The organism is Edaphobacter modestus (assembly GCF_004217555.1).
GTDB lineage: Bacteria > Acidobacteriota > Terriglobia > Terriglobales > Acidobacteriaceae > Edaphobacter > Edaphobacter modestus.
The window spans coordinates 57,672-173,014 of the sequence record NZ_SHKW01000007.1; the positions used below are offsets into that span (position 1 = coordinate 57,672).

At 55.1% G+C, this 115,343-nt stretch carries 90 protein-coding genes and 9 pseudogenes (2 of these 99 cut by a window edge); 60 read left to right on the plus strand and 39 right to left on the minus strand.

Translation table 11 applies throughout. From position 1 onward, the window contains the following. The 4 genes from BDD14_RS29330 to BDD14_RS34880 form a co-directional block, all read left to right on the plus strand. A protein-coding gene (locus tag BDD14_RS29330) for an IS6 family transposase (protein WP_165420396.1) crosses the window boundary here: on the plus strand, window positions 1-343 show its 3' portion. Its footprint begins 143 nt before the window's first position; 343 of the gene's 486 nt are visible here — the last part of the coding sequence; its start codon lies beyond the left edge, outside the window; the stop codon is at window positions 341-343. A gap of 40 nt (window positions 344-383) precedes the next feature. Next, on the plus strand, window positions 384-992 hold the full coding sequence (locus BDD14_RS29335; RefSeq protein ID WP_207231934.1) for a helix-turn-helix domain-containing protein: 609 nt from the start codon (window positions 384-386) through the stop codon (window positions 990-992). A 67-nt stretch (window positions 993-1,059) separates the two neighbouring features. Further along, the gene (locus BDD14_RS29340; RefSeq protein WP_130424852.1) at window positions 1,060-1,533 is read left to right on the plus strand and encodes a cysteine hydrolase family protein; all 474 of its coding nucleotides are present in this window, start codon (window positions 1,060-1,062) and stop codon (window positions 1,531-1,533) included. A gap of 53 nt (window positions 1,534-1,586) precedes the next feature. Beyond that, window positions 1,587-1,790 (plus strand): isochorismatase family protein, encoded by a 204-nt coding sequence (locus BDD14_RS34880; protein ID WP_423201824.1) that lies wholly within the window; start codon window positions 1,587-1,589, stop codon window positions 1,788-1,790. Between the two features lie 272 nt (window positions 1,791-2,062). Here BDD14_RS34880 and BDD14_RS29350 read toward each other — a convergent pair. The 3 genes and pseudogenes from BDD14_RS29350 to BDD14_RS29360 form a co-directional block, all read right to left on the minus strand. After that, window positions 2,063-3,226 (minus strand): annotated as a pseudogene (locus BDD14_RS29350) (IS30 family transposase). A 118-nt stretch (window positions 3,227-3,344) separates the two neighbouring features. Next, on the minus strand, window positions 3,345-5,561 hold the full coding sequence (locus BDD14_RS29355; protein ID WP_165420397.1) for a tetratricopeptide repeat protein: 2,217 nt from the start codon (window positions 5,559-5,561) through the stop codon (window positions 3,345-3,347). After that, window positions 5,558-6,151, minus strand: a complete 594-nt coding sequence (locus BDD14_RS29360; protein WP_165420398.1) for a thioredoxin domain-containing protein — start codon at window positions 6,149-6,151, stop codon at window positions 5,558-5,560. The genes BDD14_RS29355 and BDD14_RS29360 overlap by 4 nt, the downstream gene beginning before the upstream one ends. A 611-nt stretch (window positions 6,152-6,762) precedes the next feature. On the opposite strand from BDD14_RS29360, the gene BDD14_RS29365 reads away from it, so the two are divergent. The 8 genes from BDD14_RS29365 (at window position 6,763) to BDD14_RS29395 (ending at window position 14,826) form a co-directional block, all read left to right on the plus strand. Then, window positions 6,763-7,587, plus strand: a complete 825-nt coding sequence (locus BDD14_RS29365) for an SDR family oxidoreductase (RefSeq protein WP_130424858.1) — start codon at window positions 6,763-6,765, stop codon at window positions 7,585-7,587. An 82-nt stretch (window positions 7,588-7,669) separates the two neighbouring features. Continuing rightward, window positions 7,670-8,056: a cupin domain-containing protein gene (locus tag BDD14_RS29370; protein ID WP_130424860.1), complete on the plus strand. Its 387-nt coding sequence runs from the start codon at window positions 7,670-7,672 to the stop codon at window positions 8,054-8,056. Window positions 8,057-8,104: 48 nt separating this feature from the next. Beyond that, window positions 8,105-8,254 (plus strand): hypothetical protein, encoded by a 150-nt coding sequence (locus tag BDD14_RS32175; RefSeq protein WP_165420399.1) that lies wholly within the window; start codon window positions 8,105-8,107, stop codon window positions 8,252-8,254. A gap of 1,083 nt (window positions 8,255-9,337) precedes the next feature. Next, entirely contained in the window at window positions 9,338-10,228 is an 891-nt protein-coding gene (locus BDD14_RS33930; protein WP_130424862.1) for a PAS domain-containing protein, read from the plus strand. After that, complete coding sequence (locus BDD14_RS29380) at window positions 10,170-11,324, plus strand: sigma 54-interacting transcriptional regulator (RefSeq protein ID WP_130424864.1); 1,155 nt, start codon at window positions 10,170-10,172, stop codon at window positions 11,322-11,324. Before BDD14_RS33930 ends, BDD14_RS29380 begins: the two co-directional genes overlap by 59 nt. Before the next feature lie 157 nt (window positions 11,325-11,481). Then, window positions 11,482-11,730 carry a hypothetical protein gene (locus BDD14_RS29385; RefSeq protein ID WP_130424866.1) on the plus strand — a complete coding sequence of 83 codons (249 nt, stop codon included), beginning with the start codon at window positions 11,482-11,484 and terminating at the stop codon, window positions 11,728-11,730. Between the two features lie 307 nt (window positions 11,731-12,037). Further along, window positions 12,038-12,604, plus strand: a complete 567-nt coding sequence (locus tag BDD14_RS29390) for a cupin domain-containing protein (protein WP_242618374.1) — start codon at window positions 12,038-12,040, stop codon at window positions 12,602-12,604. A gap of 956 nt (window positions 12,605-13,560) precedes the next feature. Beyond that, on the plus strand, window positions 13,561-14,826 hold the full coding sequence (locus BDD14_RS29395; protein WP_130424867.1) for an IS110 family RNA-guided transposase: 1,266 nt from the start codon (window positions 13,561-13,563) through the stop codon (window positions 14,824-14,826). Between the two features lie 252 nt (window positions 14,827-15,078). Here the strand turns inward: BDD14_RS29395 and BDD14_RS29400 are convergent, their stop codons facing one another. Continuing rightward, window positions 15,079-16,860 (minus strand): winged helix-turn-helix domain-containing protein, encoded by a 1,782-nt coding sequence (locus tag BDD14_RS29400; RefSeq protein ID WP_165420400.1) that lies wholly within the window; start codon window positions 16,858-16,860, stop codon window positions 15,079-15,081. A gap of 320 nt (window positions 16,861-17,180) precedes the next feature. Between BDD14_RS29400 and BDD14_RS29405 the strand changes: the two genes are divergently transcribed. Next, window positions 17,181-17,711 carry a hypothetical protein gene (locus BDD14_RS29405; protein WP_130424871.1) on the plus strand — a complete coding sequence of 177 codons (531 nt, stop codon included), beginning with the start codon at window positions 17,181-17,183 and terminating at the stop codon, window positions 17,709-17,711. 419 nt (window positions 17,712-18,130) lie between these two features. On the opposite strand, the gene BDD14_RS29410 is transcribed toward BDD14_RS29405, so the two are convergent. Both BDD14_RS29410 and BDD14_RS33935 read right to left on the minus strand, forming a co-directional pair. Further along, window positions 18,131-20,155 (minus strand): glycosyltransferase family 39 protein, encoded by a 2,025-nt coding sequence (locus BDD14_RS29410; protein WP_130424873.1) that lies wholly within the window; start codon window positions 20,153-20,155, stop codon window positions 18,131-18,133. A gap of 77 nt (window positions 20,156-20,232) precedes the next feature. Beyond that, window positions 20,233-21,003 carry a DeoR/GlpR family DNA-binding transcription regulator gene (locus BDD14_RS33935; RefSeq protein ID WP_130424875.1) on the minus strand — a complete coding sequence of 257 codons (771 nt, stop codon included), beginning with the start codon at window positions 21,001-21,003 and terminating at the stop codon, window positions 20,233-20,235. A gap of 84 nt (window positions 21,004-21,087) precedes the next feature. On the opposite strand from BDD14_RS33935, the gene BDD14_RS29420 reads away from it, so the two are divergent. Together BDD14_RS29420 and BDD14_RS29425 are read left to right on the plus strand one after the other, a co-directional pair. Continuing rightward, window positions 21,088-22,113, plus strand: coding sequence for a c-type cytochrome (locus BDD14_RS29420; RefSeq protein WP_130424877.1), 1,026 nt, complete (start codon window positions 21,088-21,090; stop codon window positions 22,111-22,113). Window positions 22,114-22,558: 445 nt separating this feature from the next. Further along, window positions 22,559-23,641, plus strand: a complete 1,083-nt coding sequence (locus tag BDD14_RS29425; protein ID WP_242618376.1) for an acyltransferase — start codon at window positions 22,559-22,561, stop codon at window positions 23,639-23,641. 32 nt (window positions 23,642-23,673) lie between these two features. On the opposite strand, the gene BDD14_RS29430 is transcribed toward BDD14_RS29425, so the two are convergent. Further along, complete coding sequence (locus tag BDD14_RS29430) at window positions 23,674-24,030, minus strand: IS110 family transposase (protein WP_165420401.1); 357 nt, start codon at window positions 24,028-24,030, stop codon at window positions 23,674-23,676. 97 nt (window positions 24,031-24,127) lie between these two features. Beyond that, complete coding sequence (locus BDD14_RS29435) at window positions 24,128-25,264, minus strand: FAD-dependent oxidoreductase (protein ID WP_130424881.1); 1,137 nt, start codon at window positions 25,262-25,264, stop codon at window positions 24,128-24,130. A gap of 93 nt (window positions 25,265-25,357) precedes the next feature. On the opposite strand from BDD14_RS29435, the gene BDD14_RS29440 reads away from it, so the two are divergent. Beyond that, entirely contained in the window at window positions 25,358-26,065 is a 708-nt protein-coding gene (locus BDD14_RS29440) for a TetR/AcrR family transcriptional regulator (protein ID WP_130424883.1), read from the plus strand. A gap of 151 nt (window positions 26,066-26,216) precedes the next feature. Next, a complete protein-coding gene (locus BDD14_RS29445) occupies window positions 26,217-27,221 on the plus strand; it encodes a transposase (protein WP_242617642.1) in 1,005 nt (334 codons plus the stop codon). Between the two features lie 708 nt (window positions 27,222-27,929). Here BDD14_RS29445 and BDD14_RS29450 read toward each other — a convergent pair. Together BDD14_RS29450 and BDD14_RS29455 are read right to left on the minus strand one after the other, a co-directional pair. Then, a complete protein-coding gene (locus BDD14_RS29450; protein ID WP_130424885.1) occupies window positions 27,930-28,655 on the minus strand; it encodes a hypothetical protein in 726 nt (241 codons plus the stop codon). 479 nt (window positions 28,656-29,134) lie between these two features. After that, complete coding sequence (locus BDD14_RS29455) at window positions 29,135-29,782, minus strand: IS6 family transposase (RefSeq protein WP_130424887.1); 648 nt, start codon at window positions 29,780-29,782, stop codon at window positions 29,135-29,137. A 343-nt stretch (window positions 29,783-30,125) separates the two neighbouring features. On the opposite strand from BDD14_RS29455, the pseudogene BDD14_RS29460 reads away from it, so the two are divergent. The 3 genes and pseudogenes from BDD14_RS29460 to BDD14_RS29470 form a co-directional block, all read left to right on the plus strand. Then, window positions 30,126-30,875: pseudogene (locus BDD14_RS29460) on the plus strand (IS5 family transposase); the annotation flags it as partial. Window positions 30,876-30,980: 105 nt separating this feature from the next. After that, window positions 30,981-32,387, plus strand: coding sequence for a Mu transposase C-terminal domain-containing protein (locus BDD14_RS29465; protein ID WP_165420402.1), 1,407 nt, complete (start codon window positions 30,981-30,983; stop codon window positions 32,385-32,387). Continuing rightward, on the plus strand, window positions 32,326-33,288 hold the full coding sequence (locus BDD14_RS29470) for an AAA family ATPase (RefSeq protein ID WP_130424891.1): 963 nt from the start codon (window positions 32,326-32,328) through the stop codon (window positions 33,286-33,288). The genes BDD14_RS29465 and BDD14_RS29470 overlap by 62 nt, the downstream gene beginning before the upstream one ends. 185 nt (window positions 33,289-33,473) lie before the next feature. Here BDD14_RS29470 and BDD14_RS29475 read toward each other — a convergent pair whose 3' ends face one another. The 4 genes from BDD14_RS29475 to BDD14_RS29490 form a co-directional block, all read right to left on the minus strand. Next, window positions 33,474-34,481 (minus strand): replication initiation protein, encoded by a 1,008-nt coding sequence (locus BDD14_RS29475; RefSeq protein ID WP_165420403.1) that lies wholly within the window; start codon window positions 34,479-34,481, stop codon window positions 33,474-33,476. 89 nt (window positions 34,482-34,570) lie between these two features. Continuing rightward, window positions 34,571-35,098, minus strand: a complete 528-nt coding sequence (locus BDD14_RS29480) for a hypothetical protein (RefSeq protein ID WP_130424895.1) — start codon at window positions 35,096-35,098, stop codon at window positions 34,571-34,573. Continuing rightward, window positions 35,056-35,754 (minus strand): ParA family protein, encoded by a 699-nt coding sequence (locus tag BDD14_RS29485; protein ID WP_130424897.1) that lies wholly within the window; start codon window positions 35,752-35,754, stop codon window positions 35,056-35,058. The genes BDD14_RS29480 and BDD14_RS29485 overlap by 43 nt, the downstream gene beginning before the upstream one ends. Before the next feature lie 1,367 nt (window positions 35,755-37,121). Next, the gene (locus BDD14_RS29490) at window positions 37,122-39,545 is read right to left on the minus strand and encodes an arylsulfatase (protein WP_130424899.1); all 2,424 of its coding nucleotides are present in this window, start codon (window positions 39,543-39,545) and stop codon (window positions 37,122-37,124) included. Here BDD14_RS29490 and BDD14_RS29495 point away from each other — a divergent pair. Beyond that, window positions 39,451-40,263 (plus strand): annotated as a pseudogene (locus tag BDD14_RS29495) (IS110 family RNA-guided transposase); the annotation flags it as partial. The gene BDD14_RS29490 and the pseudogene BDD14_RS29495 sit on opposite strands and share 95 nt — an antisense overlap. A 573-nt stretch (window positions 40,264-40,836) precedes the next feature. Here BDD14_RS29495 and BDD14_RS29500 read toward each other — a convergent pair. Beyond that, on the minus strand, window positions 40,837-41,868 hold the full coding sequence (locus BDD14_RS29500) for an IS110 family RNA-guided transposase (protein ID WP_130417057.1): 1,032 nt from the start codon (window positions 41,866-41,868) through the stop codon (window positions 40,837-40,839). A gap of 275 nt (window positions 41,869-42,143) precedes the next feature. Between BDD14_RS29500 and BDD14_RS29505 the strand changes: the two genes are divergently transcribed. Next, complete coding sequence (locus BDD14_RS29505; protein ID WP_130424901.1) at window positions 42,144-42,539, plus strand: hypothetical protein; 396 nt, start codon at window positions 42,144-42,146, stop codon at window positions 42,537-42,539. 322 nt (window positions 42,540-42,861) lie between these two features. Here the strand turns inward: BDD14_RS29505 and BDD14_RS29510 are convergent, their stop codons facing one another. The 4 genes from BDD14_RS29510 to BDD14_RS33505 all read right to left on the minus strand — a co-directional run bounded on the left by BDD14_RS29510 (window position 42,862) and on the right by BDD14_RS33505 (window position 46,351). After that, on the minus strand, window positions 42,862-43,662 hold the full coding sequence (locus BDD14_RS29510; protein ID WP_165420405.1) for an FtsX-like permease family protein: 801 nt from the start codon (window positions 43,660-43,662) through the stop codon (window positions 42,862-42,864). Continuing rightward, window positions 43,646-45,601, minus strand: coding sequence for an ABC transporter permease (locus tag BDD14_RS29515; protein ID WP_130424905.1), 1,956 nt, complete (start codon window positions 45,599-45,601; stop codon window positions 43,646-43,648). The genes BDD14_RS29510 and BDD14_RS29515 overlap by 17 nt, the downstream gene beginning before the upstream one ends. Window positions 45,602-45,618: 17 nt before the next feature. Beyond that, complete coding sequence (locus BDD14_RS29520) at window positions 45,619-45,948, minus strand: PadR family transcriptional regulator (protein WP_130424907.1); 330 nt, start codon at window positions 45,946-45,948, stop codon at window positions 45,619-45,621. A gap of 202 nt (window positions 45,949-46,150) precedes the next feature. Continuing rightward, window positions 46,151-46,351 (minus strand): hypothetical protein, encoded by a 201-nt coding sequence (locus BDD14_RS33505; protein ID WP_242618379.1) that lies wholly within the window; start codon window positions 46,349-46,351, stop codon window positions 46,151-46,153. Between the two features lie 250 nt (window positions 46,352-46,601). Here BDD14_RS33505 and BDD14_RS29530 point away from each other — a divergent pair, with 250 nt between their 5' ends. Beyond that, the gene (locus BDD14_RS29530; RefSeq protein WP_207231947.1) at window positions 46,602-47,036 is read left to right on the plus strand and encodes a tetratricopeptide repeat protein; all 435 of its coding nucleotides are present in this window, start codon (window positions 46,602-46,604) and stop codon (window positions 47,034-47,036) included. A gap of 811 nt (window positions 47,037-47,847) precedes the next feature. On the opposite strand, the gene BDD14_RS29535 is transcribed toward BDD14_RS29530, so the two are convergent. Next, on the minus strand, window positions 47,848-48,204 hold the full coding sequence (locus tag BDD14_RS29535) for a cupin domain-containing protein (protein WP_130424911.1): 357 nt from the start codon (window positions 48,202-48,204) through the stop codon (window positions 47,848-47,850). Window positions 48,205-48,389: 185 nt separating this feature from the next. Continuing rightward, a complete protein-coding gene (locus BDD14_RS29540) occupies window positions 48,390-49,016 on the minus strand; it encodes an NAD(P)-dependent oxidoreductase (protein ID WP_130424913.1) in 627 nt (208 codons plus the stop codon). A 209-nt stretch (window positions 49,017-49,225) separates the two neighbouring features. Here BDD14_RS29540 and BDD14_RS29545 point away from each other — a divergent pair, with 209 nt between their 5' ends. Continuing rightward, window positions 49,226-49,879: a TetR/AcrR family transcriptional regulator gene (locus BDD14_RS29545; protein WP_130424915.1), complete on the plus strand. Its 654-nt coding sequence runs from the start codon at window positions 49,226-49,228 to the stop codon at window positions 49,877-49,879. Between the two features lie 405 nt (window positions 49,880-50,284). Here BDD14_RS29545 and BDD14_RS29550 read toward each other — a convergent pair whose 3' ends face one another. Beyond that, a complete protein-coding gene (locus BDD14_RS29550; RefSeq protein ID WP_130424917.1) occupies window positions 50,285-50,686 on the minus strand; it encodes a DUF1801 domain-containing protein in 402 nt (133 codons plus the stop codon). Between the two features lie 1,214 nt (window positions 50,687-51,900). Here BDD14_RS29550 and BDD14_RS29555 point away from each other — a divergent pair. The 3 genes from BDD14_RS29555 (at window position 51,901) to BDD14_RS29565 (ending at window position 54,348) form a co-directional block, all read left to right on the plus strand. Next, the gene (locus BDD14_RS29555; RefSeq protein ID WP_130424919.1) at window positions 51,901-52,089 is read left to right on the plus strand and encodes a hypothetical protein; all 189 of its coding nucleotides are present in this window, start codon (window positions 51,901-51,903) and stop codon (window positions 52,087-52,089) included. Next, complete coding sequence (locus BDD14_RS29560; protein WP_130424921.1) at window positions 52,086-53,588, plus strand: SagB/ThcOx family dehydrogenase; 1,503 nt, start codon at window positions 52,086-52,088, stop codon at window positions 53,586-53,588. Before BDD14_RS29555 ends, BDD14_RS29560 begins: the two co-directional genes overlap by 4 nt. Before the next feature lie 259 nt (window positions 53,589-53,847). Beyond that, window positions 53,848-54,348 carry an Hsp20/alpha crystallin family protein gene (locus BDD14_RS29565; protein WP_165420408.1) on the plus strand — a complete coding sequence of 167 codons (501 nt, stop codon included), beginning with the start codon at window positions 53,848-53,850 and terminating at the stop codon, window positions 54,346-54,348. A gap of 332 nt (window positions 54,349-54,680) precedes the next feature. Here the strand turns inward: BDD14_RS29565 and BDD14_RS29570 are convergent, their stop codons facing one another. The 3 genes from BDD14_RS29570 to BDD14_RS29580 all read right to left on the minus strand — a co-directional run bounded on the left by BDD14_RS29570 (window position 54,681) and on the right by BDD14_RS29580 (window position 57,594). Continuing rightward, a complete protein-coding gene (locus BDD14_RS29570; RefSeq protein WP_130424925.1) occupies window positions 54,681-55,391 on the minus strand; it encodes an IS6 family transposase in 711 nt (236 codons plus the stop codon). A 57-nt stretch (window positions 55,392-55,448) separates the two neighbouring features. Continuing rightward, a complete protein-coding gene (locus BDD14_RS29575) occupies window positions 55,449-56,825 on the minus strand; it encodes a SulP family inorganic anion transporter (protein WP_207231935.1) in 1,377 nt (458 codons plus the stop codon). A 337-nt stretch (window positions 56,826-57,162) separates the two neighbouring features. Continuing rightward, window positions 57,163-57,594: a hypothetical protein gene (locus BDD14_RS29580; RefSeq protein WP_130424927.1), complete on the minus strand. Its 432-nt coding sequence runs from the start codon at window positions 57,592-57,594 to the stop codon at window positions 57,163-57,165. A 194-nt stretch (window positions 57,595-57,788) separates the two neighbouring features. Here BDD14_RS29580 and BDD14_RS34885 point away from each other — a divergent pair, with 194 nt between their 5' ends. From BDD14_RS34885 to BDD14_RS29600, 5 genes and pseudogenes are all read left to right on the plus strand, one after another. Beyond that, window positions 57,789-58,751 (plus strand): universal stress protein, encoded by a 963-nt coding sequence (locus tag BDD14_RS34885; protein ID WP_130424929.1) that lies wholly within the window; start codon window positions 57,789-57,791, stop codon window positions 58,749-58,751. A 1,057-nt stretch (window positions 58,752-59,808) separates the two neighbouring features. Then, window positions 59,809-60,410, plus strand: a pseudogene (locus BDD14_RS35090) (catalase). After that, window positions 60,397-60,660, plus strand: a complete 264-nt coding sequence (locus BDD14_RS35095; RefSeq protein ID WP_278045557.1) for a catalase — start codon at window positions 60,397-60,399, stop codon at window positions 60,658-60,660. The pseudogene BDD14_RS35090 and the gene BDD14_RS35095 overlap by 14 nt, the downstream one beginning before the upstream one ends. A gap of 183 nt (window positions 60,661-60,843) precedes the next feature. Beyond that, complete coding sequence (locus BDD14_RS29595) at window positions 60,844-61,758, plus strand: universal stress protein (RefSeq protein WP_130424931.1); 915 nt, start codon at window positions 60,844-60,846, stop codon at window positions 61,756-61,758. Between the two features lie 398 nt (window positions 61,759-62,156). Next, window positions 62,157-63,929 (plus strand): FtsX-like permease family protein, encoded by a 1,773-nt coding sequence (locus tag BDD14_RS29600; RefSeq protein ID WP_130424933.1) that lies wholly within the window; start codon window positions 62,157-62,159, stop codon window positions 63,927-63,929. A gap of 222 nt (window positions 63,930-64,151) precedes the next feature. Here the strand turns inward: BDD14_RS29600 and BDD14_RS29605 are convergent, their stop codons facing one another. Continuing rightward, the gene (locus tag BDD14_RS29605; protein ID WP_130424935.1) at window positions 64,152-64,583 is read right to left on the minus strand and encodes a permease prefix domain 1-containing protein; all 432 of its coding nucleotides are present in this window, start codon (window positions 64,581-64,583) and stop codon (window positions 64,152-64,154) included. Between the two features lie 270 nt (window positions 64,584-64,853). Here BDD14_RS29605 and BDD14_RS34895 point away from each other — a divergent pair, with 270 nt between their 5' ends. The 3 genes from BDD14_RS34895 to BDD14_RS29615 all read left to right on the plus strand — a co-directional run bounded on the left by BDD14_RS34895 (window position 64,854) and on the right by BDD14_RS29615 (window position 68,989). Beyond that, entirely contained in the window at window positions 64,854-65,177 is a 324-nt protein-coding gene (locus BDD14_RS34895) for a DUF6387 family protein (RefSeq protein ID WP_423201825.1), read from the plus strand. Window positions 65,178-65,640: 463 nt separating this feature from the next. Next, window positions 65,641-66,930: a lactonase family protein gene (locus BDD14_RS29610; protein WP_130425209.1), complete on the plus strand. Its 1,290-nt coding sequence runs from the start codon at window positions 65,641-65,643 to the stop codon at window positions 66,928-66,930. A 742-nt stretch (window positions 66,931-67,672) separates the two neighbouring features. Then, a complete protein-coding gene (locus tag BDD14_RS29615; protein WP_130424937.1) occupies window positions 67,673-68,989 on the plus strand; it encodes a hypothetical protein in 1,317 nt (438 codons plus the stop codon). A 24-nt stretch (window positions 68,990-69,013) separates the two neighbouring features. Here the strand turns inward: BDD14_RS29615 and BDD14_RS29620 are convergent, their stop codons facing one another. Together BDD14_RS29620 and BDD14_RS29625 are read right to left on the minus strand one after the other, a co-directional pair. Beyond that, window positions 69,014-70,165, minus strand: a complete 1,152-nt coding sequence (locus BDD14_RS29620) for a glycoside hydrolase family 31 protein (RefSeq protein WP_130424939.1) — start codon at window positions 70,163-70,165, stop codon at window positions 69,014-69,016. Window positions 70,166-70,383: 218 nt separating this feature from the next. Then, entirely contained in the window at window positions 70,384-73,917 is a 3,534-nt protein-coding gene (locus BDD14_RS29625) for a TonB-dependent receptor (protein ID WP_165420410.1), read from the minus strand. Window positions 73,918-75,608: 1,691 nt separating this feature from the next. On the opposite strand from BDD14_RS29625, the gene BDD14_RS29630 reads away from it, so the two are divergent. Then, window positions 75,609-76,813 (plus strand): IS3 family transposase gene (locus tag BDD14_RS29630; protein WP_130420958.1). Its coding sequence is split into 2 segments (ribosomal slippage): window positions 75,609-75,876 and window positions 75,876-76,813, totalling 1,206 coding nucleotides; the frame shifts between segments, so codons are not numbered across the junction. Window positions 76,814-77,507: 694 nt separating this feature from the next. Here BDD14_RS29630 and BDD14_RS29635 read toward each other — a convergent pair. Beyond that, window positions 77,508-77,881 (minus strand): annotated as a pseudogene (locus BDD14_RS29635) (ISNCY family transposase); the annotation flags it as partial. A 114-nt stretch (window positions 77,882-77,995) separates the two neighbouring features. On the opposite strand from BDD14_RS29635, the gene BDD14_RS29640 reads away from it, so the two are divergent. Beyond that, window positions 77,996-80,035 (plus strand): S9 family peptidase, encoded by a 2,040-nt coding sequence (locus tag BDD14_RS29640; protein ID WP_242618380.1) that lies wholly within the window; start codon window positions 77,996-77,998, stop codon window positions 80,033-80,035. A 13-nt stretch (window positions 80,036-80,048) separates the two neighbouring features. On the opposite strand, the pseudogene BDD14_RS34900 reads toward BDD14_RS29640, so the two are convergent. After that, window positions 80,049-80,234: pseudogene (locus tag BDD14_RS34900) on the minus strand (helix-turn-helix domain-containing protein); the annotation flags it as partial. Window positions 80,235-80,413: 179 nt separating this feature from the next. Here BDD14_RS34900 and BDD14_RS29650 point away from each other — a divergent pair. The 5 genes from BDD14_RS29650 (at window position 80,414) to BDD14_RS29675 (ending at window position 87,104) form a co-directional block, all read left to right on the plus strand. Continuing rightward, entirely contained in the window at window positions 80,414-81,040 is a 627-nt protein-coding gene (locus BDD14_RS29650) for a recombinase family protein (protein ID WP_207231936.1), read from the plus strand. Window positions 81,041-81,364: 324 nt separating this feature from the next. Beyond that, a complete protein-coding gene (locus BDD14_RS29655) occupies window positions 81,365-82,273 on the plus strand; it encodes a sugar phosphate isomerase/epimerase family protein (protein ID WP_207231937.1) in 909 nt (302 codons plus the stop codon). Window positions 82,274-82,502: 229 nt separating this feature from the next. After that, window positions 82,503-83,048, plus strand: coding sequence for an FtsX-like permease family protein (locus tag BDD14_RS33510; protein ID WP_242618381.1), 546 nt, complete (start codon window positions 82,503-82,505; stop codon window positions 83,046-83,048). Window positions 83,049-83,662: 614 nt separating this feature from the next. Further along, window positions 83,663-85,981, plus strand: coding sequence for a GH92 family glycosyl hydrolase (locus BDD14_RS29670; protein ID WP_130424947.1), 2,319 nt, complete (start codon window positions 83,663-83,665; stop codon window positions 85,979-85,981). A gap of 139 nt (window positions 85,982-86,120) precedes the next feature. Next, the gene (locus tag BDD14_RS29675; RefSeq protein ID WP_242618382.1) at window positions 86,121-87,104 is read left to right on the plus strand and encodes an IS481 family transposase; all 984 of its coding nucleotides are present in this window, start codon (window positions 86,121-86,123) and stop codon (window positions 87,102-87,104) included. Window positions 87,105-87,442: 338 nt separating this feature from the next. Here BDD14_RS29675 and BDD14_RS29680 read toward each other — a convergent pair whose 3' ends face one another. Beyond that, a complete protein-coding gene (locus tag BDD14_RS29680; RefSeq protein ID WP_130424949.1) occupies window positions 87,443-87,907 on the minus strand; it encodes a GlcG/HbpS family heme-binding protein in 465 nt (154 codons plus the stop codon). A gap of 564 nt (window positions 87,908-88,471) precedes the next feature. Between BDD14_RS29680 and BDD14_RS29685 the strand changes: the two genes are divergently transcribed. From BDD14_RS29685 to BDD14_RS29740, 12 genes and pseudogenes are all read left to right on the plus strand, one after another. Continuing rightward, window positions 88,472-89,467: an alpha/beta fold hydrolase gene (locus tag BDD14_RS29685; RefSeq protein ID WP_242618383.1), complete on the plus strand. Its 996-nt coding sequence runs from the start codon at window positions 88,472-88,474 to the stop codon at window positions 89,465-89,467. Between the two features lie 839 nt (window positions 89,468-90,306). Further along, window positions 90,307-90,972 (plus strand): annotated as a pseudogene (locus BDD14_RS29690) (IS91 family transposase); the annotation flags it as partial. Window positions 90,973-91,458: 486 nt separating this feature from the next. Next, the gene (locus BDD14_RS29695) at window positions 91,459-92,490 is read left to right on the plus strand and encodes an IS110 family RNA-guided transposase (RefSeq protein ID WP_130417512.1); all 1,032 of its coding nucleotides are present in this window, start codon (window positions 91,459-91,461) and stop codon (window positions 92,488-92,490) included. A gap of 839 nt (window positions 92,491-93,329) precedes the next feature. After that, window positions 93,330-93,743 (plus strand): hypothetical protein, encoded by a 414-nt coding sequence (locus tag BDD14_RS29700; RefSeq protein WP_130424953.1) that lies wholly within the window; start codon window positions 93,330-93,332, stop codon window positions 93,741-93,743. Between the two features lie 2 nt (window positions 93,744-93,745). After that, on the plus strand, window positions 93,746-94,351 hold the full coding sequence (locus BDD14_RS29705; RefSeq protein WP_130424955.1) for a peptidoglycan recognition protein family protein: 606 nt from the start codon (window positions 93,746-93,748) through the stop codon (window positions 94,349-94,351). Beyond that, entirely contained in the window at window positions 94,338-94,733 is a 396-nt protein-coding gene (locus tag BDD14_RS29710; protein ID WP_130424956.1) for a hypothetical protein, read from the plus strand. The genes BDD14_RS29705 and BDD14_RS29710 overlap by 14 nt, the downstream gene beginning before the upstream one ends. Before the next feature lie 732 nt (window positions 94,734-95,465). Further along, window positions 95,466-96,491 carry a sensor histidine kinase gene (locus tag BDD14_RS29715; RefSeq protein WP_165420411.1) on the plus strand — a complete coding sequence of 342 codons (1,026 nt, stop codon included), beginning with the start codon at window positions 95,466-95,468 and terminating at the stop codon, window positions 96,489-96,491. Further along, window positions 96,488-97,099 carry a response regulator transcription factor gene (locus BDD14_RS29720; protein ID WP_130424960.1) on the plus strand — a complete coding sequence of 204 codons (612 nt, stop codon included), beginning with the start codon at window positions 96,488-96,490 and terminating at the stop codon, window positions 97,097-97,099. The genes BDD14_RS29715 and BDD14_RS29720 overlap by 4 nt, the downstream gene beginning before the upstream one ends. Before the next feature lie 81 nt (window positions 97,100-97,180). After that, a complete protein-coding gene (locus tag BDD14_RS29725; RefSeq protein ID WP_165420412.1) occupies window positions 97,181-97,591 on the plus strand; it encodes a response regulator transcription factor in 411 nt (136 codons plus the stop codon). Window positions 97,592-98,089: 498 nt separating this feature from the next. After that, entirely contained in the window at window positions 98,090-98,350 is a 261-nt protein-coding gene (locus BDD14_RS29730) for a hypothetical protein (protein WP_130424964.1), read from the plus strand. 31 nt (window positions 98,351-98,381) lie between these two features. Then, window positions 98,382-98,636: an efflux RND transporter permease subunit gene (locus BDD14_RS29735; protein WP_130424966.1), complete on the plus strand. Its 255-nt coding sequence runs from the start codon at window positions 98,382-98,384 to the stop codon at window positions 98,634-98,636. Between the two features lie 72 nt (window positions 98,637-98,708). Then, on the plus strand, window positions 98,709-99,254 hold the full coding sequence (locus BDD14_RS29740) for a response regulator transcription factor (protein ID WP_130424968.1): 546 nt from the start codon (window positions 98,709-98,711) through the stop codon (window positions 99,252-99,254). 806 nt (window positions 99,255-100,060) lie between these two features. On the opposite strand, the pseudogene BDD14_RS29745 reads toward BDD14_RS29740, so the two are convergent. Continuing rightward, window positions 100,061-101,347: pseudogene (locus tag BDD14_RS29745) on the minus strand (ISNCY family transposase); the annotation flags it as partial. 219 nt (window positions 101,348-101,566) lie between these two features. Here BDD14_RS29745 and BDD14_RS29750 point away from each other — a divergent pair. Further along, complete coding sequence (locus BDD14_RS29750; protein ID WP_130424970.1) at window positions 101,567-102,049, plus strand: hypothetical protein; 483 nt, start codon at window positions 101,567-101,569, stop codon at window positions 102,047-102,049. Between the two features lie 38 nt (window positions 102,050-102,087). Continuing rightward, window positions 102,088-102,621 (plus strand): hypothetical protein, encoded by a 534-nt coding sequence (locus tag BDD14_RS29755; protein ID WP_130424972.1) that lies wholly within the window; start codon window positions 102,088-102,090, stop codon window positions 102,619-102,621. A 20-nt stretch (window positions 102,622-102,641) separates the two neighbouring features. On the opposite strand, the gene BDD14_RS29760 is transcribed toward BDD14_RS29755, so the two are convergent. Continuing rightward, window positions 102,642-103,589 carry a YihY/virulence factor BrkB family protein gene (locus BDD14_RS29760; protein ID WP_130424974.1) on the minus strand — a complete coding sequence of 316 codons (948 nt, stop codon included), beginning with the start codon at window positions 103,587-103,589 and terminating at the stop codon, window positions 102,642-102,644. Window positions 103,590-103,664: 75 nt separating this feature from the next. Further along, window positions 103,665-104,492: a patatin-like phospholipase family protein gene (locus BDD14_RS29765; protein ID WP_207231938.1), complete on the minus strand. Its 828-nt coding sequence runs from the start codon at window positions 104,490-104,492 to the stop codon at window positions 103,665-103,667. Between the two features lie 148 nt (window positions 104,493-104,640). Between BDD14_RS29765 and tnpA the strand changes: the two genes are divergently transcribed. Continuing rightward, the gene (gene tnpA, locus BDD14_RS29770) at window positions 104,641-105,030 is read left to right on the plus strand and encodes an IS66 family insertion sequence element accessory protein TnpA (RefSeq protein WP_130424976.1); all 390 of its coding nucleotides are present in this window, start codon (window positions 104,641-104,643) and stop codon (window positions 105,028-105,030) included. A gap of 135 nt (window positions 105,031-105,165) precedes the next feature. Here the strand turns inward: tnpA and BDD14_RS29775 are convergent, their stop codons facing one another. From BDD14_RS29775 to BDD14_RS34905, 4 genes and pseudogenes are all read right to left on the minus strand, one after another. Next, window positions 105,166-106,131, minus strand: coding sequence for a DUF2950 domain-containing protein (locus BDD14_RS29775; RefSeq protein ID WP_242618385.1), 966 nt, complete (start codon window positions 106,129-106,131; stop codon window positions 105,166-105,168). Window positions 106,132-106,218: 87 nt separating this feature from the next. Further along, complete coding sequence (locus BDD14_RS29780; RefSeq protein WP_130424978.1) at window positions 106,219-107,652, minus strand: DUF3300 domain-containing protein; 1,434 nt, start codon at window positions 107,650-107,652, stop codon at window positions 106,219-106,221. A 66-nt stretch (window positions 107,653-107,718) separates the two neighbouring features. Beyond that, window positions 107,719-108,672 carry an OmpA family protein gene (locus BDD14_RS29785; RefSeq protein WP_130424980.1) on the minus strand — a complete coding sequence of 318 codons (954 nt, stop codon included), beginning with the start codon at window positions 108,670-108,672 and terminating at the stop codon, window positions 107,719-107,721. A gap of 492 nt (window positions 108,673-109,164) precedes the next feature. Then, a pseudogene (locus tag BDD14_RS34905) lies at window positions 109,165-109,317 on the minus strand (DDE-type integrase/transposase/recombinase); the annotation flags it as partial. A gap of 65 nt (window positions 109,318-109,382) precedes the next feature. Here BDD14_RS34905 and BDD14_RS29795 point away from each other — a divergent pair. Further along, on the plus strand, window positions 109,383-109,784 hold the full coding sequence (locus tag BDD14_RS29795; protein ID WP_130424984.1) for a PDZ domain-containing protein: 402 nt from the start codon (window positions 109,383-109,385) through the stop codon (window positions 109,782-109,784). A gap of 267 nt (window positions 109,785-110,051) precedes the next feature. On the opposite strand, the gene BDD14_RS29800 is transcribed toward BDD14_RS29795, so the two are convergent. Next, window positions 110,052-111,353, minus strand: coding sequence for a tetratricopeptide repeat protein (locus tag BDD14_RS29800; protein ID WP_130424986.1), 1,302 nt, complete (start codon window positions 111,351-111,353; stop codon window positions 110,052-110,054). A 318-nt stretch (window positions 111,354-111,671) separates the two neighbouring features. On the opposite strand from BDD14_RS29800, the gene BDD14_RS29805 reads away from it, so the two are divergent. Beyond that, a complete protein-coding gene (locus BDD14_RS29805; RefSeq protein ID WP_130424988.1) occupies window positions 111,672-115,187 on the plus strand; it encodes a TonB-dependent receptor in 3,516 nt (1,171 codons plus the stop codon). Between the two features lie 147 nt (window positions 115,188-115,334). After that, window positions 115,335-115,343, plus strand: the 5' end (the start) of a protein-coding gene (locus BDD14_RS29810) for an alpha-ketoacid dehydrogenase subunit alpha/beta (protein ID WP_130424990.1). Its footprint extends 2,040 nt past the window's final position; only the first 9 of its 2,049 coding nucleotides appear in the window; it begins with the start codon at window positions 115,335-115,337; the stop codon falls past the right edge of the window.

The following is a 115,343-nucleotide window of genomic DNA, read 5'->3' on the forward strand; positions in this document are numbered from 1 at the left end:
GACAATGCGCCACTGGCCGCCGTCCTCCATCACCACGGACCAACTCGGCTCTTATCCAAAAGCCATTAGCCGGCTGCAACGAGAAGGCAAGCTATCAAGCAATCCCAAGCATCGCACGTGCAAGTATCTGAACAACATCATTGAAGCGGACCATGGCGCACTGAAGCGAGTCATTCGCCCCACGCGAGGCTTTCAGACAATGAAGACCGCCGCCGCTATGATGAAGAGGTTCGAGGTGATGCGGATGATCCGCCGAGGACATTGCCTTACGTGCAAGCCGCATGTCAAAGACGAGGTGCGCTTCGTAAACAAGCTGTTCGACATCTTCGTTATCGCTGCCTGATGCAAACCGCGCAACGGACGAACTGCGACCAACAGAGTTAATGCAACAGAGCCACATTCAGGCAGTATTGACCTTCCTCCACCTCGATCGCGTTGGCGTTTGCGCGATGGGCGACGCCGCACTGATGGCCTGCCAGTTTGCGCTTCGATCCCCTGATCGTGTCTCCAACATGGCATTTATTGGGGCTGGCGACTCGGAGACGAATCACCGAATCTTGAGCCTCCGCCACGAACATCCGCACCTGGAAGCGAAGATGCGCGGAGCATTATTTGGCGGCCTGATCGATGGCGATAACTCGTCAGCTTTATCTGCCGTGGCGCAGACGGACGAGGCAGCTTCTTACCCAGGAGGATTGTCAGAGCGCGAAGCAGAGGTGATTCGGTTGTTAGCCACAGGCAGGACGAACCAGCAGATCGCCGAAGACCTCTTCGTGAGTCTCAACACCGTCGCTTATCACCTGCGAAATATTTTCAACAAACAGGATCCTCCAATCGAACAGAGGCGGCGTCGTTCGCGCACCGCCACGGGATTCTGCGCAACTCGAATAGTCTGGCGCTCGATGGTTCGCCGTAGAAAACGTTTAAACTACCTATTCAGGTGGTGTGCGAGAGAGCAAACCTCATCCGTACTGTTGGCACGTCGCTTATGACTTGGAATTAAGAAAAGACGACGCAAATCTACTATGTGACAAGTCAGTCAAAGACCTGAGGTCAACGATGTTCGAGCCGATTCGGGAAGTGCTCTTCGACAATGGTGTTATCTCTGTTCAGCCCCTCGCTCTGGAACAGCGGCCTCCTGGGATGGGCAGTTCTCTTCAATTGGTGCCCGACAGAACAGCACTGATTGTGGTTGACATTCAACGACACTTTACAGAAGCGCCACCCTTCGTCGCGATGCGAAATATCATCCCCCGCATCTCACGCCTTCTGCCATATGCTCGCGCGACCGGGATGACCGTTATTCACCTCAAGTCCGAGTTCAAGCCGGATATGGAAGATGCTGGAAGACCAGGATCAAGAACTCGGCAGATGATGGATGGTCTAGCCTGGAGTGGCGAAGGTCAGAACCCCCTTGTTCACGACAGCCCATCAGCAGAGATTGTGGCAGAACTCGCTCCACTTCCGTTCGATGTGGTCGTGACGAAGACTCGTTTCAGCGGCTTCTGGGGAACGAATCTCCATGACGGCTGAGTGAACGGGCTATACAAACACTCATATTTACGGGTGGGACGACGACTGTCTGTGTGGAGTCAACACTGCGTGACGCGGTGTTTCTGGAATATAACGCCCTGGCCCTTTCCGACTGCACTGCAGACATGAATCTCGAGCTGCACGAATCAGCGCTTGCACGAATCGAACTCTTCTTTGGATGGGTTTGCCGTTCTGACGAACTTATTACCGCGTTAGCGATTGCCAGAGACGAGACCGTGACGGCACCATTGATGTAGTCGCCAGAGATCCGCTCGCTTACAGAAGAAGTGATTCCGCGCGTACATAAGGCCAGATTGGTACCGATAAGAGTCGGCCAATATCCAACGAATCTCAGTCGCGTCTCGGTTGTTGACTACAGGGCGATTCACTCAGCGAGTTGTTCGGTTGGCGTTCCTCGGAGTTTCGGGTGGATGGTCGACAACTCGGAAACAATCCCACCGATTCATAGTTCTCGCAAAACGAGGTTATCGGCAACTTCAATCGAACTTGCCGATAAGCCAGGGCGGTCTCAACCGGTCGATGCAACACCGGCTTGGAGTTTACTCGCAGGAGTTTCAAAGCCCAAGGTTTTTCGCGGGCGTTGATTTAAGCGCAGCGCTACTTTGTCGAGATCGGATTGAGAATAGCCGGACAAGGCGGTTTTTTTAGGGAGGTACTGTCGCAGCAGCCCGTTCGTGTTTTCGTTGGTGCCGCGCTGCCAAGGGCTCTGCGGATCACAGAAGTAGACTTTCACATTCGTGGCCACCGTGAAGCTCTTGTGTTTGGCCATCTCCAGCCCTCGGTCCCACGTCAACGAGCGCCGCAGGGACACGGGGAGCTTACGAACCTGCCGGCTCAGCGCGGCGACGACCGTCGCTGTGTCTTTGCTGGGCACTTTGACCAGGATGGTAAAACGCGAATGTCGTTCCACCAGTGTTGCGATGTGACTGTTCCTGGTGCCGCCGAGCAGATCGCCCTCCCAATGACCGGGAATGGCGCGGTCTTCAATTTCTGCAGGTCTTTCCCGAATGGAGATGGCATCGACGATCTGACCTCGGGACTGTCCGCCAGCCCGAGAGTGCCGTGAGCAGCGGATACACCGCTTGGACCGCAGGTGCTGAATCAGCTCTTTCTTTCTTCAACACTCCTCGTGCCTGGATGAATAAGCTGCGGTAAATGGTTTCGTGGGACACGCGCATGCTCTCGTTCTTGGGATACCGTATCTTCAACCATCCCGAAATCTGTTCCGGCGACCAGTCCAGGATCAGTTTACTGGCAACGATCGTCCGCAGCTTCCTGCGGGTCGCAAGAAGGCACGCCTTGGGTCGCAGAGCCGACTCCCAGGCCTGATGATCGGCTTCATTGGCTCGATAGAGTGGACCCCCGCCGTGGCGCGCCACCTCCCGGCTCACCGTCGACGCAGCCCGCTGCAACCCTTTGGCTATCTCCCGAATCGACGAACCGGAAGCAATTCCTCGTGAGATGTCTTCCCGCTCGGCCACCGTCAGCGTTCGCAGCGAGCGCCGACGAGCGGCCGGAACTATCCCGCCCCGCTGCGACAACAAGAACTGAATGGATCCATGGTCTTGCCGAAGGCGCGCCCAATCTCATGCAACGACTCGCCCGACTTCCAACGGCGCCACATCTCGGTCCTCTGCTCCGCGGAAAGCCTGTCCCGTTTTCCTTGTGTCATAAACACCACCTTTAGAAAAATGATTCATATCAGATGGTGTGGCATCGACCGGTTGAGACCGCCAGACTTTGCGGCATTACTCCGGAATACGGCGCGATCGTCACGCCCGGTCCCTCCCCTATAGCCTGCGCAGATTCGCCTGCGCAGCCTTATTTCCAGGCTCAAGCTGCAACGCGTGCTCCAGGTCGCGGCGCGCGGCGGCCTTATCTCCGGCCTGCGCCTCCATCACGCCGAGATCGTTCCAGTCGTCCGCCAATCCCTGCACCAGCGTCCCTACTGTCTTCTGTTCACGAATCGCATCTTGCATCCGCCCCATCTGGCTGTACACCTGCGCCAGCGCGCGATGGGGCTCCGCCTCGAGGGGCTGTAACTTCTGCCACGCAAGTAGATGTTCCACTGCCTTCTCCATCCTTCCCATGCCTGCATACACCATGGCCAGCAGCCGCTGTGCCTCCCCATCATCCCGCCCCGCGATTGCCCGCAACAGCAGGGGCTCCGCTCCTGGCAGATCTCCGTCGCCCACCGCGATGCGCGCCAGCCCATAGAGCGCCTCAAAACTCTCCGGGGCCCGCGCAAGCGCGCTCTCGAACTCAATCTTCGCCTCGGCCGGGCGATCGCTTGCCAGTAACGCGCTTCCAAGTCCGGCCCGAGCCCCGGAGTCCTCCGGATGGGCGATAATCAACCCGCGAAACAGCTGCTCCGCCTCGGCCACAGAGCCATGTCGCAGGTCCAGAGCCGCCAGGTCAAATACCGCATCCGCATAGTTCGAGTCCTTCGCCATCGCCGCGCGATACTGGGCCTGCGCTTGCTGCCAGTCGCCGCTTGCTTCCATCGCGGTCCCCAGCGAAGTGATCGTTCGCACATCGTCCGGCCGCCTCTCCAGCACGCGCCGATACAACTTAACCGCCTGCGCTCCATCGCCCTCCATCATCGTCAGCGAAGCCAGATTATAAAGGGCAATATCGTCCTTCTCGTTCTTCCGCAGGCGGTTCTCCATCCACGCGCGCTCCAGTTGCATCCGCGGATCCACCCCCGCAGTATTCTTATCCGGACGGGGCAACACCTGCAGCCAGAGGTGCCCCATCTCATCCACTGAACGGTTGCCGGCATGCACCCGCACCGGGGGTGAGTTCGGATTCCGTACATTCCGTGCGGAGTTGTCATAGGCGTAGCGCATATGCACCACGCTTCCACTCGGCAGCGACACCGGCTTGGCGAAACGGTACACCGACTGCCTGTCGATGTCCCAATCCTTGATCAGCACCAGCCACCGCCGTTCGCCATTGGGCAGCACAGCCCATGCCTCCATCCTCTTTCCCAGGTAATGCGCATGCGGATAAATCCCTAGCACATCTACTGCTACCGGCAGCTTCAGCGCATCGTTCACAACAAAAGCAGCCTGGCCAGCGGGAATATCCAGCGCTGCATCGTGCTCCAGTTGCAAGAGCATGGGATGCGCCGTCGCCGCCTCTTGTGCAAAGTAAAGCCCAATCCGTGCGCGAACGCTCTCCGCCTTCCCCGTCGGCTTCAGGTGCATGTTCAACACAAGATCGTTCCCCGCATCCAGCCGCCACGGCATCCCCTCCGCCTCTACCAGTGCGGTCGAGTCTGGCTTCCAGAAGAGGAAGTGGCTGTCCGGATCGAAGCTCTCCCCCGAATCGACCAGGATGTCCATCCCCGGCACACCCTTCTGCCAGTCTTCCGGGTGCGCTCGCCGCAGCGAAGCCGTTCGGTCAAGAATTACATTCGCGTGGTGCACCACCTGCGGAGACCCCGGCTTGATTTCCATCGCCCGCACCCACTTCGTCTCCTTCAGCGGCACCGGCAAAACAAAGTTCTCGAACAAGTCCGTACCGCCCGCCGGAATCTGCATCGGTGATGCCATCTCCAGCACCATATCCGGAGCTCCCAGTTCCCAATCGCTTCCGTACACCGGTGCCGTCGGCGCGCTCCCATCGCCCTCCGGCATCCCGCCCTCCACCCACGTCTTCACCAGTGCGATTTCCTCCTCCGTAAGCCGTCTATTCCCCGCAAATGTGCCGTAGCCGGGCTCAGGCAGCCAAGGAGGCATATACCGGCTCTCTGTCACCGACTTCATCACGCCACCCCACCGCTTCGCGTCCTCATATGTCATCAGCCCAAACGGCCCCGACCCGCCGTCATGGTGGCAACTCGTGCAATTCTTGTAGACCAACGGAGCAATATGCCGCCGCCAGGTCACCTGCACCGGCCCCGCATGCACCACCACTCTTGAATCCCGAGGCAGTGGCGCCAGCACCATCGCCAGCATCGCCGTGGCGCCAGCCGCCACACACATCAGGGCCGCCGCTCTCATCGTCCTGGACTCACACCCGGGTTGATAATCCCGCATCCCACTGGCACACCCGTCGCCGCCTTCACCCGCCTGCCCTGCAGCATACTGGCCAGAGCGCGCTCCGCAAAATGCTCCGTAGGCTGCGGACGCTCCTGTCCGATGTGAACAAAGCGGTCATCGATGCGCCCGGTGTACACCGGCCTCCAACGCGAGTCGCCATCCGGCACCAGTACTGACACCTCCGGTGTCACCCGCGCCCCAGCCATCCGCACCAGCGCAGCCGTCGCTTCCAGCAGAGCCTCGCCGCCAGCATCGTACGCAGACTGGTGCGCGCGCACCTGCTCCGGCCGTTCTCCCACGTTCGGATACACAAACCAGAAACGGACACCTCGTGACGAAAACTCTTCCCGCAGTCTCTTCATCTCGGGAAAGCTCCGGTTTGAGATCGGACAATCCGAAGCCACAAAAAACAGCGCTATCGCCTTCGTGCCCGGCCCTCCCAGCGAAGTCACTCTCTGTCCATCTGTCCGCACACCATACTCCGGCCGCTCCTCCGTCAGGCACGGCAAGGCGGCGAGCATCACTGCAAATAAAAGGATCCAGCGCGGCATAGCCCACCATCCTAAGCGCTTCCATTTGCCATTGGGTAGCCCCTTCGCCGCCGCAAAAAGACCCGCCAAAATGCCCGTCTGTCTCCGGTGCGGATCGCGCTGGAAGCGGGAACGCACCCGATCTGGATCAGCGATCGGCTTCAGGAACTGGCTTGCGAATAAACCTGTCTTGGCGAAACTCCTCAAAAACGGAGTTATCGGCAAGTTCGACGCTTCTCGAGCTGGATATCCGGAAGTTGCCGATAAGCCGACGCTTCGAAAGTTTGCGATAGTGACTCTTCCGCCATTGCGATGGTCATAGTCTATCTCGTGGCAGATTACGCATCGCGGGAATAAGACGTTGTGAAAGTGCTGTAAAACGGCGCCGAAAATCTAGCTTGTCCCACCCTCCTTAAACTCAAACACTACCCGTGTAAACCTTTGATTCAATTCATCCTAAGCATTTTCTCGACTGTTCGTTTTCGCAAGCATTCTCATCACAGCGCTTGGTGCGCCTCGAATAAACCAACGAATTGGCACAGCATCGTGTCACAAAACGCCAGGCTATTCGGTCTAAGCGAGTACGACCGGCACGTGTGAAAACACCGTTCGAAAATGAAGGGAGCAAAATCATGAAAATCGTAGTGATCGGCGGTACTGGACTCATCGGATCAAAGCTTGTCAACAAGCTTCGTGAGCACGGGCACGAAGCGGTAGCGGCATCACCGAATTCGGGTGTCAACTCCCTCACGGGCGAGGGGCTGGCCGAAGTGCTGAAAGGTGCCTCTGTAGTCGTTGACGTATCAAACTCTCCCTCTTGGGAGGACGCAGCAGTGCTGAAGTTCTTTGAGACATCAACCCGTAACCTCCTCACCTATGAAGCGGCCGCAGGGGTAGGACATCACGTTGCATTATCGGTTGTGGGAACCGACCAGATGTCCGAAAGCGGCTACTTCCGGGCAAAGATTGCTCAGGAGAAACTGATCAGAGAATCTTCTATCCCCTACTCCGTCGTGCGTGCGACGCAGTTCTTCGAGTTCCTCAAGGGCCTCGCCGACATTTCGTTCGACGGGGAAAAGGTGCGACTGCCATCTGTGCTCTTCCAGCCAATGGCTGCCGACGATGTCGCGAGTGCCGTGGGCAAGATTGCAGTAGGTCAGCCTGTAAACGGCATCGTCGAAATTGGTGGCCCCGAACAGTTTCGCATCGATGAACTAGTCCGACGGCGCATGGCATCACTCAAGGATCCCCGCGAAGTCATCGCTGACCCAAATGCGCTTTACTCCGGGGCGAAACTCAGCGAGACAACTCTGGTTCCGGACAATAACGCACGACTCGGCGAGACCAGTTTCCAAACCTGGCTCACCCAGCCTGCAGCACAAATTCCGAGTGCGCCTCAGCACACAGGTGTCGCAGTGATGAACAAGGAGAAAGAGAGTCAGAAAAAAGCTAGCTGATACCGCCACTACGCATAACGGCGAAGTACCGACCAATACACACGACGCATGGAATGACGTCGCTCAAACGAAAGGTTATTTTATGACGTTCACAAAACTGATTTTGGCGCTGGCATGTCTCATGTCCGGCACGCTTGTAGCACAAGAGGCTAAGGTAACGGAGCTCATGTCGAAAGACCTGAGCTTTCCTGGTAAAGAGGGTCTGATGATCACCGTCGAGTATCCGCCGGGCGGTAAGGATCCAATCCATCGCCACAATGCATATGGGTTTATTTATGTGCTGGAAGGCTCGATCGTGATGCAGGTGAGAGGCGGAAAGGAAACGACTCTGACACCTGGTCAGGCCTTCTATGAAGGCCCGGATGATGTCCACGTCATTGGGCGAAACGCAAGCCAAACCAAACCGGCGAAATTCGTCGTGTTCTTCGTGAAGGACAAAGGCGCTCCGATATTGGTACCCACCAAGTAAAACCACAAACTGCGAGTAGTTCTGTTTAACAAAATTCAAGAAGATTCAGTGAAGAAATCGGCCAAGCTGATCAAGGGATCGAAGGACATTTACCATCCGGGCAGGCCCCACGGTCTCACGGTTGCGCACCAGGATGAAGTCAACGCCGACCTACTGAAAATTCTGAAGTCAGTTCAAATGGTTAGCAGGGCAGCCTAAATCTTCCCTTTGCGGCAGGTCGCGATACCTTCACAGGCCTGCCGCGGTTGACATCAAAATCTGGTGCCTGGTTACGGTTTCAACCATTCGCTGGATCAATACCCTCGCTCAACTGGCCTTGAGCCGGAGCGTTCGTGCTCAGGTTGATGCTGCCCGGCCTCACCTTGCAGCCACCATAGTTCAGCACGCAATAACCGAGTCTTCCTAAGCGGCTACCGCGCTGTTGTCTGGATAGCGATCGTTTTCGCAGCTTTGGGTGCTCACTGCGTGATTACTCATTGAATCTGGCATAAGTCGCCATCTCGTACAGTTGGGAGCCCTGAACTACGTCACAAACACTTCAACGGATAGCCGGTTATACGGCCACTTCACTCCGCACGACAGCAATCTTATTTCGCGACACGGAAGCGAATCGACGCGCTGCTTCTCGGATCCTGGGTCATTTCCTTCTCTCTCCAACCGTGTGCGATCGACTCGTGCACGGGGGTGTAGACCGATGGGTTCGCGGTGAGAAAAACGCTAGCGACTATGCTCTCGTTTGGAGAGTGCCCAATTATTGCTTGAATGCGATGTTGGACACGAATCCTTGAGAGAGGTCGGAAGCTGAGCTGAATGTGACCATCAAACCATAGCGAGTGAGGAGGCGCTACCATGAATTGCCAAACCAGCTGGTCGCGCAACATGGTTTTCTTTCAGTCAGGGATGCAATTCCTTTGTAGTAATCGTCGACTCTCGAGTAAAATCTATAATCCGAAAATGGCATTGTCACGGCACGTCTCCGAACAAGTTGTCGAGGCGTGGGATATGCCCCGTATCGTCGACACTATCCCGCGTCGAAATGGTCCGCTCGCCCAGAGATTCCCAAGACTTCTTCAATCAGAACTGGCTGGGCCATACTGGTCTCTCCGCGGGAGGCGTTGAAGAGGGACGGGAAGGCTGCGATCCAATACCAGAGTCACCGCGGTCAAGAGAGATATTCCAGGAAGCTTTGACACTTCGTGTGGGTTTCGAGGCTGACGGCCCTTTCGGAGGGCAAATGGAATGGAATAACTGGAAAATCGCAAGCGTGCTGAGGAGGCCCTCATGTCAAGTGAACCAAGTGTTCGACTAATCGTTGATGGCATGCCGGGCCTAATCAGTACTGCGACAGCCGCAGGTACAACCGAATCCGTCAATCAACAACTGCTGGAATACTTCGGAAAAACTCTTGAGGCATTGAGCAGTTGGGCGGTCTCCGATACGATTCATCCGGAGGACCGCCCTCAATCGATGGCTGCTTGGAGGCAGTCGCTCGAAACCGGGTATCCCTACGATGTCGAGCACCGTCTTTGCGACGCCAATCGGACATATCGCTGGTTCCACGTACATGGACTTCCGGCTCGAGATGCAGAAGGACGCATCATCCGCTGGAACCTCTTGCTGACCGATATTGAAGACCGCAAACAGGCAGAGGAGAAGCTGCGCCGTAATGAAACGGACTTGATGGAGGGACGACGCCTTGCACGCGAGTTGCAGCACGAACGCGACCGTCTTCGGTTGCTGCTGGATCTAAATAATCGCGTCGCTTCTGACTTGGATCTCCGCCAGGTGTTTCAGGCGATATCGAGCGAGATTCGCCGCATATTTAATTGCGACTTCGTTGGACTGGCGAGGCCGGACAGTACAGACAAACAGATGCGTCAACACATGATCGACTTTCCAGAAAGCAAGGGCTTAATGAAGGAAGGCTCGTTGTATCCAATTGAAGGATCATTGTCCGGAGCTGTATTCCTTAGCGCCAAGCCGCTCGTGCTGAACAGCCTCGCGGAAGGTAACTCTATTTGGAGTTCCGATCCGGCCTTCTATAGAAGAGTCACGGAAGAGGGCCCGTTCCAGTCTGGTTGTTTCCTTCCGTTGATCAGCGGGAAACCGAGTTTTGGGTGTTCTTCAGCTAACCAGTCGAGACGAGCGTTCTTTTGCCGAGCACGATGTTGAATTTCTCGGCCAAATCGCGGACCAGATTGCCATTAGCCTTAAGAACGCTTTGCAGTACGAACAAGTAAACAAAACCAAAGATCGCCTTCATGACGAGAATATGGTGCTGCGGGAGCAGATCGATGGGGCTTGCATGTTTGAGGAGATTGTGGGCTCTTCGCCGCTGCTGCAACGCGTACTTACGAGTGTTGTAAAAGTCGCTCCCACGGACTCCACGGTCTTGATATTAGGTGAAACCGGTACCGGTAAAGAACTGATCGCCCGCGCCACCCATAAGTGTTCGAGACGATCCGGCCGCGCATTCATCAGCGTGAATTGCGCTTCGATACCTCCTTCGCTAATCGCTTCGGAGCTTTTTGGCCATGAGAAAGGAGCATTCACTGGCGCCTTGCAACAACGTCAGGGACGCTTTGAACTGGCACATTCAGGCACCATCTTTCTGGACGAGATCGGCGAGCTTCCCACCGAAACGCAGATTGCATTACTGCGCGTCCTTCAGGAGCGTCAATTTGAACGAGTGGGCGGTAACCGCGTCATTGCGGCGGATGTTCGCATAATTGCCGCGACAAATCGCGATCTGCCGGCTGCAATTGCCGCGGGCACATTCCGAGCCGACCTTTTTTATAGGTTAAACGTCTTCCCAATCGAGGTGCCGTCTCTTCGCGAACGGAAGGAAGATATTCCGATGCTGGTCGAGCATCTCGTCAAGCGGTTCGCCGAGAAGATGGGAAAACAAATTCGCAAGATAGACCAAACGACACTGGAACTGTGCCGGAAATACGCTTGGCCTGGCAACATCCGGGAATTGCAAAATATTGTCGAGCGATCCGTGATCTTGTTGAGCGGCGACACCTTTTGGATAGATGAGGCGTGGCTCTCAAATCAGCAACCACCCTTGCACGATTTATCAAGTTCGTTGATGGAGACGCTGGAGAATCAGGAAAAGAAGATCATCGAGGCGGCGTTGGCTGAAAGCAACGGTAAGGTAGCAGGCCCAACTGGGGCGGCTACCAGACTGGGGATTCCGCGCTCAACCCTGGACAGAAAGATTCTGCAGCTGAACATAAACAAACACAGATTCATGCCCAGACCCTGACCTGCGAGCCGCCCACGCTTCCCAAGATTGGGCAGTTCCCCGATTGCGGTCAGTATCGCCTTCTCTTTCGTGTCCTTTTTCAAGGAGTTGCGAATGGCCGGGCAATTGCAATTTGTTTAGCCGTCAGCTTTGTGGGAAACATGGAGGCAACGGCGCGATGACGCATAATGTGCAAGACGATTTCGCGGAACGTGTCCGCATAAACCAGCAGGAACTCTCTTCGAAACTCAGACCTACATATTGGAACCCGGTCCAGTTCAGCGATAGAAGGGATTTACACGACTCCGACGTCCGGCTCGAAAATATTAGAAAAAAGGAACTCGTCGTGTGGATCTTGGTCGTGGTGCTCGGCATTGTAAGCGTCACCGCCTTTTATCTCTTGTGGCTCAGGGCCAGCGGGGCCTGAGGATCGCATTAGGTACTGTGCGGAAGCGTCGCCAGCACTGTGAAACACGTTTGCTAGTCACACATCAAAGCATTCGTGAATCAGAACGTTCACGCCAAGGGCGTTTTCGATACATCGTTCATCGGGCCGCCTGTTGTGATGAACCTGTGGGCTGAGATCGACGAGTCCGCACAAATAGATCAGGGGAGAAGCATGAATTTGCAGACAATTGCCACTAGTAGTTCGGTAGTTCGCCGCTTATCTAAGGTTGCTCGCAACAACGAAATATATTTGGCTCTCTACGACGTCAAGACTGGCACGGAGGTGAATGATGCAGGTTGAAGACAAGCTGTTGCCGACGGCCTTCGCACGCACCGTTAACGTTGGCTCGACCTTCGCCTATATGGGAAGCCTGATGACCTTTTTGGCGAAAGGCCCGGAAACGAGCGGACGCTTCGCCCTTATGGAGTACCACACTAAGCCTGGGAATGAGCCTCCGCCTCACGTCCATGAGCGGGAACATGAGTTGTACTTCGTGCTGGAAGGTACAATGCGCTTCTACTGCGAGGACAAGATTCTAGACATTGGCGCCGGTGACGTCGTGTTCCTTCCCCAGGGTAAGGCCCATGCATTCACCTGCACCTCTAATGTCGTACGCACGTTGATCTTTGTGCAGGCCACTGGAAAGGATGCTGTAGGCCTGGACAGCTATTTCCTCGCGATGGGCGAACCGGCCGCAAGGATGGTTTTATCAGAATCCGCCGTAACGTATGCGGTCGATGATCCGGAGCACGCGATTCGAGTAGGCGCTTCCACCGGCATACGAATTCTTTCGCCATCGGAGAGCCAACAGGCACTTCTGCAGTACCCGGGCTTTGGCACGCCTGTTCGCTGAAAGCTCTATACCTATCACGAATACCAAACAGGTCCAACTAAACGGTAATGAAGAGGATACTAACGTGACAAATACCTCACTGAATCAGAGATCGAGCGAGTGGAACATCTGCGTTGTACCGCGATGCTTAGCAGAGATGTAGACACGCTGAATCGTGAGCTACATGACAAACGTCTGTGCGTGCACTCGAGCGGTGACAAGCATATAAAGACTTCCGATATCACAAGACAGGTCCGGGATGAATTCGCCACAAAGGACGCGCGTGCGGCCCGCGATACAATGACGCCGGATGCTTATGTGAGCCAACTCCCCGACGGCGCCTTCGAGCGAAGGTTCTGCGGGGTACTCGTTGCTCTCATCTGGGTCATTACGAGCATCGTCATCGCTTGCCTTGTAGTGATATAGGTCAATTGGTTCCTTCACGAGTTTGAACTCTCATCGATACCGTGCCGACCGCAGTCGGTGGTCATGAGACAGAAGGAATACCACAATCAGACTAGAGCGATCGAAGGCTATGAGTTGTACGACACCTGCTCAAAGCCCTGAGCGCGTTAGACGAGCCTGACCTGCTGAGATGGCGACTGTACGACTATGCTTTTTTGTCCTCGCAGATATCAGTTGCGTTGAGGGTGAGTACGAGCCAAATCTCGCCGGCCCACAATTGGACAGAAAGATTCTGCAGCTGAACATAGACAAACACAGATTCATGCCCAGACCCCAACCTACGAGCCCACGCTCCCCAAGATTGGGTAGTTCCCCGAATACGGTCAGTATCGCCTTCTCTTTCGCGCTTTTTTTCAATCAGTTGTTAATGGCCGGGCAATTGCAATTGTTTAGTCATCAGGCACGTGTTACGAGATGCTTTTGGAATGGTCGCAGAACTGAGAGGTCTTCCAGAACCGGCTTCAATTGAGCCACCGATAAAAAACATCTAACTAAAGAAAGGTTGATTGGAAATGAATACGAGAGAACTTACAGACACTGGCTTAACACCAGCACAGCAGGCGCTAAACGATCTTTGGGACGAACACGTTCGCGATGAGTTCGCGACGAAGGATGCGAATGCCGCGCTCGACACGATGACGCCGGATGCTTACGTGAACCACGTCCCCGTGTTGACTGGCGGAGTTGGCAAGGAAGCGCTGCGGGAATTTTATTCAAAGCACTTTATTCCGAAGATGCCGACCGATACTGAGATCGTTCCTATTTCCCGAACGATCGGTTCGGAACGCTTAGTGGACGAAATGATTATTCGGTTTACACACACGATTGAAATCGATTGGATGCTTCCCGGTATTGCTCCTACGGGCAAGCGAGTGGAATGCGCAACCGTCGCGATCATACAGTTTCGCGATGGAAAACTTTTCAATGAGCACATCTATTGGGATCAAGCTTCTGTGCTTGTGCAGCTCGGGCTTTTGGATGCATCGAAGCTTCCAGTGGTGGGAGTTGAGACCGCAAGGAAGGTAGATGCGGAGAAGCTGGCTCGCTACGCGCGGCTCGATCCGAAGATCCTGCGCCAGATTGCCCATCGTACGGTCGCTCAGCAGGAGGCGCTGACGTTGATCCGCGCCCGCAACCTGATCGTTCGTCTGCGGACGGCTGCGGTGAACGCCGTGCGCGGGTTGGCCAAGCCATGCGGCTATCGTCTTCCTGCCTCGTCCACGCTCTGCTTCGCGAAGCGATGTGTGGCCGTGCTGCCGCCAGGTCTGACGCAGGCGCTTGGCCCGGTGCTCGAACAGATCGCGGAGATGACAGTGAAGATCAAGCACTACGATCGCGCCATCAAACGACTCGCGGAGGCGGAATATCCAGAGACGCAGGCTCTGATCCAGGTCTACGGCGTCGGTCAGCTCACGGCGTTGACGTACGTTCTGACGCTGGGCAGCGAGGAACGCTTCCAGCGAAGTCGCGATGTCGGCTGCTACCTGGGCCTGCGGCCAAGACGCAGTCAGTCCGGGGATCGAGACCCGCAGCTCGGCATCACCAAGGCTAGCAACATCTATTTACGTACTCTGCTGGTCGAGTGTGCCAACCATGTGCTCGGTCCGCATGGGAGAGATTCCACCTTACGACAGTGGGGTCTGCACCTGGCCTCGCGCGGAGGCAAGCAGTCCCGTAATCGGGCCATCGTCGCCGTCGCGCGCAAGCTGGCAGTACTGCTTCATCGCATCTGGATCACCCAGGAGCCATACATCCCGTTCTATGCAGTACCAGTCTGAGGAAGGAGATCATGTCTAATTGTTGCGACTACCCCGCTCCCCGATGACTGCGTGTCTGGTTGGGCCCTGAACGAGGCCGACCGAAAACTGGCAGCATCGACTTCTCCTTCTGACCCCAACCGACACAGAGCCACGAGCGGCTCACTCAAAGTGCGAATAGAAACACGGTGGAGAACAACATGCGGAACAACCAAAACAGAACAACGGAAGAGACTAAAACGCTTAGGAAAGAAAAACAGAAAACCCCTTGACCTAAATGACCTGCTCATAGAAACCAGACTTCTCAGGCACGACGTTTCTGAAACCGCAGCGCTTGAGCAACGCCATAAAGCTGGGTTCGTGGCGGAAGGGATCCCACTTGGGGTCGATAGTGAGGAAGACGAGGTGGACGTCGTGCGCGTCGAAGGCGCGCACGAGCCAGTCCAGGGCGAGACCAGTGTGGCCCAGGCCGGCGTGGACGAGGGCCATGGCGTACGGTGGGACGAAGCGCTCACGGGCGATGGCTTCGAGGGTCTGGAGGATCTCCAGTGCTTCGCCAGTGCGGCCGGTTTTTGCGAAGATGTAGCCGCGCAGAGACAATGCCTTGGTGTTGCCGACGCTGAGCCGTCCGCATTTGTTGAGCGCGTCGAGGGCGAGATCGTAATCGCCGAGTTCCACGGCAACCTGTGCAAGATGAAGCTGGGCGATCCAGAACTCTGGATCGACGACGAGAGCTTGGCGGGCGAAGTGGGCTGCGGCGGGATAGTCGCGTGCCGCGAAGGCGATATGTGATGAAAGGGACTGATGCATGGCGTAGAGGGGATCGAGCTCCCGGGCGCGTTGCATCGAGGGTTGGGCTTCATCGTGTCGACAGGAGTGGGACAGGACGACGCCGAGCATGCGATGGGCGAGGGGATAGTTCGGGTCGAGCGCGATGCCGCGGCGGAAGGCGGCTTCTGCGGCCGACCAGTCCCAGCCGAGCCAGAAGTTGAAGTTGCCAAGGGCAGTCTGGACTTCGGCGAGGTTGGGTTCTGCAGCAACGGCATTGGCGACGGCATCGCGGGCGTTCTGCATGACGAGGCGAGGAGGGACATCGCCGTGTACTGGCGAGGAGGAGTAACAATCGGCGAGCCCGGCGCATGCGAGCGCGTAGCCGGGATCCAGCGCGGTGGCGCGAGTGAAGTATTCGATGGCGCGGCGTGTCGTCGGGCCGGTGAGTTGATTCCAGAAATGCCGCCCGTGCAAGTAGAGGTCGTAGGCTTCGGGGCTTTGCGTCTGGCGATTGGCGAGTGCAGTAAGGCGGACGGGGGAAAGACGAAGGCGCACCTGTTCCGCAATGGCGATGCTGAGTTCGCGCTGGAAGGTGAGGAGGCTGCTGGGCTCGCTATCGTACGAGGCTGACCATATCTGGAGCTGATCGTGGACGCGAATGAGTTTGGAGGTGATGCGGAGGCGACCGCCTTCTGCTCGGAGGGAGCTCTCGATGAGATAGGAGGCGTCGAGTTCGCGGCCGATCTCCGCGAGCGTCCTGGTGGTGCATTTGTAGCGCATGACCGAGGTGCGGCCGATGACGCTGAAGTGCTCGGGGTCGATCTGGCCGATGGTGGCGATGGTCTCTTCGGTAAGGCCGTCGGCGAGGTACTCGCGCTCAGGACCGGCACCGAGGTTTTCGAAGGGGAGGACTGCGATCCTGCTGTGAGTGGGGGTTTCCTCCGGGATGGCGACTTTGAAAGTGCGGACTTCTGCGGTGAAGCAGTAGCCTGTGCCGGGGATGGTGGCGATGTAGCGGTTCTCGCCGCGCGTCTCTCCGAAGATGTGGCGAAGAGTCGAGATGTTCTGGTTGAGATTGTTCTCTTCAACGGCGGTATCTGGCCAGAGGGCGCTCATGAGCTCCTGCTTGTCGAGCACCTGACCTTGGTGAGCGACGAGAAGGAGCAGGGTGTCGAAGACCTTGGGGGTGAGGGGAACGTGGTCGCCGGCGCGGAGGAGAAGACGCTTGCCGGTGTCGATGCGGAAGTCTCCGAAGTCGTAGGTGTGAGGCTGGGCTTCGCTCAAGACGAGGGCCCTCCGGATCATTAAAGATCGGCGTTCAGAACATTTCAGAAACTTTCAGCGCGGCCTAAGGACTTCGAACGTGGCTGAGGAGAGTATAGGCCCATCCCGACATGATCTTCGGTGAATGCGGAACAAGAGGAGGCTGTATGCGCGTGACGACGTCCTTATTAGCTCATCATCGCCACTAACACCACGGTTTTGAAATAGTTCAGGACCGCCTGTCCCCAACTGCTTTAGATGTGACTCTTTTCAGTAGTTGGATGCGCGAATCTAAGCGTCAACCGGAGGGCTGGACAGATGTTGCAGAAGAGGAGAACAAAATGAGAAACTCAAAGGCGGTTTACGGAATGCACCTGGTGCCGGTGTTCGCCCTGGCGGTCATGCTCCTTCTAACAACGGGGCTCGGTGCTCAAGAGGGCAACTCAGAATCGCAGGCGGGCCGGCTTGAGGGGATATGGCGGGTGCAGGCGGACCGGCTTGAGGGGATGTGGCGGGTGCAACTCACGGTTCGCGACTGTCAGACGGGCGCAGCGCAGAGAACATTCCCAGCGCTATTTGCCTTCGCCAAAGGGGGGATCCTAACCTATACGACCGCAGGCCAGCCCCCCGCGGTAGCCACTCCCGGCTATGGAATCTGGGGGCACACGGGCGGCCATAATTACAGCGCGGTGACCGAGGCCTTCATCTTTAACCCCGCCGGATCCTGGATACAGACGCACAGACTCACGCGGACAATTGAGCTAAATAAGGGTGGCGACGACTTCACCGATACAACTCAGCTTGAAATATTCGATAGCAGCGGCAACTTGATTGTGACGGGATGCGCCACAAGTGTCGGGCGGCGCTTCTAAACGACGGAGAACGTGACTTGGCGGAAGTGACAGCCTAAGGAAAGGCCAGGATGATGGGGAGGCGCTGAAGCTTGACGGGACCTGAGTGTTGGCGGAGGCTCGCATGAGGCGTCTCCCTCCCCCACTTCACGCTTAGAGTGAGTATTGCTCGCAGTTCTTTGAAACGAGGTTACGCGTAACTACGTGCGCCCGTCTGTTGGCGCCGCCAAGTCTCGGGTCCCTCCCGGTTAACGGGCAAACCCGAAGTCATTCGCTTGGACGTAAAACCGGCTATCCGTTGAAGTGTTTGTGACGTAGTTCATGGCTCCCAACTGTACGAGATGCCGACTATTCGGCCAAGTGATGACAAGGGAGTTTCCGGGGAGTTGCAAGGGTACAGAAACGCTAAAGAAACGGGTGAAAGGTACGGACAGGCCGGTTTATCGTTTCGTCTTCGCTTGCAGCTGAGCCAACAATCCCTTTTGGAAGACAGGATCGAGCTCTGGCGAGTGGAGTGCCGCAGAGTACTCAGCCCGCGCTGCTGTCGTATCACCTGCTGCCGCGAACGTGTCACCCAGAATCGCGTGCGCCTCTGGATTGTTCGGGTCAAGCCTCTCCGCGATACGAGCTTCGCGCACAGTCCCGGAGGCGTCATGCTTCGCTGAGAAGTCCTGGGCGGCATGGATGTGTTCGAGCGCCGCTGCTGGCCCCAGGTTGAATGGACCGTGGTAGACATAGACGCCACGGTCGATCACCGCGGCAGGGCGCAACGAAGCGAATCGGGCATAAGGATTACCGTTGCCTGGAATATCGGCGCCTGCCACTACTCCATCGCTTATCAAGAGTGTGCCCGAAACGTTCGGGTTATCACCGAATCGCATCGTATCGAGTCCCGTCCAAAGGGCTGAGCCTGTCGGTAATACGCGGCAGCTGATTCCATAGTCCCTGAAGTCGACAGGGCCCTGCGCGAAGTATGCGAAGTAGCATGGTTGGGATGGATGCGTTTCCAAATACCGCTTTACGGCCTTCAATTGCTGGCCCCAATCCACATTCGAGTCGGAGAGGTACAGATGCGTCTTCGATGGTCCTCCCCACGCCTCATTTGCGTAGGCCAATCGACCCGGCCGTGCTTCTATGGTCGTAATCACCTGCCACAGCAACAGAGCCGCAAATCCATAGGCGTACTTCGTATTCCTGGAAACGAGATACGTCGCGCCGCCCGCGACCAAAATGTACAGCATCGGGAATATCGGAAGCAGGTGCCTGTATCCGATACCGAGGTCAGAGGACGACGACAGCACGAAGAGGAAGGCCGGAGGAATCGCCAGGAAGACGATCTCCCGGCGAGCGCTCCATCCGCCACGAAACGCAACAGCAATCGTTACACCGAGCAGAATCAGGAATGGAAGCGTGCTCTTGATGAGGAGGGCAGCCGGAAAATACCAGTGCGACGCGCCTGAGTAGGTTTTTCCGAAGAAGTAGCTTGGCAGATCGCCCGCTGAGATCTTTGTGTCTGCCAACCCGTAGATGTAGGCCTCCGGTAACACGTGGAGGCTACTCAACGTCGTCATTACGGAGCGACTCAAAGGCGACGTGAGCTTCTGGAGATACTGCTCGCTGGTTGGATTCAGTTGCAGGGGCGCTGGTCTAGCCGCATAGCGGAAGTGGTAAATCGCCCAGACGCATCCCAGCCCGATGACCGAAGCTGCTGCGAGTGCCACTCCCATCTGCCGAGCCGACGCGGACTCGGAGCTTCGGCCCGCCCGCTTAGATTGCCAGAGATCGGTCACAGCAATCAGGCATAGCAATGGCAGGATGAATACCCCTGTAAACTTGGCCGTCATAGTCAGGCCGACCGCAAGGCCAACGGCGATCATTCTGGGAACAGAGGGCAGCCTCACGTATCGGTAGAACGCATAGATGGCGGCAAGCATCGTGAGAGACGCCCCGATGTCTGTTGTGACAAACGCCCCGTGAGCCAGAAAATTCGGATCGAAGCAGAACAAGAGCAGGGCAAAAAGAGCTGCGTGCCTGCCGAACATCTCCCCGGCGCAGAAAAAGATCGTGATGGCAAGGAGGACGGTGAGCAGCGAGGCCATGATGCGTGCGGGCATCAGGGTTCGGTCGATGCCGTTCGCAGCCAGGAAGCGCTGCCCAAGAACGAAACCCTCCTTCTTGAACGGATCGCCCGTATACGCCGGTATCTTGATCTCCCTACGCAAGAGCGGGATAGCGTCCCACATCTTGATCAGCGGAGGGACCTCCGGGTTGTACCCGAAGTCCCCGCGCTCCCAGGACAACCAGCCCGAATAAAGATGTTGTGATTCATCCCAACTCACCGAATCACTGTTCGCGGTGCGTATGCAACTGGCCAAAAGGAAAAGAATGACCGCAGCTGCGAAAAGCGCAATGATCAATGTTGCAGCGCGTCCGCTTGCACTCCGATTGGTTGAGGAAATCTCCATGGCTCTATGTTCCTGAGGCGAGAAACTTAACCATAACGAAGCGGCCGTCTGGGCCTTTTAAGAGTAGCAATGCTGCCTTAGGGCTTCGCAAGGATCACGTCTGGTCCAGCTTCGTAAAGGGTAGAGAGAATTTGTGCCGGTGTGTTGTGCTCGAGCACCACATGATCGAGAGCCGCAAGAGCGGCGACTTGAAATGGAGCTCGGGTTTCGAGCTTATCTATAGTGATCAGCGCTGCGACACGGTCGCTTCTTTCGATGAGTGTGCGTTTGAATTCAGCATCCGCTAACTGAAACGCGCCGAGTCCTAAAGACACCGAAGCTGCGCACGCGCCTAGAAAGCTCAAATCGAAGTTGAACCGTTCTACTTCGCGAATGGCAGATGGTCCGATTGCCGCTCCGGTATCCGCATCGATCTCCCCACCAATGATGATGACTTTCAGAACTTTTCGTTCAAGAAGAGCGGCTGCAATTGAGATCGAATTTGTGACAACCGTCAGAGGACGGTCGAGCGGAATCTCGCGAGCGAGTGCCAGATTCGTGCTTCCACTGTCGAGGAACACCATGGAAGCCTCAGAAAGCAACGACAGCGCAGCCAAAGATAACGCTCGCTTCTCGTGAACATCGTTTAGGATTCTTTGCTCAAGTGGGCCTCCTTCTGGCGAAAGAGGGATTGCGCCGCCATAGACCCGCTTGCATTTTCCTTCAGCCGCTAACGCCCGTAGATCTCGCCGGACAGCGTCCTCTGATACCAGAAACTCTTCCGCAAGAGCGGTAGCGTTCACTGGCAGTCCCCGTTTTAGCCTGTTTTTAATCTCGTTTCGACGAATTTCTGCAGCTGGACCGTGCATGAACAAGACTTACCATGCATAATCAAGAAATACAAGGCGTGGATATCTAGCCTCACCCTTAATTCGGAAAGGGCCTTACGAATCATGCATGCTGGCAGACTTTTTGTTCTGTTTGGCGCGGCCTCTGTGGTCGCGATCCTCTCCAGTTCCTTCTTGCTTCATGCGTATCAGGCTACTGCACCTAAGCCGAACTACGACCCTCCGGAGAATCTTGTGCGGACTGACTTCCCCTCATGGCCATATCCTCGCGGCATTCGCGACACGCGAAAGGATGACGGAACGCTGCTTCACCTTCCTGGAAGTACCCAGGAGTTTACGCCTACGCAAATCAACGGAAATCACGCAACCATTGACTGGTTTCCGGACCGGCATCCGGTGCCTCCACCGCCCATAATCGACGGCAGGGCTGGTGCATATAACGCGTGCGGTCAATGCCACCTGATCGATGGCAGCGGCAAGCCGGATACGGCTGATCTTCGCGGTCTTGCTGTCGACTACATCGTGCAGCAGATCGTGGATATGAAGGATGACAAGCGCCACGCCTCCATTCTGCATGCTCCACTCGCGGAGATGGTCGCCGTTTCCAAGGGTATGACTCTGGACGAGACACGGCAGGCCGCAGAGTATTTTCACTCTATTAAGCCGGTGAAGAGACTGCGAATCGTGGAGACAGATACCGTGCCCGTTACCCATCCCGGGCCGCATGCGGTGCAACAGGTCGATCCGAGCGGAGCCACAGAGCCGATTGGTACGCGCATTATTGAAGTTCCCGAAGACTTTGAACGAACCGAGTTACGCGATCCCAGTTCCGGGTTTGTCGCATACGTGCCAAAGGGCAGCATTAAAAGGGGCGGGGCCCTGGCGAAAACTGGCGGTGATGGAAAGACATTGCCATGCGCCACGTGCCATGGCGAAGGCCTGAAGGGTATGGCAGATGCGTTCCCGGACATCGCAGGGCACTCACCCACCGCGACTGCCCGCCAGCTCTACGATTTCAAGAGCGGGACGCGTGATGGAAAGAACGCGATTACGATGAAGCCGGTCGTGATGAAGCTTACGGATGAGGACATTGTGGATCTGTCCGCGTACGTCGCCTCATTGCAGCCATAGACAATTCGGACGCGTGCGCTTTAGGAACAGCGCTCCGCGTCTGTGCCGATCTCTTGGAATAGGTGCGGGACTCAAGCTCGTTGCGATCATGCGGCGCCCACGCTCTGGACTTTCAGCAACGATAAATCGCTTGTGGTGATTGATCGACATCACATTAGAATTTCGACTGGCGATATCAGGCCAATGCGCGCATCGAGCCGTTCCGCCGCCTTCCCCGAGTTCCGGTCTGTTTGTGGCCAACACGTACATTACCACTCAGTACAGTACGGTTGGCCGGTTAACCGTCCAGAACCCTGTCGATGAGCGACTTGGCGATGTATTGTCGACTGACTCAGCGCCGGAGTACCACTCGGTCTATGCAACTTTTCACCTAGTTTTCCGCAACACCGTTTTTCGTGAATGAGGTCTTGACTATCATCTTCACATTGACTGGGGACCACACATCGTGAACACATCTGCTCCTCCCATCCACACGCGGCATCGCGGCTTCGATCTCTTGCGCGTCATCGCCATTTACATGGTCATGCAGATCCACACCGGCGAGTTCGAGTACATAGCTCCAGACGGAACCGTACTGCACACGGCGGGAGCCTGGGCAGTGGGATGGACAAACTCGCTCCTGCGCGTCTGCGTGCCGCTTTTCGTGATGATTACCGGATTCTTCCTTTTCCCCGTCGGGGATGAACGCAAATTCTTCCGGAAGCGCTTTACCCGCGTGCTAATTCCCTTTGTGATCTGGTGCGCGGTTTACGCTTTCTATTACTACGCGCAGGGGGCAATCTCCCTTCAGACCGCTCTGCTCAACATCGCCAGAATCCCCGTCAACTACGGCACTGAAGTCGGCCATCTGTGGTTTGTATATATGCTGATGGCGATTTACCTTATCGCGCCTGTGTTCTCACCGTGGATCGTTTCGGCAAGCCGGAAGAGCATGGAGCTCTTCCTGGTGCTGTGGGCCATCACACTGTTGCTGCCCTTCATTCACCTCTTCGTCTCAGAGGTATGGGGCGAGTGTTATTGGAATGCAACGCCAACCCTCTACTACTTCTCAGGCTTCATCGGCTATGCCGTACTCGCCGCTTACACCAAGCGATTCTGGATGGCGCCTTCGTTGCGTCTCGATTGGGTCGCAATCGGCATGGTTGTTGCAGGCTACTCCGTTACCCTCTCAGGATTCCTATACAGACTTCGTCACGAGCACGAAGTAAAGAGCCTCGAGTTGACGTGGAACTTCACCACGCTGAACGTTGCGGTCATGACAGCGGGAATTTTCCTGCTCTTCCGAAACCTTCGTGCAGACCGCGGAAACAGTCTCCTATGGCGGATCATCGACGATCTTTCGCGCATGAGCTATGGCATGTATCTGGCGCACATCATCGTACTCAACGCGATTCACTCCCTCGTGGCGCCGCTAATTGAAAATCCGTTTCTGCGCATACCTACAATCGCATTCACAACCTTCGTGATTACCTATCTCGCGGTCAAGCTGCTCTCTCTGTTGCCGTGGAGCAAATACCTCGTCGGATAAGCCTCCGAGCACCGGAGGCACAGCCGTATTGTTCAGTAGCGCACCTTTTCAGAATCAACCTGATCGCTCTTGCGGTCACTATGCGAGATCGCCCGCAACTCACGGACGTTCGCTACGATGACCTCGTGTCCAAGTTCCTGAAGCTGCTCGCTGATCCAGATCGAATGAGTCCCCGCTTCCATCGCCACTCGCGCTGGTGGTAGATCGGTAAACCACTTCTCAACTGCCTTCGGGCTGGTTCTGAAACGGCCTCGATCGACTACCTCGCCGTCTTGGTTGATGGTGCAGTAATGGCTCCAGACATCTCCAAGGTCGATACCGATCGTCGTCTCAACTCTGGACCGTCTGCAGGGTACTTCCGCGATGAGGTGCTGCGCCGTCTTCTTCATGGGAAACAGTCTCTCCGATCCGAAGGACCTGCTCATCCCATTTATCAGGATCCACATTACTTCGCGAAGGGTAAGATTTTGCTGGCGCGCAAAGCGGTCACTTGACGGGCTGGTAACTAGTAAACAAATCAACCACGCTCTGAGGCGCGTTGTCGTTGAAGAATAGCTTGAGGTTCCGGTCAGCCTCCGCGGCGGCGGACGCGCTGCGAGGAAAGAGGTCCTGTTCATACGCGATGAGCGCGGCTTCAACGTCACCGGGGTGGGCGGCTATGGCCCTCCCGAGTTCCGCGCCGTCGTACATTGCGAGGTTGGCTCCTTCACCTGCGAACGGCGACATCAGGTGCGCTGCATCGCCGATCAGTGTCACCCCGGGCACCCGTTTCCATCTCTGCTCGATTGGAAGTGCATAGATAGGGCGAAGCATGGGGTCGGTCTCCGTGGCGGTGAGGAGCGTTGTCAGCTCCGGGGCCCATCCGTCGAATTCGGCGGCGACGCTTGCCAAGGTAGATACGGGGTCGGAGAAGTCGATGCTGGCGATCCAGTACTCGGGCTTGTTGAGCGCCACGTACGCGTGCAGCGTGGCATCGGCCTCGCGGTGTGCCATGATGCCTTTGCCTGGCGCAAGGGCCATCATCGTGCCGCTGCCAACCGCTTCCGCGCTTGCCTTGTGGCGGGTCTCGCTGTCGAAAAGGAAGGTCTCGATGAACGAGGTGCCGACATACACCGGTTTTGCGTCGGAGAGGAGCGGACGAACTCTGGACCAGGCTCCGTCCGCGCCCACGAGGAGGTCGGTCGTCACTGTCGAGCCATTCGCGAAGGTCACCACGTGCCTGCCATCGCCGAGGGGAGACACTTCTGTGGTCTTATGCCCCCAGCGGACCGTACCAGCAGGAAGGGAGTCCAGCAGAATGCGACGAAGGTCGCCCCGGGGTACCTCAGGTCGACCGCCGTTGCCCTTGTCGGGCTGATACAGCAGGACGTTGGCGTCCTTATCGAGGACGCACTGCGCCTCAGCCTCAGCCTGGATGAGCCCGAGGAATTCGTCGAAGAGTCCCGCTGCCTTAAGTGCAAGCTGCCCGTTGTATTCGTGTATATCGAGCAAGCCGCCTTGTCCACGTGCGTTCGCCGAAGCTTCCGCTTCGTAGACCGTCGCGGAAATTCCGTGAACGTGGAGCACACGCGCAAGTGTTAGTCCGCCGAGCCCAGCACCGATGATCGTGATTGGAGTCTTCATAATGAATGGTTCGCGGTTGCCGTACCTCGCTGGCAACTATGGAACGTCATTCCATAATTATGGAATGACGTTCCATGTGTGTCAAGATTGATCATGGTTCAAAAAGCGCGCCCCAAGAGGACGAGCAGCAGCCAACGACGGGAAGAATCGCTCTCACGGGAACAAATCATCGAAGCGTCGATCGAGCTCTTGGACAACAGCGGAGAAGGCGGTCTCACATTCCGCACCCTGTCCGAGCGGCTGGCCACCGGCCCTGGTGCCATTTACTGGCACATCGCCAACAAGAGCGATCTGCTGACCGCCGCATGCGACACCATCATCGCTCGTACCATGACCGCGTCCCTCGCTTCAGTCACGACGGGCGCGACGCCGCAAGCAGCCATTCGCCTCCTCGCGCTGGCTATGTTCGACGCCATCGACGCGCATCCGTGGGTCGGATCGGCGCTCACACGTTCCCCGGGGCAGTCGCCCATGCTCCGCATTGTTGAACGCATTGGCCAGCAGATCCGGGCCCTTGGTGTACCGCCAAAAAAACACTGGGTTACCGCGTCCGCGTTGCTGAGCTATATCCTCGGCGTCGCTGGGCGGAATGCAGCCAACGGGCAGCTCGCTCGAACGCAAGGCCTCAACAGATCCGACTTGCTGGAGGCGGTGTCAACGGCTTGGTCTCAACTCGATCCGGAGGAGTATCCGTTCACACGCAGCCTGGCAGGACAGTTGCGCTCTCACGACGACCGAAAGGATTTTCTCGCCGGGATCGATCTCATCCTCAGAGGTATTGGCTCACCGCATCGAAGATAGATTGAAGCCACATCGGATTAGTACCGAGAGAAACGCCCTTGTCGTCACTTGTCCGTATTGTTTGAATGTTAGTCATCGAGGAGCACGTGGTGTTGCATAGGCTGAACTCGGCGGCGACGCCGATTCAGAGAACAACCACGGAGGCTCCTCCATGACGACTATGAACTATATCGGATTGGACGTTCACAAGAAGACGATCAGCTACTGCGTGAAGGACGTGAGTGGCCGGATACAGCAGGAAGGCAAGATCGGGTCAACCCGACGCGAGCTGGATTGTTGGATGAAGACTTTGCCCCAGCCGTGGACCGTTGCGATGGAGGCGACGATTTTCAGCGGCTGGATCAAGGTGGCACATCCATTGATGCTGCGCGCGATTGCTGCAGCCAAGAAGAAGAACGACCAGATCGATGCCAGCAAGCTCGCCGACTGCCTGAGATGCGACTTCCTCCCGGAGTGCCACATGATGCCTGCAGCGATACGGGATCGAAGGCGCACGCTGAGGTATCGGCATCTGCTGGCGAGGCAGATGGTGCAGATGAAGAACCGTGTCTCAGGACCGCTGATGGAGACGGGCGTGGAATATAAACAAGCAACGGCTGCACAAGGTGAGTTACTTCCGGGAATTGCTCTCCGCGAGCAAGGAGGTTCCTCCGAGCATACGGCCGCTGTTGAAGCTCAGCCGGGAGACGATCGAGCGCTGTCAAAGGACCGAGTACGCCCTGGTCAACTCTCTCCAGCTCGATCCGGTGTTGGCCGACCGGATCAAACGACTCCGAACGGTTCCTGGCGTGGGTCCGATCACTGCACTGACGTGGCTCTGGAAATCGGGGATGTCTCACGCTTCCGCTCGATCAAGCAGGCCATCAGCTACTGCGGCCTCTGCGGAGATGAACGGAGCTTGGCCGACAAGGCGATGCGTATGCCGCTCTCGAAGCAGCGCAATAAACATATCCAGCGTGCGCTGGTAGAAGCCGCCAAGTTGGCACCGAGACAGAACCACGAAATGGCTGTGATTTATGACCAGGAAAGACAAAAAGGAAATAGCAATCGGGCGACACTTGCCGTAGCGCGAAAGATGGTCGCGTATTTGCTTGCCGTGGATCGGCAACAGAGAGACTTCGTGCCTGCTGAAGAACGCAGGACTACGGCAGCATAAAATACTGCCGAAATAAACAGCATGAACAAAATGCGCAACCTGCCAGGTCCTGCATGTTGCCGAGGAGATCACACTCCCGAGGCTCTCTACGAATTGTTTCGGGACTGGCAGAGAACACAAACTCAATCCTCTGTGACGGCTCTTCGGAGCCCGAGACTGCAAATGGATGTCTGGTTCTGCCGAGCGCAGGAACCGATGCCGAGAGGCACCTGTTGCGCGTAGAACATCCTGAAACTGTTGATTTGCACGCTCTCCCGAGCGCGCCCGGGACACCCGCGCCTTCACTTGACAGATGACTACATGGATGTCGGCTATCCGGAAGTAATCCAACTCTACAAGCATCGGCTGCGCCGTGAATCATCTCCGTAGCACTGGCATACAGACAAATTAATCTCTCACCTAACTAAAACGCAGCCCCTCACAATGCCCCGGCTCCCTGTCACGCTCTTCTCCAACGCCCAGTTCCGCGACCCTCTCACCCTCTGGCCCCTGGCGCGGCCGCTACAGTTCAGTCCTCTGAGATCGCCTTCAGCGCCACTGCCGCCATCCGCATCATGCAAGATGCGCAACTCAACGCCGACGCGGCTACGGCGAACAAGCTGCATGACAACGTAGCTGGCATCGTCAAGGAGTAATCGGTGGAATATCAGAAGTGGGCAAGATGCAGAATCTACACAACTGTTGGTCAGACAGCCGGACTCACATGAATCAATTGACGTGGGCTTCGTCGTCGTTCATGGAGAAGACATCTTTCATGTTGTCTTCATAGGGAAAGACGTGGATCATCCAGCTAAACATTACGGGATAGAATGTGCCGCCTTCGGCCTGGCAGGCTTCTTTGGTGTGGATCGAGCCGAACATACCGAATTTGGGATGCTCGCCGTGGTACTCCTTGACCTTTTCGGCCGGGGCTGCGCAGAAGTTTATGTGAAGGTGCCAGCGCGCGATGCTGAGTGGAATGCGCAGGTTCAGCTCATCCTCGGTTGCGTCGCGGCGAGCGGTGAACATGACTCCTTCGAGCTTGTAGCGCTGGGTGGGAGTGCGGCGGTAGAGCAGCGATGAGGGTTTGGTTGGATCGAACTGGGTGTCGGCCAGGCGGCCATTCGCTTCGTTGTTGAAGTGGTACTGAGGCTGCTCCAGCTTCGGGTTGGCGATTGCGTAGCCTTCGGCCAAGGCTTTTTTGTAGTCTTTGTACTTCTCGATGGTCGCCGTGACTTCGGCTACGAGAGCTTTTGCCTTCTGTTCGTCGCCGGGCTGCTTCGGCCGCAGCGGGGTGATGCACATGTGATTCGCCATGGCAGCCATGCTCTGGCCCATGACGGTCATGTTGTCCATACCGCTCATATCGTCACATACATGGTTGGTGTCGTTTATAGCCATGCCAGACTTGCCGGGCATGTTGTGCTGCCATGCGTTTGCGGGGAGCGGGATCATCAAAACGGCTCCGAGGGATGGCAGCACAGCGCTGTAAAGATGCACGGTGCGCCGTCTGGCTATCCCGTATTCCCGATGGCAGCGGACATAGGCCATACCCGTATGACGCTTGGAATCGACTCCGAGTATAGATTGCCACCGAAACCGGACTTCGCAGGATATTTATCTTCAGCCGCGAAGGAGAGACCAACAGCGACGCAAGCCGTCGAGGATGAAGAATCCTTGTATCAGCAGGAAGAAGACTGGTGAGAAGCTGAGCGCGCGCAGGTACGGTATAGCTAAAGCCGGTGGCCTAGCACCCACTTGAATCGGTCCATTCCGATTGAGGCAGCGAAGAACACCCCACGGAGAGAACGCTGAGGGCAAAAAATGCGGCTCTGTTGCATTAACTGGCGCAGAGGCAACTCGCTCGTACCGATGTTGCAGATCAGGCAGCAACATCGAACAGCTTGTTGATGAATTGAATTTCGCCGGCGACCTTAGGCTTTGCAGAGGAGGCAATGGCGGCGGCGGATCATACGCATAACCTCAAATCCCTTGATGGTGGCCGACGCTGTTCTCATCGTCTGAAAACCGCGGGTAGGACGGATCACCCGCTTGAGACCACCGTGATCTGCCTCAATGATGTTGTTTAGATATTTCGACGTGCGGTGCTTCGTGTCCTGTGGCAACTTGCCTTCGTGCTGCAGCCGGCCAATCGCCTTGGGATAGGAGCCCAGCTTATCGGTTGTGATCGAGTGCGGCGGCCAGTTGCGCATCGTCTTCAGTGCCTTGCCCAGGAAGCGGTGTGCCGCGCACGTGTTACGGCGGTCCAGCAGCATGTAGTCGATCAACCGGCCATGCTTGTCGACGGCGCGGAACAAGTACTTCCACTGTCCACCGACCTTAACATAGATTTCGTCCACTCGCCAGGAGCTCGAGCGGTAGCCTTGATACCAACGGATGCGCTTTTCGAGCTCAGGCGCGTAACGCTGCATCCACCGGAAGATTGTCGAGGCGTCGACCTCAACTCCGCGCTCTTGCATCATCTCCGCGAGATCGCGATATGTGATGCCGTACTTGCAATACCACCGCACGCATACCAGGATGATCTCGACCGGAAATCGCCGGCGCTTGAACATGGACATCTGCTGGACTCCTCGACTCACCTCTCACCATACACGGCCTTAGTTAATGCAACAGAGCCGTATATAGGGGCGGCAGAAGGAAACACAGGCCGGGATACCTCGGCAATCTTCTGTCTGACTGCGTCTCTATTGCGGCCGCACATGATCCCTATTCTTTCAACAGTGCTGCAACCTAATCGATCATCATATGCGGTACCGACAACACCGACGAATCGTAGTCGAAGTACATACTTCTCGCCGTCCAAGGTACAGCCTGATCCCAAGGGCGATGGCTCCGGATCTAGGAGCTTGTTGAAATAGGTTCTGGCTTCGTCTGATCTGGGTGTTGGTCCGTCTCTGTTGTATGCGTGGCGACGAGCGGGTTCAGGGTGAGATGTTCAGTTGTGTGACGTTGGAGCAGCGGGTTCCACAGGATCATCCTTTGCGCGAGATTCGCAAGTTGACGGATGCAGTTCTGGTGTCGCTGAACGAGGATTTCGATGCGCTATATTCGGCATCCGGCCGTCCTTCGATTGCGCCCGAGTATGTGCTGCGGGCGCTGTTGTTGCAGGCGTTTTATTCGGTGCGTTCGGAGCGCCAGTTAGTCGAGCAGCTGAACTACAACCTGCTGTTCCGCTGGTTCGTCGGCCTGGGCATGGACGACGCGGTGTGGAACCATGCCGTGTTTTCCAAGAACCGCGACCGGCTGCTGACGTCGGACGTGGCGCAGCGGTTCTTCGCCGAGGTGAACGTGCTGGCGAAGCGCTTCATGAGTGACGAGCACTTCACCGTGGACGGCACGCTGATCCAGGCCTGGGCATCGCAGAAGAGCTTCCGGCCGAAGGATGGCTCCGATGATGGCGACGGCACTAACTTCCGTGGGCAGAAGAGGTCGAACGAGACCCATCAATCGACTACCGATCCGGAGGCGCGGCTCTACAAGAAGAGCTATGGCAAGGAGTCGAAGCTCGCGTACCTGGGCCATGCGCTGGTGGAGAACCGCAACGGCCTGATCGCCGCCGCGATGGCGACCCAGGCCGACGGCCATGCCGAGCGCGACGCCGCCCTGCTGATGCTCGACGAGCGGCAGAAGAACAGCTCGCGGCGCATCACGTGTAGCTTTCGGAATTATTTGGCGTAGTGTTTCGGAATTATATGGCGTAATGTCTTTGACATGCGAGAACTTGGCGAAGTGCCTGAGGAAACTCGGGAGCTTGCGATGTCACGGTTTCGGTTGATTCAGCCACATCTCGAGAAGAATCAGCCCCTGCAAACCGTAGCAGCTGACGGAAAGGTACCGTTCCGGACTGCGCAGCGGTGGGTGAGCCAATACCGCAAATTCGGATTGATAGCGCTTGTACGCAAGACAAGGGCTGACCGTGGTGCCCGCAGGGTGATCTCGCCGAAACTTAAGGCAGCCATAGAAGCGCTCGCCTTGAAGAGTCCTCCTCTACCGGTCCGGTCAATCTGGCGACAGATTCGGCAATTTGCGGAGACAATCGGTGAGCCCCCACCTCGCTACGGACTCGTTTACGATCTCATCCGTGAAATCCCAGTTGGACTGCTTACCCTCGCCCACCGTGGAGGAAAGACGTACAGCGAAAAATTCGACCTGGTTCACCGACGGGAAGCGCCGCGACCAAACGCTATCTGGCAAGCCGATCATGCACAATTGGGGATCCGCCTGGTAAGAGAGGCTGGTCAGATCGCCAAGCCCTGGTTGACCGTCGTCATCGATGACTATAGTCGGGCTGTTGCTGGATACTTCCTCGGCTTTGATTCTCCCTCCTCGACACGAACCGCTCTCGCCCTTCGACAAGCGATCTGGCGAAAGGGCCATCCACATTGGCAGGTATGCGGCATCCCCGATGTGCTTTATACGGACAATGGCTCGGACTTCAAATCAAAGCACATCGAGCAGGTCGCTGTCGATCTCAAGATCCAGCTCGTGTTCTCAACACCAGGGAAGCCGCAAGGGCGTGGCCGCATCGAGCGCTTCTTCCGAACCGTCAACGAAATGTTTCTTTGCGAGCTTGACGGATTCGGAAAGAAAAGGCGACGCAAACCAAACCTCTCCATTGAGCAACTTGACGAACTCTTCCGGATATTCCTTTTTGAGACCTACCATCGACAACCCAGCACTGCTGCAAGGACGGCTCCCTCGGTGCGCTGGGAGGAAGGTGGATTTCTGCCTCGCATGCCCGAGTCTCTCGAACAGCTTGATTTGCTGCTCATGCAAGCGGTGAGCGCTCGGAAGGTGCGTCGCGATGGCATTTACCTTCACGGTCTGCGGTATCTTTCCTTGGTTCTGGCCGCGTACGTGGGTGAAGATGTGACCGTTCGGTACGATCCCCGTGACATGGGAGAGATTCGTGTTTTCTACAAGGATCGCTTTCTTTGTTCTGCGGTTTCCGCGGAGCTGGCAGGAGAGACCATTTCTCTCCGAGACATCACTCGAGCGCGCGACCAGCGTCGTCGCGAACTCAAAACGATCCTCCACGATCGGCAACGGGTCGTCGATTCGCTTCTGCAATTAAAAAAAGGGACGAGTTCTGAGGAGATCCATGCAAAAGCAGCCGCCGCACCCCCATCCAAAGTCCGCATCAAAAGGTACCGCAACGAGTGACGGCGTATTCGTCGAGACCATTGAACACCGCAGATTTGTCGAATTTTGCGATGCATGCCGCAATTTTCGCTACATCGGTCTGTGCTACGGGCCCCCAGGTATTGGCAAAACTCTCTCTGCTGTTCGCTACAGTCGCGCGGATCAAATTCAACCAAGAGATGCGTGGACAAATGAAGTGAAAGACAATCGTCCAATCGACACAGTGCTCTACACGACCTCTGTGGTCAATACCCCCTCCAGGGTCGACATCGACATCTCGATGGCGAAAGAGCGAGTCAGAAACATCCTCCTGGATCCAATCCTGCAAGAAGCCAGGATTGTTCTTGACGAGATCAGACTCAAAGACGAGAAAAGACGAAGGGACATCATAGACAAACCGGGTTGCTCTCCGGAGAACCCTCCTGCAGTCGATCCCACCTACTTTGAGACATACAAGCACTATCAAGCGAGACAGCGAGCGGTCTCGGACCCGACAACTTTGATCCTGGTGGATGAGGCTGATCGCCTCCACATGAATAGTCTCGAACAGATGCGATCGATCTTCGATCAGGGTACCGCCGGTATGGTGCTGATCGGCATGCCGGGCATCGAAAAGCGTATCGCCCGCTTTCCTCAGTTCTATTCCCGCATCGGATTCGTCCACGAATTTCGGCCTCTGGATGCAAACCAGGTCCAGGAACTCCTTCCGCGGTGCTGGGCGCCGGCGGGTATCAAGCTCCCTGATGGGCCGCTCTCCCCAGAAGTTGTCGCAAGCCTCATACGCATGACCGGAGGAAACTTCAGGCTGCTGACCCGACTTCTAACGCAGATCGAACGAGTTCTCAGTGTGAATGACCTTCACCATGTCTCTGTCGAGGTCGTTGAAGCGGCACGGGACAGTCTGGTGATCGGGACAAACTGACCGAGCGTACGCCAATTATTCCCGAAACACACGCCAAATAATTCCGAAACTCGGCGCCATTTAAAGCTGAAAGCTACACGCCTATATAGGAAGCAAGATGTTTTTACAGGATGCCTTTTCAAGAAGCCGCTCTATTTAATATTCCCAGTAGGTAGGCGCTGCGCGCCGACGGGCGAGTAGGGACACTAAGACGACGAACCTGAAGCTTCGAGTGCCTTTCTCGATCCCAGCTTGGGAAACCCGGCAAAGAAGCTGGTCCCAACTGGAAGAGGGTAGATCGTGAGACCCGAGCTCGATACGTCGAACCGGATCTGGTTGATCGGATCTGGGAGGGTCTTGAGTATCGTCTTAGCTTTTCGGAACTGTTGAGCCCATCTGTCCTGGTTCGAGTCGGAGTTGTCGAACTGCTCCTGGAGATAGCGCCAGGGGATGAAGCTCTGAGTCGCGCCGGCGAACGCCCGCCAGTAGAGGAAGACGACATAGTCCATTAGCCGGTGGGATTTCTGAGTGGCGATCAAAAGTTCTATGGGAATGGGGACCGGCTGCTTTTGAAGCTCCATGAAGAACCGGAGTCCGAAGGTGACCTCCTGCTTGGCAGCCAACATCTCGGCTATTGAGATCGATGGCTTCCACTTCCCTTCTTCATCCACTTCGGCGGTGATTCTGGCGTTGTCAATGATCGGGCATTTCCAGTGCTCGACTATCTTCTGGTTCACATCCAGGTACTCAACCGTGATTCCCAGATAGGCGATCCTGGTGAACCGCTCCTGGACAGATTTGTAGTGATAGCCTGAATCCGGATTTAGGCCGAAGAGGCGCATGTACTCGTTGGCGTGGCCCCAGCGTAGAAGAGGGCTTTGCTGGAGAACCGCCTTGTTCGTCAAAAAGTAGGCCATGGTCCGGTCCGTCCGGAATGGAAGCGGCACATCGGGGTTGGTCCGGCTAAATGTCACCTTAACCGAGCTGCCGTCCGCGAGCCGCGACCGCCGGACGACATAACTCGCATCAGTCTTGTTGATTGGAAGTCCGCAATAGATGAGCATCTGGGCTGTGAACAACTTGTCGCCGCTCAGGCCGGCCTTCCAGATCCCCATTAGCTTTTCAACTTGATTCTTGGCCGCCTTTTCCCTCTCCAGACGATAGTCGGAGTATCCGGGCAATATCTCCTGCGTATTTTTGGGCGGCTTCCGCATCCTCAAGTATTAGCTTCGGTCCTTTGCACAGAAGAGGACGGGAGAGCGATCAGGTTTGATCGGCCCTCGGCGTCCTCTCGATAATTGGCTTACATGTCCTCTGGATAATCGATCCCGAGGAAGTTGCATATCGCTTTGGTAATGATCGCTTCTCGGGTGACTGTGATGCCCTCAAGATTCTTCGTTAGTACCTCTTTGGTTAACGCTTTATCGACGCTGGGGTGAATGCGAAGACTGATCTGCTTTTTGGTCGTTCGCTCACCAAAGTTCGAATAGAAGCTCTCCTTCTGATTCGCAACCTGAGCCTGGACTGGGTCCAGGGCAGCAGCCACTTCCCTGCTCTGCCGGCTCACCCGACTTCCGTTCGAATGGGTTGTTGATGGGACAGATGCCGGATCTGACGCTGGCTCAGCTGGAGAAGTCGGTTCGACTCGACTCGTGGTAGGCTCCTCGACCACATTGATGACAGAAGTCTCCACGGCTACAGATTCTGGAGCGGTGGCCTGAGATGGGACCAAGGTCGGTGACATCAGATCCATCCTGACGATCGGTTCATCATCGTCGGCTAGGTCAGTTAGGCTGAAGCGCTTATTTGTTTGTCTGCCGGCTTGAGGCATTCGAGGATCTCCATAATGAGCTTTCGATATTGAGAGGAAGAGGGAGACTTTGGCGCGTATTCCCGTACCGATAGTCCCGTCATACCGGCTTCAGCGACGGCCGCGGTGTCTGTGATCGCCGTCTTGAGGATGAAGGCTCGCTGTCCGGGAATGGATTTCGTCGCCTTGACCAGACTGATTTCCCCTTCCTTATCGAGCCTGCGGCTCGCATGCTTTGCATTATGGAAAAGCATGAACCGTAGATTCTTGTTTTCCTTCATGACCGACGCGACGAAAAGAATCATATATTTCGTGGCTTCCAGATCGAGACCTGTAGCGCGTACAGGCGTGATGACTGCATCGGATGCCTGCACAGCAGCCATCGTGATATCCACGATGTTTCCGGGACAGTCGATAAGAATGATATCCAGATCGGAGCGCTGCTTGAGTTCGGACAAGTCCTCTATCAAGAGTCCTGTAGGGATAGTCACCACGCTAAAACTATTGAGACCTTGCTTTCGACGGTGCCTGTACCATTGCGTGAAAGATGCCTGCGGGTCCATGTCGATAACATGAATGCGGTAACCCACAACAGATAGCTCAACAGCTATCTGTTGTGCTGTAGTGGTTTTACCTGCGCCACCTTTCTGGTTTGCAATACTGATGATGATTGCCATAGAAGCGAGGCTAGCAGCGATCGAACCCCGCCATAAGTAACCACTGCGGTACGTCCTTGCTGGTAGCTTGGTAGCAACATAGGTAGGTAGGTAGCTTGGTAGACGGATAGCAGTCTGCCAAGCTTTATCTGCGCCTGCCGGTATCTAACGCTGGCTGCGGAGCCAGCTTGCGATCTTGCGTGTGATCTGAAGCCAGCGAGGTTCGAATCGTCTTCACAATCCAAAGATATCAAAGGGCTTGAGACAAAGAAATGGCGCCGCATCTCGGCGCCTTCAACAGCTTTGAACGACCAGAAAAGTTCGTTTAGGTATCGTTAGATAGGATCGTTTACGATCAGAGGGGTTTCCAGGTGGGTTTGATGGAGTGTAAATCGAATCGACTGTGATGAATGAAAGAACATGCACTAACTTAGATGAGGATTATTTATCGCATCTGTTGAAATACCGTGACTTAATGGTCCGGTTGGTCCAACACGGAATGAATCGTAACCTCATTTCATAAGTTTTTCAGTCCGGTGACCAAGGCTCTGAGCTGGTCCAATCTTACCTTTCACGTTAAGAGCGAGCCCTTGCCATCAATAACCCTAAGACATTTCGTGATCGCATCGATTTGGTCCTCTACTGAATCCGCCATAAAAGCACCTCTGCCCCATAATTTCGCATTCACGCATTAATCCAAACCGTCTATTTCCTGCTTTATGTAAGCTGAAATGCTGCTTCCTGTCCCAAATACCGGCCAGCATTCCGTTCGAGGAGACCATCTGCCTGGCGACCTGTTGCATCGTCCATGCACGCTCTGAATCCGGAAATTAGATCTAAGGGGCGATTGTCGGGGCTGAAAGCGCGAAGACGGTCGCCAGAATCGGTCATATTCGACTGTTCCAGCCTGATCATCACTTCGGTCTACCCATCTAAGCTCGATGCGAACATCCCTATCTGGTCCACGGCTTGCCGAAGATGTGAATAAAATCATGCCATGTCGCGAGCCAGCTGGGGCAAAGGGATACTTGTCGTTTTCGGTGTGATTATCGTAATACTTGGAAGCACTTACCTTTATCTGATTTCGCCGCATCACAACTCCGCCCCTCCCGAGTCCGCAGACGGATTGATCGACAGGGCCGACACCTTAGCCTGGGGAAATCGTTGGGCAGATGCGCTGCCGTTATACGCGAGAGCGCAGCATCTGTTCGAAGGTCAGAAGCAGCCCTCCAAGCGCTGTATGCCCAAGTGAGCCAGATTCCACCTGACGAATCGGGAAGTGTTCCAGGCAAGATCTTCCAACTGACCCAGGACCTGGGAAAGCCAGCAGCTCAAGACCCGGAAACAAGGCTCCGTATTCTCACAATCCAGGGGGTGCTGGAGACGAATTACGATGCAGCGCAGGCGCGGACCATATGGGAGCGAGTGAAAAACCTCGCCTTGAAACGCGGGCATTTGGAGCTGGCGTCCCGAGCAGAAGGAGAGCAGGGAACCTTCACAATGGCATCAAGCAGGCCCCCATAGCAAATAGCGCAATGGTGAAACCCGCTTCGCCCAACGCCACGCAGGTTAACAGCTTTGAGGCACAACAGCGCCTCATCCAGATGCGCGATGCTGAGGAGCGACAACGACAGGCAATGCTTGCCGCCCAAAATGCACAGCTCCAGCAAGAACAGGCCATTCCTGGCCCGGAGTCGCCCAGCGCTGCGCCGATGACGCAAGCGCAGAGGAATGCCATGTATGGCACAGGCAGTCGTTACGGTGGAGTAGAGGTCGGTACCCACGTCAGCCGTTTCAGTTCCGAATATCAAAGGAATGGTGTGTTCGATTCTGCCCGTCGCGACCTTCTTCCCGTTGATCGAGATCGTCCCTGTGCCACCCGCACCGAGCTTGCCGCCGTCATAGACGAAGTCGTAAGTGACGATGACAGGGCCAGCGGGCAGGCGCTCTTTGGAAGCAATCGTTGTCACGTTGCCCAGGAAGTTATAGGCAAACGCAGGCTTGCCTCCTTTGACATACAGACTCCAGCCAGAATGCGCGCCACCCTGTGCGAGGATGACCCCCGAAGCACTGCGCTGTTGCACCTCGAGGTCCGCGGTAATCGAGGAACTCTGGTTCTTCACATTGATGAAGGCGTTCTCTTTCATCCCCACCATGCCGGGAAAGACCGTTAGTGATGTCCGACCTGCCATGAGATCGGGACGCCCGGCGATCGAGGCAACGAATCGCTCCTGGATGCGGTCGTCGAGCGGAAGCACGTTGTTCTTGACCGCCTCCGCCATGAATGCGTTTTGCATCTCCTTCAACTTGGTGGGTTCCTTCGCAGCAAGATTGTTGGAACAACTGAAGTCTTCCGCTGTGTTGTACAACTCCCACTTGTCCTCGGCGAAAGTTCCGCGAGGTTTCTTTTCCCACGCTACCTTGTGCAGAGTCGTCGCGTACCATCCGTCCCTGTAGATGCCACGATTCCCGCCGAACTCGTAGTACTGAATCGTGTGATCCGACTTCACCTGAGGGTTGGTAAACGAACTGAGCATGCTCACACCATCCATGGGCTTTTGCGGAACGCCATTAACCGTCTTGGGCTGCGGCAGTCCTGCTGCCGCCAGCACTGTCGGAGCGACGTCGATCAGGTGGTAGTACTGGTTGCGGACCTCACCCTTTGCCTTGATCACCTTCGGCCAGAAAACCACCATGCCGTTGGTGGTCCCCCCATACTGCGTATGGAACTGTGAGTATGCGAACGGTGTGTTATCCCCAATCGACCAGCCAGCCGGTGGCGTCATTGCTGAGTGCGGCCCACCCACCTCATCAAGGTGCGCCAGCTGGTATTGCAACGTCTCCTCCGCCAGGTTGAATGAGCTCAACGTATTGAACGTGCCGAGCCGGCCGCCGTTGGGGCTCGCGCCATTGTCTCCCGCGATGTAGATGATCAGCGTGTTATCCATCGCTCCCATCTCATCGGCGGCCTGCAGCACCCTGCCGATCTCGTAGTCGGTCAGCTCGGCGAACGCCGCGAAGACCTCCTGATACCGGATAGCGATCTTCTTCTCGTCCGGGCTCAGTTTGTCCCAATCCTCCATGATGTCCGGCTTGGCTGTGAGCTGGGTGTTGGCTGGGACGATGCCGAGCTTCTTTTGACGCGTAAGAATCTCTTCGCGGTACTTGTCCCATCCCTCATCGAACTTGCCTTTGTACTTGTCGCGCCAGGACTGCGGCAACTGTACCGGGTCATGCATGCCTTGCGCTGCGTAGTAGACAAAGAAAGGCTTATCCGGAGTGAGAGTCTTCTGTGTCTTGATCCAGGAGATGGCATGGTCCGCGATATCTGTCTGGTAGTAGTAGTTGGGGTCCTTCGATGGGGGCACCTGCGTCGTGTTGTCATGGATGGATGGCGAGAACTGGTCGGACTCGCCAATCACATTGCCATAAAACCTCTCGAACCCCACCCCGGTGGGCCACTGGTCGAACGGCCCCGTGAGTCCGCTCTCCCAAGGCACATACTCGTGGGACTTGCCGAACATCGCGGTGCTGTAGCCGTTAAATCTCATGATCTTTGCCAGCGGAGCCACGCTGTTCGGAAGCACGGAGTTCTGCCCCGGAAAGCCAGTGGCCATTTCCGAGACGGAACCCATGTTGGCGCCATGCGAGTTGCGGCCCGTGAGAAGCGCCACGCGGCTCGCCGAGCAAAGTGGATTCACATGGAAGTTGGTGTAGATCCCGGCCCAGTTCGTGAAGCCATTCGTGAAGTCGAACAAGAACGACTTCCTGGATGCGGAAGCGATTGCTGAGGCTGTGGATCGGGAGAACATGCGATTTGTTCCGATCAAGACGGACGACCAGCTGGATCTGCAGGCATTGCATCGTGTGCGCGATCGTTTGATCGCGCGAAGAACCTCAGTCATCAACCAGCTGCGGGCCTTCCTGCTGGAGCGGGGTCTGGTATTTGCAAAGAGCCCGGCCAGGCTGCGCGAGCGCATGCCCGAGATCCTCGAGAACGCCGAGGAAGATCTCACTCCGCGTATGCGGAACCTGCTGGCTCAACTTTGGAACGAGTGGAAGGATCTTGAACAGCGGGTGGTCGATCTGAACCAGGAAGTGGAGCTGATTGCCTCAAGTGATGCGGCATGCACGCGGCTCAGGCAGATCCCCGGCGTTGGCCCGCTGGTCGCAACCGCGATCGTAGCCGCGATCGGTAACGGCGCAGCCTTCCATAAGGGGCGTGAGTTTTCTTCCTGGCTTGGGCTTGTGCCACGACAGCACTCGACCGGTGGTAAGGCCCGCCTCTTCGGTATCAGCAAGCGCGGTAACAACTACCTGCGCAAGATCTTCATCCATGGAGCCCGCGCAGTCGTATTGCGATCGAAGCGAGACCGCGTCGCCATGGGCGCGTGGATGACCGCTCTTGAAGCCAGAGCGCCACGCAACGTGCTCATCGTCGCCACGGCAAACAAACTGGCAAGGATCGCTTGGGCCGTGCTGTCAAGCGGCCAGGACTATCGGGCAGTTCAAGAGCCAGTCGCGGCCTAGCTAAGCGTAGCTATCAAGATCAAGTTCTCCCACCGAGGTCTGCACCGGATAAGTAAAGATGAAAGAACAGTCAAACGGCGTACCTGAAACCTGATTGCTCAATAGGCTCTTCCACAGCCGAGGGGTTTTGTAGGACAGGTACGCGGCGTATCTCATCATGGCCAGGAGACTGATCTCCACCAAAAGGCCGGATACATTGACGCAGACATTCCTTCATCCATAAACTTTTCCCTTGCATTCAGACGGCGGACCATACATTTGACCAAGTTCACCTGGCCAGATGGTTCGGTGCGTCGAACTTGGTGAAATGTATGGTCCGCCGTCCGACTGCAAGAGAAAAGTGGTTGGACGAAGAGAAGTCTGCGTTAATGTATCCGGCCTGTTTATGGAGAATAAGATCTCCTGGCACATGATGAGATACGCCGCGTGTCTGTCCTTTGAAACCCCTCGGCCGCGAGGGCCTTTTGAGCAAACAGGTTTCAGAGACGCCGTTATGACTGTTCTTTCATCTTCACTCGTCCGTGCAGACCTTGGTGAGATGGCTTGGAACCGGTTATGTTTCGCCGGCCTAGGCTAGGCAGTAGTTTCGGCGGGCACGACCCGGTAGTCCTGACCAGTCGAGAGCACAGCCCATGCGATGCGAGCCAGCTTGTTGGCCATGGCGACGATCAACACGTTGCGCGGGGCTCTGCCCTCGAGTGAAGTTAGCCATGCACCCATTGCGATACGATCTCGCTTGGATCGCAGGACAACGGCACGGGCTCCGTGAACCAGAATCATCCGTAGATAACGGTTGCCCCGCTTACTGATGCCATAGAGCCGTGCCTTGCCTCCTGTTGAATGCTGTCTGGGTACCAGTCCCATCCAGGCGGCGAACTCTCGTCCCTTCCGGAAGGCCGAACCGTTGCCGATCGAAGCTACGATCGCGGTTGCCACCAGAGGTCCGATGCCCGGAATCTGTCGCAGTCTCTGGCATGCGGCATCGCTGGAGGCAATCCGCTCGACTTCCGCGTTCATCTCTTCAAGCTGAAGTTCCAGCTCCTTCCACTCGCTCCACATCATCGCTATCAGGTTGCGCATCCTTGGAGTCAGGTTCTCCTCCACGTTCTCGAGCACGCTTGGTATCGCTTCTCTGAGGCGAATCGGACTCTTAGCAAACACCATGCCTCGCTCCAGAAGGAATGCGCGAATCTGGTTGATCACAGCGGTTCTCCGCTGCATCACTCGTTCCCGGACGCGATGCAACGCCTGCAGATCCAGCTGATCATCGGTCTTGATAGAAACAAACCGCATGTTCTGACGACCCACGGCTTCGGCGATCGCTTCTGCGTCAATGAAATCGTTCTTGTTCGACTTCACGAAGGGCTTCACAAACTGAGCGGGGATAAGCTTGACGTCGTGCCCTTGGGCTCGCAAAGCACGGCCCAGGAAGTGTGCTCCTGCGCACGCCTCCATCCCGATCAACGAGCTCTGCATGTTCGCTGTGAATACGATCAGCTGCTTCTGCGTAAACTTCTTCTTCAGGAGCACCTTGCCGTTATCATCAAGGGCTACCAGGTGAAAGGTCGTCTTGCCGAGATCAATCCCTACTGAACGAATCTGCATGTCGATGATCCTCCTTGAACCTGCCTACAAGATCCTCCACGCCCTAGTGGAGTTCAAGCGGCGGACCATCTCAGTAACCCCGTTTTCAGAGAGATTCAGTTCTCGGGGATCGGCAGGGGCGGGAGGGCTGGCTCCGGTTGAATTCTGGCTTGTGGATCAATCGCTTAGAGTCAGTCCACGTACCGAGAAAGACCGAACTGCTAAACCACATCTATCATTCGGAGCGGTGTGAATCACCGCCCGCGACGATACACCCGAGACGGAGAGGAACTACAATGAAAGATCTCTTTGACCCCGCTCTGGCAGAAGACATAAAGCAGCGCATCATGCGCCTCCATCCTGAGAGTGAGCGGCGATGGGGCAACATGACCCTTGCCCAGACCCTCGCGCACTGTACTTCTGGCACGCAGATGGCGACGGGCGTCATCAACCCCAAACGTGCATCCTTTCCTGCCAACGTCATCGGCACGCTTATAAAGCCGCTGGTCTTCGGTGACGACAAGCCCCTGCGACGCAACTCACCCTCCTCGCCGGAACTCTTCTCGGCGCACACCACACAGTGCGACTTCGAGCGCAAACGTGCCCAGCTCATCACAGCTATCGATAGCTTCGTCACCAAGGGCGCAGCTTCCTGCGCCATTGCAACCGTATACGAAGTTGAGCTTCGATAAGGCTGTCAGTTTTTCGGGACACGTCCTGCTATATGGGTGTTTTTGACTAAAACCGCGAAAAGTCAATTTTGGGGCCGAAATTGGAAATTAGTGTGACCTTCAGAGATAAGTGATAAGTGGCGGTCGTTCTTCAACGCTATTTGGCGCGGCGTAGGGCGTCTTCACAGGGGTCCGGACGGCGAAAAGACTTGTCCGAGAAGACGGTTATACGGCCACTTGCCGAAGATATAGATCGATTCGAATAGCTCGATGAGTGACTCGCCCTGTTGTCATCAACTCACATTTAGACTTACAAGGCGTCGTCGCCATAGACGGATATCGCTCATTCCGCCTTGAGCGCTTCGACGGGATCAAGATGAACTACTTTTCGTACTGGAAGCAACGAAGCGGAGAGCGCGATGACGCACAGGAGCAGTGCCGCACCGGCGAGGACGAATGGGTTGTTCGAGGTCACTCCATAAAGGAAGCCGCGAATCAGCCGGGTAGAGAGGATCGCAGCGACTCCTCCCGCGACGATCCCGATCGTCATCAAGATGATGGCCTGCCGCAGAACAAGCAGCACGATACGGAAGCGAGTCGCACCCAGGGCTATCCGAATACCGAACTCCGTCGTTCTCTGGGTAATGCTCCTCGAGAATAGCCCATACAGGCCAACCCCGCTCAGCAGGAGCGCTAGTCCGGCAAAGAATCCGGAGAGAGATGCCAGCATTCTTTCGAGCGATGTCGAGTCATCCATCTTCTGAGTGATCAGAGTCACTTCAGAATCGGGACTCCCCGGCGCAATGTCGCGCAACGTTTTCCGGTAAGCACTCTGAGCGTCCGTGAGTGACCGCGCTTCGATTACGAAATTCATCAGGCCCGGATTGTCCATATCCGAGGCAATGGGCCGGTAGACGACAGGTTGAGGCGGCATTCGCAGATCCTGGAGCTTTACATCGGCTACGACGCCGATCACCCGACAGGTACTTTCCGATGCTCCACCTCGATCGAGCGAGAACTGAAATTGCCGCAATGTCGATCCAAGAGCCGGGGCCTTCGGAAACATCTTCTTCGCGGCGGACTGGCTGACGACGCAGGTATCCGCATCCGCATCACTGTTCACGAAGTCACGGCCCGCGAGCAAAGGGAATTTCCATGGTAGAGAAAAAATCCTGGCCAACTTCATTGAACTGAAGCGGTTGTTTTAACTCCTGTGCAGAAGGTGACACGGTGCTGAATACCCTCGTCACAGTTCCGAATAGCGGCGGAACTGTGACGAGGGCTGCGTTCTGCACTCCCGGCATCTCCTTCAGGTGTTCCGCCATTTGCCAATAGATATGCGTCAGTGCTGTTCCTCTCTCCGAACGAGCCCTGATATCCATCATGACCGTGGAAATATTCTCAGTGCGAAAGCCAACATGACTCAGTCTGAGCTTAACCAGCGTCGTGCTCAACAAGCCCGCAACCACGACGAGCATCAAAGACAACGCGATCTGCGCGCAGACGAAGCTGTTTCCCACCCACTTGCTTTCAGCCCGCAGGGAACGGTTTGCGGATTGGCGCAACATAGGCTCCGGAGCTGTGTGGCTGAGCATCCATGCCGGAGCTATGCCACAAAGCAGCGCGCAAAAAACAGCGCACCCGGCGGTGACGGTAAGTACGGTTGCATCCGGACGGATCGAGAGCGCAATGGGAAATCTTTCAGCGCCGGCAGACAAGAGGCGCAGCAGGATGCGGCATCCCATCCACGCAAATCCCAATCCCAGCAATCCACCGGGAAGAGTCAGCAGCAGGCTTTCTATCAACACCTGCCGCATGAGACGCGGGCGCGGGGCGCCAAGAGCGATGCGGAGCGCGAATTCGCGCGAGCGGCTGACGGCGCGTGCCAGTCCCAGGCCGGCAAGATTGGCACAGCAGATTAACAGCACGATACCAACCAATCCCTGCATCAAAAACAGCGGCCGACGGTAGCGGATTCGTAGAAAGCTCCATCCGGAACGCCCGGGTAGCGCTATCAAATGTATGGGCGGCAAACCATGAAACTGGCGAACGGCTACGGGGGGCAGGACTTCTTCCATCACCTGGCGCGTAACGGCCGATAACTCGGCAGAGGCCTGAGCTACTGTGATGCCGGGTTTCAGCCGCGCCATCGGCGTCAGGTTAAATGAGAGAGGATTGCGCAGCATCGAATCCCTCTGCCGCTGCCGCATCACCGGTTCGTAATTCAGCGGCATGTAGAAATCAGGGCGCGACGAGACCATGATTCCTGCAAAATTCTCGGGAGCTACGCCAACGATGGTGACGCTGTAGCCATTCAAGTGGACGTGACGGCCAATGACGGAAGCGTCGGCTGCATAATGCTCTACCCAGAAACGATGGCTGATGACGACGGCCCAGCCATCCGGACCGCCGCCCGGCTGATCATCGGCCGCGGTCAGCAATCGTCCGGCAGCCGGCCGAACACCGAGGACATCGAAGATGTTGCCGCTCACAATGGTTCCCGGATAGGTATGCGTAATATCGTTTTCGAGGAGATCGGCGCCGTAATCGCACCATCCAGAGATGCCGGAAAAAGAACGGGTGTGCCGCTCGACGGATTCGATGAGCGGCAGATTGAGTACCGGCATCGGAGACTGGGCAACAGGCGAAGGATGGTCAGCCTGCACACCGATGAGGACCAGGCTGTTTGGGTCTTTTACCGGAAGGCTTTGCAGCCACAGAGAGTTCATCAACGTAAAGATCGCTGTGTTCGCGCCGATACCGAGCGTCAGCGTCAGCACAGAGATGAGTACGAAGCTGGGAGACCGGCGGAACTGGCGCAGGGCATATCCTGCATCCTGGCGCAGGTTTTCGAGCCAGGTCCACGACCATTTTTCGGTGATCTGGTCGCGAAGCACGGCAGAATTTCCAAAGAGCCGCATGGCCGCGTGCTCGGCCTCTTGGGGGTTCATGCCTGACGCAATGTTCTCGGCGATCTGCTGCTCCAGATGAAACTGGAGCTCCTTGTCGAGGCGATCGGCCGTGCGTTTGCGGTGAAGTAGCATCAAGAGCCAGACGCGAATCTTTTCAAAAACGCGGACCATATTTCACCTCGCGTCTTTCAGACTTCTTCAATGACCAGATTTACCGCTCCGGAAAGTCGTTTCCAGTTTTCCGTTTCGTGCTCCAACTGCTTCCGCCCGGCCGCTGTCAGTGAATAGAACTTGGTTTGGCGTCCGTTTTCGCTCTCCGCCCATTTGGCTTTGATCCAGCCCTGCTGCTCCAGGCGATAGAGCGCCGGATAGAGTGATCCCTGCTGCACCTGCAAAACCTCTTTGGATATCTGCTGGATGCGTTTCGCGATGGCCCATCCATGTTTGGGGTCGAGCGAGATAGTTTTCAGGATCAGCAAATCCAGCGTCCCTTGTACGAGATCGTTTGGTTTTCCCATGGCCACAATTATCGACACGAGAATTGCAGATAGTCAAGATACTTTGACTATCTTTAAACATAATTGTTGACTATCTACAATAAGAATTGTAGATAGTCATAATATGTCGATGCGGAAAACAATCCAATTGCTTTTGTGCGCGAGCCTGGCCGCATTTACGGGAATGGCCGCGCAGAAGAACCCGACACTATCGCAGGTGAATTCAGAGCAGCGCCTCGGCCGGCTGACTGAGCTGGAGCAGAAAGGCCGCTATGCGGAAGTGACGGAGCCGCTCGCGGAGCTCATACGCTCCAATGCCCTCAATGAGCGCGAGTCCGGCCGCGCACAGCTCCTGCTCGGCATCGCATATCATCAGCAGGGAGCGTTGGCGCAGGCGCAGAGCGCATACGAGAAGGCGCTTCATATCCTCTCGTACACCCCGGAAGGCGCGGTGGATCATGCTTCCGCTCTCGATAACTTTGCGCGTCTCTCACTCGATACGGGGCATCCGGATACCGCATTGCGCATGGAAACCGACGCGCTCAAGGAATACGAGGGATTGTCAGATCACGCGGATATCGCCCGATCCTGTGCTACGCTCGCAAGCCTGGAGATCAACCGGGGACATCGGCGAAGGAAAAGAGTATCTTTCTCGGGCGCTTCAGGAAGCAGGTTTGGCGTCCGGCCTGGATCAGGATTTCTATGCCACCGTCTGGTCCGCTCAGGGATGGCTTTCTCTTCTGAACAAAGACACAACAACCGCCATCTCGGCGTACGCGCATGCCATTGAATTGTGGCGTGCCGCTAACGGCGAGCAGCACATGCTTACCGGATGGGGATACATGCTTCTGGGCAAGAGCTATGCACAGGCGGGCCAGAATGACAAAGCTCTCGAACAGATGCGGAAGGGGCTGAACATCCTGGATCAGGCAGTTGGTTCCAGCGATCCGAAGTATCTTGCCGCACAGATATCTTATTCGCAGGTACTGGATCAGTCAGGCGAGCATGATGAAGCTGTTCGTGTAAAAAACTCAGCGCAACAAGCTCTCAAGAGGCTCTCTCGAGATGCGTGCGCGGACTGTACCGTGAGCGCGTTCGCCCTGCATTGATGCCCAGGATCTCCCTACTATTATCTCTATCTCCACCGGCGGAAGCTATCGTACGCCGTCCGGCAAAGACTTCGGTTAACACTTCGATCCGTTTTTGGCTCGGGATGAATCTCAATTGGAGCATTATCGCCAAGTCAGTGCGCCGGGATAAACCGGCATGGAGCAGGGAATGAAAGAGTCCTACGAGAAAGGAGTAGCGAACCGCTCGGCCCCGAGTTTTGCGTTGCACACCGCGAGGTGTCGGCGAAGCGTAAACAGGGGTACAGGTGGGCTGGGTATTGAGCTCCGAAAAGATGCAATCAGGACGCTGACGCTTTTGACTTGGCGGAAGGCAACATGGGCGGGAGCGATATCGCAAGTTCCTGCTCGGTCCTGCGTAGTCGTAGACCCCAGACACGCCTGGAAGCTTCATGCACGAGAACCGGGAGACCTCGGAGACGCCTGCTGCCAACCAGTAGCAGGACGGCGGGTGAAGGCTCAGGCCGCACGACCCGCATGTACGTAGCCGAGGAGTCGGACAGCGGCATAGTACCGATGAATCATTCGAACAAAATCGAGAAGTCGATGGCGGAGAGTGAGGAGGGAAGGCCGCTGATCGAGGAGAACACTCATCAGGCCAGCACGCGCCCGACACAGAGCGGGGCCCGCGTGTCACTGGGACTGGCGGGTGTGCGGAAAGCGAGTTCTTGATCGCTTCGCCGCCAATCATCCGAGATAAGAGCCGTATGCGCTAACGAGCGCTCGTACGGATCTGCGCGGGGGGTATCAGGCAACTGATATCCCTACCGCGACCTCAGCGACGGCGCGCATTTTACATGGACGTGTAGTCGCCAACTTGGACGCCTGCCGGTTTTACGGCCATTTGCCCAAAACACAGATCGATCTGAATCACGTCCCACTCCGCGGCGCCCTCGCTGTTCCAGTGTCCAATAGACAGCTCGCCTTCCAGAACATAGAAAAACTCTGCAAAGGGGTGCTTATGGAGGGGAATCCCCATGCCCGGCACGACCGTAGTCTCAAAAATGGAGAACGTGTAGCCCGTGTTTTCTCCCAGTGCCCTCCACAGCAACTGCATGGGTCCGATATCCAGCGCAGGGCCGCCTGTTTTGTTGTTCTTGATAACGTTGTGATGAATGACTTCTTCAAGTGGTGTGGGGAAGTTTGACATATCAGTATCCTTTCGCGAACGAAGTTGTGCTCTGGAATGAACGTCCGAGCTTGTGAGTTGCGCAGCTAGCACTCCGCTAGTCCCGTGGGTTTCACAGTTATCTGTCGCATGAATCGTTACAGGCCTTTACACAGCCGAACGGATCGCCCCGATGAAAGAGGTGGTTGATCCTCGCGGAGGCCTTGCTATGTGGTCGTCACCGTCACTGCCTGACGCACATACCGGCCGCTTTCCAGTTGCTGCACCATGAAGGCTGCCAGATCGGCCCGTCCGATCTTGTGCGCCTTCTCGCCGCCCTCCGTGCTCAGCACCCTGGCAACGCCCGTCTTCTCGCGGTCGGTCAACATCGGCGGTCGCACGAGCGTCCAGTCCAAGTCGCTGCTTTCGATCTCGGCCTCCATGCCCGCCTTGTCTACCAGCAGACCCCGCAGAAACGTCCGCATGAGTACGTGCTCGTTGAAGAAGCCAGCGTTCTTGACGCTCTCGCCCGCACCCACCACTGAAATCTTCAGCAGCCTCCGCACGCCATTGCGCCGCATCGCGTCGACAATATTGTGTGCCGCGCTCGTTTCCATCGTCGTCACTTTCCACGGCGTCTTGCCGCCAAGCGCGTCGATGACCGCATCCTGCCCGGCTACCGCAACGTCGACCGCAGCCGCGTCCAGCACGTCTCCCGCAACAACTCTGACATTCGCCTTCTTGTACTGCGCGGCACCACGCACGAAAGCCGTTACCTTATGCCCAGCCGCCAGCGCCTCATTTACCAGTGCCTCTCCGCTCTTGCCCGCTGCTCCAATCACCAGAACTTTCATTGCATCCTCCTTTTGCCTCGTATATGGCCGCCATCCGAATACGCGACCTGACAATTAGAGACAGACAGTAACCATTGGTTGCAAAATAATCAGCGGTTTTGTTGCCAATGGTTACAAATCAACATCCGGTCGCAAAAAGCGTCAAAAGGGACTAAGCTGTTGAAGTGACGTCCACATCACCAAGTCGCCGGATAGAGCGCAAGGAGAGGTTGCGAGGCGAAATCCTTGCGGCTGCCAGCAAAATGTTTGCCGATCGCGGCTACGAAGCCGTGACGCTTCGCGAGATCGCTAAAGAGATCGGCTATACGCACGCCGTGATCTATCAGCATTTCCCCGACAAATGGCACATTCTTGTCGAGTTGAGCAACGAGACGATCGGGCTGATGGTTCAGAACTTCGACGCGATTGCCGCTAAACATCTTGCACCGAAAGAGCGTCTTTTTGCGACTTCACGCGGCTTGATTCAATTCTGCGTTGCCCATCCACAGCAGTTCCGTAACGTCTTCTTCGGGCCCGAGAACCGCAACGGCGTCCGCGCTGGACAATACATCGACGACATTGGCAGGCCATTGTTCGGACGTTTCGTGCAGCTCTTTTTTGATGTTGCCAGGGATGAAGGATTGCCGAGTAAAGATGACTTAGTGGTAGCCCACACCTGGTGGTACTCGATCTTTGGCCTCGCCACACTCATGGTCATCCAAGGTGTTGTGCCTGACTTGCCTGACCAGACTCTCGTGGTCGAGCAAACGCTCGCAACGCTTTGGGCGGGAGTTCAGGCGGTACCGCGATTGCCAAAGAGCGCAATCACTAAGCGATCCGATCGATCCCGTGCCTCAAAGCAACAACAGCTTCTGTCTACGTGAAAAGTCCCCAAACTTGGCGTTCCATATCGGTGCATACGCTTAGGGTTGTGCCTACGCGCTTGCCGCACACGATGATGGTGGTGTTCGCGGCGGCGCATGGCGTGGCCGCCTCAGCCAACACTCTCTAAGAGTCACGGCTCCCGAGGCTTATTCGATATCTGGTTGCCCGCTCTAACCCAGCGCGGAACACGGCATTTCTTGCTAAATGCGCACGTCGCCCGGAGAGTCCTCGTTTTACGCCAAATCGCCAACTCACTCATCGACAAATGAGATCGAGGCAAGTTGCCGAATAGTCGGCATCTCGTACAGTTGGGAGCCATGAACTACGTCACAAACACTTCTACGGATAGCCGGTTTTTCGAGGCGGTTCACATCCGCGTCGGGCTCCCTAGGCGTTTCTCTGAACTAGCCGTTTTCGACTCGCGCGTTCATATCCGAGTACGCCGAATCAATGAGCCTGCTTAGCGCTGCTGCGTTTGTGGCCGTTCCTGGTCTCAACTTCACATGACGCATGAACTTGCCGGTCCCTTGTAACAAGCGCGCTGGATCTGGCAGCGGCGCGCCGTGAAAGAACCCCACGTTCACGTGCGACGTGAATACATTGACGTAGCCGAAGGGCGCATCTCCCAAACATGCAACCGGACAGCCGTCATGCAAAAGCTCCCGGACTTCGTCTCCGCATTTTCGCATCACCTCAAACCACTGATGCGCGATGGCTCCCAATCCACTTGCATGCTCTTTCATCCACGTATCGATGGCAGGATCACGCTCGACAGCGCCGTTGAATCGCAGGAATTCCGTTCTCATCGTCGCTACACTTTTCTGCTTTCGAGACCTGTAGCCACCGTTAGCCGGGACTTTTGGGATCGGTGGGGTGTTCTGTCATGGCGTTTTGAGAAGCATCCGCTGATTCCAGGGTGCCACACTTTCCTCATACTCCATGGGATCGCCGAAACCTTCGGTTTGGACGCCGAGTTGGCGTAGAACGTCCAAGGCCATCAATCGGCGATGCGCGTTGAATGTCATGATATGGGCGAAGACGCCACCGAACGTGAAGGTCTCAGCCGGTTCGCACAGAGCGTCGACGAACGTATCATCCCAGGCGGAGCGGTTTCGGATGTCACTGAAAATACGATGCAGTTCAGCATCGGTCTTTTCGAGCCTTTGCTCCTTTCGAGCTGTTGCGTACTTGACGGACGCTCGTCTGGAGCAAGGTTTTGAGGCTGGAGGCGAGGAGTTCGACTGGTTCCAGCCTACGCCTATACGGCCGTCTGTGGGACAAACATGTGACTCAAGGCACTGCACGACGCGAGCGTTAACCGGGCAAACCCACTCAGGGAGTAAAAGGTGTACGCTTCAAACGAGGTAAAGGCGATGCCGTGCAGGATTTGTATCCAGTTGGAACAGGCAGCTGCGGAGGCAGTTAGATCAGACCCTCCCAATCTTGCTTGGACTCAATGAAGCTGGTATACGCAACCGCGCTCGGCAGAAAGAAGAGCGGACACTCAAGGCAGAGACAGACCTTGAAAAGCACCAGCGATCATGCGCCAAGAGGGCAGACGTCCGGCGTTTTGATTGGTGCTGCGTAGCGGCTTCCGAGTGCTCGGCATATCGGTTCATTCAACCCCGAATCGCTGTGGGTGAGCTTCCTAAGCTCAGGCCGCGCATCTAACGGACAACGGAGTCGCCGGAATGCCCCACCGCTCGTCGAAATCGACGAAGTGGATAGATTCAACCCGGAGTGGTTTCAGGTCCGTTTGTCTTCAGCGCTTTCGTAGCGTCCGCAGATGGTCGGGCCCCATAAGCCAGCAGGTTAGCCATTCTTTCAGCTTCGTTGACTTAATGGCTTCGTCCAGCGTTGCAATGTGGTCGCGGAACATTTGCACAATGCAGCGGAGATTGGTCGTTATCCCCGCGGTTTCCGCTGATTGGGTGAGACGAGCAAGTTGCGCTTCCATCTTTCGAGCGTCCATCAGGGTGGATGAACGCTTAGCTTTGAGTCATTGTGTGGGGGGATTCAAATGGAACACCTTCGATGGATGCATGCTGCTCACGCCGAGTTGGCCAGCCTTGCTGGAACTGACGGCGAAGGTATTCCAGTGACCAGCTGGACAACCGTGAAGGCGACTAGCGGCTTCTGGGAAAACTTCTTCAGCAAAGCAGCTAACTGCCCAGCATCAGAATCGGTGGAGCGCATCTTCCGGCAATGACCTGGCGCGAATATCACGAAGCAACGAAGCATAGCGTTGAATCGCTGAGGAGAGCGCGGCACGTTCTCGATTGGGCGAACATGCCTGATCCGTTTCGTCATTACGAGGGTGTGCCGGTGCTCGATCTGCCAGCAGATCCGCCCGCCCCTGAAATGCCAGCACTTGACGTGCTTCTGGGTACCTTGGGAACCACGCCTGTGGGTGACGGACCGACTCTCCTCTCGCAACTACTCTTCTATTCCGCCGCGATTAGCGCTTCCAAGCGTGTCCCGTCTACCGGAAGTAAGTACGCGCTAAGAGTGAATCCGTCCTCCGGGAATCTGCACCCGACGGAATTCCACTTCCTCACACGGGGTGTGAAGGGGTGGACAGATGGGTGGTATCACTACGATCCATCCAGGCACATGGCGGAGCAGCGCGGGCGCGGTGATTTTGAAATGACGCTGGCCAGCGACTCTGCGCCCATTGTGTTTGTTTTGACCAGTATTGTGTGGCGCGAGGCGTGGAAGTACGGTGAACGGGCATATCGGTACTGCTTGCACGACATAGGGCACGCTTGGCAAGCGCTTGCACTCTCCGCCCGCGCTATCGGTTGCGACAGCTTCGCGGCCGGACATTTCCCGGACGATGAAGTGGCCGAGTTGTGTCGCCTGAACACGGATGAGTGGCCAATGCTGATTGTCAGCCTGCACGGTAGGTCCATTCCAGTTCGCGAAGCAGACACCGGTAAAACAGTCTGGTTCGGCGGGCAGGCGACCCAGCTTTCGAAGGAGCCGATTGCGCACCCATTGATTGACAGCATCCACTTCGCCACGAAACGAAGCGGGAGCAGTCGCAATTCCTTGACAGAGTTTTCCCCAATTGGCTCCGGCGAGATCAGGCTGCCTTCTCCGGCTTCATCAACTGGCAGCTTTGGCGAGGTTGCCCGCATGCGGCGCTCGGCGCTCGACTTCCTGGGTGGAAAGCAATCGATATCATTGGCGGAGCTCTCGGCCATCCTCGCCGTCACAGCCCAGCCATTGTCGGCTGACTTTGCCGGCGCGCGTTTCATTCAGCTGTATTTGTATGTTCACCATGTCGATGGGTTACAACCCGGCGTCTACAGGTTCTGGCCGAAGCATGCCGAGTTGGAACAGGTGAAGAGTGGTGACCAGCGCGTAGCGGCCGCTGGTCTGAGCCTTGGGCAGGACCTGGCCGGTAACGCCTGCGTGACTTTTTCGATGATCGGCGATCTCGAGCGTGCCGCACATATTTATGGCGACCGTGGTTATCGCTATGCGCATTTTGAAGCGGGCGCAATTGGACACCGCCTGTATCTCGCCGCTGAAGCACTTGGACTAGGTGCGACCGGCATCGGTGCGTTCTACGATGACGAGGTGCACCGTCATCTCAACCTGGCCCCCAACCAAGGACAGGTCGTATACCATTTCGCGATCGGTTATCCGGTCCCCGATCCGCGCGTCTCGGCATCAAATGAGCCGCAGGAAATCACATGGTAGGCCTACTCGTTCATGGCGACAATCATTTCATCGTGTGTGGTCCATTGCCGGATTGAGACGCTGCACGAGCACTGATTCGACACCGGTCCATCATTCAGATTGGAGCGACAATAGGACCTAGCGCATCTTGACAACCGTTGCACGGCAAGCCTAGGCTTATTCCTGAGCAAAGTATCTCTTCTTACTCGTTCAGGTTCACTGAACTAAGTCAGCCCATCTGAAGTTTTTCCTCTTAGATTACTGCTAAGGAGGACGAGTCATGACACTATTGACCGGTTGGGAATCTCTCCGTGAATTATCCGCCATGCAAGACCGCATGAATCGCATGAGCCGTCTTTTCCGTGAGCCGTACAGCCCCGAAGGCCCGGAGGAGGCGTTGACAACCACCGCCGTCGCGCCGCCGGTGGACATCTACGAAGACGAGCACAACATTATTCTGAAGATTGATGTCCCGGGTATCGACGAAAAAGACATTGACGTTTCCGTTCAGAACAACACTCTCACCGTCCATGGCGAGCGCAAGATCGAGAAGGAAGAGAAAGAGGAAAACTTCCGTCGCGTCGAGCGGCAATACGGAAGCTTTACCCGCTCTTTCACGCTTCCGAGCTCCGTGGAACCAGGGCAAGTGAGCGCCCGCTGTGATAAGGGCGTGCTGAAGATCAACCTTGCCAAGAAGGCGGAAGCCAAGCCCATGCAGATCAAAGTTAATGTTGGCGCCGAGAAAACCCTTGAAGCCATAGAGTCGGGTAAGGCCGCGTAGTCAGGAGCCAGTGGCAAAAATGGGAGGTGGCTTATACCTCCCACTTAGTTCTCCTCCACGCGCCTCGGGCGCGGTGTCTTCAGTCTGTCTGCCTCAGCGTTCGGCCAGCACCGACGCGTTCTCCTTCGGATGTAGCGCCTTCATAACTAATCAGTGGCAGCTTTCGAGGAACAAACGTATGAACTCATCCCGTTTGAACTGGCCAATCGACTCCCCCGGCTGCTTTGGTTCCGCAGACAATGTCCTCTCTGTACCTCAATTGTGTTCGAAACGGTTCTGGTGCAAACTCTCTCGTAGTGAGTGACTGAAGCTTGGGGAGAATTGTTGCAGGGTTATGCAGCCAGAACAGCAGCCCAAATGTCCGGAGCAGATGCAGGTCTGCCCGGTAAGTTCCCGATCTTGAACTGCTGTTTCCGAATCTTCTCTACCAGTTCAATGCCGATTATCGTTATTGTCGCTGTGTCGAATCGCTTGAAGCCGAGCATCGGCCGAATCCGCTGTTTGATACGGCGATGATCCTGCTCCACAACATTGTTCAGGTACTTGCTGGACCGTATCCCAACCCGGGGCGCTATCGTTCCCACTGATTTCAACTCCGTGATGGCTCGATGTGAAGCCGCGTAAGCATCGAGTGTAATGACCCGCGGCGTGCCGTGCTTCTTTATTGCCTTGCTGAGGAAGCGCTTGGCGGCCGCAACATCGCGTCGTTCACTCAACAGGAAGTCTACCGTTCGACCCAGCTTGTCCACTGCTCGATACAGGTAAGTCCACCGGCCCTTCACCTTGATATAGGTCTCATCACAACGCCATGACCTGCCTATTGGCCGAGAGTATTGGTTCCAGCGCTTATCAAACTCGGGCACATAGCGTTGTACCCAACGCAAAATCGTCGTGTGCGTGACCTCAATTCCTCGCTCCGCCATCATTTGGACTAAGTCGCGAGAGCTCAGTTTGTATCTGAGATACCAGCGCACACAAAGCACAATAATTTCCCGGTCGAAATGCCGTCCCTGAACAAATCCAATGCTCTCATCCAGCACCATTATCGCCGCCCATTCCAAACGTCTCAGAGAGTTTGCACCACAACCGCGCGCAATTCGTCAGCTTCTCGCGGGGCGCTTATCGAAGAATCGGAACAATAGCCCGTAAGCAACGATTGCCGACAGCACACCAGTAAGAAAGTCGGTGAGGACAACCATGCCGGCCGTATAGATCATCAGGGCAACATGGAAACGATTGTGTTTGAGCACCTGGTTGATTTCGGCCGGCTTCACCATGACGGTGGCGACATAGAGGAGGATTCCGCCGATGCACGCCATAGGCACGAGTTCGAGATAGCGCGCCAGGAAAACAGCAAGGATTAGTTTCAATGCGAATTTGCATATGCCGGCAAGAGGCGAGATGGCGCCGACCTTGATGTTAGTGGCAGTGCGGGCTAGCGCACCGGTATGCGGAAAGCCGTTCAGCATCGGAACGATCACCTGAACGACGCCCTGTCCCCAAAGCTCCTTGTTTGGATTGAATGGAAGTCCGCGGTTATCCGCTAATCGATCTGCCATACGGGAACACAGTAGACTTTCAACGGCGGCGACAAAGACAATGGCGACCACGAAATAACCGAGGTCGGCCAGAAACTCGCCCCTCCAAACGATGGCTGCTGGAGGGGTAAAGACGAGGAAATTCCTTGGAATGGATCCGTATCTGTCTCTAACTAGCGTGAGCCCCTCGTCGGCCCAGACCGTGGCAGCAACCAGAGAAGTGATGCCGATTGCGAGTAGCGGCGCAGGGATGAAGATTGAGATGCGAAGTATGTATTTAGTCAGCAAAAAGGTCCCGATTCCAAGACCGATCGCGTAGATGTTTACCTGTTCGAGATTTGCTCCGATTGCTTGCACCTTCCCGATGAAGCCGTGACCGAGCTTGACTTGGAGGCCTAGAACCTCGCCAATTTGAGAGAGCGCGATGGTGATTGCGATCCCTATAGTGAATCCCACAATGATTGAGTGCGGTACTCTGGCCACAATCCGACCCAGCCGCGCAATGCCGAGCACCAGGAGGATGATGCCGGCGAGAATGGAGGCGAGCACAAGCACGGAATGATCGTATTTCTCCATAAGACCGGCGATGACGGGTATGAAAGCAGCAGTAGGGCCGTAGACCTGGTACTTTGAGCCGCCCCACAATGCCCCAATAAGGCCAGCCACCGCGCCACCCACAATGCCCTGTTCAGGACGCAGGCCTGAAGCCATCGCAAACCCCATGGCCAGCGGGATGGCAACCATAGCGACGATCAGCCCGGCAGTGAAATCGCGGAATACATTCAGTCTCCAATCACCGTTCCGGAGATCCTCATAGCGGCCGTCGATTGGATTCAGAAAGTATCTAAGCCGACGCAACAGATCGGTTTCGTCCGGAGCTTTCCCCAGCCCCTCTGGCGAAACTACCTCCTTCTTCAGCATCGCTTCCGAACTAAGCATTTCAATTCTTCCGTTCCTCATTGACCACCTCTGCTTTCGCAGCGTGCGCCCGTTCCAGTCACGGTCTCGACCAAATACAATTCAGTCCGGATAACCAACCGGTTGCTGGTGCATTCAGCTCCACATTCTCATTGCCGTTGCGAAGCGGAAAACCGCAACACAGTCGTTGTATTTTCAGGAATTTTGTAATAAAGCCACGCTGCGCGTTAGAAGATCTTGCTTATATCCTTTTTGCTGTCCCTGTCACTTACTTCTCTCCCTGGCTAGCCGTCGGCAACAGAGCGCATACAAGCAGGCACTCAGTTCAGGAGAACGGCCAGGGACATACTCCAAGCCTTCACCAAAAGAATGCGAGCTGGACGACAGGAGGAGCTCTTTCGCGGAACCCGGCTGCAGGAGCAGAGATGAGGGGTTCAGAGCGGTCAACAGCTGCTGAATGGGCGTCCGCGAGAGTACCGGCTAAGCTGCGCCCAGAAGGAAGCGCAGCAGAGAGAGATTCATCGCACTTGGAGCGTTTGTCGGTATCGGCCGGAGCAACGATGAGCGACTCGCATTGTGCGTGTCGTGCGTAGTGAGTGTCCGCTGAGTGGGTGTCGCCCTCAAGCGCACAACCGTAGCCCGGCTCGAAGCGCGCGGGGCGTATGGCGCCGCTCCTTGCCGCCGCTTTCATCAGAGCGGAGCGCGAGCCAGGAACACAAGCCGCCGCGACGAGCAACAGCACAAGCGCGGCAAGCGCGCCGCACAACCAGACTCGAGAGGTGCGTATCAAGCGCCCTCCCTTCCCGTCCTGCCACATATCATAACTCTTCAGCGGCTTATCGGCACGACTTGCACGATCTGTGATTCGTGTAACAGAGCATGATTTGTAGTGTTCAGGTAAGCCGGGTCGCGTTCATCGGCTGACGCCGAGCGCGATTGCCGGCTGGTCGCCGATCCCAAGGGGCAACGGCCACAGCTCAAAACATGGCGCAACTCAGCCGCGCAGGTCGAACTGGTCGCTCCGGGCATGCCACAAAGCTATACACTTTTAACGGTTATGGCTTATTATCGGCGGGCCCTAGTCGCATTGTCATTGGGAGACCAGGATTTCCAGCTTCTAGATTACGTTGCCATGTTGTGTCGTATCAACGGGATTGGCGAACTCGATCTGGTCCACGTCACCGCGCATCGCGCACCGGAACTGCAGCGCAGCTTGGACGATCGAACACAGAGGGTAGGCGAGAGATTTCGGATTACATTCAGTCGAATCGTCTATTCCACCATCTCTTGGAGGGCGACCGATGCGACAAGCTCGTTGAATTCTCTGCTAAACGGCACAATGATGTGATCCTCGTCGGTCATAGCGCCAGTCACAACCCGCGGCGCTCACTTGCCCGGAGTCTTGTTAGAAAGGCCCTGTGCTCTGTCTGGCTGTTTCCGAATAAGGCGCCCGTGAAGCTCAGGTGCATTGTGGCCCCCATAGATCTCTCGGACCACTCTGCGGATTCCCTAAAGGAAGCAATTTACATTGCGATATTGGCTGGCCTCAGAGAGGTCACCACTCTTCACGTTTACTTTGATCCCACAACCGTGACGTATAACGGACGGGAGACCCAGATGCTCCGCAAGGATGAACACGAGGTCGCAAGCTTTCTCCAGAGATTCGATCCTCATGGCCTCCGGATTGTGCCTCGTTCTATAGAGGAGTCCAACGTAGCGCACGCAATTCATCGTGTCTGTACTGAGCAAGGCGCTGATCTAATTGTCATGGGTACGCGCGGCCGAAGCGCCGCGGCATCGATCCTCCTCGGCAGCCAGACAGAACGTACCTTGATGAAATCAAAGATCCCAGTCCTCGCCGTCAGGCACTTTGGGGCCCGACGCGGGCTTCTTGACGTTCTCCTCCACAATCGGCTTCGTCATGGCGAGGATATCCATTTCGACTGAGTCTGACGTTTCGAGCTTCGGGGGAACCCGAGGCAGTCCTTATATAGGAAACCATGCAATCGACCTGACGCGAGACACGCAGCAGGCTTGTTAGTTGTCTCCGGATTGGGCAGCGCATTGGCTGCGCGGCAACTAGGAAACGGAATCCCGGCAACATGGTTAGCGTTCTTTGCCGCCATCACAGTAGTCGTGACACCACCGTCTATGCATTTGGGTTGCACAGTATACTGACACCCTTTCGAAGTTGACCGAATGGCCCTGGCACTCACGGTGATACTGCCGTTCGCAGCCATGGGCATGCCTTTTCCTCTTGGCCTACACCAGCTTGGCCAAACGCGCGCAGAGCTATTGACCTGGGCCTCGCCTATTAATGGCTGTGCCTCCGCGGTCGCTGGTCCTCTTGCCACCCTGCTGGCTCTTGGTGCTGGGCTTCCAACAGGGCTACTTGTGCCTCGGCATGTTATGTGGTGGCGGCTCTGCTGGCGGGCACGTGGCAAAGAGAGCTTGGAATAACCGCGACTGAGCCGAACATCAGCAGATACCGCGCCCGTCAGGGAAGAGTAATGCCGTGCAATTCCGACTCTCCAGGTCAACTCCCGAATCGCCCGTCAGAACTAAGCCGCTGGCGAGGCGGACGAGGGCGGGTGGTGGTTGTTAAGGCGCAATATTCTGGGTTGGATGGGAGTTAAACCCATCTACTCCACCATCTATGCCAGCATTGAATCCGCGCGTGGACGCGGGTGATTCTCAAGAGCAACACTCGATTTCGAAAAGGAGAAACAACCCATGAACATCATCAAATCCGCAATCACACTCAGCTTGGCAGCCGCCATGTGGGTTTTCTGCCACGTGAGTTGTAACTCAGCCTGGATTAGTTGATCGCGCGCACTACCGCGCGGCCGGAATCACTCTTCACAACTCACATCAAGGATGGGTTTCATGCCAGACAAAACATTCACTATCGCGGCCGGTGCGCCGGCTGCTGATAACACCAACACTCTCACTGCCGGCCCCCCGCCGTCCGGCCTTGTTGCAGGACATCTGGCTGATCGAGAAGATGGCGCACTTCGATCGCGAAGTCATTCCTGAGCGCCGAATGCACGCCAAAGGGTGGGGCGCCTACGGTACCTTTACCAGAACGCACGATATTACCCGTTACACCAAGGCAAAGATTTTCTCCGAGATCGGCAAGCAAACGCCCATATTTGAGCGATTCTCGTCTGTGGCCGGTGAGCGTGGCGCTGCGGATGCAGAACGCGACATTCACGGGTTTGCCGTGAAGTTTTACACCGAAGAGGGCAACTGGGACATTGTCGGCAATAATACGCCCGTTTTCTTCTTCCGCGATCCTCTTCGCTTCCCTGATCTCAGCCACGCCATCGAGCGCGACCCCGCACCGGTCTGCGCAGCGCGCAAAACAACTGGGACTTCTGGACCAATCTTCCGGACGCGCTAGATCAGGTCACGATCGTGATGTCGGACCGCAGTCCGAAGAGCTTCCGTCACATGCACGGCTTCGGCAGTCACACCTTCTCGATGATCAACGCCGCCAACGAACGCGTGGGGGTGAAGTTCCATTTTCGCACCCAGCAGGGCATTCAAAACCTCGCCGATGTCGAGGCCGCCGCTATCGTGGCAAACGATCGTGAAAAGCTATGACCGCGATCTGCTCGAATCAATCGAGCGGGTCGATTTCCCTCGGTGGACGCTCTACATCCAGGTCATGACGGACGAGCAGGCGAAGAAGCACAGGCACAATCCCTTCGACCTAACCAAAGTGTGGCCGAAGGCGGATTATCCGCTGATCGAAGTGGGCGTCATGGAGCTCAACCACTACCCCGACAACTACTTTGCCGAAGTGGAGCAGGCTGCCTTCTCGCCGGCCAATGTCGTGCCGGTATGTGATTAGATCATTCCGCGACGAATGTCTTGCGCTTGTAGAGCTAGCAAAACGGCGAGTGCTACTTGCCCATACTCGTCGAGGCGATTTGCAACCATTCGACCACAGATCGGCTACCGAAAGTCCTTGGTGAGTAGTATGCTTATTTCACGTCGGGACTCCCGTAATTAGCTACCTAGAAGGGAGTTTCTTATGGCTATGAAGCCTGTCGGGAACGTTTCCATAACCGATCAAACACCACACCTGGCGACAAGCGAGATCATATTTAGCCGGATTCTCGTCGCGACTGACTTCTCGAAAGCCGCGAATCAGGCTCTGAAAACAGCTATTATCCTTTGCCAGCTCTTCGGTGCGAAGCTTTCTCTCGTTCATGCATGCGCACCTATCCCATATTGTGTCGAGACTGGGCCGCCGCCCGATGCAGACCTCGAGGCCGAGACAGAAGAAATGCAGCAGCTTGTTCAGAGCGAACCCGGACTTAGCGCTTTAATGCCCAAAGTGGTTGTGGCCTCTTCCCAAGCAATCGACCTTATCAATCGGGTTTCGAAAGAAGAGAACGCGGATCTCATCGTCGTAGGATCACACGGCGCCAGCGGATTAAAGCGATTAGTTCTGGGCTCGGTTGCCGAGGCAGTAATGCATCAAGCAACGTGTCCGACCATGATCGTGGGACCAAACTGCAAGCCTGAACAACATCCGTTCCGATCCGTACTCTTCGCCACTGACCTCAATACAACCGGACTTCGTGGCGCGCAATATGCGTCCGGATTATCCGAGCGCTTTCACGGTAAGCTGACCGTTCTCCACGTCATGAATCCGAACTTCAAGGATCATAACGAGCGCGAACTGGTCAGGAGCCGTAGTCGACAGGAAGTTGCTCAACTCCTTCCTTCCGATGTGGAGCGCTACTGCAAGACCAAGATCCTTCTGGAATACGGCAAGCCGGCTGAAACCATTGCAATGATAGCCAGGACTGAGCGCGCCAGCATAATCGTGGTTGGTTTTCGCGATCGAATGCTCGCGGATCACGCGCCTTGGTCCACTATCTCTTACGTCATCCGAGAAGCCAATTGCCCCGTTCTCGGTATTCGTGGTCACCTCATGTGAGAGGTATTTGAAACAGAAACGTGTTTATTTTTAAGTTGCGCGTCTCCAAGCCTCTCAACATCCTTGAGCCATCGTTCTCTTCGCCTGCGGCTAACGGAAACAGTACAATAGACACGTATATCAGTTGCGACTGCCTCGATCGCTACACATTATGAGGACCAACGTCAATCCGCGGAGAACCGTTGTTTTGTCAGCGCCGCATCTTCGCGACCAGGTTGTCCAGGGATGCCGTCTCGAACCTTCAGCCTGTCCGTACTGAACCGCCATCCAATTTGATTCGATATGGAGACATCTCCAGCTAATTGGATGCTGTCGACGACTGTGGCTTCACCTTCCGGAATTTGAAAGCGTTTTGAGGCACCCATTCTAGGACTTTCTTACGCCTCATAGCTGTTCCTTTGTTACGCTATCCGCCTGAACGAGGACTCCTGCGAGCTGCGGCATCCCGCGTCAGCATCGGCCCAGCCAGCTCGCCAGCCTCGTGTTGCGGCGCGCTCGGTGCCGGCCGCCTGCGGCTCATCCGCCAGTCGCTGGTTGAAAACCTCACGCTCTCGGTAATCGCCTCCGTGCTCGGCCTCGCAATCGCTGTCGCAGTCACATGGCTCATCCGCCACAGCAGCTTGCCCGGCGAATTTTCCTCCGGCTCGCCGGTTGCGGATCTGCTCCGGGCGCCGTTCGGCAAGCTGAGCGCCGCCGTCGAAGTTAATAGCTGGGTTCTCGCATTAACAGCAGGCCTCGCGCTCTTGACCACAATTCTCTTCGGCCTTGCTCCGGCCATCGACTCCTCGCGCACCGATCTGCGCACCTCGCTCCAGGGCGCAGCACGCGGCGTCTCCTCGGGCCGCCCGCAGCGGCGGTTACGCAGCGTTTTGCTCGTCTTAGAGATCGGTCTTGCCGTGCTGCTGCTCACCGGCGCGGGTCTGTTGATCCGTAGCTTTGCGCATGTACTTCAAAATGGCACTGGCTTTGATCCGCGCCAGTGCCTCACTGCGAAAATGCAGCGTAACCTCTCCGAGGAGCCGGAAAAGGCGAAAGCTTTTGCGCAACAACTGCTGCAGCAATTGCAAGTGCTGCCCGGGGTGAAGGTGGCGGCCATCGGCAGCGCGCTTCCGCTTGAAGACAACGGCTGGGACAGAACTCTAGCGTTCGGAGATGGACCGCCACTTCCCGTCGGACAGCGGCCCGGGGCCTACACCATCAGCATCAGTCCTGAATATTTCGCCGTCACAGGCACGCGCCTGCTCCGGGGACGCACCTTCACCTATCAAGATAGCGATGCCGCGGTTCCCGTTGCCATCGTCAATCAGGCGTTCGCCCGTAAGTATCTCAGCGGCGACGTGCTCGGCAAACAATTCAGAATCAACATCGACGGCAACTTCATCCCCAACACCGTCGTCGGCATCGTGCAGGATGTACGCTACGACGGCCTGGAAGCGGACGTCCGGCCCGTCATCTATCTGCCGTTTGACCGGGCGCCATATCACGAGGTGAACATCCTACTGCGCACCAGCGTAGAACCTGCCTCGCTGACCGCGGCCATGCGCAAGGCCGTCATCGACATCGACCCAGCGCAGCCGCTTTTCGATGTAGCAACAATGCAGAGCCGCCTCTCGCAATCGCTCGCCCAGCGGCGGCTCATCATGCTGTTGATCGTTTCCTTCGCCGCGCTCGCCATGGTGCTCGCTGGCGTCGGCGTCTATGGAGTATTCACCTACTGGGTCAGCCAGCGCCGAAAGGAGATGGCGATCCGTCTCGCCCTCGGCTCATCGCGTCCTGAGCTGTTGCGTCTCACCGTCTCGCAGGCCATGCGTCTCATCCTCGCCGGCGGTGTCATCGGCATCACCGGCGCCTGGTTTCTTGATCGTCTCTCGGCCAGCATGCTCGTCGGCGTCAAGGTGCACGATCCCGTTTCGCTCTCGCTCGCCTGGGCCCTGATGACGCTAATTGCACTGGTGGCAAGCGGAGTGCCGGCAAGAAATGCTGCGCGTACCAACATGATTTCTGTTCTCCATTCAGAAGAGGAACACCCCACCGGGCAACCGCAGCTCACGACAATTAAGGTGACAATTCCACCACGTACAGCTTTACCCTGGCATACCCATCCATTTACCAATTCAGCTTATGTGCTTTCAGGCACTATCACGGGCTCTGTTGCATTAACTCAAAATTAGCTTCTCGGCATACAAGCTGTAGCGGGCAAGCGCAACCTTCACCCCCTACAGCTTGTGGCTCGAAAAGTTAATGCAACAGAGCCAATCACCGACACGCGCATCGGAGCGCCTGCGCCGGTTAGATTCTGGTCGCCATCGTTCATATATCCGGCCACCGACTCAAACGACCGAAGAGCCGGTTGCGCGGCCACGAAATCTTGTCCGAGCATGGAAGACATGTCGTCATATTTTGTGTGCTAGTAAATCAGCATCAATCTGTCTGAGCCCGGATAGGGAGAGGGCGAAGTAACAGCGCGTAGACTGCGGAAAAATTGCGGTTGTCGCGCCGATACCGAGCGCAAGCGTGATGATTGCGGTCCAGGCGAAGGCGGGATTGCGGCTCAGCTGGCGTATTCCGAAGTGAATGTCCTGGCGGAGGGACTCGACGAGCGTGCCGGCGCGACTGTTCCTGACGGCCTGCTTGACGTGCTCGGTTCCGCCGCATTCGGCGAGCGCGCGGCGGGCTTCTTCGGGAGCGAGTCCCGTAGCGATCTTTTCGTCGGTTACGGCAGCAACGTAACTCGCAATTTCGTCGTCGAGCTCAGACTCGACCCGTTGACCGCGGAGCAGATTGCGCAGTGCCGATTTGATGTGGAACCACATGCGCGCTGACATGCAGACACAACTGGAAATAAAGCTGCGGCCCCTTTTGTCTTTTGGGATGGCTACAGCCTGAGTTTCATTTTATGGGGTCACAATTTCAACTTATGGTGCAAACCACACACAGAGTGTGCGATGCACCATAACGCGACTTTCCCCTTATAGTGCTTTCAAGGAGTTGTCAGCCTCACATCGCTCATAAGCTGACATTCGATGTACCCAAAGGATGAACTTATCCCCTCGGTGTAGCGCCATAAGATGACGTTTCCTTCGGGGAACTGCTGAATGCAATCAATTCTGCCACCCAGTGCAACGTTATGCGGCCACCAAGTGCAAAGTTATTGTGGCCACCTTCGGCGATCACAAAAATCGCTCCGAGAAGAAAATGTTCTGCCACTCCTCGACTTGATCATTTGGAAACAAGAGTACAACTGCTCTATCTCGCACGCGGTTAAGGCAAAGCTCCTGTTTCCCCACCATGACGAAAACGGATATATTCGGCAGCCGAAAAAGAAATCAAAGAAAACTGGCTCCAAGGGTTCCCGTCCATCCGGAAGTACCGAAACCTATAAATACGTAAAGATCACAAGCCTACTTACATTAGCCTAAACGAAGGCATGGAGTTTGATGGCTTCGTGCATTGCCTCTCTTGATGATCTGTCGAAGATGGCGACTAGCGAACTCTTGAATGCTTACAAACGAGGGAATGGGAACCCTCAGTATGCGCCAGCCGGCGAAATGCTGGCAGACATTGAAAACGATTTGCTTGACGGATAACGACCAGCTCTCAGAAGAGCACGTTCGCCGATCATCTCCGATTGCCTAGTTTATTCCGGGAACAGCTCTGCTTGATTGGGAGTCAGACAGGATTTGAATTCCGTGAAGCGGTGAACTTGACAAAGTTACCAGGAGAGTCCGATTGTTGGTGGGTGAATCTTCATTGAGGCCGTCACTCCGCAATGAAAGACTCCCGCCTGAACCACCGCTGTTCGTTCCAGTCATCTTCAATCTAATTTCAGACGCAGAAACCGTCTTTGATTCCTGCGCCTCCCAAGGAAAGAGGAGAATGAACATGTCCAAGGATGTCACCCTCGATAAAACGTCTTTCTCCGGTCATGTTTCGCGCCGGGGTTTTCTTAAAGGAGCGGCAGCCGCAGCCGTCGCCGCGCAGGCAGCCTCTGTGCCGATCGCGAGGGCACAGCAGCCAGACGCATCGACCTTCTGGGGTGGAGGCGATTTCGGCTCCCCTCGCTTCGCTTATCTGGGCACCTACACAGTCGGCAATGGCGGTAACGGAGAAGGAATCTATCTCTACCAGAGCCAACCGATCACCGGCGAATTGAAGCTCCTCAAACTGGCAGCTTCAACTCCCAGTCCATCGTTTCTAGCCGCATCGCACTCGGGAAGATTTCTCTATACGGTCAATGAAGTCTCAAATTTTGAAGGGAACAGCGGATCGGTGAGCGCCTTTTCGGTCAATCGTCAGACGGGAGATCTGACGCTAATCAATACAGTCAGCTCGCAGGGCGCCGGCGCGACCTTTCTGAGCCTGGACGCGTCGGGGAAATTTCTCTTCGTGTGTAACTATGGGGGAGGCACGCTCGCTGTGATTCCCGTGAATGAGGATGGGTCTGTGGGTACGGCTGTCGATGTAAAGACCGATGTAGGCGACGTCGGACCGACGACGGCGACGAACGCTCCTCCAGGCAGCTTTGCCTTCAGCGGGCACGATGCTCCGCACGTGCACTGTGCCATTCCAGATCCAAACAACAAATTTGTACTGCAGACCGACCTGGGGCAGGACCGGATCTATGTTTACAGCCTCAATCCGGTATCAGGCAAACTTACTCCGGCAGAGGTTCCCTTTGTCGCTCTTCCTCCGGGCGACGGCCCCAGGCACCTTGCGTTTCATCCCAATGGACGTTGGCTCTACTCGATTCAGGAAGAGGCCTCGACTTTAACGTTTTTCAGCTACGACTCCACTTCCGGCGGTCTCATTTCGCAGCAAACCATTTCGGCCTTGCCTCCAGGCTTTGCAGGAACGAGCTTTGCATCGGAGCTGCGATTCTCTGACGACGGACGTTTTCTCTACGTGGCGAACCGTCTGTACGACGGCATTGCCGTCTTCGCGGTGAATTTCAAGGGCGAACTTAAATATGTCGGAGAGGCTGCTACGCGGGGTGATTATCCCAGGCAGTTCACGATCGATCCAACAGGCAACTTCCTTTACTCCTGTAATCAGCGCAGCGATAACCTTACGTCGTTCCGGATCGATCGCGGATCCGGGGTGCCTAAGTTTATCGGGCAGTATGTGCCTGCGGGAAGTCCGTCGTGCATCATCTTTCTGCCTTCTGGAAGGTGAGACACGGCGGCCAATAACAAGGTCCGGGCAGCACAGTGGAGATGTGACTGCCTGGACGTTATCTCCTGAGAGGAAGCTAAGGCGTCGTGGACTCGAAGAGCTGATAACGATGGTCGAGTTGCCACTGCTCTGCAGCCTTTTCGGGCAATGTTGCATCAACTCGCAATTAGGCAATCAGCATACAAGTAATGGTGTGACTGATCACGGTCGGACCGCTACAGGCTGTGCAAGAAAGTTAATGCAACAGTGCCGTATAAGGATGTTCGTGATGGCGACGTACAAATAGCGTACATCGATAACCCGAAAACATCCCGAACAGTCCCACAGGATCCTAAATCGGCTCGGTATAATCTATTTACTTTCAGTTACATACACTCATTCTAAACCGCTTAGCTGAATTGGAAGGCGCCTGAAAAGGCCGGCGGTGGTGGTTCGATCCCGTCTCTGGCATGAGGTGAGTTACTGCCAACCAAACACATCCTTGTCAAGTTCTCAGAGCAGGTATATAGTTCTCGTTCGAAGCCCTAAACCTGATGGATCGCAATACCGCCCATAGAGAAAGTACTGTTTAAAGTCAGGGTGTCACGTGGCAACTCTTCCGAAGTCCGAAACAACAGCGACGAAGTTTTCATTCGAGCAGGACGAGAGATGGCTTCTCGTACAACGCATCGTTAGAAGCAAGCCTTTCGTCAGAGCGTCGCAACTTCGGGAAATTCTGATCTATGTGACACACCAGGTTCTTTTGAACGAAGGGATCGCAATCCCTGAGCATGAAATTGCATGCAAGGTGCTTGGACGAAGAGAAGGATTCAACCCGAATGATGACAATATCGTCAGGGTCCAGGCCGGACATCTTCGAAAGAAACTGGATCAATATTTTGCGACCGAGGGTTGCGACGAATCCTATGTCCTGGTGATTCCCAAAGGGACTTACGTCCCCCGCTTCCTACCAAAGCAGAAGAAAGATCTTCGTGACGATGCTGTCTGCAAGACGGAACAGGCTCTAACAGAGCCTCATTCTACCTTCGTGACCGAATCTCTCTCGTCGAGAGTTAACCAGAAGCGAACGCCAATCCTTTTTTACACGCGCAGCCAACGAGACATCGAATCTTTTGCTTCGGATCTTTCCGAGAAACCCCTTGCTGTATCGTCATGGACTCTGGGGTCGCAGCCAAGTGTTCAATGGTACCGGCTTCTAATGGCGTTCGCTCTTGGAATTGGAGCGGTGATTTGTTTTAGTAGATTGACATCGACATCGCCCTCTCTCGCTGCGACGAAGGCTTTGCCTCGAAATATTATTGAGCAGCGCATCTTTGTTGCGAGATCACCGTTATCCATCGTGACAACGGACTCAAGTCTTGTCCTCCTGCAAAATACCCTGCATACTGACATCTCGATCAGTGACTATATAAGTGGTCAGTATCCACTTAATCTTCTTCAGTATGCCTCCAATGCGGAACTGCGTGTCGCCCTCGAGAACGCTGCCAATGGCCGCTATACAAGTCTTGGAGACCTCACCATCGCCTGGCGATGCGAAGAGTTGGCTCAGCAACTCGGAACTCTATCGACACTACGGTATGCGCGCTATATGAGCGTGCGCGACTTTGAGAAGGGCAACTTCATTCTCATCGGAAGCCGTAGAGGAAATCCCTGGACATCTCTCTTTGAACCTCAACTCAACTTCGCCCTTGAAGAAGATAAACAAACCCATCTGTTTCATTTTGTGAATAAGAATCCTCAAAGTGGTGAACAGAAGACTTATTCCAATCAACAGGAGCCGCACGGAGACTACCTGAGCTATGTTGACATCGCGCTTGTCCCTAATCTAACCAAGACGGGTTATGTTCTTCTTCTCAATGGATCCGTGATGGACTCCAACGAAGCGGCCGCACAACTTGTCTTCGATGGAGATTTATCTGTTCCGCTCTTACGTAGAGTGAATAATCAGGACGCTGGCAAATCGCAAGCTATTGAAATTTTTCTTCGTGTTCACTCGCTGCAAGGTGCACCGAGCAAATTCGACGTCATTGCCACGAGAAGCGCCCCCATAAATTCCTGAGCGGAAATTGGTGCCAAGCTCACTTCATTGCGGTGTGCCATCGTTCAGTTGAACTAGTGCAGATTCTAAGGACACCCGGTAATGTTGGGCGCGTTCGGGGACGATCTGGCTGCTGTTGTACTTCACGAGCTGCTTTGAAAGCTGATCGCTGGGAAGATGTGCGACCGGATCAAGGAGTTGTTGCACGGAAGCCTTCGCAGCAGAGTACCTTTGGGCAAAATGGGATAGCTCCTCGCGCGCTGTTTCAGGGCGGTAGCTGATTCGGTCGCCTTCGATGAGAGGATCGGGGGACCATGCAAAGGGCCATTCCTGGTTTAGGGTGTCGTAGGCGGAGTGGAGCCGAACAACAGCTCCGGCAAACCCATCGAGCTTTGTGCGTGTCGACAGAGAACCTGGACCACGACGAACTTCGATGTGGACCGCCTCTGTTACAGGATGCGAAGCGACAAGAATGATCGTCGAAAGAGTGTTGCCGTCATAGGCCCACCCAGGCGTGTTTGAGTCTGAGGGCCGAAATGTGAGTGCCTGGCCGTTGGCTAGAACAGCTTCAGGTGGCCAGTCGGCGGGTAAGCGTAGTTCATAGCCACGACTCGACGGCATGCTGGGATAGTTGCCCCGAACAGGCGTGATCTCAACCGTGAGCGTATCGCCATATTGCGTCGCAGAGATAGGCATAAGCGCGAAGACACCACGCTTATAAGCCTCTGAGTCACTTCCATCTTCGTAAAGTGTGTAAGACGAAGACTGTCCATCAGCCAGCGGCCAGACATTCAGGATGAGAGGATCGACAGGCTTCTGGCCGGTATATTGCATAGGCGGCTGCATTGGAACGATTGCGCCGGCGCGCAGATAGACCGGGACCTGACGAATCGAGAACGAACGTTCCACCATTGCAGGACCCGAGAGATGTTTGCCCGAAGTCCATTCGATCCACTCTCCGTTTGGTATCCAGACACTTTGCTTCGCTAACTGAGTTGAGGGATCAACGGCATGAGTGATCGGCGAGACAATCATAGAGTCGCCATATGCATACTCTCCTTTGTCGCTATAAGCCTCGGCGGCTTCCGGATAGTCATAATAGAGCGGATGTACGAAGGCGGTACCGGTATCGTAGGTGCGGCGTGCTTCGGTATAGATGTAAGGTTCCAAAGCATAGCGAAGCTGAAAGGTGGACAAAGAGAGGCGCCAACAGGGCGAGTATCAACGCTGTTCTGAATAGGTTCCACTGACGAAATGATGCGAATGGGTGGATGGCTTCTCTCATCTGGACTGCTTTCTGAAGCGCACTATTCTTAGACCTCATAGAGATTTCTTTCTATCTGAAATGAGCGTCGGCAAGGTAGAGGCCGGAGGCCAACAAAGCCAATGAAATCTGGGCATCTTGTGTTCGCGGTTCAAAATAAGATCTTCAATGCGACCTGGATCTGACGTGGGGAGTTGACTTGCGAAGAAATATTGCCGCCAAAGGTTGAGCTTGACACACTCGTATCTGGTCCTGAAAAGGCTGGCGTATTGAAGGCATTGAACGCCTCGCCCCGCACAACTGCTTTGAATCTTTCCGTCAAAGAGAATTGTTTGAATATTGAGATGTCGAGATTCTGCAGGCCTGGATTGCGGAGGTAGCCCGAAGTCCGCGACATATTTCCTAAGGTGTAGGTTGCTGGTTGTGAGAAAGCCGCTGTGTTGAAGTACTTGTTAAACCGGCTCTGCACCGACCCTCCCAGACTTGCTTTCTGCCCGTTCCAGTTGGGGCGTTCCCCGGGGTTGAAGATGTTAGCTACGTTATTGGCAGAGAAGGCGAGCGGAGTTCCATTGTGCGCAGAGTAGATTCCATTGAACTGGTATCCGCCGAGAATCGCGTCGACCACGCGGTTCCAGTTGTGTCCAAACCGTTCGCCACGCCCGAATGGAAGACCGTAAACGCCACTAATAACCAGGTTGCGAGATATATCGAAGGTTGAGAGAGAATACGAGTCCTGCTTGAGTGGAATACTCGCATCTTGATAAACACCGTTCGAGCCAAAGTTCGAATTGCTGATGGAATAATCATCCAGCGACTTGCCGCCTGTGTAGGCAACAAGAAGCGTGGCGTTGTTGGTGAAACGCCTTTCCACACGTACCTGCACCGAATCGTAATGCGAGATGGCGCCGATATCCTGATATCCATTGACGGCCGTAAACTGCGGGTACGGTGCGAGCAGATAGCGTCTCTGAACCGTAGCCCCTGAGAGCGGCCCGGAGATCTGGACCTTCCCCTGGAATGGATTCGGTACGGTATCCAGCAGCTTACCGCCCATCGCAAGAGCTGAGTCAGGAAGCTGATTGTAACTCGGGCTATACGGCAGTTGCAGACCGTGGGCTCCGACATAGGAGACGCCGATCAGCCAGTTCGACGGAAGTTGGTATTCGATGCCGAATTGATAGTTTTCCGAATACGGAGAAGGCTGACGGCGCAAGCCAGCAACGATCCCGCCTCCTGTCCCGGTAAGAAGACCGGCGGAGCTTCCTGTCGATGGAACAAATGTCCCTCCGGGAAATGGGTTGGAGAGATAGTTATTAGGCGTGGCTCCATCCAGTGTTCCGAAATAGGTGGTGGTGGCTCGATAGCCTGTGTTCTGAACCGTAGATGCGGCCTGATTCGGGCTATCGGCAAAGTAAATCCCAAACGCGCCGCGAATAACTAACGGGTTAGTCAGGTGATAAGCGAACCCGAATCGAGGCGAGAAGTTTTTGTAATTTGGGTCGGTCGTATTCCTCGGATTGCCGTTGACACCGGCATACTGCAGACCCCCTTTTAGCCCAGCGATCCCGGTCATCCCAGCAAGTGGGGATGGAACATCAAGGTCCAGATAGGTCGTTTGGTTGTGGCGCTCAGTCCTCGGACGAAACAGGTCATACCTTAATCCCATGTTGAGAGTCAGCTTGTTAGTCAGCTTCCAGTCATCCTGAATGTAGGCAGCAAAATAGTGGCTGGTTGTATTGACGATCTTAAAGTAGTGAATGACGCTCCCGGATCCAAGACCGAGGAGATACGAGGCGAACCCGTCTCCTGCTGTGCTTGAGGCCGTCAGAGCGTTCGAACCCTGGGTCATGTTCGTGCCAAAGCTGAAGGCACCCGTCGATGTGCCGTCTTGGTTGGAGTTATTTGCGAGAATCCGGAATTCTCCACCAAAATTGAGCGTGTGATGCGTCAGCACCTTTGTGTTGTTGATGAGAAATGAGTTCGTCAGGAAGCCAGACGTCCCTTTACCTTGCTGGGCGCCAGAACCGATCGCGAGATATCCGGTCGGTGCGATTCCGGGAAAGGTAAGAGCGGTCGAAGAACTCGCAACTGCTGCAGATGCCAGATAGGACGGAAAACCTAAGGCTGTCGGGTCAAATCCATCCGCGGCCGTTGCGGTGTTGTAATAAACATGGCTCACACCAGCCCGCAGTTCGAAGATGTACGTTGGACTCTTGGCAAAGGTATAGTCCAGCCCGGCACCAATCGCCGGTTGAGCCCCCGTTGATGCATTCTGTGCTATCTGAATCGCGGCAGGAAATAGATGAGCATAATCTGATGTCGGATTTCTCTTCGAAAAGCGGAACGACACGCGCTGACGATCGGAGAGAATCTCATCCACCTTGATGTCGTATTGATTGATCGTGACCGGTGCTGAACCGCTGGCGAAGTAATTGTTCTTTCCAAACGCACCGGGAGTATTTGGCAGCGGATAATACTTGAGAATGTTGGCCGCTACAGCATCAAAACGGCTTGGATCGATCTTGTTTCCAGCAAATGCTGTTCGCGTATAGGTTGTAGCTCCTGAGGCGGAGACGCTCTTCTGGGTCGTTGCTGGATCGTAGATCGTAATCGGTGCGCCGGTACTCGTTGTAAGCGCGGAAAAGTCTCCCTGGCGCTCAGCCAGTGTCGGCACTGTTGCCGTGAGAGTACTCGCGGTGTCCTGCCGGAGACCTTCGTAGTCAACAAAGAAAAACGTCTTATTACGACCGTTGTATAGCTTCGGAATATATACCGGCCCGCCGAGGCTGAAACCGAACTGATTCCGCTTGAAACTCGGCAATTTGAATCCATACTTGTTGGCAAAATAGTTGTTCGCATCCAGATACGAGTTGCGGAGGTAATCGTATACGCTGCCATGCAGATCGTTCGTGCCTGACTTGTAAACGATGTTCATGATGCCTCCTGCAGCGTTCCCGAACTGCGATGAAAAATTACTGGTCTGCATCTTGAACTCCTGGGTGGCGTCCACCGAGGGAAAGATGCTGAGCACTGCAACATTGTCCAGCGGAGGAGCGGAGGGAACTCCATCCAGAAGGACGTCGGTATTTCCCGCCCTTGCGCCGTTCACGTTGAACTGAAGACCGGTGAAACTCGAGTTGACCGATCCTGTGACACCTGGAACCAGAAGAGCCAGGCTAAAAGGATTCCTCTGGTTCAGCGGCAGGTTTTCGATGCTTCTGTTGCCGATGACCTGTCCAATGTCTGAGCTTTGAGTTTCCAGCAGCGGCTCAGCCGAGTTCACCTGGACTGTCTCGGCGGCTGATCCCACCTCCAGAACAATTTCCAGTTGTGCCGTCTGATCCACGTTCAATGCCAAACCTGACCGGACGAGGCGCTTGAATCCCGACGCGTCCACCGTGACGGAGTAGGGTCCAGGCGGCAGATTGGACACCTCGAACCGTCCTTCAGCGTTCGTCTGAGTCTTTGTCGTCACCTGGGTTCCGGTATTGGCGATGGAGACCCTGGCATTGGGGATTACTGCGGCGCTTGAGTCGCGGACGATTCCACCAAGCGAAGCTGTAATTCTTTGTGCATGGGATATCGACGCACTTGAAAGGAGGAGAGCGATAGCCAACGACCGAAGAATCCAGGAGCTTTTGGCCAGAGGTTCGAAGATGAGGCGGTTTTTTGAATTGTGGTGCACTGCAGCCTCCAAGAATGAGAGATCAGATCTGACTAAGGAGCGAACCCAGCCTGAAACAAGAGGCGAGCAGTTGGCCTAATCAAGACTCGTCCGTAGTAAATGACCGATCCGAAAAGCAAGCAAGGTTAATTTACCGTCAATCGACTTTCCTTTACGGTATAAAGCGTTTATATTCAATTGGTTGCCATTCAAGCATGGACTGGGCATCGTTCGATAGGGATCCACAAACGAGATTTAAATGAGTCTGATACAGGGTATGGAAAGAGTTCGCTGGAAGAAGGTCGCTCAGTGTAGGCGACCAGTCGGGTCAAAGCCTTCTCGAAAATCTCTGGCTGCAGTAATGGATTTCGGCTCCGTAGCTCTTACATGTTCCTGCTTCTAGCTGACAATGATGTGGCCACCTTGCTCGCGGATTTGCGTACACAGTAATCGGTATCGGCGATGTACGCGAACAATGGTTGGGACCTATACGCGTTAGAAGCATGCGTAGCCTATCCGGTAATCGCTGGACGCCTCGAGCGCTACTGTTCCAGTGGCCATGACGAATCCCGTATTGCTAGGTGGGTAGATAAATATCTGGTCGTGCACTGGGGAACCTGTGGATGTCTGAGCTGCGGGGATACAAACGTTTGGCGGCTGCGCCAAAGGTCCTGCAAAGGTAACTGTCGTGACAACGGAATTGGCTGAAGGAGAACTACCGGTTCTGAACGATACCGCACCAGAAAGGCTCGTACTCTCAGGAGAGATTGAGACCCCGGTTGGGAACGTGCCAGCTCCGGGCCCTGCGACGACTGTGGGAGTCATAGAGCTACCGATAAATTGAGTGGCCGCAATCTGCCCAGCCTTTACAAGCGCCGAAGAGTCTCCATAGGTTCCGTTCCCTACGCACAAACTCGCGGCTCCAGCAGAGCAAGGAGACACGCCGAGAAAGTTCGCAGATGCTGTAGGATTTTCCGACCATCCTATAACATAAGTGCTCCCAGTAGCCCGCAGATTACTTGGAGAAACTAATACCCTCGTGTTAGTGCCCCAGACCAGGCGTAGATTGCCATCCAATGCCCATTCGCTGCGAGTGCCGGTATTATTCAACTGGTTTGTTCCTTGCCAGTGAAAAACCGCACCGGGAGCTATCGAAGTCGTCATGGTCGTGCCTAAAGCATTCATGAACCCATTCGCCACGAATTGAGTGCTTGCACCAAGTTTGAGCAATGTAGCTCCAGTGCAAGAGCCAGAAGCGTTGACACATTCTGCTCGCAAGAAGATGACGTCGTCGCCAGCGTTCCCCCCAACGTTGCCGGTACCACTTACCGACATTACCGTACCGCTGGCATCAGAGGTTTCTACGATTCCATCGATATAACTGTGATACAAAAATGTTCCGTTCTCTACCGAAATACCAATTTGATTTGTTCTGACTCCTGCCCGGAACCCACGTATGGACGTGTACCCAAAACTATTGGTGCCTCCTGTCCTAGTAAAACGCATGGCTATGGAGTTGTTGTTCGCCGTGATATCTTCGAGAGCCATGCCCTCCGTAAAGGAGGTCGTATTGTCGAACCAATAGGCCGCGGAGGAGGGTGTTCCATTAAAATTATTCACTGCCACATTTATGAGGTGAATTTTTGATATATTGGAGTGCCCGGCTTGCTTTGTACCAGTGACTAAGAGACACACTGGAACGAGGAGAGCATATGGCACGAGGTAAGAGGTATCAGCCAGAGCAGGTGGTGAACCTGCTCCGTCAGATTGAAGTGGCAGTGGCGAACGGGAAGACGACAGCGCAGGCGTGCAAGGAAGCGGAAATCGTGGAGCAGACGTACTTCCGTTGGCGCAAGGAGTATGGCGGTCTGCAGGTGGATCAGGCGAAGCGGTTGAAGGAGCTTGAGCAGGAGAACGCGAAGCTGAAACGGTTGGTCGCTGAGTTGAGCCTGGACAAGCTTGTGTTGAAGGACATCGCCTCGGGAAACTTCTAAGCCCTGAACGACGGCGCAATGCGGTCAACCGTGCCTGCGAGCATGGAGTCAGTGAGCGGCATGCGTGCCTTCTGTTGGGGCAACCCAGGGGCACGCAGCGCTACCGGCCGACACAGCGTGAAGACGAGGATGCTCTGACTCGGGCCATTGTTACCCTTACCAGCCAGTATGGCCGCTATGGGTATCGCCGGATCACGGCGCTACTCCAGCGAGCCGGCTGGCAGGTCGGCAAGGACCGAGTCGAACGCATCTGGCGTCGTGAAGGGCTGAAGGTACCAAAGAAGCAGAAGGCGAGAGGGCGGTTATGGCTCAACGATGGCTCGTGTGTGCGGCTCAGGCCGACACACTCGAACCATGTCTGGAGCTACGACTTCGTGAGTGCGCGAACGCACGATGGCCGCAGTGTGCGCATCCTCAACCTGATCGACGAGCACAGCCGGGAGTGCCTGCTGATACGGGCCGAACGGCGCTGGAGTTCGGCCAAGGTCATCAGCGCTCTGGCTGACGTCATGGTCTGGAAAGGAGTTCCCGAGCACATACGTTCTGACAATGGGCCCGAGTTCGTGGCCAAAGACCTGCGCAAATGGCTGGCGAACACAGGAGCAAAGACACTGTATATCGAACCCGGCTCTCCCTGGGAGAACGGCTACTGTGAGAGCTTCAACTCGAAGCTGCGGGATGAGTTCCTCAACGGAGAGATCTTCTACTCCATCAAAGAGCTTCGCGTGCTGGCAGAACGCTGGCGCGTCCACTACAACACCGTCAGACCACACTCTTCGCTGGGATATACACCACCAGCTCCGGCGGCCCGGATGATCGCAACAAGCAAGGGGCATGGAGAAGTGGAAACCGCTACGCGCTTCCCACTTCTCCACACCCCAGACGGCGGCTATCTGAACTCAGAGATAAACGCGCTACACTAACTCCTCATTGGTACAAAACATCGGGCAAGCCACGCAGCAATTTCTGTGTTGATGATGGCTCCGATGTCGGCACCTTGCGCTTGTATCTTTGCAGACAGTATCAATAACGCAAAAATTAAAATCACCTTCTTCATCGCAAAACCTCTATCTGTCCAGATCGCATATTGCGAACATCTGCCTAAATGCAAAAGCTTCCTTGTCAAACTTTGCTGATCACGTATATAGATTCGAGCCGAGACGCAATCAAGGTTAATTTACGGCCTAGAAACTCCGTTTACGGTTAATTCTATTTAGAATCAGGGTGTTACGTGGCAATCTTGCGCAGCGTGGAAACTCATAATGGCACATCAACAACGACGAACGTTGCGTTCGAGCATGACGAGAGATGGCTTCTTGTGCAACGCATTGTCAGAAGTAAGCCTTTTATCAAAGCATCGCAACTCCGAGAGATTCTGATCACTCCTGGACGAAGGGATAGCGATCCCCGAACATAAAGATGAGTTCGAGACCACGATCAGGAGCGTCAAAGGTAAATCGTCTAAAGGACTTTGCTTTGTATATTCTGATCAGCACGGCGATCATATGCGTCGTCGTAGGTGGAGTGGTACTTGCGGGAGAAAACGGACTTGCCTCCCTCAAGTGGCTGAACTTCGCAATTTCACCACTTTGACTTACGGCTTTTGGATAGCTGATAACCGTGCAGCGCTGAGAAGACCTCCACGTAATGGCCTGCCAGTTTCCCCGACAGCTCACTGCGTTCGAGGATGATCTGCTTTCGGTCGTACGACAGTGTGAGCTGCTCACCGACATGGCGCTGTTCGCGGTGGCACAGGATGTCAGTCAAGCGATTCGCTTTCACATTGAGAGGACGGTGCAGATCCTCAGGCTTGGTCGCGGTCAGCGCGAAGCGTTCGTTGAATCGCAGGACGAACCCGGGCAGGAAAGCGTTGCCGGCCACCATATCGCATACCTCCTCAAGGCGTAGCTCCTTGACGAGGCGGCCTTGCAGGTGCGGTTAGCCCGCTCCACGCGACCCTTCGCCTGACTGGAGTCCGCACAGAGGATCTCGTTGCCCGCGGTTGGTGGGTGTGATATTTGTTTGCTGAGCATGTGAACGAACTGTTTGGGCAAGCGAACGTAAGGTATCTTCAGAGTCGCCGCAAATTTACCTGGGAGTGTGCCGTGAAGAAGCTGATGGTTGGTGTAGCAACAGCTAGTATCGTTCTTATGTCTTCGATTGCACATGCACAGCAGCCGCCGCTGATCGACCGTCAGCTTTTCTTTGGAGAGGTTCAGATTGCGGGAGCACAGGTCTCGCCGGATGGGCAGTGGATCTCATTTCTGAAGCCGTACAAGGGTGTGCGCAATATCTGGGTGAAGAAGGCGGGAGAGCCGTTCGATAAAGCGCGGCCGTTGAGCGGGGAGAAGACGCGTCCGGTGGGCGAGTACTTCTGGTCGCGCAACTCGAAGTACGTTCTGTACACGCAGGACAACGCGGGCGATGAGAACTTCAACGTGTATGCGATCGATCCCGCTGCTCCGGCGCAGAGCGCGACGGGGCTTCCGGTGACGCGTGCGCTCACGGACCTGAAGGGCGTGCGCACGATGATCTACGCGGCTCCCAAGGCGAAGCCGGACATCCTGTATATCGGGCTGAACGATCGCGACAAGCGCTGGCACGACCTGTATGAGCTGCATCTTTCAAACGGCGAGAAGAAGCTGGTGCGGCAGAACACGGAGCACATCTCTGGATGGGACTTCGACAACAACGGCGACCTTAGGCTGGCGGCACGAACGAACCAGGCGGGCGACACGGAGATCCTGAGCGTTACGGCAGACGGCTTCAAGCAGATCTATGGCTGCAACGTGCTGGAGCAGTGCGGTGTGGTGGCATTTACTCCGGACAACAAGCAGGGATACCTGATCACGAACAAGGGCGCGATGAACTTTATCGAGCTCGAGACGATTGACCCCGTGAGCGGAGCGACAGCGAAGGTGGAGAGCGATCCTGATGGACGGGTGGACCTGCAGGGGATGGTGACGTCGCGACTCGACCATCGCATCATCTTCACGATGTATGAGGATGACCGCCCGCGCCTGTACTTCCACGACAAGGAGTTCGAGAAGGAGTATCACTGGCTGCAGTCGAAGCTGCCGGGCAAGGCGATTACGTTCGGGTCTCCCTCGGACGACGAGAACGTCTGGGTGCTGAACGCCTTCAATGACAGAGAGCCGGGCGAGACGTATGTGTGGGACCGCAAGGCGAAGACGCTGGCGCTGCAGTACAGGATTCGCGAGGAGATTCCGCGCGTGTCGCTCTCGGAAACCAAGCCCTATCACTACAAGTCTTCCGATGGCCTGGAGATTCCGGCATACCTAACGCTGCCGAAGGGACTGTCTGCAAAGAATCTTCCGCTGATTGTGTTTCCGCATGGCGGGCCCTGGGGACGCGATGCTTTCCGTTACGACACCTTTGCGCAGTTTCTTTCGAATCGCGGATACGCAGTGTTGCAGCCGAACTTCCGCGCGTCCACAGGTTACGGGAAGAAGTTTTTGAACGCGGGCAATGGCGAGTGGGGCCGCAAGATGCAGGACGATCTGACGTGGGGCGCGAAGGCTCTCGTTGCAGACGGCACCGTCGATCCGAAGCGCGTGGGTATTGCCGGCGGATCGTACGGCGGCTATGCGACGTTGGCCGGTGTGGCGTTCACTCCGGATGTGTATGCGGCGGCGTTTGCGATCGTCGCGCCGTCGAACCTGATTACGCTGCTTGATGCGATTCCGCCGTACTGGGAAGCGGGGCGCAAGCAGATGTATACGCGCATGGCGGACCCGAACACTCCAGCGGGCAAGGAGCTGTTGATTGCGGAGTCGCCGCTGACGAAGGCGAAGTCGATTGTGACGCCGCTCGTGGTGGTGCAGGGCAAGAACGATCCCCGCGTGAACATTCGCGAGAGCAACCAGATTGTGGCGGCGGTGCGCGATAACGGCAAGCCGGTGGAGTACCTGGTGGCTCCGGATGAGGGGCATGGGTTTGCGCGGCCGATCAACAATCTTGCGATGGTGACGAAGATGGAGGAGTTCTTCGCGAAGTATCTGGGCGGACGCTACCAGAAGGAGGTTCCGGAGGATGTTGCGGAGCGCCTGAAGATGCTGATGGTGGATCCGAGGACCGTGAACGGCGATGTCACGCTGAAGGGAACGGGAGATGGTAGCAAATAGTCTGAAGTGGAATTCAAGTTCTTACATCGACCGGTTTCGAGTTGCATTTCAGGAGATTCCTGATGGGGAAACGAATCCGTGACTTGTGGGCTATCCCGTTGCCGCCTTCCTGTTGATACCTCGCAACCAGTCGGTACATTTGGCGTTCGCTGACCTGTAAAAGCGAGGCAGCCTCCGTAACCGTATGACGTCCTACAAGTACCTGACTTAAAACCTAATACGCTTCAAATCGCGAGTGCTCATTCTGAAGCTTCATCACAAAGGACGGTTTATGGAACGTTTTAGAACCATCTTTTGACGTGAGTTATAAATCCTCTTAAGTCGTACCACAACTCGCGTCACAAACAAATAGATTATGACACTATTTGTGATATTTTTTTGCATGGTCATTGGATATGCTCGCGTTTCGACGGACGACCAGACGAACCCGGCTCAGCTCGCGGAGCTGAAGAAGCCGGTTGCAAAAGAATCTACGAGGAGAAGATCAGTGGCCGGAATGTCGATCGGCCTGAGCTGACGCGATGCTTTGACAGGCTGGATGAGGGAGACACCCTCATCGTGTGGCGTCTCGATCGCCTAGGAAGGTCATTAGCCGATTTGTTGGAGATAGTGAATACTCTTCAGCTGCGCAAGGTCGCTTTTGTCTCGCTGAAGGAGAAGTTCGATACGAGCCATGCTACAGGACGCCTGATCTTTCATGTCTTCGCATCGCTGGCCGAGTTTGAGAGGGAACTGATCCGGGAGCGGACTATGGCGGGACTGGCCGCCGCTAAAGCTCGCGGTCGGTTGGGTGGACGCAAGCCAAAGCTTGCAAACGACCAGATGAGCAAGATTCGCTCATTGTGGGATGGCAATCAGTATTCGAAACAGGAGCTTGGAACGATGTTTAGTGTGTCGAAATCCACCATTGACCGGATCGTTAGGTCCGGACCGGTAAAGCTGAAAGTTGCAGCGAAAGCACGGAAGCCAAAAAGAACCACAAACAAGCCGAGGGGAGGGAAGTGATGCGAGTAATTTGCACTGGCGGCGGGTTCGACGTTGAGGGAGAAGTGATCGGAGGTGAGGACTTCGACCCGATCAGTCGTACATGCGATCTTGATTCTACTTTCACTGTCCGGTGTGATGATGGAGCATTATTCCAGGTACACGGCTGGATGGTGGAGGTTGAGGCGGTTGGCCTATCTGAGAAGAAGCAAGGCATCGAGCCTGGTTTCCCACTGAATAATGGTTAGATCAAAATCCTTAACGGAGGTTTCGTTTGGATGTGGCTACTACCCTTGACCCAATCCGTACCGATGACTACCGTAGGAGCGAAAGGCAAGGTCACGCATGTTCACCATCGATCGCCGCAGGTTTCTCGCCGGTTCCGCCACCCTTGCAGCCATGGCTTCCATTCCCGCCTCGGCCTTTGCCCGAACGGAGACCATCGAGCGCGAAGCGGGTGTCAAACTCAAACTCGGTCTCAACGCCTATTCATTTAACAAGCAGCTTCGCGAAGGCTCCATGAGCCTCACGGATGTCGTCCATTTCTGCGCGAAGCAGGCAGTGGATGCACTGGATGCCACCGGATACTACTTCCCCGGTTATCCCAATGCGCCAACCGACGAATACGTCTACAACCTGAAGCGCGTCGCCTTTGTGAACGGAGTCGCCATCAGCGGCACCGGCGTCCACAACGACTTCGCCGTCGCGGACCCGGCACCCCGAAAGAAGGATGTCCAGCTCATCAAGGACTGGATTGTCGTCGCCAGCAAACTCGGCGCCCCGGTCATTCGCGTCTTTTCCGGCTCAGCGCGTCCAACTGGCGCCACCTCCGAGCAGGCGCTCGCATGGATGGTTTCCGACTTCCAGGAATGCGCCGCATTCGGCAAGGAGCATGGCGTGGTCGTTGCGGTCCAGCAGCACAACGACTTCCTCAAAACCGCCGCGGAGACCATTCAGCTCATTGATGCGGTTGGTTCCGACTGGTTCGCCTGCATCCTCGATATCGGCAGCCTGCGCTCCGGAGACCCATACGCCGAGATCGAGAAGCTCGTTCCCTACGCGGTCTCGTGGCAGATCAAGAAAGAGGTGGGTCGCAACGGAAAGAGCGAACCCACCGACCTGACAAAGATCAAGGCCATCATCGACCGCTCCGGCTACCGCGGCTATCTTCCGTTTGAGGCCTTGGACTCCGGCGATGCTCAGGCGAAGATCATCGCCTTCCTCGACAAGATCCGCCAAACTTTCGCAGCATAAATTATTGACCTACACCCGACCCGCCGATTGCGAGCCCAGGATTGGCCGGCCTAGTGATGACGTTTGAGAATTCCCAACAGAAGCGTCACCTAATGCTCAGGAGTATACTTCCGCCGGAGAGATGTACATGTCGCATATCGTCACGGGGGTGGCTGTGTTCGGCATCATTGCATTTGTTTGTTTCTGGGGACGTCGCCACAAGATCTACTTGTAAATCCGATTCCTACTCATGATTCATCGCATAGTCATAGAAGATTTCCGCCACAATGCTCAACAAGCGTTTTTGAACGCGTTGGGCATAGCATTTGCGGTCATGATTCTGCTTACTTTAGCGGGAGCAAACTTCAAGCCGTTAAGGCATGCGCATGTAGTGACACTGGTCTTCAAACTTACGCTCACTGCTATGCTCTTGCTGGGTCTCGCAGTTGATTTTTGCTTTCTTACAATAAACAGGTTTGCTCAGGTTCGCGAAAAAGTCCACCAATATGCAGTTCTCAGAGTTTTAGGCGCGTCACCATCTTTCTTTTACTTGCTCCAGTTGCAGGAGACCATTCTCCTATCCGTCGCCGGAACTTTGAGCGGCATCATGTTGACCTACATAGTGCGAATAGTTATGGCATACTTCGTGCCCGACTTGCTTGCTGTCGAGACACTCTACGATCTATGGCCTTTGATCGGAATCGCTCCAGCCGGAGCCTTCTTCGCCGCTGGCGTTATGGCAACAGATTCGATCAATGGAGGGGATCTGATAGAAGCACTGTCGCATAAAGAATAGCTCATACACAAACTACTGTTGTTTGAGCGCCGCCTTAGAGATAGCGAACCGTCCAGATAATCCCGATGGCAGCAAGCGCAATAACGTACATCCATCCCCTCACTGTCCCGACCCGATTGAGCCAGTTGCCTTGCATCATTGCTTCACCTCCAAGCGTCGATAATACGCTTCCATGGTCGTTGATACTCCTGAGTCATTTCCGCGAGCGGGCCAGTAGTACGAAGGTCGAGTACAAACGACTGTTGTTTGAGATCCAACAAGAGCGACTAGCAAGGTACAATTTCGGCAAATGACAACTAATTCCTTGCAGCCCTTTTCGGCGAGAAATCGTCGCGAGAAGAACTGGATTGACGAAGATTTCCCGGATGGAGCGCGAGCCGGCTCGACAGGAGTAACCCGGCCGCGCTTGCCTTTGCTGAAGCCGTATTATGCGTTGATCGCTTTTCCTCTTATTCCCATCGTTCATGCGGGTGTGCCAGTCGTGCTGAAATGATGCGGATATTTGTACCGCGATAGCTGTAAACGACGACCAGCGTTCGTCCCTTTGCGCCCAACCCCAAGAGATATGAAGTGAGCGAACGGGGTGGGAGACAGAGCTGCTGTAGTGTTGAACCATGAAGAAATCGCTGAGCTTCTTAGTGCTGATTGCGGCCACGATGGCCTTCGCCCAGAGACCCGATCCCCTCACGTTTGTTGACCCGTTAATTGGTACTGGCCCAGAAGGACACACTTTTCCGGGAGCGACCGCGCCATTCGGCATGGTGCAGCTCTCGCCCGATACGCAGATTCGCCCATTCAAACAGAGCTATAAGTGGGCGGCTGGGTATCGATACGAAGATACGACGATTCTGGGGTTCTCGCATACGCATTTTTCAGGCGCTGGCCATAGCGATCTTGGGGATTTCCTCATCATGCCGGTGAGCGGTGAGAGTGTGCCGCTTGAGCCGGGCGATCTGGAAAAGACCCGACCAGGATATCGCTCGCGTTACTCGCATACGAGCGAACGCGCCGAACCGGGCTACTACTCCGTGTTCCTTCAGGATTCTGGAGTGCAAGCAGAGTTGACCGCGAGCGAGCGTGTCGGTGAGCACCGATACACTTTTGCCCAGGGAACGAAACGTCATCTCCTGCTCGACCTGCGTAGCAGCATCTATAACTATCCCGGGAAAGTACTATGGTCCCGGATAAGGGTGCGCAAGGACGGCACAGTGACCGGAATGCGGGAGACTCGCGGGTGGGCGTCAGGAAGGCAGCTATTCTTTGCGATCCGATTCTCCGCGGCAATGTCAGGACATGCACTCTATAACAAGGAAGAAGATCCCCCAACGTATCACGGCTTCAAAACGCCTGGAACATTACCGGAGGACACCCAGAGCGTGGAAGGACGAGGGCTGGAGGCGGTATTCGATTTTGCGCCTTCATCCGCCCCGCTGATAGTCAAAGTAGCTATCTCGCCAGTAAGCGAAGAAAACGCAATCGCGAATATGGACGCAGAGACACCGGGATTTGACTTTGACGGCATACGCGCCAAGACCCAACAAATGTGGCGTGAGGAGCTATCGCGCGTCGAATTCAGTGCCTCGCCCTCGATGGAGAAGTCACTCTATACAGCTCTTTATCACGCGATGATGGCACCCAGTACAAGCATGGATGTAAACGGAGAATATCGCGGACCCGATAACCAGGTTCATCGCGCAGAAGGATTCCGCTTCGTCTCCTCATTGTCGTTGTGGGATACATATCGCGCGGAACAACCACTCATGACGCTTGTACAACCGGAACGGCGCACCAACGACCTGGTGCGATCCATGATTGCTTCACAGCAGGAGAGTCCCTTCGGGATTCTGCCTGTGTGGCAGTTTGAGGGGTTGGAGACCTGGTGCATGATCGGCTATCACTCGGCACCGATTATCAGCGACGCGTATATGAAGGGAATTCGCGGCTACGATGCCGGGACCGCTCTTGACGCTATGGTAGCCAGCGCAACCTATGCACCCTATGGCAATCTCGCAGCCTACATGAAGCTGGGCTATGTGCCTGCCGACCACGACGACGAAGCGGCGTCCAAGACAGTCGAGTACGCCTTCGATGATTGGACAATTGCCCGCATGGCCAAAGCAATGGGCAAGAAGACGGTTGCCGACACGTTTGAAAAGCGAGCCGCATTCTGGCGAAACAGCTTCAACGCAGTCGATGGGTTCTTGGAGCCGCGAATGGAAAACGGGGATTATCGCAAGCCCTTTGATCCGGCGAAGGCTGGTGCAGGCAGCGGGTTTACAGAAGGCAACGCGTGGCAGTATTCCTGGTATCAACCCCAGGATGAGCAAGGACTCATCGAGTTGTTGGGTGGCAATCAAAGATTGATCGCTAAGCTGGATGCCATGTTTGACCAGAAGGTGGATCCGGCGATGTATGCAAATGTCGAAGACATCTCCGGAATGATCGGTCAGTACATTCACGGCAATGAACCAAGCCATCACCTTGCGTATCTCTTCATGTACGCAGGCGCGCCATTGAAGACTCAGGTACGGCTGAAGCAGATTGTGGACTCGCAATACAAGCCGTCCCCGGATGGGCTTGTGGGCAATGATGATTTAGGACAAATGTCTGCATGGCTCGTATTCACTTCCCTGGGGTTCTATCCGGTAGCGCCGGGTTCAAACGAGTACGTGTTAGGTCGCCCGTTCGTTGACCGGGCGGTGCTCCATTTGCCGAACGGCAACCTGCTGACGATCAAAAGCGTGAACTTGACCGATGCGCAGGGCTTTCTAAAGGACGTGGTGCTGAATGGCCGCTCGCTCAATCGCAGCTACGTGACACATGAGGAACTGATGAACGGAGGCGAACTGAAGTTTATCTTCAGCAACGAAAAGGAAGCAGAGTGGTCACGTCGCATCCTGCACGCACCATACTCAGATTCAGCGCCCCAATAATGCAATGGGCGATACCTGCAGAGATCACAGGACATCTGCTTCGAACATCAGGTCAATGAGTGGTAAGGCCTGTTGTCACTAGGTGTTTAGTCCCGGCATTTGATGGTGCATACTTTTCCAGAGAGTGGAAGGAGGCACTATGGGACAGATACTGCACCGGAGCGCCACAACGACAGAGGCGATCCGTCGAGCGATACAGCATAGTCAAGAGAGCCTAAGGACGCTTTCGAGGCGGCATGGCATCAACCCGAAGACGGTAGCCAAGTGGAGGAAGGGCAGCTCAACGGCAGATCATCGAACTGGTCCAACCGTTCCCAAGTCCACCGTCTTGTCCATTGATCAGGAGGCCGTCATCGTTGCGTTTCGCAAGCACACTCTGCTGCCGCTCGATGACTGTTTGTACGCCTTGCAAGCCACGATTCCTCAGTTGACTCGCTCCTCGCTGCACCGTTGTCTGGAACGGCATGGCATCAGTCGGCTGCCGGAGGTCGAGGGAGAGAACCTCAGGAAGAAGAAGTTCAACAGCTATCCGATCGGCTTCTTCCATATCGATCTGGCCGAAGTGAGAACCGCCGAGGGCAAGCTCTACCTCTTCGTGGCCATCGACCGGACCTCGAAGTTCGTGGTCGTCGAACTCGCGGAAAAAGCCGACATGCGGGCTGCCGCTGCCTTCCTCGAAGCACTCGTCGAAGCTGTTCCGTACCGTATCCACACCGTGCTCACCGACAACGGAATCCAGTTCGCAGACCTTCCAAAAAATCGCCAGGGGCCAACCGCACGCTTCCGCGGCCATCCCTTTGACCGCACCTGCCATGTCCACGGAATCGAACACCGACTCACCAAGCCGAATCATCCCTGGACGAATGGACAGGTCGAACGCATGAACCGCACCATCAAGGAAGCCACGGTCAAACGCTTCTTCTACAACACCCACCAACAACTCAAAGCGCACTTGTCCGACTTCATCGCAGCCTACAACTTCGCCAGACGACTCAAGACACTACGCGGCCTCACACCCTACGAAGCCATCTGCAAACTCTGGACCCACGACCCAGACAGACGGCCTACCAAACTTGTAATTCGGGCATCACAGATCGCAACAGGGGTTCCTCACCCCTCTTGAGCGCTAAACACACTCGCGTTTGCGGTCCGCCAAGTCACTTTGGCGCGCTCACAGCCTCGTGCGTGTCGTAAAGAAACGTTTGACCGTGGCTTCCTTGATGGTTCGGCTTGTGACCTGATGAAAGTGCTGGTCGTGGGCAGCGGGGTGACTGGCAAGGAGAAGCAACATGAGTTGGGTCGCGATGCGCATGGCGGCGTTGCAGGCGAGCTTAACCCAGAACACGTACGGCTGAAAGTCGTGTCTGCTCCTTCGACATTGAATTTCTATGTCGATGAGCGACTTGGCGATTATCCCTTTTCGAAAATCGACGAGGTTCAGAATCCACTTCAATCAGATAGTCATTGCTTGAGAAGCGCGTCAAGACCGGATTGCGCAATGGCTTCGTCAATCTCCGATTTGGCGCCGCTCGCGGATATCCCCCCCAGAAGCTGCCCATTGACCTTAATCGGCAACCCTCCTTGATTTGGGAAAAATTCTGGGAATGCCAGCGCTTCCACATTGCCTTTTCTTACCGTGTCTGCTCCTTCTCTGGACGGGCTGCCGTAGAAGGCCGCATGACGCGCTTTTCTTTGGGCAAATTGAATCGTATTCAGTGAGGCTGTTTCGCCCTTTTCCAGAAAAAGTATGTTGCCACTCTCATCTACCACGCAAATGGTTACGGAAACATTCAACTCCTTCGCCTTTGCCTCCGCTGCAGAAACCATGATTTTGATACTGGTAAGATCCAGATACTTCTTATTTGGAAGGTCGCTGGCAAAAGCTGTCACCGCTGAAAGAAGGATTGCGGCCAAGAGTCTATTCACGAATTCCTCCCGTAAAATTGTGCCTTCCCAATCTACCAGAGCAGTTCATTCATCTTCAGCCGTAAATGTCCCTCATCGCTTCGCTCGCAAATACACCCTCACCGGATAGTCACACGTCACCAAACTACGGATGCAAACGCCACCATCATCACGACTCCGCATACTACCTCCGTGCTGAACAAGAGATTTGGAGTCTCGGAAGCGATGACTAATACGACCCCATTACCAACATCAATGCGAAGCCTTTATTGGAATCAAACATCATCTCTCCTCTCACAAACGACGGTTTATGAGTCCGTCTAAACCGCCTCATAAGCCTGGTCACAAACAAATAGATCATGACTTCATTTGTGATTTCTTCACGGATAGCAGGATCGCGCTGTGAACGAGTAGGCTATTCGGTTCGCAAGTCTCCAACGGTTCTATCAGAAATCTCTGCGAACTTCAGCGGTTACGTGCGAATAACACGAAAGTTCATCCCATGACTTCTACAAGAGCATTTCTTGGGACGGGTTATCTCGCCGAGCCTTCGTGTAAAGTTGCTGATGTCCTCAGGAGAGCAATTTGAAAGCCTGCCTATTCGCACTTGTCTTGACCGTGGCGATCCGCACAGCCAGCTGTCAATCACCGGAAGTTCCGCAGGAAGATCGAACGAAACACGAGGTTCTGGCCGTGGAGGTTGAACCTTCCGTGCGGCTCGAAGTCCTGGATTGGGGAGGGAAAGGAAGCCCAGTCATCCTGATCCCGGGACTCGGTATGACAGCTCACTCGTTCGATGTGTTCGCAGTAAAGCTCTCCTCAACACACCATGTGTACGGCATCACGCGTCGAGGCATTGGAAAGTCCAGCGATCCCGAGCCTACGACGACAAACTACACGGCAGCCCGGCTTGGAGCCGATGTGGTCGCTGTGATGGACTACCTCAAGATTCCCAAGGCGGTGTTGATTGGGCACTCTTTCGGCGGAGAAGAATTGAGCGCCGTTGGCACATCGCATCCCGAAATGGTCTCTGGGCTCATTTATCTTGATGCGGCGTATGGCTATGCGTTCTACGATCCGCGCTTCGGCAACCTTGAGATCGACGTGCGCGATATCCGTGAGGAGCTTGCGAATATCGATCCGGGGAAACTGCCTCTTGATAAGCGAGATCAGTTGCGCGAGCTGCTAAGCCAGCTACCCCGGCTTATAAAAGACCTTGAATCGCTGCTGCAGCAAATGAACGACCATCCGCCTCCTTCTGATCCGTCCAAACTGCCGCCACCTCAACTGGTCGCGATGTCTAAAGGACAACAGAAGTTCACGAAGATGACCCTGCCTGTTCTGGCGATCTTTGCTTATCGGCATCAGTTGCCCGAAGACGGCATGCTTCAGGATGAACAACGGCGCAAGGCTGCCGGCGAGAACACCGTGTTCACAGAGGAACATGTTGAAGCGCTGAAAGCAGTGGTTCCAGCAGCCCACATCGTGCGTATACCGAATGCGGACCACTTCGTCTTCAGATCAAACGAATCGGAAGTACTGCGAATAACGAACGAGTTCATCGACGGCCTTCCGCGATAGTTTTCAGAAGTCGTCTTATAGGTAGTGGTCACAGGAGTCGGATCGCTGTTCTCTGAAAATGAGGTCTCGGAAACTAAGAGGTCCTCTTGGTGACGCGCGTCAAAATTGACGGTTTATGAGTTCCTCTAAATCGCTCCATAAGCTATGTCACAGACAAAGAGAGTGAGAGTCGAATGCATTGGGGAACCGAAACTCGGTTTGAATATCCTGGAAAAGTTGCTGAAGGGAAGCCGAACCAGCAGTTCCCTGAAGGCGGGCTTGGGAAGCGATAAGGCCGTAGTTTCCCAAAACCCGACTCTGCGGGCGTCAGAGCCGTGGAGACGCAAAAGTCGTGCGTGTACTTCTAACTTCGTCCGGCGACAAGCAGGAACAAAGACCAGATCGCTCGCAATAGAAAGAAGCATACGAAGGTTAATAGCATGGTCCACTTTCGATCAGAGAAGAACCAGCACAGACAAAAGATGGCTAAACAAATGAAGAAGCGGTGTCGGTAAAGAGCGATCTGCCAACCGAATGACAGGCCCGCCGCCAACAGGCCACTAAGTACCATCGGGAAGATGAGAACCTTGTCCTTGACCGAAAGATCTTCTCCTTGTGCTTGATCGGCATTCCTCATAGCAAGTTGGTTAGATCGTATCAGCCGGAGCGCTACGCACTTCTCAGATCCCTGAAAACGGGGTTTTCGCCAAGTTCACCCGGCCCAGAGACGCGCCAACGCGAACTTGGTCAAAAGGCGACTTGAACGAAGCCGCTTTGAGAGCGGCGGACGCATGCGCGTGTGGTTGAGCCAGCCTTGATGGCGCTGCGATAAGTTAAGTGGCAGGGGTATCTCTCAGCGCATGAACCGACCTTCGCTGGAGATGGCCGACATCGTTCACTGTGCCGGTGACGACTTCATAAAGCGCAGTCGCCGGTGGATCAGCTGGCAACATCAGAAGGTGTTGCTGGCCATCACCCGTTGCCGCACCGCTGCGCTGGGCGGGCATCGCGATCAGTGCTCCAGCTGCGGACATTCCGCCATCTCCTACTATTCGTGCCGTAATCGGCATTGCCCCGGATGCCAGGGCAACGCCCGTGTGCGCTGGCTCGAAGCCCGCCAACGCGAGCTTCTCCCTACCCGCTACGTGCATGTTGTCTTCACCCTCCCGCGCGAACTGGCCCCGCTTGCTCTGCAGAACAAGCGGCTGATTTATAACCTGCTGTTCCACTCCAGCGCCGCGACCCTGCTCGAGATCGCTCGCGATCCCCGACACCTCGGCGCCGAGATCGGCTTCTTCAGCGTGCTCCATACCTGGGACCAGCGCCTGCAACATCATCCCCATGTCCACTGCGTGCTCGCCGCCGGCGGCCTCGCTCCAGACCACTCCCGCTGGATCTCCTCCCGCCGCTCCTTCTTTCTCCCCATCAAGGTGCTCAGCCGCGTGTTCCGCGGCAAGTTCGTCGCCGGACTCAAGAGCGCCTTCCATACAGGCACACTCCAGTTCTACGGCACGGTTGGCGATCTCTTCGCATTTACAAAGGCGCTGCAGCAGCACGAACTTCTCAACTCACACTACACGTCGCTCATGATGACCGGAAATGTGGAGATGCCCCACGATGGCAAATACGGATATGGGCTGATGGTCCATCCGTTGAATGGCCGTACGTGCCTGGGGCATGGCGGAGGATATCCGGGCATGAATGGAGACGTCGAACTCTGCAACAACTCGAAGTATGTCTTTGTTGTATTGACGAACGTTGATCCCCCCGTCGCTCAACGGCTCGGATTCTTCATCGCAAATTGGGTTACGCAATCGAGACAGCCACAGGAACAACCGTTCTAATCCTTCCTCAGACTTCCCATCACCCGACTTGGCGATACGAGTTTGAGTCTTTCGATATCGTTTGATATGACTTTTGTTCCTCGAAAACGGGTTACTGAGATGGTCCGCCGCTTAAACCTCAATCTGGCGATGAGGATCTTATAGGCAGATTGAAGGAGGATCATCGACATGGAGATTCGTTCCGTAGGCATTGACCTTGGCAAGACGACCTTTCACCTGGTGGCTCTTGGCGATAACTGCAAGGTGCTGCTGAAGAAGAAGTTTACCCAGAAGCAGTTGATTGCCTTCACCGCGAACCTGCAGACCTCTTTGATTGGGATGGAGGCCTGTTCCGGGGCGCACTTCCTGGGCCGTACTTTACGAGAACAAGGCCACGATGTGAAGCTGATCCCGGCCCAGTTCGTGAAGCCATTCGTGAAGTCGAACAAGAACGACTTCCTGGATGCGGAAGCGATTGCTGAGGCTGTGGATCGGGAGAACATGCGATTTGTTCCGATCAAGACGGACGACCAGCTGGATCTGCAGGCATTGCATCGTGTGCGCGATCGTTTGATCGCGCGAAGAACCTCAGTCATCAACCAGCTGCGGGCCTTCCTGCTGGAGCGGGGTCTGGTATTTGCAAAGAGCCCGGCCAGGCTGCGCGAGCGCATGCCCGAGATCCTCGAGAACGCCGAGGAAGATCTCACTCCGCGTATGCGGAACCTGCTGGCTCAACTTTGGAACGAGTGGAAGGATCTTGAACAGCGGGTGGTCGATCTGAACCAGGAAGTGGAGCTGATTGCCTCAAGTGATGCGGCATGCACGCGGCTCAGGCAGATCCCCGGCGTTGGCCCGCTGGTCGCAACCGCGATCGTAGCCGCGATCGGTAACGGCGCAGCCTTCCATAAGGGGCGTGAGTTTTCTTCCTGGCTTGGGCTTGTGCCACGACAGCACTCGACCGGTGGTAAGGCCCGCCTCTTCGGTATCAGCAAGCGCGGTAACAACTACCTGCGCAAGATCTTCATCCATGGAGCCCGCGCAGTCGTATTGCGATCGAAGCGAGACCGCGTCGCCATGGGCGCGTGGATGACCGCTCTTGAAGCCAGAGCGCCACGCAACGTGCTCATCGTCGCCACGGCAAACAAACTGGCAAGGATCGCTTGGGCCGTGCTGTCAAGCGGCCAGGACTATCGGGCAGTTCAAGAGCCAGTCGCGGCCTAGCTAAGCGTAGCTATCAAGATCAAGTTCTCCCACCGAGGTCTGCACCGGATAAGTAAAGATGAAAGAACAGTCAAACGGCGTACCTGAAACCTGATTGCTCAATAGGCTCTTCCACAGCCGAGGGGTTTTGTAGGACAGGTACGCGGCGTATCTCATCATGGCCAGGAGACTGATCTCCACCAAAAGGCCGGATACATTGACGCAGACATTCCTTCATCCATAAACTTTTCCCTTGCATTCAGACGGCGGACCATACATTTGAGCAACTTTCGATTCAGGCTCGGCTGCACGGTTGCGAAACTTGCTCAAAAGGCGACTTTGCAGGATGTTCCATCCAACTACGGTGGGAGCTGCGTCTGAGGCCGCGGTTCAAAACGTAGTTGTCGTCGGATACATGGACACTAATCTTTCTCTGATATCTTGCTCACATGCTGGCTTTGCACTCGCATTCGCGGTGCACAGTGACTCGCCCTGTGGGTGTCATCCGAGAACAAGTCAACGACGTGGACTCCAGTTTTCGAATTCCGCGCAGCTCGGATTTGCCAGCTAGGAATCGCAAAAATCAACCATGCCATTGCCACTATCGTCGTGACAGCTGTGGCGATAATCCGGCACTCGATCTTCAGATGTGCGAGCAATGCCTTAAGTAATACATAGCGGATGGGCTACTTCGCGCGAGATTGCCTCACAGGCATGGACGCCGAGGTCCCCGCCTGCGGAGCCGTGCACGTTTCAACAAGTTACTTGCCAGAAATAACCGAAGCGTCAGTCGGTCGGCTTGCTGGAAGGCGTTGATATGCTGATACACTGTGCGCATTAACTTACGAGTGAGGTTCTGCATGCCGCATCCCTCGAATGCGACGGTCACGATAGATGGAAACAAGTTCAATGCTGTCTCTGCTCACGTGGGCATCGATACTCACCACGATCATAACGGGCTGCCTCGGATGGGCGTGCTGCGTTGTTCCATCAGCTGCGTCGTCGACATCCACGACACCGTAAACATACCGTTTGCCACTCTGCAAAGCTTGTTCTCGTATGCCAACATAGTGACCATTGAGAAGATCAAGGATATGAAAGTGGAGTTCTGGCAGGACGAGAAACAGCAGGAAGCCATCTGCACCTATACCTTCCGAGGCTGGATCAGCGGTTTCCATACTTCGGGCGGCGGCGGGAGTAATCACGTCCTCCATCTGAAGCTGCATCCCGCGCTCGATCAAAAACAATACATCGACATCAAAATGGGTAACTAGCCGTGCTGAGTATCGACAAGGATGGCGTCGTCCACGATGCTTCCGTCAAGGTTGATCTGATCCCTGCCATCTCCCATGGCCCACTGACGGTGATCGGTGCGCTGGTTGTCCATCAGACTGATTCGAAGACCGCCGCAAGCACGCTGGCAGAATATAAGAGAACTACCCGTGGTACGGGAGCACACTTTCTCATCGACAAGGACGGCACCATCTACCAGACCGTTTCAGTGAAACAAAAGTGCTGGCATGTCGGCCCGATTTATTCTCGCTGCTATCAGAGGCATCCCTGCGTTGCCAAACAAGAGCAGCAATATCGGATATGGGAAAAGACTGACCGCAGAGCTTTCATTCATAGCGTGGATCACATAGAAGAAGGCAAGAAATATCCCGACCGCTATCCTGACAACTCCGACTCGATTGGTATTGAAATTGTAGGCAAGGCAATCGATGAGAACAATTATGAGCAACCTACGACCGACCAGCAGATAGCGATAAAGTGGCTGGTTGGCGAACTGCTTGTAGCCTTGAAGTTACAGCGCACCGATGTGTACCGCCATCCGCAACTCTCCAGAAAGAATGCAGGCGAGGCCCGTGATGCGAATTGGTAGAACTGCCGTAAGGGTGGTGCTCCTCTTTTCTATGGTGGGCGCGGCCAAGGAACGTCACTACCCCTTGCCGTCATCAGCTGTGATCACGATTGGGCAACTGCACATCGACCCCAAAACTGATTCGACGGATATCGATTCCTGCAAGTTCTATCATCTGACAGAGTCCGACATTCGGAAGCAGTTCCGCACCTACCACCAGATCGATCAGAAGGAACTGCATGATCGCTATAGCTATGTTTACTGCTGGATAGAAGGTACGGTGCAGGTCAAAGGAAAGACTTATATATGGGAGAGCCATCTTGATAACGTACTCATCACTACCTACCCGGACGGAGTGAAGAAGATGCTTGGCGGGGAGCCATCCGGGGAACTGAGCCAGTAACACCGAGAAGGATGAAATAGTGGGCTGTGCGCCACCAAGAGAGTCAAGAGCATGCGGGCAGGAACAGGTGCGTAACCCTGCCCTGCTGCGTTGCTGATCCAGTTCAATGCATCACACAAGAACCCTGACAGTCGGTGGGAAACCGCAAATCTGCGGCAATTTACTCAAAACTAGACTTTCCCGGTACTTTTCCATCCGCCAGCCGTCGATTTAAATGGCTTGATGAATGCGGGCTGAACCCCCTCATTGACGTGGCAACCCTACATGAAGATGTAATTCCATCCGTTCAGACAGCTCAGTACCATCAGTCATCTGTGTTTGACAGGGCGATGACCGATATGAATATCTCTGATAGAGAGGCAAGCATTAGTGCATCGAAGCTAGGCTGGACGAGCTGCTAAAGAAGGTAGAGAAGCCTCTCGTCCCCGGTACTAATCACGCTGCCTAGATTTTCCATATGCCGCGGCTATCATATCAATGCGCTATTGCATACGCCCACGGAGGCATACGTGCGTTTGATCGCATCACAAAATCGATCTCCACGATCCTCTGAAAGTCACAGGAAAGCATTGGTTGATAGCCTAAATCATCCAACTATCCCCGACCAAAACGCGCATAGCGGCAAAATCAATTTGAATTGATGGCGTACTCGAAAGCATATTCTCAACTGAATGATCGACAAACTCAGACCGAGCCCAACAAGACGATTCGATGCGTGAGGATTACGGCCGATTGAAAACCTATCTGCTTGCGGTCCTGGCATGTGCGATCGCACTGCCCATAGCTTGGGAACTTAATGCTCCCTCTTCCTGTTTCCTACTGGCTGCTATGGTTAGCAGCCTCTATGGAGGCCGTGGTCCCGGATACGTTACTATCCTCATTTCATCTATCCTCTTTGATTTCTTTTTTCTTCTTCCCCGGTTTCACTTTCTTCACTCCGGCGAATCTTTTCTACGGCTAGTGGTCTTCATCGCTGCCATGGTTCTCGCGACCGCGTTGATTGCAGCTAGACGCCGTGCTGAGGAATCACTTCGCCAGACGCAAGCAAAACTCGCCCAGGCCACGCAGACAGCCACCATGTCGCAGTTCTCTGCGTCCGTCATTCACGAGATTAGTCAGCCTCTAAGCGCAATGGTTGCAAATGGACAAGCTTGCATACGCTGGCTCGCAGTCGATCCTCCAAATATTGCACATGCGAAAGGGGCGGTCGAGCGTATCGTGCGAGATGGTAAGGACGCCGGAGAGATTATCAAAGGGCTCAGGACGCTGTTCCGCAGATCGCCACCAAAGAAGGAACCCGTCGATTTACGACATATTGTGAATGAAGTTGTCTCGCTTCTTCGCGGAAGAGTAGTAAAAGAGAAAGTCATGGTTGAGGTTAACCTGCCCAAAGACCTCCCCACAGTCATCGGCGATCGCATCCAACTCCAACAGGTCCTGATGAATCTGGTCTTGAATGCTATGGATTCCATGCAAACCGTCACGGATAGACCGAAGGCACTCGCAATTCGCTCGACAGAACAAGAGGGTATGGTCCTGACGGAGATCAGTGATCAGGGAGTTGGAATCGCGAACTTCGACAAAGTCTTTGAAACGTTCTTCACGACAAAAGAAGACGGCATGGGGATGGGGCTTTCAATCTGCAAATCGATCATAGAGGCCCACGAGGGGCGCCTGTGGGGGTCACCCGGACCAGTGGCTGGTACAGTCTTCACGTTTGCGATTCCGAGCTCCACAGAGGGAGCGGAAGCGGAATGAGTTCCGATAGATCGATTGTCTATGTAGTGGACGATGACAGCCGCATCCGAGAAGCTTTGTCGGCACTGTTATCTTCTGTTGGATATGATGTCATGACATTAAGCAGTGCCGCAGAATACCTGGCATTCCAGAGACCCGACGTCTCAGCCTGTTTGGTTCTTGACCTCGATCTTCCCGGAATGAACGGCCTCGAATTGCAAAAGCAGCTTGCCGATGCTGGTGGTCCACCCATTGTCTTTCTAACAGGTCATGGTGATATTCCCGCCACCGTAAAGGCTATGAAGGCTGGAGCGACAGAATTTTTATCCAAGCCATTCGAAGAAGAAGATCTTCTCCGCGCAATCGACTCAGCCATTCGTATTGATGGAGAGATTCGGTTGAAGAACACCCAGCTTAATGCAATCAAGAAGCGATATGCATCTCTTACACCAAGGGAACGCGAGGTCCTTCCCTTTGTTGTCTCTGGTCTGCTGAATAAACAGACGGCGTGGGAGCTTGGAACCAGTGAGATCACCATTCGGATCCATAGGGGACAGATTATGAAGAAGATGGAAGCACAGTCTTTCGCGGATCTTGTAAGAATGGCTGCGAAATTAGGTATTCCCTAAGCCGCCTTCTAATACAAAACGATAATTGGCAGCTAACAACAGTTCTCCTACTATCGGACTGTAAGTAGAGGAGCAGTGCCGTTGGCATCCGATAAACAAGATCACATCGTGGCGGTAGTGGACGACGACCTACGAGTGCGAGAGTCTCTAGAACAGCTATTCGACTCTGCTGGAATAGCACATATTTCGTTTCATTCCGCCGAAGAAGCGCTCCAGTATGGTGGACTCACGTCAATCAGCTGCCTGATCACCGATGTACGAATGCCGGGCATTGATGGTTGTGAGTTACAGCGGCGAATGACAGCCGCTCTTCCGACATTGCCCATCATTTTCGTTACAGCCGATCACGACGATGAGCTGCGCCGAAATACGCTCTATCAGGGAGCAGTCGCATTTTTTTACAAGCCATTTGATGGAGAGGAACTCCTCAACACTGTAGATGCTGCGGTAAGGCAGAGTCGAACCTCGGGGGCTTCCAATGTGGATTGTTAAATTGGCCCTCTTACGTCCTTACACCTTTGTCGTCCGGGCGCTCCTGCTCTTTCTAGTGAGCCCGGTCGTGATGATGCGAACACCAGTGGACATCTTCCCATCGATCAACATGCCAGTGGTGAGCATCATCTGGACGTTTCAATGGCCTTGTTCCCTCCGAGTTTACCTACAACCGCAGGCGAACGTGGATGGAGCGATCGCGCAGATACTGCGGAAGCACAAGCTACGCTCAAGCAACTGCCATCTGGGATCACACCTCCGCTCGTTTTTAGTACAGTGCGGCGACCGAGGAAGCAGGGTCGTTACGCGTGGGCAGGTCGCTACTGTGCAGCCGTCATTTCCTGGCCTCTTTGCCTGACTTGCGTTTGCCGTTGCCCTCGTCTATCTACTGCTGGTTGTCAACTTTCAGTCCTGGACTGAAGCATTCATGATCATTTGAAAAGGGAGTGGTCGTGGACAGCCACTCCCCGCTTCATTATTTCAATCTGAGGGTGGTCCATGAGCATTGAAGATGTCCTGATCCATTACGGTTTCCGCTCACAGGGCAGCGTCTTTCCCTACCTGACTGTCGCCGAATGGGTTCATCCCACTGCAACCAACCTGCATCAGCGGGCTTGCACTGTGCTGCAGTTCGGCCATCGCGCGATTGTGCATTGCAGGGTAGGAACTCCGATCTATTCCATCTCGGCTCACGACGTAGAGCATCTGCTCCGGCGTGAGTTTGGTTGCTTTTCCAGCCTGCCAACAGCTCAGGCATAACCAAGATTGTGCAGGGTAAACGTTCCCGGTGATGGTCCCGTCCCGGAGCACTGGCTGGCATCTGCTGGTACCTGCGCTTATGGGAACAATCATGAGTATCGGCGTAGCTACATCGAATAGTGTTCTTATTATCATGTTCGCAAACGAACACTTCACGGAAAGCAAGGATGCATTCAAGGCAGCTCTTGAGGCAGGCGCCACGCGTTTGCGTCCCGTAATGCTCGCGACCCGGATTTCATGGAAGAGTACTCTTGTTGACTGGTCCCGACACGGTAAGCGCCGGTGAAACCTTCACGATGGCCCTGATGGGACGCGATCCTCACGTTGTCCGCATCGATCGGAACACTCAGATGTATTCATGTCGAAGATGAGCGGTGTTGAGTTTTGTCGCCAACTCCGTGAGATCTCTGAAGTGCCGATTATTGTTCTCTCAGCTCCCACACACGAGACCATTAAGGTCGAGGCATTGAATGCTGGTGCCGATGATTATGTTATCAAGCCAATTAGCATGCGGGAGTTTCATGCCCGGGTGCAGGTTCAGCTTCGGCGTCATCCGGTCAAAGGAGCGGAAGCGCAACGAACTCTCATTGCGGGTGACTTTCAAATTGATATCTCTATGCATCGCGTCACTGTTCGTGGTCAGGTAATTCATCTCTCACCATTACAGTTTGATCTGTTGCGCTGTCTCGTTGAACACGCCGGACAGATTCTTACCCACCGAGTCATTTTTCAGGATGTCTGGGGAATCGATGATGACCGGCGCGGACACATTCGAGCCTACATTGCTCAGCTTCGCAAGAAGATTGGATGTTCAGACCATCGCCGTTATATCGTCACCGAATCATGGATAGGCTACCGTTTGTGCGCCTCAGGTGAGGCAGCCTATAAGACTTGTACCACCTGATTGCTTAGCAACGCGACTGGAAGAACTTGGAGTCCTGTTGTTATGTTGGAATGCGCTGTGGTTTCTTCAGCCTTACATTTCCACGGCTGTTGTCTCAGTCGGTGGGTTTCATCGGCTCTTCCGGCAGCCCGTAGACCGTCTTCGGTCGTTTCTTGCGGCCGATCCTTTCGCTATTGGGCATGACCCTCGGAGCGCCTCTGAGATCCTGCTGCGCCTTGATGATCGATCTTGCGTGGCCCAGACGCTTGTTTTGCACGATAGCGGTGTGGCTGACACGCCGGTCCTGCGGCCGGGGTCATGCAGATTGTTCTGCGGCAGCCAGGGAATCGGCAATGGCGCATCGCGGTACGCGGTCAGCAGCCGGCGCGTCTGTCTGGTGCTCAGCCCCAGAACTGCTGCGGCCGAGATCTCGGTACGTCGCCTTGCCAGAACCTAAGATAAGACTTCGATCCGTTGCAGTTCCTGTCCACTCATGCTGAAAAGATCCAATCTCTGCCTCCGATATCTCTCGGAAGGGTAGGACATTTCAACTTTGCAGAAACAGGACATTTCTACTTTGCGCTAATAACGTCTGTTGCTGCAAAGCTAAAGCGTCGTCGTTTCTGCAAAGCTAGATTGTCATCATAATGCGTAGTCGTCGTCGTGCGGTGGGAATGTGTGAAATCACCGCACTTGGTGATTTCCAAGGACTGTGGGAAGGGTGGGAGACCGACAGCTTCATCGTCGGTCTTCCATGCTTTCCATCAGGCCGTCATTTCCACCGCGGGCGCCGCCGCGATTTTCGGTTTGTAATCCGGCCCGTAAAGCCGACGAGGGTTCTTCTTGTATCCGCCCTTTGCGCTGTTAGTCATCACCTTCGGTACATGCTTGATGTCCTGCTGCGCTTTCACCGTTGCGAGTGCGTGGCCGAGGCGTTTGTTCTCTACGACAGCGGTGTGGCTTACGCGCTGGTCTTTGCTGAAGACGCGATAGGGAAGTAGGTGACCTTTCCATCGAACCTCCAGGGGCTGGTCGATGAAGTCATAGATCTCGACATACTGCCCCGCCAGCTTCTCCGATATCTCGCTACGTTCTAGGATGATCTGCTTGCGATCGTAAGCCATCGTGAGCTGCTGACTGACGTGCCGCTGCTCACGATGGCACAAGATATCGGTGAGTTGAGTCGCTTTGACATGCAGTGCACGGTGAAGGTTCTCAGTCTTCTGTGCAGGCAAGGCGAAGCGTTCGTTGAAGTGCTCGACGAACGACGGAAGGAAGAGGTTGCCAGCTGCCATATCGCAAATGCCGGCTAGTCGCAGTTCCTTGACTAGCCGGTCCTGAAGAGTGCGGTTAGCCCGCTCAACCCGGCCCTTCGCCTGGCTGGAGTTAGCGCAGAGGATCTCAATGTTGAGCTCTGCCAGCGCACGACCGAACTGCGTCATCCCGGATCCTCCCATCGCGTCTGGTCGGTTCACGCGGAAGACAGTGTGCTTGTCCGAGTAAAAAGCGACAGGGCAGCCGTGATCGTTCAAATAGCCCTGCAAAGCACTGAAGTAGGAGTCCGTGCTCTCGCTGGGCACAAAGCGTAGCTGCATCAGCTTGCTGGTTGCGTCATCGATGAAGACCAGCAGCGTGCAGGGCTCGCCGCGCTGCTCGAACCATCGGTGATCACTGCCGTCGATCTGGATCAACTCGCCATAGGACTCACGTCTCAGCCGCGGCTGGTGAAAGCTTCGGCGCTGCTTGCGCGACAGCCATAGACCGTCGGCGACCATCCACTTGCGCAGCGTCTCACGCGAGACCTCAACGCCATGTCGCTCGAGTAGGGCCTCGGCAGCAAGCGTTGGACCAAAGTCGCGGAAGTTCTGCCGGACCAACTCCAGCACATATTCCTGAACGCCTGGACCTAAGCGGTTGGACGCGGGCCGACCGCGAGACCGATGGATCATCGCTCCACCACCACCAGCTCGATACCTGGCCAGCAAGCGCTGGGCCTGCCTCAAGCTCACACCCAGCACGCCCGCCGCCGACACCGTCGTACGCCGGCCCGCCAGCACCTCGGTCAAGACCTCAATCCGCTGCAAATCCTGTCTGCTCATCTGCACCCAGCCCAATCTGTCGCCTCCAACCCTGAACTCAGGATGGGGCAGCGACACTTTGGCTTTGCAGAGCTACGACATTATCGCTTTGCTCCTACATTGGCACTATACATAACGGTTATTATCAGACATAGACTCAATGACTTACAAACAGTACTTAGACAATAGCATCACCCGTGGCAGTGGTGCTATTGTCATTAGCGATTCCCCAGAAACGACCGAACGAGGTATAGCGTGGCTACTGTTGTCGCGACTGACTCCAAAGCAAATAAGTTGACCGTTCAAACTTCTGATGGTGACGAGGTGACTTACAGTCCACACCTCGCGAAAGATATGACAGCGCAAAGCACTGTCTACCGCGAAGAACAAAGAGAAATCGCCCCAGGTGATCGCGTCCAGATCAACGAGTCATATCCGAAGCAGGGTGTTCGCAAAGGAGACTTAGGCACTGTGACCGCGATCAGTGACACAAACGATCTTGATATACGCCTCGACAAAGGGAAAAGCGTTCAATCGAACCAGGAACAAGCTAGACACATGGAGCACGGTTATGCCGTTCAAAACTTCAAGGCAGGTGCACCCGAACGAGTTCTCATTACGCAGGAAACATTCGAAGGCCAAGTTGATCCTGCCTCGCTTTCTCGCAATGCGAGAGAGGTCAGTCTCTACACTTCCGATGGCTCGGGTTCGAACCAGGCGCTAAAGGCCCCCAAATGAAAATAATTTGTCTAGAACCCATTCCAAGGAGAAGCACCGTGAACGAAGCCAAGCAAAGTGTGAAGCAACGCGCCGTCCACGAGATGAAGGAGTACCTCCTGCTCTCTTTTTACCTCTTTGCTGTGTTCTCCTTGTTGGTGGTCTACAAATCCGTGATTCTGGCTGAGAATCACATTGAATTTGCACTACATGGAATTGCCTTGTTTAACGCGCTCGCGCTTGCAAAGGTCATGCTCCTTGCCCAGGAGCTACATTTTGCCGACCAACTCCGGGACGCTCCGCTGATCTATCCAACTCTTCTAAAGTCCTTCGCGTTCACTATTGTCCTTGCTTGTTGCAAGATTGCCGAAGACGCCGCTGTCGGTAGCTTTCATGGGAAATCATTCCACGAAAGCATCTCTGACCTGGGCGGTGGAACTTGGAAGGGAATCTTTACGCTCACAGCCTTGCTGTTCGTTGTGCTGATCCCCTTTTTCGGCTTCATCGAGCTGCGGCGTGTCTTCGGTGACAGGCTCGTGGACGCTTTTTTCCGACCGCGGCATCTGCTGAACCTGCCCCCCTCAGGGATGTAAAACGAGCCTCAAAGAACGATTTACGTGAGAGGTTGCTCGACACGCTTTTGCGTCGTCGCGCTCTCGATTTCAGCGTTGATCGCGCCTCCGACCAGGTAAGCCAGTCCTGTCACGTAAAGCCAGAGGAAGAGAATCATGACCGCTCCTACTGATCCGTACGAGGCACTGTAGGTATTAAAATAATGCAAGTAAATGCGGAACAGGACCGAGGCGAGTAGCCACAGAATGCAACTGAATGCCGCACCTGGGGTCATCCACTGCCAGCGGCGTCGGACCTTCAAATTGGGGCCGGAATAATAAATCAATGAACAGGATATAGAAACGAACAGGATGGCAAGCGGCCATTGAATGGCCTTCCAAACAAAGACGACAACCGGGTGCAATCCCAGGCTTGTCCCTATCCAGCCGACAAAATGGTTGCCCGCCAGTACCATAAACAACGCCGTGAGAACAAGAATGGCAATCACTACCGTCAACCCGAGTGCTATGGTGCGAACTTTGAACCAGGCCCGAGCCTCGTGGACGTGGTAAGTCAGGTTCAGAGAGGAAATCATGGACTGTACGCCACTAGAAGTGCTCCAGAGCGCTGCAACAATACCAAACGCCAGCTTTCTGCCGCTAGCATGAGCAGTCAGCTCACTTGCGATATGGTGCAAGAGTTGGAACGCGGAGGGTGGAAGTAACTCTGCAAAATATGACATTAAATCATTTTGAAGTTCGACACGACGTGAGGCGAACAGACCAAACAAAGTCATCAATAACAGAATCAACGGAAAGAGAGCGAATAAGAAATAGAATGCCAGCTCGGATGCCCGTCCGAAAATGTTATTCGTTATGATCTCCTCAAAAACATTGTGAATGAGTTGCCAAGGAGTTAGACCTCCCAGCCTCCAGAGAGATTTGAATTCCTTCGCGGTGGAAGGTTGTTGTTTTGTCATTGACGCAGCCTGAAGTTCTTTCGCCCACATTCTAGTCCGACCCTTCGCACCGATGGGAGCGATGTGTCGAAGTTGAAGCGCGTGCTCGCGTCACGCGGAAAAACCCTATTTCGCGACAGGATTGGGAGCATACCCCGGCGGATATTTCTGCCAGGGATATCCCTTGGCGGCCATTTCCTGTCCCCGGGCGAACAGCTGGGTCATGTAAATCGGGTCGAATTCCGATTTTCTGACCGCGATGAAGTCGGCCGGAATATAAGCCAGGTTATAGTCCAGATGGTCCCGCTCCGCGGTCAGATACATGCGGTGGAGATCGCCATTGCCCTGCGTGTGAATCAGTGACGAGACCGCCTTTGAAGCGATGCTCAGCGTGCGCCGATTGACGTTGGCCCATTCCGGATCGAGCCGGTCATTTCGGATGGTGTAGAGCGTCCGCTTGCGGTCATAGCCGTTCGCGGCCGCGATCTCCCTCAAATGGAAGCGCGGCGGATAATATTTGGGGCCGAGGAAGGCGAACGGCGCGATCAGCGCGCCCGTGCTGATCCCGGTCACGGTCTTGAAGACCGGCCGCCCCGAACCCGTCCATCCGGTGATGAGCCCCGCTCCGAACGCGCCGTTGCCCCCGCCGCCGGAGATGGCAAGATAGGATGTTGCCGGCAGTGGGCCCTTGTGCCCCATGCTTGCGAGATAGGTCGTCTCGCGTTGCAGCGAGAGCAGATATTCGTCTTCGAATTTGTCGAAGTTTAGGCCGAGCACGAACCGCACATTATCGACCGGTGGGCGGGCCCGTGCCACCATGGGCGACGGCACTGCTGCCAGCCGCCGGGTCGAGCAGGCCACAGGGATGAGCGACAGGCTGATCGCGGCAATCAGCCACATCGTCCAGGAGAGATTGGCTTTTCCAGCGTGTCGGGCGCGATTATTGTTCGTCATACCCCTTGCCCCGTTCGGAACCGATGATACGCCTCTGGTACGAGGGCGCTGAGAACGAGCGTTATGCTAGCTTTGGCCAAAACTTTCTTAAAGACTGCCAGGTGAGTCCCCGTGAGCGCTACGCGAACCACATCTTGTGGATGTCGGTTTGCCGCATGATTCTTACGGTATGGGACAGCACAATGAAGAAGATCTGGCTCGGTGGCGTGGTCTTGTATCGGAGCAGGTAGCAAGCGGCACGAGTGTGGCTGTGTTCTGTCGTGATCACGGATTGCGCGACTGGCAGTTCTACGAGTGGAAGAAGCGCTTGCGTTGCTCTGCGGCGGCACCGTTTATCGCGGTGGAGGTGGCATCCACGGAGGCGGCATCGGCACAGCCAGAGCAGATGTCAGGGATCGAGATACGGCATGGGCATCTTGTAGCTGCGGAGAATGATCCCCTGGATGTCGCTGAGGTCGAGTGTGGGCTTCATAGCCGATTCCGACTGGGCACCGAAAGCAGAGGTTTCGTGCCCAACCCGCTCAAACAGGCGGTGTAAAAATCCGCCGCCGCCTCTTTTCTTTTGTTCTTGGGGTTTGACAGGCTGACTCATCGTGTCTCTCCTACGTCGCTTTCTTCATTCTGCTGGACAACGTCGGCAGGGGAAACTTCGGAGTCGCGTCCTCACAGGTTCTTATTCGGGCACTGCTGTCCAGGTTTTGTCAGGATCGAATTCTGTCGCCGCCGTTGCATTTTCGGTCGTGCTGGTGCCAAGGTCCTTGTCGTAGAGGACTCCATTTTGGTTGATGATGAATGTCGCGATACCGGTGGCGCCGTATTTCTCAGGGTAAGCAATGACCGCGAAGCCTTTTGTCATCTTTCCGTTGACGATGTAGTTTTTCGCGCCGCCCCGAGCATCGGGGCCCTGTTTTGTGAGCATGCGATAGAAGTAACCGTGAAATGGCTGCTGCTTTCCAGCCTGCGAGTTGAATCCTTCTGTGGAAGCGAACGCTACCAACGGACCCAGCAGGCTCCTAGGCTTTCCTTCGGCCGATTTCCAGTAAAGTCCGTCCTGCTTTCCTTCGTCGCTAACGAACTTTTGGGCATACTGTTTAACGCCGTCGTGACGTTGAGCCAGGTATTGTGCCTGGGCATCCACAATCGCATTCATCACGTCGATGGTCGCAAGTTCGTTGTCTCCAATGCGCCGTGCGTGTATTTCGGCCTTCCCGGCCGCGGAATCGAAGGACCACTGTCCTCCGCTGTTCTTCGCAAGCGGAATTGGAAAGGGTTGGTTGTCGGTTCCGACTACGAGAACCTCGCTGCCGTCGGTCTGTTTACGCCAGCGGTTCATGGTTTGATATGCAGTTGTGAAGTGCTCGGCCGTCTGCTTGTCCTGCGCGGCGTCGCCGGAGAATATAAGCTCCGCGGCATCTGAGCCAAAGATCGCAAGGAGCGCATTTCGATCGTCCGCTTTTGTGGCGGCGACCAGCGCTGCGCCAGCGTCGTCGGGTGTAGCGAATGTTTTAGGGCGGACTTCTGAAGGGGCCGGTGCTTTCGATGTGTTGCAAGCGACGAGTGGCAGCAATGCCGCCAGGAAAACGGCCATCGTCCAGAATCGGGAAGGACTCATCGAAGGATTCAGCGCTACCGTTAACATTGCGGTCTCCCTGTTACGTAATTTGTTGTTGCTTTCTGGGGACCCTTCCCGGTGCGTTCGCGTCTAGCTCTGGCGATCACGCGAGACTTATCTTCGTCCTCCTCCACGGAAACCACCACCACCGCCCCAGCCTCCACCGCCGGCGCTGCGACCGCCCCAGCCTCCGCCGCCACCGCCACCGCCACTGCCCCAGCCGCGTGCGCTTGAGGATCGCGATTGCCAACCGCCACCGCCTCCGCCAGAGAATCCGCTGAATGCCGTTGATCCCCTGCCGCTTGCACTGGCGTCGCTATGGTAGGCGGACGAAGAGTCGCCCCAACCATGGGCTCCATCGGATGCTGAACCCGATGTGTTTTGCCAGCCTCCGCCGGTGTTCTTATAGACGTTGCCGTTGGCGGCAGCGTACCTGTTGCCGCTGGAGGTCTCCGCTGTCCCAACAGATCCCGCAGCACTCGAATAATGCTGGGTGTCCACGGTCTGGCCGTTCTTCGAGTAGGTGGAGCTTCCCCAGTTCGAATAGGCGTTGGAGCCCTGATGGGTGGCGCCATAGGCTCCGGTGTAAGGGTTGTACGCCTGTCCTACCTTTTGCGTGCCGTAGGCCGTTGACGTCGATGCGCCGCGTGCATATGTGCCTGTGGAGGGGTTGTAGCCAGCGGAGGCGTGGGCGCTGCCGTAGGCTCCATGGTAGGACGCACTGGAGCCGTAGTAACCGCCGTGCCAGGCGGCATTTCCGTAGTAGGCACCGCCGTGATAATAAGCTGCTCCGCCGTACCAGTTGCAGCCCCAGTAGCTGTATCCCCAACCATAACCGCCGCTCATCATTGCGCCGATCGCCAAACCTGCACCGAAGGCGAGTACTCCGGTAGTGACCAGGTCTGTCGTGCTGTATCCCGGGGTTGCTATGGGGGTGCCATAGACAACGGTGGGGTTGTATTCCGGAACATAGACAATCTGAGGATTGGTCGGCTGGATAACGATGGTCTGCGGGGACTGTTGCACTACCGTAATCTGGGGGCCAGACTTGAGATTGCCTGCCTGCTTCGCTTGTGCACGGAGGGTTTGCACCGCTTTCATGACATCGGCTTGCTGGTTGTGATACGCCTCGCCGAGGGACGAGGTCCAGGCCAGGCTTTGTGCCATCTTGTCCAGGACGGATGCGAACTGTGTGAGCGCCTTAACGCTTGGGTCCCAGGTTTGTTTATCGACCGCCTGCGCCACCGCGGTTCCCGTTAGGACCTTATTGGTCTTGAGCCAGTTGTCGGCAACGGCAACCTGGTCCGGAAACGTTGCGGCACTGAGAATCTGGGCCACCAATGCATCCGGATACAGTGCAATGGGCGCCACGAGTCCCTGCAACTCGGAAGCGGTCATTGGAGCCCCCTGGCCCGAATAGTCTGACGCGGGCACCGCTTGTTGCGACTGGTAGAACATAGCAGCACCGGCGTCATTTGGTGTCGTCACTGCGATAAGAGGGCAACACAAAGCAGCTGAAAGGATCTTCTTCCCAAGTGTCACCGTCATCCGGAGGCTCCTTACGACATCGTCAGCACGCGCCATACGCCATTCCACTGCGGCCTCTTCCCGCCATCAAATCGCTTGATCAAGACCTTTGTTGACCAGCACTTTTACATCGACACGCCGGTTGATGTCCCGTCCCTCGGGATCGGAGTTTGGTGCGGCTGCATGGGTTGCTCCGTAACCAGCGGGCGCCAGAATGCGCCGCATAGGCACGTTGGCTGAGTTGCGCAGGTAATCTGTGACAGCGGCGGCGCGTTCGTCACTGAGCTTCTGGTTCTGGGCCTTTGTCCCTGTGCTGGAGGCATAACCCGCGATCTCAATCATGTAATTCTGGGTGGACATTGCGTCCGCGGCCAGCTTATCCAATACTTTCTTGTCAGCTGCCGACAGGCTCGATTGGTCTGGTTCGAAAAAGAGTGCGGCTTCGACTACGGTCTGATAGTCGCCGAGGTTCGACACCCGTTTGTTGACAAGCGAGATTGCCTCAGCATCCATAACGACCCCGGCGCCTGCAGCAGTCGCCAGTTGACCCGCCTGGTTCGCCGACGCCTGCGCCTGGCCCGCTGCGGAGACACCTTGATTGGCTGTGGCTTGCGCATTAGCCGCTGCAGACTTATTGGCCTCGATCTGCTGCTCCTCCGCTACTTCGACGGCAAAAGTGTCAGGATTGAAAGTAATCTTGTCGGCGTCCAGTTGACCCTTGCTGTTGCCAACGCCTTCCGCCGATATGGTCAAACCCGGAAGCATGGCGGTGGCGTCCATATCCGCTTTGCGGAGCCTGAATGATTTCTCGCGTTTAATTATGGTGCTGTCAGTGATGTTGACGATCGATGATGTGCCTTCCTTCTTCACTTTGACGACCACGAGGTCACCGTTGCGGGAGACGATGGTGCCAGTGACCTTGGCCTTCTTGCCGGCTTCGAACTTTTTAGTTGGCGTCGCTGCATGAGCGAAGCTAGCCAGCAAAAGGATGAGTGCGGGAAGGTAGAGTAGCCGCTGTGTTTTGATGGTGATAAGTCTCATTGGATTATCTCCGAATACAGTCTGGATCCTTTGGAGTTGCACCGTCGCCAGCCGGGCGATCCGGCTGGCAGAGCCGTCTCCGAATCGGCCCAGATGCCGATCCGATCACACCGTCAGCTAAAAGTTAGCTGTGGGCGGCGGTGCTGATAACTAGCGTTAATTAATTAAGGTCCCGAGATGAACCTTGTATCAGGGGCCGATTTGGGGGCCAGGTAGGAAACCCTCTCAAACCCGTCATGGAATGCCATAGTAACGAGCAGGGCCTTCGAGGTTTGATGGTCAGTAATTATATGCCGCTTTTGCTAACTGTGGGAGCCTCCCATGTCGCAGACATCGTCGAGCCGCAACTCCTTCAGGCTCTGTTGCATTAACTTGCCTGGCCGCAGTTTGTCTGGCTACTTTTCTCTCTCAGGCTGCGACAGGGAATGTGTCGAAGAGCTTGTTTACGAAGCGAATCTCATCTTTGACCTGCGGCTTACATGTGAGGCAATGCCCTCGACGGATCATACTCATCACTTCAAAGCCCTTGATCGTAGCGGCCGCCGTCTTAATCGTTTGAAAGCCTCGGGTAGGACGAATGACTCGCTTGAGTGCGCCATGGCCGGCTTCGATGATGTTGTTCAGGTATTTGCAGGTTCGATGCAACGGCCGGCGATTATAGGGTCAAGCTGGACTCGCCCGCCATCACTTTGGGCTTTGTGAACTTCGATATGCGGAACTTCGGAGTGCAGGCGCCGGAGCTGAAGGCCATCGCTCGCACACCAGAGTTGCCGTCTGCAACGGGTCCCAGCCCGGTCACTCTCGACTCGTCGCGCAGCCGGACCATTGTGGTGTGGCAAGGCACGAAGGTGCGGAACGTCGTGGGTCTCGAGGTTTCTGCGGCGGAAACGCCGGGGGAATCGGGCGTCATTGTGCTGGATGTACCCGCTGGCAGCCCAGCAGGCACCGCCGGGATCACTGCCGGAGACGTGATCCTCGGCTTCAACAACAAGCCCGTGAAAGACACGCAAGATCTCCTCAGATATACACGCGAGGCTGGCCATGGTTCACGCACAAGCATCGCAATTCTGCGCTATCAGCAGCGGTCCACGGTAAGCATTGCATTGGAGTAGGCAGGAGGACCATATGACAAGGCCGCAAACTAGAATCCTACTCATCGGAACGCCTTCTCGTCGAGGGCGCACTAATCGCATTGACGCTCAGCAAATCCAACGGCGGACCCAAACCATTGCGCAGAGCGGCGCCAACCCCTCCAACTCGATCCGCGCAATGTTTCAGCGATATCTGGCGTAACCATCCCGGAAACAGTGCTCGTTGCGTCGGAGGGGCATAACGCTCGCGGAGTCAATCCGTTCTCATTCCCCCTCGGGGCTTTTGGTCTACCGTTGGGATTCGGGTAAAGTTTCCTTTTCACTGAGATTACCTGCCGCTATTTCATTCGCGACAGTCAAAATCTGTATCGTTTTTGCATCATCCGGATCTATAGCAAGAATCTCTTTTAAACGTTCAATAGCTTCTTGAGTTCGTCCAATTTTGCATAAAAGTAAAGCTGCGTTGCGGGCAAAAACTAGATTAGTTGTATCCGTTTTTGCAGCCTGATCGTAGTGCTCTAAGGCTTCCAGTCGATACCCTTTTCTTTCCAGTTCAATCCCTGTGTTATTAAGCACCGTGGCTTTTTGCTCATTGATTGACTGAACGTTGCTCTCTGCGAATGAGGTCTTGAGTTGTTTCTGGAGATTAGAAGCAGCAGCCATATTTCCTGTCTTGGTGTATAACCTCGACAAACGAAATATGACCTCACGATCATCAGGCACCAACCTCATTGCGATTTCGAACTCTGCTATTGCTTCTTCATCACGTCCTTGGCTCTGGTAGATCTTACCGAGGAGAACATGTGTGGTTTCGTTATCTGGCTCCAAAACGATGGACCGTTGCAAGGCTGCCATACTCCTTTCCGGCTGGTTCAGTGAATACAAGCATTCTCCGATAGCTGAGTACGCTTCAGCGGAATCAGGTTCGAGTTCTCGCACCCTAGTGTAAGAGTAGAGAGCGTCCTGCCACTTCTTCTGAGAGTAGGCATCGCGTGCCTTTAGACGCCAAAAGTCTAACGACACCGGGGTCCTTCTTGTCTTACTCCCCAGTTCAATATCTAACTGCTTCTCTGACTCCGCGTAATTTCCAGCTCTAGAGAGCACAAGCGCGTAGTTGAACCGTAAATTAGGTAAATCGGGGTCAAGTCGTAAGGCGGTTGATAGATGATCCAACGCCATTTCCAAGTTATTAAGACTGGCAAAGGCTAAACCCGCAGACATGTATGTAGGAGCGTATTTCGGCCGCAGAGCAATCGCCTCATTTAGCTCTGTGCTTGATTCGATAGGCTGCGCCATCATGGCTAGACAAATTCCCGTGAGTAAATGAACATCACTATCAGAGGACGTTCCTAATCGAATTTCTCGCAAACTTGCCAACGCTTCTTCGACCTTCCCTGCCTGAAGGAGGCTCCTGGCTCGTGCGAGCGACAGAGCTGTGGCATGGGCCTGCGAATTCGAATGCTGTTGCGCGTAGTTCAGTGGCGGCTTTATAAAGTGGACTCCGACGAGCAACGAGATTAGCAAGATAGTCGGCCGCAATATCTTCGACGATTGAACCCAAAATGGACTGTCCGAAGGAATGAGATACATATTCGATCCTCAAACTGAAATTGAAATACCTCGCAAACGTTGAATGGCTGAGTTCATCCATCGTCTCCCAGTTGCAAAATTCATGTCCAGCCTTCTCAACAGCCCCAAATGCCAATAGTGGAACTAGTTTCGTATTGCTAAACGCCCAAAATCGCCATTCTGTACCTGTTTTATATCAGATACTGATATACCGCTCATATGCAGATAATTTTCCTTGACAAGCCAGTTTCTGGCTGTCTATATCTTGGTCGCTTCGTAAGGGTGCCTTTCCCAACCGGGCGATGTGATTGACGGTCAGAAATTCTTTGGAGAGCGAGCATGTCAGAAATCAGTTGCTATAAGAATGCGAAGTCCGGAAGTTTACATCGTCGATTGCGCAATGCGATTCGAACTTTTGTCTCGAGTGGTCTACTTATTGCGCTTTGCCCCACCGCATACGGGCAGACTGCTACAGGGCAATTTAACGGTCACGTTTTAGACAACACCGACGCTGCGGTTGTAGGCGCTACGGTAACTCTCATAAACCCACAAAGTGGATTGAATCGGGTTGCAATCACCAACGGCGAAGGGCTCTATCAATTTCCACTTCTCCCTCCAGGCAGATACAAGTTGACTGCGTCACAAAATGGTTTTCAGACAGCAGCAAGTCCTGAGCTTCAGCTTGATGTCAATCAAAATGCGACTCAGGATTTTCACCTGCAAGTCGGATCGAAGATGGAGACGGTCGATGTCTCGGCGTCTGCTGAACTGCTCCAAGCCTCATCTACGGAGTTAGGAACCGCGGTAGAGCAGCGTACGGTTAACGAACTGCCCCTCAATGGAAGAAATTTTACCGCGCTGCTTACTCTTGCCCCTGGTGTCAATGCGGTGAACTACTCCCAGAATAAAACAGTCGGCTATAGCACAGGATTCGGCGCGCCGGGTCTGCCAACCGCCACCTTTGTCTATCCATCTGTGCAGGGCCAATGGAATCGGGAAAATCTTTATTTCATGGATGGAATCATCAACACTGCTGCCTTTGGCGGCTCATACGACATCCCGCCAATCGTCGATGCTATTCAAGAGTTCAAGATCCAATCACACAACGACGTTGCGGAGTTCGGTGGTGTTTTGGGTGGAGTTGTCAACCTCGTCACCAAATCTGGCACAAACGCATATCATGGCGCGATATGGGAGTATCTACGTAACAATGCCTTTGACGCTCGCAATCCATTTACAGATTTCAAAGGTAACGTCTCGGCAGCACCGGCTTCCTTTCGTCAGAATGAGTATGGAGGCGACATTGGTGGCCCCGTACGAATTCCCAAGATCTATAACGGCCAAGACAGAACGTTCTTCTTCTTCGCCTATGAAGGATGGAGATATTCGAAGGCGGCGGGACTCACCTACATATCTCCCACTCCTGCCGAATTAAATGGTGATTTTACTAATCCGTCGGTGCTCACTACGAGTCCAACTACGGGCCAAAAGGTTCCTGCACTTTTATACAATCCATTTTCAACAACCGGCACTCCGGGAAATTACACCCGACAACTCCTCGGCGACGGCAGACACATTCCTGCGAGCATGATTGATCCTGTGAATCAAGCTTTTCTTAAGAATTATGGGGACACTCCAAACTTCACCCCCACCACGCCGGGCGGCCCCAATACGATCCTCAATGCAGTTGGTACAGATAATGCCAATCAATATAACGGGCGTATTGACCAGAATTTTGGAGCCAACAACGTCTTGTGGTTTCGATACAGTGTTCTCGCCGGTGGCAATCTAAATCCTTTAGCTGCCCACGTCGCCACTGTCAGCAGTGCAACCAACAGAAACTTCGGTGGTGGATATACTCACGTGTTTACTCCAAGCCTGATCTTGGATGCACGGGTTGGATATTCAGGAAGATTCAACACCGTGACCGAAACCAAACCAATAGGTGTCACGGCCGATTCTGGGTTTCCTGGCGTTGAGGCGACCTATGGGCACGTGAGTTTTACCTACCCAAGCGCCTCATACAACACTATCGGCGGCAGCGGTCCGAGCGGCTCGACTACTCATGAACTCAGTTACGCTGGAAATATTACCTGGCTGCACGGCAACCATCAGATACGCTTCGGATTCCAACAGATTATCCCACAGAGAACTACCGGACTTTCCGGTGGCCATTTTGGCGGCGCTAGTTTCACACATGACCCCAGCGAAACCGCTGATCCACGTAATGCTTCAAGCACAGGCAATCCTCTCGCCTCCGCGCTCATAGGCACTCCACATAATGGTCGCTTTCAGTCCCAACAGAACGGTTTGCGTTTCTATGCGAGTGCCGCGTACATCCAGGATTCATGGAAGGTCACTCCAAAACTAACTATTAGCGCTGGTCTTCGTTGGGATTCTCAATCATCACCTCGTATATTGGTGGGAAGTGCGGCAATGCTTGATCCCAATACGGGTAACTGGATTGTCTCAGGCGGGAAACTACCTCCTCCTTGTGACCCGGGCGCTGGCATCTATGCTCCGTGTATTCCCTCTTCGACTCCGGAAAACAACGCCTCATTAGCGGCGCATCTAAGGGTCGCAGACAATCCAAATCTTGGCCCTGATGGAGTCTACAAAGATTTCGGTCCCCGGTTCGGAATGGCATACAAACTAGACTCCTCTACCGTCCTACGAGGTGGATATGGGTTGGTTTATGACAACCTGCAAGGTGCGATTCAAACGCTCAACGATCGAATGCAAGCGTGGCCGTCTAATGCCTCTCTTCCGCTCGTATTCAACAACACGGGTTCCCCTGTACAAACCATGACGCAAATTGTGCCGACTCTTTCTGCCGCGAACGCCCTTCCGGCCGTTCCAACGCCGTGGCAGCAATCGGGCTGGTATTACGATCCACATTTGAAAAATCACTATTCTCATCAGTTCAACCTGGAGATCCAAAAACAAATAAGCTCGAGCCTGATGGCGTCTATTTCATACGCAGGAAGCGTCAATAGACGCCTTCCACTGACCGGTCTAATGAATAACTCACCTCTCTCCGGTCAGGCTGGAGCAAATCGTCCGTTTCCGTGGGCAGGTACACAGATTATGGCAACCTCTCGCGGTGAATCAAACTACAACTCTCTCCAGCTAAGAGCCGAGAAACGGATGGCCTCTGGATTTGCTTTCGGGGCTGGGTACACCTGGTCTAAATCACTCGATAACGGCGCAAGCGGATTCTTCAACACCGAAAATGGACCGGGGGGGGCTTCACAAGTACAGAACTATAATGATCTCAGTCAGAATTACGGACTATCCGGTAATAGCATCGCCCATATTGTCTACGCATGGACTTTATACGAATTGCCGTTTGGAAAAGATAAGCCATATCTCAATCATGGATTTGCATCTTACGTTGCGGGTGGATGGCAAGCGAATCTAAATCTGTCGGCACATTCAGGACCACCGCTCAGCTTTGCCGATTCGGGCATTGATCCTGCAAATATCGGGAACAGCGGTACTCAGATCTATGCAAGGGCAAGCATTACCAAGAGTCCTAAGATCTCTCATCCAACCAAGAACAGGGCATTCGACACAACAGTCTTTTTCCACCCTCGCAACGAATATGGAAATACAGGACGGGGAATCATACTCGGCATGCCGTTCGATAATCTCGATTTTTCTTTGAACAAAGGAATCTCTATCGCAGATAAAGCCAAATTGCAGTTCAGGGCGGAGTTCTTCAATGTCTTCAATATTCAAAACTATGGATTACCAGGTACCACCTTTGGAGGAAGTAATTTCGGTATCATCACAGGCTTGGCGGCAGGATCTACTCCCAGACAAATGCAATTCAGTCTAAGAGCAAGTTTCTAAATCTTCCATTATTTCTAAACCAGTTAGTCGCTCTGGTGCTTGGAACATCTAGTTGCGGCGATCCTCTATGAAAAGGAACGTTTTCCCGCAACCAGATTATCCTATCGTCCATTTATGGTTTGAAAAGATCGCTAATAAGGATGATCAATGATTGCT

Bases quoted from the DNA above. Each gene is read 5' to 3' on its own strand.
- BDD14_RS29410 (WP_130424873.1), bottom strand. From the start codon at position 20,155: ATGGAGATTTCCTCAACCAATCGGAGTGCAAGCGGACGCGCTGCAACA.
- BDD14_RS29440 (WP_130424883.1), top strand. From the start codon at position 25,358: ATGGTTCAAAAAGCGCGCCCCAAGAGGACGAGCAGCAGCCAACGACGG.
- BDD14_RS29430 (WP_165420401.1), bottom strand. From the start codon at position 24,030: ATGAAGAAGACGGCGCAGCACCTCATCGCGGAAGTACCCTGCAGACGG.
- BDD14_RS29365 (WP_130424858.1), top strand. From the start codon at position 6,763: ATGAAAATCGTAGTGATCGGCGGTACTGGACTCATCGGATCAAAGCTT.
- BDD14_RS29505 (WP_130424901.1), top strand. From the start codon at position 42,144: ATGAAAGATCTCTTTGACCCCGCTCTGGCAGAAGACATAAAGCAGCGC.
- BDD14_RS29675 (WP_242618382.1), top strand. From the start codon at position 86,121: ATGGGACAGATACTGCACCGGAGCGCCACAACGACAGAGGCGATCCGT.
- BDD14_RS29795 (WP_130424984.1), top strand. From the start codon at position 109,383: ATGCGGAACTTCGGAGTGCAGGCGCCGGAGCTGAAGGCCATCGCTCGC.
- BDD14_RS29405 (WP_130424871.1), top strand. From the start codon at position 17,181: ATGAGAAACTCAAAGGCGGTTTACGGAATGCACCTGGTGCCGGTGTTC.
- BDD14_RS29360 (WP_165420398.1), bottom strand. From the start codon at position 6,151: ATGCCGCGCTGGATCCTTTTATTTGCAGTGATGCTCGCCGCCTTGCCG.
- BDD14_RS33505 (WP_242618379.1), bottom strand. From the start codon at position 46,351: ATGAAGCGCCTTCTCGTATGCGCTCTGCGCCTGCGCCAACGCTCCCTG.
- BDD14_RS29385 (WP_130424866.1), top strand. From the start codon at position 11,482: ATGACGCATAATGTGCAAGACGATTTCGCGGAACGTGTCCGCATAAAC.
- BDD14_RS29670 (WP_130424947.1), top strand. From the start codon at position 83,663: ATGAAGAAATCGCTGAGCTTCTTAGTGCTGATTGCGGCCACGATGGCC.
- BDD14_RS33510 (WP_242618381.1), top strand. From the start codon at position 82,503: ATGATTCATCGCATAGTCATAGAAGATTTCCGCCACAATGCTCAACAA.
- BDD14_RS29520 (WP_130424907.1), bottom strand. From the start codon at position 45,948: ATGGGAAAACCAAACGATCTCGTACAAGGGACGCTGGATTTGCTGATC.
- BDD14_RS29370 (WP_130424860.1), top strand. From the start codon at position 7,670: ATGACGTTCACAAAACTGATTTTGGCGCTGGCATGTCTCATGTCCGGC.
- BDD14_RS29730 (WP_130424964.1), top strand. From the start codon at position 98,090: ATGAGCATTGAAGATGTCCTGATCCATTACGGTTTCCGCTCACAGGGC.
- BDD14_RS29340 (WP_130424852.1), top strand. From the start codon at position 1,060: ATGTTCGAGCCGATTCGGGAAGTGCTCTTCGACAATGGTGTTATCTCT.
- BDD14_RS29700 (WP_130424953.1), top strand. From the start codon at position 93,330: ATGCCGCATCCCTCGAATGCGACGGTCACGATAGATGGAAACAAGTTC.
- BDD14_RS29655 (WP_207231937.1), top strand. From the start codon at position 81,365: ATGTTCACCATCGATCGCCGCAGGTTTCTCGCCGGTTCCGCCACCCTT.
- BDD14_RS29465 (WP_165420402.1), top strand. From the start codon at position 30,981: ATGTCACGGTTTCGGTTGATTCAGCCACATCTCGAGAAGAATCAGCCC.
- BDD14_RS29535 (WP_130424911.1), bottom strand. From the start codon at position 48,204: ATGTCAAACTTCCCCACACCACTTGAAGAAGTCATTCATCACAACGTT.
- BDD14_RS29775 (WP_242618385.1), bottom strand. From the start codon at position 106,131: ATGTTAACGGTAGCGCTGAATCCTTCGATGAGTCCTTCCCGATTCTGG.
- BDD14_RS29740 (WP_130424968.1), top strand. From the start codon at position 98,709: ATGTCGAAGATGAGCGGTGTTGAGTTTTGTCGCCAACTCCGTGAGATC.
- BDD14_RS29560 (WP_130424921.1), top strand. From the start codon at position 52,086: ATGACCTGGCGCGAATATCACGAAGCAACGAAGCATAGCGTTGAATCG.
- BDD14_RS29355 (WP_165420397.1), bottom strand. From the start codon at position 5,561: ATGAGAGCGGCGGCCCTGATGTGTGTGGCGGCTGGCGCCACGGCGATG.
- BDD14_RS29395 (WP_130424867.1), top strand. From the start codon at position 13,561: ATGAATACGAGAGAACTTACAGACACTGGCTTAACACCAGCACAGCAG.
- BDD14_RS29780 (WP_130424978.1), bottom strand. From the start codon at position 107,652: ATGACGGTGACACTTGGGAAGAAGATCCTTTCAGCTGCTTTGTGTTGC.
- BDD14_RS29515 (WP_130424905.1), bottom strand. From the start codon at position 45,601: ATGGTCCGCGTTTTTGAAAAGATTCGCGTCTGGCTCTTGATGCTACTT.
- BDD14_RS29800 (WP_130424986.1), bottom strand. From the start codon at position 111,353: ATGTATCTCATTCCTTCGGACAGTCCATTTTGGGTTCAATCGTCGAAG.
- BDD14_RS34895 (WP_423201825.1), top strand. From the start codon at position 64,854: ATGCAATCAATTCTGCCACCCAGTGCAACGTTATGCGGCCACCAAGTG.
- BDD14_RS29595 (WP_130424931.1), top strand. From the start codon at position 60,844: ATGGCTATGAAGCCTGTCGGGAACGTTTCCATAACCGATCAAACACCA.
- BDD14_RS29720 (WP_130424960.1), top strand. From the start codon at position 96,488: ATGAGTTCCGATAGATCGATTGTCTATGTAGTGGACGATGACAGCCGC.
- BDD14_RS29480 (WP_130424895.1), bottom strand. From the start codon at position 35,098: ATGCCTCAAGCCGGCAGACAAACAAATAAGCGCTTCAGCCTAACTGAC.
- BDD14_RS29455 (WP_130424887.1), bottom strand. From the start codon at position 29,782: ATGTCCATGTTCAAGCGCCGGCGATTTCCGGTCGAGATCATCCTGGTA.
- BDD14_RS29555 (WP_130424919.1), top strand. From the start codon at position 51,901: ATGGAACACCTTCGATGGATGCATGCTGCTCACGCCGAGTTGGCCAGC.
- BDD14_RS29695 (WP_130417512.1), top strand. From the start codon at position 91,459: ATGGAGATTCGTTCCGTAGGCATTGACCTTGGCAAGACGACCTTTCAC.
- BDD14_RS29470 (WP_130424891.1), top strand. From the start codon at position 32,326: ATGCAAAAGCAGCCGCCGCACCCCCATCCAAAGTCCGCATCAAAAGGT.
- BDD14_RS29435 (WP_130424881.1), bottom strand. From the start codon at position 25,264: ATGAAGACTCCAATCACGATCATCGGTGCTGGGCTCGGCGGACTAACA.
- BDD14_RS29565 (WP_165420408.1), top strand. From the start codon at position 53,848: ATGACACTATTGACCGGTTGGGAATCTCTCCGTGAATTATCCGCCATG.
- BDD14_RS29500 (WP_130417057.1), bottom strand. From the start codon at position 41,868: ATGCAGATTCGTTCAGTAGGGATTGATCTCGGCAAGACGACCTTTCAC.
- BDD14_RS29605 (WP_130424935.1), bottom strand. From the start codon at position 64,583: ATGTCAGCGCGCATGTGGTTCCACATCAAATCGGCACTGCGCAATCTG.
- BDD14_RS29550 (WP_130424917.1), bottom strand. From the start codon at position 50,686: ATGAGAACGGAATTCCTGCGATTCAACGGCGCTGTCGAGCGTGATCCT.
- BDD14_RS29540 (WP_130424913.1), bottom strand. From the start codon at position 49,016: ATGAAAGTTCTGGTGATTGGAGCAGCGGGCAAGAGCGGAGAGGCACTG.
- BDD14_RS29735 (WP_130424966.1), top strand. From the start codon at position 98,382: ATGGTCCCGTCCCGGAGCACTGGCTGGCATCTGCTGGTACCTGCGCTT.
- BDD14_RS29450 (WP_130424885.1), bottom strand. From the start codon at position 28,655: ATGATCCCGCTCCCCGCAAACGCATGGCAGCACAACATGCCCGGCAAG.
- BDD14_RS29710 (WP_130424956.1), top strand. From the start codon at position 94,338: ATGCGAATTGGTAGAACTGCCGTAAGGGTGGTGCTCCTCTTTTCTATG.
- BDD14_RS29570 (WP_130424925.1), bottom strand. From the start codon at position 55,391: ATGGTGCTGGATGAGAGCATTGGATTTGTTCAGGGACGGCATTTCGAC.
- BDD14_RS33935 (WP_130424875.1), bottom strand. From the start codon at position 21,003: ATGCACGGTCCAGCTGCAGAAATTCGTCGAAACGAGATTAAAAACAGG.
- BDD14_RS29390 (WP_242618374.1), top strand. From the start codon at position 12,038: ATGATGCAGGTTGAAGACAAGCTGTTGCCGACGGCCTTCGCACGCACC.
- BDD14_RS29420 (WP_130424877.1), top strand. From the start codon at position 21,088: ATGCATGCTGGCAGACTTTTTGTTCTGTTTGGCGCGGCCTCTGTGGTC.
- BDD14_RS29485 (WP_130424897.1), bottom strand. From the start codon at position 35,754: ATGGCAATCATCATCAGTATTGCAAACCAGAAAGGTGGCGCAGGTAAA.
- BDD14_RS29785 (WP_130424980.1), bottom strand. From the start codon at position 108,672: ATGAGACTTATCACCATCAAAACACAGCGGCTACTCTACCTTCCCGCA.
- BDD14_RS29760 (WP_130424974.1), bottom strand. From the start codon at position 103,589: ATGTGGGCGAAAGAACTTCAGGCTGCGTCAATGACAAAACAACAACCT.
- BDD14_RS29335 (WP_207231934.1), top strand. From the start codon at position 384: ATGCAACAGAGCCACATTCAGGCAGTATTGACCTTCCTCCACCTCGAT.
- BDD14_RS29610 (WP_130425209.1), top strand. From the start codon at position 65,641: ATGTCCAAGGATGTCACCCTCGATAAAACGTCTTTCTCCGGTCATGTT.
- BDD14_RS29765 (WP_207231938.1), bottom strand. From the start codon at position 104,492: ATGACGAACAATAATCGCGCCCGACACGCTGGAAAAGCCAATCTCTCC.
- BDD14_RS29490 (WP_130424899.1), bottom strand. From the start codon at position 39,545: ATGTTCTCCCGATCCACAGCCTCAGCAATCGCTTCCGCATCCAGGAAG.
- BDD14_RS29445 (WP_242617642.1), top strand. From the start codon at position 26,217: ATGACGACTATGAACTATATCGGATTGGACGTTCACAAGAAGACGATC.
- BDD14_RS34885 (WP_130424929.1), top strand. From the start codon at position 57,789: ATGGCGCAACTCAGCCGCGCAGGTCGAACTGGTCGCTCCGGGCATGCC.
- BDD14_RS33930 (WP_130424862.1), top strand. From the start codon at position 9,338: ATGTCAAGTGAACCAAGTGTTCGACTAATCGTTGATGGCATGCCGGGC.
- BDD14_RS29475 (WP_165420403.1), bottom strand. From the start codon at position 34,481: ATGCGGAAGCCGCCCAAAAATACGCAGGAGATATTGCCCGGATACTCC.
- BDD14_RS29805 (WP_130424988.1), top strand. From the start codon at position 111,672: ATGTCAGAAATCAGTTGCTATAAGAATGCGAAGTCCGGAAGTTTACAT.
- BDD14_RS29575 (WP_207231935.1), bottom strand. From the start codon at position 56,825: ATGCTTAGTTCGGAAGCGATGCTGAAGAAGGAGGTAGTTTCGCCAGAG.